Source organism: Kitasatospora sp. NPDC008115 (genome assembly GCF_042957205.1).
GTDB lineage: Bacteria > Actinomycetota > Actinomycetes > Streptomycetales > Streptomycetaceae > Kitasatospora.
On record NZ_JBIBHU010000005.1, the window covers coordinates 56,093 to 168,435 of the forward strand.

The 112,343-nt window shown below is 75.6% G+C and carries 100 protein-coding genes and 2 pseudogenes (1 of these 102 cut by a window edge); 48 read left to right on the top strand and 54 right to left on the bottom strand.

Annotation, left to right across the window (positions count from 1 at the left end):
- Positions 1-101, top strand: the end of a protein-coding gene (locus ACFZBX_RS08225; protein WP_391532148.1) for a hypothetical protein. The gene continues 475 nt to the left of window position 1, outside the view; the window shows 101 of its 576 coding nt (coding positions 476-576); the start codon falls outside the window, past its left edge; the stop codon is at positions 99-101.
- On the opposite strand, the gene ACFZBX_RS08230 is transcribed toward ACFZBX_RS08225, so the two are convergent.
- The 18 genes and pseudogenes from ACFZBX_RS08230 to ACFZBX_RS08315 all read right to left on the bottom strand — a co-directional run bounded on the left by ACFZBX_RS08230 (position 92) and on the right by ACFZBX_RS08315 (position 23,478).
- The gene (locus tag ACFZBX_RS08230) at positions 92-1,720 is read right to left on the bottom strand and encodes an amidohydrolase (protein WP_391532149.1); all 1,629 of its coding nucleotides are present in this window, start codon (positions 1,718-1,720) and stop codon (positions 92-94) included. The two genes, ACFZBX_RS08225 and ACFZBX_RS08230, sit on opposite strands and share 10 nt — an antisense overlap.
- A complete protein-coding gene (locus ACFZBX_RS08235; protein ID WP_391532151.1) occupies positions 1,720-2,580 on the bottom strand; it encodes a PaaX family transcriptional regulator C-terminal domain-containing protein in 861 nt (286 codons plus the stop codon). The genes ACFZBX_RS08230 and ACFZBX_RS08235 overlap by 1 nt, the downstream gene beginning before the upstream one ends.
- A 72-nt stretch (positions 2,581-2,652) precedes the next feature.
- Positions 2,653-3,414, bottom strand: coding sequence for an Asp/Glu racemase (locus ACFZBX_RS08240; RefSeq protein ID WP_391532153.1), 762 nt, complete (start codon positions 3,412-3,414; stop codon positions 2,653-2,655).
- A gap of 52 nt (positions 3,415-3,466) precedes the next feature.
- Positions 3,467-4,372 (bottom strand): fumarylacetoacetate hydrolase family protein, encoded by a 906-nt coding sequence (locus ACFZBX_RS08245; protein WP_391532155.1) that lies wholly within the window; start codon positions 4,370-4,372, stop codon positions 3,467-3,469.
- Between the two features lie 16 nt (positions 4,373-4,388).
- On the bottom strand, positions 4,389-5,513 hold the full coding sequence (locus tag ACFZBX_RS08250; RefSeq protein ID WP_391532157.1) for a cupin domain-containing protein: 1,125 nt from the start codon (positions 5,511-5,513) through the stop codon (positions 4,389-4,391).
- Positions 5,510-6,517 carry a carbon-nitrogen hydrolase family protein gene (locus ACFZBX_RS08255; protein ID WP_391532159.1) on the bottom strand — a complete coding sequence of 336 codons (1,008 nt, stop codon included), beginning with the start codon at positions 6,515-6,517 and terminating at the stop codon, positions 5,510-5,512. The genes ACFZBX_RS08250 and ACFZBX_RS08255 overlap by 4 nt, the downstream gene beginning before the upstream one ends.
- Entirely contained in the window at positions 6,514-8,919 is a 2,406-nt protein-coding gene (locus ACFZBX_RS08260) for an FAD-dependent monooxygenase (protein WP_391532161.1), read from the bottom strand. The genes ACFZBX_RS08255 and ACFZBX_RS08260 overlap by 4 nt, the downstream gene beginning before the upstream one ends.
- Complete coding sequence (locus ACFZBX_RS08265; protein WP_391532601.1) at positions 8,916-9,317, bottom strand: acyl-CoA thioesterase; 402 nt, start codon at positions 9,315-9,317, stop codon at positions 8,916-8,918. Before ACFZBX_RS08265 ends, ACFZBX_RS08260 begins: the two co-directional genes overlap by 4 nt.
- Before the next feature lie 15 nt (positions 9,318-9,332).
- Positions 9,333-10,946: pseudogene (locus tag ACFZBX_RS08270) on the bottom strand (AMP-binding protein); the annotation flags it as partial.
- A 215-nt stretch (positions 10,947-11,161) separates the two neighbouring features.
- Positions 11,162-12,595: a phytoene desaturase family protein gene (locus tag ACFZBX_RS08275; RefSeq protein WP_391532163.1), complete on the bottom strand. Its 1,434-nt coding sequence runs from the start codon at positions 12,593-12,595 to the stop codon at positions 11,162-11,164.
- A 28-nt stretch (positions 12,596-12,623) separates the two neighbouring features.
- A complete protein-coding gene (locus ACFZBX_RS08280) occupies positions 12,624-13,337 on the bottom strand; it encodes a DsbA family oxidoreductase (protein WP_391532165.1) in 714 nt (237 codons plus the stop codon).
- Between the two features lie 101 nt (positions 13,338-13,438).
- Positions 13,439-13,936: a hypothetical protein gene (locus tag ACFZBX_RS08285; protein ID WP_391532166.1), complete on the bottom strand. Its 498-nt coding sequence runs from the start codon at positions 13,934-13,936 to the stop codon at positions 13,439-13,441.
- A 48-nt stretch (positions 13,937-13,984) separates the two neighbouring features.
- Positions 13,985-18,565 carry an SAV_2336 N-terminal domain-related protein gene (locus ACFZBX_RS08290; RefSeq protein WP_391532167.1) on the bottom strand — a complete coding sequence of 1,527 codons (4,581 nt, stop codon included), beginning with the start codon at positions 18,563-18,565 and terminating at the stop codon, positions 13,985-13,987.
- Positions 18,566-18,573: 8 nt separating this feature from the next.
- A complete protein-coding gene (locus ACFZBX_RS08295; protein WP_391532169.1) occupies positions 18,574-19,626 on the bottom strand; it encodes an AAA family ATPase in 1,053 nt (350 codons plus the stop codon).
- Between the two features lie 50 nt (positions 19,627-19,676).
- Positions 19,677-21,131 (bottom strand): hypothetical protein, encoded by a 1,455-nt coding sequence (locus ACFZBX_RS08300; RefSeq protein WP_391532171.1) that lies wholly within the window; start codon positions 21,129-21,131, stop codon positions 19,677-19,679.
- A 41-nt stretch (positions 21,132-21,172) separates the two neighbouring features.
- Positions 21,173-22,129, bottom strand: coding sequence for a trypsin-like peptidase domain-containing protein (locus ACFZBX_RS08305; RefSeq protein WP_391532173.1), 957 nt, complete (start codon positions 22,127-22,129; stop codon positions 21,173-21,175).
- On the bottom strand, positions 22,126-22,563 hold the full coding sequence (locus ACFZBX_RS08310) for a CU044_2847 family protein (protein ID WP_391532175.1): 438 nt from the start codon (positions 22,561-22,563) through the stop codon (positions 22,126-22,128). The genes ACFZBX_RS08305 and ACFZBX_RS08310 overlap by 4 nt, the downstream gene beginning before the upstream one ends.
- A 108-nt stretch (positions 22,564-22,671) precedes the next feature.
- Positions 22,672-23,478, bottom strand: a complete 807-nt coding sequence (locus tag ACFZBX_RS08315) for an alpha/beta hydrolase (protein WP_391532176.1) — start codon at positions 23,476-23,478, stop codon at positions 22,672-22,674.
- 218 nt (positions 23,479-23,696) lie between these two features.
- On the opposite strand from ACFZBX_RS08315, the gene ACFZBX_RS08320 reads away from it, so the two are divergent.
- Positions 23,697-24,509: a hypothetical protein gene (locus tag ACFZBX_RS08320; RefSeq protein ID WP_391532177.1), complete on the top strand. Its 813-nt coding sequence runs from the start codon at positions 23,697-23,699 to the stop codon at positions 24,507-24,509.
- A gap of 31 nt (positions 24,510-24,540) precedes the next feature.
- Here the strand turns inward: ACFZBX_RS08320 and ACFZBX_RS08325 are convergent, their stop codons facing one another.
- A complete protein-coding gene (locus tag ACFZBX_RS08325; RefSeq protein WP_391532178.1) occupies positions 24,541-24,915 on the bottom strand; it encodes a DUF6401 family natural product biosynthesis protein in 375 nt (124 codons plus the stop codon).
- Positions 24,916-25,108: 193 nt separating this feature from the next.
- On the opposite strand from ACFZBX_RS08325, the gene ACFZBX_RS08330 reads away from it, so the two are divergent.
- The 5 genes from ACFZBX_RS08330 (at position 25,109) to ACFZBX_RS08350 (ending at position 29,782) form a co-directional block, all read left to right on the top strand.
- Complete coding sequence (locus tag ACFZBX_RS08330) at positions 25,109-26,035, top strand: LLM class F420-dependent oxidoreductase (RefSeq protein ID WP_391532179.1); 927 nt, start codon at positions 25,109-25,111, stop codon at positions 26,033-26,035.
- Positions 26,036-26,215: 180 nt separating this feature from the next.
- Positions 26,216-26,908, top strand: a complete 693-nt coding sequence (locus ACFZBX_RS08335; protein ID WP_391532181.1) for an AAA family ATPase — start codon at positions 26,216-26,218, stop codon at positions 26,906-26,908.
- A 306-nt stretch (positions 26,909-27,214) separates the two neighbouring features.
- Positions 27,215-28,225 (top strand): zinc metalloprotease, encoded by a 1,011-nt coding sequence (locus ACFZBX_RS08340; RefSeq protein ID WP_391532182.1) that lies wholly within the window; start codon positions 27,215-27,217, stop codon positions 28,223-28,225.
- Positions 28,226-28,396: 171 nt separating this feature from the next.
- A complete protein-coding gene (locus ACFZBX_RS08345; RefSeq protein ID WP_391532183.1) occupies positions 28,397-28,885 on the top strand; it encodes a universal stress protein in 489 nt (162 codons plus the stop codon).
- A 48-nt stretch (positions 28,886-28,933) separates the two neighbouring features.
- Positions 28,934-29,782, top strand: coding sequence for a DNA-formamidopyrimidine glycosylase family protein (locus tag ACFZBX_RS08350; RefSeq protein ID WP_391532185.1), 849 nt, complete (start codon positions 28,934-28,936; stop codon positions 29,780-29,782).
- Here ACFZBX_RS08350 and ACFZBX_RS08355 read toward each other — a convergent pair.
- The 4 genes from ACFZBX_RS08355 to ACFZBX_RS08370 form a co-directional block, all read right to left on the bottom strand.
- Positions 29,730-30,365: a uridine kinase gene (locus ACFZBX_RS08355; protein ID WP_391532187.1), complete on the bottom strand. Its 636-nt coding sequence runs from the start codon at positions 30,363-30,365 to the stop codon at positions 29,730-29,732. The genes ACFZBX_RS08350 and ACFZBX_RS08355 overlap by 53 nt on opposite strands.
- 18 nt (positions 30,366-30,383) lie before the next feature.
- Positions 30,384-31,691: a PQQ-binding-like beta-propeller repeat protein gene (locus ACFZBX_RS08360; RefSeq protein WP_391532188.1), complete on the bottom strand. Its 1,308-nt coding sequence runs from the start codon at positions 31,689-31,691 to the stop codon at positions 30,384-30,386.
- Positions 31,692-31,781: 90 nt separating this feature from the next.
- Complete coding sequence (locus tag ACFZBX_RS08365) at positions 31,782-32,210, bottom strand: hypothetical protein (protein WP_391532190.1); 429 nt, start codon at positions 32,208-32,210, stop codon at positions 31,782-31,784.
- A gap of 70 nt (positions 32,211-32,280) precedes the next feature.
- Complete coding sequence (locus ACFZBX_RS08370) at positions 32,281-32,619, bottom strand: DUF4326 domain-containing protein (RefSeq protein WP_391532192.1); 339 nt, start codon at positions 32,617-32,619, stop codon at positions 32,281-32,283.
- 156 nt (positions 32,620-32,775) lie between these two features.
- Here ACFZBX_RS08370 and ACFZBX_RS08375 point away from each other — a divergent pair, with 156 nt between their 5' ends.
- From ACFZBX_RS08375 to ACFZBX_RS08400, 6 genes are all read left to right on the top strand, one after another.
- Positions 32,776-35,250 (top strand): SpoIIE family protein phosphatase, encoded by a 2,475-nt coding sequence (locus tag ACFZBX_RS08375; RefSeq protein WP_391532193.1) that lies wholly within the window; start codon positions 32,776-32,778, stop codon positions 35,248-35,250.
- A 99-nt stretch (positions 35,251-35,349) separates the two neighbouring features.
- Positions 35,350-37,104: a sensor histidine kinase gene (locus ACFZBX_RS08380; RefSeq protein ID WP_391532195.1), complete on the top strand. Its 1,755-nt coding sequence runs from the start codon at positions 35,350-35,352 to the stop codon at positions 37,102-37,104.
- A gap of 85 nt (positions 37,105-37,189) precedes the next feature.
- Entirely contained in the window at positions 37,190-37,858 is a 669-nt protein-coding gene (locus ACFZBX_RS08385; protein ID WP_391532197.1) for a response regulator, read from the top strand.
- Between the two features lie 606 nt (positions 37,859-38,464).
- Positions 38,465-39,241, top strand: a complete 777-nt coding sequence (locus tag ACFZBX_RS08390; protein WP_391532199.1) for a transglycosylase family protein — start codon at positions 38,465-38,467, stop codon at positions 39,239-39,241.
- A 221-nt stretch (positions 39,242-39,462) separates the two neighbouring features.
- On the top strand, positions 39,463-40,218 hold the full coding sequence (locus tag ACFZBX_RS08395; RefSeq protein WP_391532201.1) for an SDR family NAD(P)-dependent oxidoreductase: 756 nt from the start codon (positions 39,463-39,465) through the stop codon (positions 40,216-40,218).
- A gap of 125 nt (positions 40,219-40,343) precedes the next feature.
- Positions 40,344-40,943 carry a TIGR03086 family metal-binding protein gene (locus ACFZBX_RS08400; protein WP_391532202.1) on the top strand — a complete coding sequence of 200 codons (600 nt, stop codon included), beginning with the start codon at positions 40,344-40,346 and terminating at the stop codon, positions 40,941-40,943.
- 3 nt (positions 40,944-40,946) lie between these two features.
- On the opposite strand, the gene ACFZBX_RS08405 is transcribed toward ACFZBX_RS08400, so the two are convergent.
- Both ACFZBX_RS08405 and ACFZBX_RS08410 read right to left on the bottom strand, forming a co-directional pair.
- Positions 40,947-42,155 carry an alpha/beta hydrolase family protein gene (locus ACFZBX_RS08405; protein ID WP_391532203.1) on the bottom strand — a complete coding sequence of 403 codons (1,209 nt, stop codon included), beginning with the start codon at positions 42,153-42,155 and terminating at the stop codon, positions 40,947-40,949.
- A 100-nt stretch (positions 42,156-42,255) separates the two neighbouring features.
- On the bottom strand, positions 42,256-42,930 hold the full coding sequence (locus tag ACFZBX_RS08410; RefSeq protein ID WP_391532205.1) for a TetR/AcrR family transcriptional regulator: 675 nt from the start codon (positions 42,928-42,930) through the stop codon (positions 42,256-42,258).
- A gap of 95 nt (positions 42,931-43,025) precedes the next feature.
- On the opposite strand from ACFZBX_RS08410, the gene ACFZBX_RS08415 reads away from it, so the two are divergent.
- On the top strand, positions 43,026-44,039 hold the full coding sequence (locus ACFZBX_RS08415; RefSeq protein WP_391532207.1) for a zinc-binding dehydrogenase: 1,014 nt from the start codon (positions 43,026-43,028) through the stop codon (positions 44,037-44,039).
- A gap of 61 nt (positions 44,040-44,100) precedes the next feature.
- Positions 44,101-44,424 carry a hypothetical protein gene (locus tag ACFZBX_RS08420; RefSeq protein ID WP_391532208.1) on the top strand — a complete coding sequence of 108 codons (324 nt, stop codon included), beginning with the start codon at positions 44,101-44,103 and terminating at the stop codon, positions 44,422-44,424.
- A gap of 12 nt (positions 44,425-44,436) precedes the next feature.
- On the opposite strand, the gene ACFZBX_RS08425 is transcribed toward ACFZBX_RS08420, so the two are convergent.
- Positions 44,437-44,919, bottom strand: a complete 483-nt coding sequence (locus ACFZBX_RS08425; protein ID WP_391532210.1) for a (2Fe-2S)-binding protein — start codon at positions 44,917-44,919, stop codon at positions 44,437-44,439.
- Between the two features lie 55 nt (positions 44,920-44,974).
- A complete protein-coding gene (locus tag ACFZBX_RS08430; protein WP_391532212.1) occupies positions 44,975-47,299 on the bottom strand; it encodes a xanthine dehydrogenase family protein molybdopterin-binding subunit in 2,325 nt (774 codons plus the stop codon).
- 474 nt (positions 47,300-47,773) lie between these two features.
- Between ACFZBX_RS08430 and ACFZBX_RS08435 the strand changes: the two genes are divergently transcribed.
- Positions 47,774-49,399, top strand: a complete 1,626-nt coding sequence (locus tag ACFZBX_RS08435; RefSeq protein WP_391532213.1) for an alpha/beta fold hydrolase — start codon at positions 47,774-47,776, stop codon at positions 49,397-49,399.
- A 77-nt stretch (positions 49,400-49,476) separates the two neighbouring features.
- Here ACFZBX_RS08435 and ACFZBX_RS08440 read toward each other — a convergent pair whose 3' ends face one another.
- From ACFZBX_RS08440 to ACFZBX_RS08455, 4 genes are all read right to left on the bottom strand, one after another.
- Entirely contained in the window at positions 49,477-50,733 is a 1,257-nt protein-coding gene (locus ACFZBX_RS08440; RefSeq protein WP_391532214.1) for an NAD(P)/FAD-dependent oxidoreductase, read from the bottom strand.
- A 128-nt stretch (positions 50,734-50,861) separates the two neighbouring features.
- Positions 50,862-51,293 (bottom strand): nuclear transport factor 2 family protein, encoded by a 432-nt coding sequence (locus ACFZBX_RS08445; protein ID WP_391532215.1) that lies wholly within the window; start codon positions 51,291-51,293, stop codon positions 50,862-50,864.
- 5 nt (positions 51,294-51,298) lie between these two features.
- Positions 51,299-52,102: an MBL fold metallo-hydrolase gene (locus tag ACFZBX_RS08450; protein WP_391532217.1), complete on the bottom strand. Its 804-nt coding sequence runs from the start codon at positions 52,100-52,102 to the stop codon at positions 51,299-51,301.
- Positions 52,099-53,484, bottom strand: coding sequence for an MFS transporter (locus tag ACFZBX_RS08455; RefSeq protein ID WP_391532218.1), 1,386 nt, complete (start codon positions 53,482-53,484; stop codon positions 52,099-52,101). Before ACFZBX_RS08455 ends, ACFZBX_RS08450 begins: the two co-directional genes overlap by 4 nt.
- 101 nt (positions 53,485-53,585) lie before the next feature.
- Here ACFZBX_RS08455 and ACFZBX_RS08460 point away from each other — a divergent pair, with 101 nt between their 5' ends.
- The 3 genes from ACFZBX_RS08460 to ACFZBX_RS08470 all read left to right on the top strand — a co-directional run bounded on the left by ACFZBX_RS08460 (position 53,586) and on the right by ACFZBX_RS08470 (position 56,888).
- A complete protein-coding gene (locus tag ACFZBX_RS08460) occupies positions 53,586-54,683 on the top strand; it encodes a DUF5937 family protein (RefSeq protein WP_391532219.1) in 1,098 nt (365 codons plus the stop codon).
- A 37-nt stretch (positions 54,684-54,720) separates the two neighbouring features.
- Complete coding sequence (locus ACFZBX_RS08465; protein WP_391532220.1) at positions 54,721-55,584, top strand: PhzF family phenazine biosynthesis protein; 864 nt, start codon at positions 54,721-54,723, stop codon at positions 55,582-55,584.
- A gap of 215 nt (positions 55,585-55,799) precedes the next feature.
- Positions 55,800-56,888: a hypothetical protein gene (locus tag ACFZBX_RS08470; RefSeq protein ID WP_391532221.1), complete on the top strand. Its 1,089-nt coding sequence runs from the start codon at positions 55,800-55,802 to the stop codon at positions 56,886-56,888.
- A 75-nt stretch (positions 56,889-56,963) separates the two neighbouring features.
- On the opposite strand, the gene ACFZBX_RS08475 is transcribed toward ACFZBX_RS08470, so the two are convergent.
- A complete protein-coding gene (locus ACFZBX_RS08475; RefSeq protein WP_391532222.1) occupies positions 56,964-57,548 on the bottom strand; it encodes a DUF4262 domain-containing protein in 585 nt (194 codons plus the stop codon).
- A 113-nt stretch (positions 57,549-57,661) separates the two neighbouring features.
- Here ACFZBX_RS08475 and ACFZBX_RS08480 point away from each other — a divergent pair, with 113 nt between their 5' ends.
- Complete coding sequence (locus ACFZBX_RS08480; RefSeq protein ID WP_391532223.1) at positions 57,662-58,924, top strand: phosphotransferase family protein; 1,263 nt, start codon at positions 57,662-57,664, stop codon at positions 58,922-58,924.
- 61 nt (positions 58,925-58,985) lie between these two features.
- Here the strand turns inward: ACFZBX_RS08480 and ACFZBX_RS08485 are convergent, their stop codons facing one another.
- Positions 58,986-59,288, bottom strand: a complete 303-nt coding sequence (locus ACFZBX_RS08485; protein WP_391532224.1) for a ferredoxin — start codon at positions 59,286-59,288, stop codon at positions 58,986-58,988.
- Positions 59,285-60,538: a cytochrome P450 gene (locus tag ACFZBX_RS08490; protein ID WP_391532225.1), complete on the bottom strand. Its 1,254-nt coding sequence runs from the start codon at positions 60,536-60,538 to the stop codon at positions 59,285-59,287. Before ACFZBX_RS08490 ends, ACFZBX_RS08485 begins: the two co-directional genes overlap by 4 nt.
- Positions 60,539-60,977: 439 nt before the next feature.
- On the opposite strand from ACFZBX_RS08490, the gene ACFZBX_RS08495 reads away from it, so the two are divergent.
- The 4 genes from ACFZBX_RS08495 to ACFZBX_RS08510 all read left to right on the top strand — a co-directional run bounded on the left by ACFZBX_RS08495 (position 60,978) and on the right by ACFZBX_RS08510 (position 63,383).
- Complete coding sequence (locus ACFZBX_RS08495; protein WP_391532227.1) at positions 60,978-62,063, top strand: S-(hydroxymethyl)mycothiol dehydrogenase; 1,086 nt, start codon at positions 60,978-60,980, stop codon at positions 62,061-62,063.
- Positions 62,060-62,698 (top strand): MBL fold metallo-hydrolase, encoded by a 639-nt coding sequence (locus ACFZBX_RS08500; protein ID WP_391532228.1) that lies wholly within the window; start codon positions 62,060-62,062, stop codon positions 62,696-62,698. The genes ACFZBX_RS08495 and ACFZBX_RS08500 overlap by 4 nt, the downstream gene beginning before the upstream one ends.
- A gap of 65 nt (positions 62,699-62,763) precedes the next feature.
- The gene (locus tag ACFZBX_RS08505; RefSeq protein ID WP_391532229.1) at positions 62,764-63,165 is read left to right on the top strand and encodes a pyridoxamine 5'-phosphate oxidase family protein; all 402 of its coding nucleotides are present in this window, start codon (positions 62,764-62,766) and stop codon (positions 63,163-63,165) included.
- A 56-nt stretch (positions 63,166-63,221) separates the two neighbouring features.
- Complete coding sequence (locus ACFZBX_RS08510; protein WP_380756351.1) at positions 63,222-63,383, top strand: hypothetical protein; 162 nt, start codon at positions 63,222-63,224, stop codon at positions 63,381-63,383.
- 91 nt (positions 63,384-63,474) lie between these two features.
- Here ACFZBX_RS08510 and ACFZBX_RS08515 read toward each other — a convergent pair whose 3' ends face one another.
- A complete protein-coding gene (locus ACFZBX_RS08515) occupies positions 63,475-64,662 on the bottom strand; it encodes an alpha/beta hydrolase family protein (protein ID WP_391532230.1) in 1,188 nt (395 codons plus the stop codon).
- 132 nt (positions 64,663-64,794) lie between these two features.
- Positions 64,795-66,084 (bottom strand): DUF5685 family protein, encoded by a 1,290-nt coding sequence (locus ACFZBX_RS08520; protein ID WP_391532231.1) that lies wholly within the window; start codon positions 66,082-66,084, stop codon positions 64,795-64,797.
- A 254-nt stretch (positions 66,085-66,338) separates the two neighbouring features.
- Between ACFZBX_RS08520 and ACFZBX_RS08525 the strand changes: the two genes are divergently transcribed.
- The 4 genes from ACFZBX_RS08525 to ACFZBX_RS08540 are packed head-to-tail and all read left to right on the top strand — an operon-like array spanning position 66,339 to position 70,746.
- Positions 66,339-67,832 carry a hypothetical protein gene (locus tag ACFZBX_RS08525; RefSeq protein WP_391532232.1) on the top strand — a complete coding sequence of 498 codons (1,494 nt, stop codon included), beginning with the start codon at positions 66,339-66,341 and terminating at the stop codon, positions 67,830-67,832.
- Between the two features lie 44 nt (positions 67,833-67,876).
- Positions 67,877-68,440: a helix-turn-helix domain-containing protein gene (locus ACFZBX_RS08530; RefSeq protein ID WP_391532234.1), complete on the top strand. Its 564-nt coding sequence runs from the start codon at positions 67,877-67,879 to the stop codon at positions 68,438-68,440.
- A complete protein-coding gene (locus tag ACFZBX_RS08535; RefSeq protein WP_391532235.1) occupies positions 68,437-69,996 on the top strand; it encodes an MFS transporter in 1,560 nt (519 codons plus the stop codon). Before ACFZBX_RS08530 ends, ACFZBX_RS08535 begins: the two co-directional genes overlap by 4 nt.
- A gap of 54 nt (positions 69,997-70,050) precedes the next feature.
- The gene (locus ACFZBX_RS08540; RefSeq protein ID WP_391532236.1) at positions 70,051-70,746 is read left to right on the top strand and encodes an alpha/beta fold hydrolase; all 696 of its coding nucleotides are present in this window, start codon (positions 70,051-70,053) and stop codon (positions 70,744-70,746) included.
- A 16-nt stretch (positions 70,747-70,762) separates the two neighbouring features.
- On the opposite strand, the gene ACFZBX_RS08545 is transcribed toward ACFZBX_RS08540, so the two are convergent.
- The gene (locus tag ACFZBX_RS08545) at positions 70,763-72,199 is read right to left on the bottom strand and encodes a DUF2252 domain-containing protein (protein ID WP_391532603.1); all 1,437 of its coding nucleotides are present in this window, start codon (positions 72,197-72,199) and stop codon (positions 70,763-70,765) included.
- 289 nt (positions 72,200-72,488) lie between these two features.
- Between ACFZBX_RS08545 and ACFZBX_RS08550 the strand changes: the two genes are divergently transcribed.
- Positions 72,489-72,890, top strand: coding sequence for a DUF2809 domain-containing protein (locus ACFZBX_RS08550; RefSeq protein WP_391532237.1), 402 nt, complete (start codon positions 72,489-72,491; stop codon positions 72,888-72,890).
- Between the two features lie 15 nt (positions 72,891-72,905).
- Here the strand turns inward: ACFZBX_RS08550 and ACFZBX_RS08555 are convergent, their stop codons facing one another.
- Positions 72,906-73,688 (bottom strand): SGNH/GDSL hydrolase family protein, encoded by a 783-nt coding sequence (locus ACFZBX_RS08555; RefSeq protein ID WP_391532238.1) that lies wholly within the window; start codon positions 73,686-73,688, stop codon positions 72,906-72,908.
- 252 nt (positions 73,689-73,940) lie between these two features.
- On the opposite strand from ACFZBX_RS08555, the gene ddaH reads away from it, so the two are divergent.
- Complete coding sequence (ddaH, locus tag ACFZBX_RS08560; protein ID WP_391532239.1) at positions 73,941-74,768, top strand: dimethylargininase; 828 nt, start codon at positions 73,941-73,943, stop codon at positions 74,766-74,768.
- Positions 74,769-74,787: 19 nt separating this feature from the next.
- On the opposite strand, the gene ACFZBX_RS08565 is transcribed toward ddaH, so the two are convergent.
- The 5 genes from ACFZBX_RS08565 to ACFZBX_RS08585 form a co-directional block, all read right to left on the bottom strand.
- The gene (locus ACFZBX_RS08565; protein ID WP_391532241.1) at positions 74,788-75,471 is read right to left on the bottom strand and encodes a lactate utilization protein C; all 684 of its coding nucleotides are present in this window, start codon (positions 75,469-75,471) and stop codon (positions 74,788-74,790) included.
- Positions 75,468-76,925, bottom strand: a complete 1,458-nt coding sequence (locus tag ACFZBX_RS08570) for a lactate utilization protein B (protein WP_391532243.1) — start codon at positions 76,923-76,925, stop codon at positions 75,468-75,470. The genes ACFZBX_RS08565 and ACFZBX_RS08570 overlap by 4 nt, the downstream gene beginning before the upstream one ends.
- Positions 76,922-77,671, bottom strand: coding sequence for a (Fe-S)-binding protein (locus tag ACFZBX_RS08575; protein WP_391532245.1), 750 nt, complete (start codon positions 77,669-77,671; stop codon positions 76,922-76,924). The genes ACFZBX_RS08570 and ACFZBX_RS08575 overlap by 4 nt, the downstream gene beginning before the upstream one ends.
- 214 nt (positions 77,672-77,885) lie before the next feature.
- Positions 77,886-79,100 (bottom strand): globin domain-containing protein, encoded by a 1,215-nt coding sequence (locus tag ACFZBX_RS08580; RefSeq protein WP_391532247.1) that lies wholly within the window; start codon positions 79,098-79,100, stop codon positions 77,886-77,888.
- Between the two features lie 163 nt (positions 79,101-79,263).
- Entirely contained in the window at positions 79,264-79,743 is a 480-nt protein-coding gene (locus ACFZBX_RS08585; RefSeq protein WP_391532248.1) for an RrF2 family transcriptional regulator, read from the bottom strand.
- A gap of 169 nt (positions 79,744-79,912) precedes the next feature.
- Between ACFZBX_RS08585 and ACFZBX_RS08590 the strand changes: the two genes are divergently transcribed.
- From ACFZBX_RS08590 to ACFZBX_RS08600, 3 genes are all read left to right on the top strand, one after another.
- A complete protein-coding gene (locus tag ACFZBX_RS08590; protein WP_391532250.1) occupies positions 79,913-81,880 on the top strand; it encodes a hypothetical protein in 1,968 nt (655 codons plus the stop codon).
- A gap of 8 nt (positions 81,881-81,888) precedes the next feature.
- Positions 81,889-82,338, top strand: a complete 450-nt coding sequence (locus ACFZBX_RS08595; protein WP_391532252.1) for a hypothetical protein — start codon at positions 81,889-81,891, stop codon at positions 82,336-82,338.
- A 133-nt stretch (positions 82,339-82,471) separates the two neighbouring features.
- Positions 82,472-83,326, top strand: coding sequence for an SAM-dependent methyltransferase (locus tag ACFZBX_RS08600; protein ID WP_391532253.1), 855 nt, complete (start codon positions 82,472-82,474; stop codon positions 83,324-83,326).
- A gap of 32 nt (positions 83,327-83,358) precedes the next feature.
- On the opposite strand, the gene ACFZBX_RS08605 is transcribed toward ACFZBX_RS08600, so the two are convergent.
- Positions 83,359-84,258 carry a PaaX family transcriptional regulator C-terminal domain-containing protein gene (locus ACFZBX_RS08605; RefSeq protein WP_391532255.1) on the bottom strand — a complete coding sequence of 300 codons (900 nt, stop codon included), beginning with the start codon at positions 84,256-84,258 and terminating at the stop codon, positions 83,359-83,361.
- A gap of 287 nt (positions 84,259-84,545) precedes the next feature.
- Between ACFZBX_RS08605 and ACFZBX_RS08610 the strand changes: the two genes are divergently transcribed.
- Together ACFZBX_RS08610 and ACFZBX_RS08615 are read left to right on the top strand one after the other, a co-directional pair.
- Positions 84,546-86,195, top strand: coding sequence for a beta-propeller fold lactonase family protein (locus ACFZBX_RS08610; RefSeq protein ID WP_391532257.1), 1,650 nt, complete (start codon positions 84,546-84,548; stop codon positions 86,193-86,195).
- Positions 86,196-86,301: 106 nt separating this feature from the next.
- Positions 86,302-87,435, top strand: coding sequence for an aminotransferase class I/II-fold pyridoxal phosphate-dependent enzyme (locus ACFZBX_RS08615; RefSeq protein WP_391532258.1), 1,134 nt, complete (start codon positions 86,302-86,304; stop codon positions 87,433-87,435).
- A gap of 7 nt (positions 87,436-87,442) precedes the next feature.
- Here the strand turns inward: ACFZBX_RS08615 and ACFZBX_RS08620 are convergent, their stop codons facing one another.
- A complete protein-coding gene (locus ACFZBX_RS08620; protein WP_391532259.1) occupies positions 87,443-88,510 on the bottom strand; it encodes a GNAT family N-acetyltransferase in 1,068 nt (355 codons plus the stop codon).
- Between the two features lie 246 nt (positions 88,511-88,756).
- Positions 88,757-89,812 (bottom strand): polysaccharide deacetylase family protein, encoded by a 1,056-nt coding sequence (locus ACFZBX_RS08625; RefSeq protein WP_391532260.1) that lies wholly within the window; start codon positions 89,810-89,812, stop codon positions 88,757-88,759.
- 486 nt (positions 89,813-90,298) lie between these two features.
- Here ACFZBX_RS08625 and ACFZBX_RS08630 point away from each other — a divergent pair, with 486 nt between their 5' ends.
- The 3 genes from ACFZBX_RS08630 to ACFZBX_RS08640 all read left to right on the top strand — a co-directional run bounded on the left by ACFZBX_RS08630 (position 90,299) and on the right by ACFZBX_RS08640 (position 93,958).
- The gene (locus ACFZBX_RS08630; protein WP_391532262.1) at positions 90,299-91,096 is read left to right on the top strand and encodes a serine/threonine protein kinase; all 798 of its coding nucleotides are present in this window, start codon (positions 90,299-90,301) and stop codon (positions 91,094-91,096) included.
- A complete protein-coding gene (locus ACFZBX_RS08635; protein WP_391532263.1) occupies positions 91,093-92,784 on the top strand; it encodes a protein kinase in 1,692 nt (563 codons plus the stop codon). Before ACFZBX_RS08630 ends, ACFZBX_RS08635 begins: the two co-directional genes overlap by 4 nt.
- Before the next feature lie 73 nt (positions 92,785-92,857).
- Complete coding sequence (locus ACFZBX_RS08640) at positions 92,858-93,958, top strand: calcium:proton antiporter (protein ID WP_391532264.1); 1,101 nt, start codon at positions 92,858-92,860, stop codon at positions 93,956-93,958.
- Between the two features lie 64 nt (positions 93,959-94,022).
- Here ACFZBX_RS08640 and ACFZBX_RS08645 read toward each other — a convergent pair whose 3' ends face one another.
- Entirely contained in the window at positions 94,023-95,153 is a 1,131-nt protein-coding gene (locus ACFZBX_RS08645; RefSeq protein WP_391532265.1) for an LPXTG cell wall anchor domain-containing protein, read from the bottom strand.
- A gap of 349 nt (positions 95,154-95,502) precedes the next feature.
- On the opposite strand from ACFZBX_RS08645, the gene ACFZBX_RS08650 reads away from it, so the two are divergent.
- The 4 genes from ACFZBX_RS08650 to ACFZBX_RS08665 all read left to right on the top strand — a co-directional run bounded on the left by ACFZBX_RS08650 (position 95,503) and on the right by ACFZBX_RS08665 (position 101,512).
- Positions 95,503-96,888, top strand: a complete 1,386-nt coding sequence (locus ACFZBX_RS08650; protein WP_391532266.1) for a geranylgeranyl reductase family protein — start codon at positions 95,503-95,505, stop codon at positions 96,886-96,888.
- Between the two features lie 134 nt (positions 96,889-97,022).
- Complete coding sequence (locus ACFZBX_RS08655; protein ID WP_391532267.1) at positions 97,023-100,100, top strand: CHAT domain-containing protein; 3,078 nt, start codon at positions 97,023-97,025, stop codon at positions 100,098-100,100.
- Positions 100,101-100,119: 19 nt separating this feature from the next.
- Positions 100,120-100,542, top strand: coding sequence for a hypothetical protein (locus tag ACFZBX_RS08660; RefSeq protein ID WP_391532268.1), 423 nt, complete (start codon positions 100,120-100,122; stop codon positions 100,540-100,542).
- A gap of 4 nt (positions 100,543-100,546) precedes the next feature.
- Positions 100,547-101,512, top strand: coding sequence for a hypothetical protein (locus ACFZBX_RS08665; protein WP_391532270.1), 966 nt, complete (start codon positions 100,547-100,549; stop codon positions 101,510-101,512).
- A gap of 7 nt (positions 101,513-101,519) precedes the next feature.
- Here ACFZBX_RS08665 and ACFZBX_RS08670 read toward each other — a convergent pair whose 3' ends face one another.
- Positions 101,520-101,909 carry a hypothetical protein gene (locus ACFZBX_RS08670; protein ID WP_391532272.1) on the bottom strand — a complete coding sequence of 130 codons (390 nt, stop codon included), beginning with the start codon at positions 101,907-101,909 and terminating at the stop codon, positions 101,520-101,522.
- Between the two features lie 382 nt (positions 101,910-102,291).
- On the opposite strand from ACFZBX_RS08670, the gene ACFZBX_RS08675 reads away from it, so the two are divergent.
- The gene (locus ACFZBX_RS08675) at positions 102,292-102,942 is read left to right on the top strand and encodes a TNT domain-containing protein (protein WP_391532274.1); all 651 of its coding nucleotides are present in this window, start codon (positions 102,292-102,294) and stop codon (positions 102,940-102,942) included.
- An 83-nt stretch (positions 102,943-103,025) separates the two neighbouring features.
- On the opposite strand, the gene ACFZBX_RS08680 is transcribed toward ACFZBX_RS08675, so the two are convergent.
- Positions 103,026-103,268, bottom strand: coding sequence for a hypothetical protein (locus ACFZBX_RS08680; protein ID WP_391532276.1), 243 nt, complete (start codon positions 103,266-103,268; stop codon positions 103,026-103,028).
- Positions 103,269-103,365: 97 nt separating this feature from the next.
- On the opposite strand from ACFZBX_RS08680, the gene ACFZBX_RS08685 reads away from it, so the two are divergent.
- The 5 genes from ACFZBX_RS08685 to ACFZBX_RS08705 all read left to right on the top strand — a co-directional run bounded on the left by ACFZBX_RS08685 (position 103,366) and on the right by ACFZBX_RS08705 (position 107,187).
- Complete coding sequence (locus ACFZBX_RS08685) at positions 103,366-103,971, top strand: GNAT family N-acetyltransferase (RefSeq protein ID WP_391532278.1); 606 nt, start codon at positions 103,366-103,368, stop codon at positions 103,969-103,971.
- Positions 103,972-105,263: 1,292 nt separating this feature from the next.
- The gene (locus tag ACFZBX_RS08690; protein ID WP_391532280.1) at positions 105,264-105,572 is read left to right on the top strand and encodes an HAD family hydrolase; all 309 of its coding nucleotides are present in this window, start codon (positions 105,264-105,266) and stop codon (positions 105,570-105,572) included.
- Between the two features lie 68 nt (positions 105,573-105,640).
- Entirely contained in the window at positions 105,641-106,123 is a 483-nt protein-coding gene (locus ACFZBX_RS08695) for a hypothetical protein (RefSeq protein WP_391532282.1), read from the top strand.
- A complete protein-coding gene (locus ACFZBX_RS08700; protein WP_391532284.1) occupies positions 106,123-106,479 on the top strand; it encodes a PRC-barrel domain containing protein in 357 nt (118 codons plus the stop codon). Before ACFZBX_RS08695 ends, ACFZBX_RS08700 begins: the two co-directional genes overlap by 1 nt.
- 36 nt (positions 106,480-106,515) lie before the next feature.
- On the top strand, positions 106,516-107,187 hold the full coding sequence (locus ACFZBX_RS08705) for a type 1 glutamine amidotransferase domain-containing protein (protein WP_391532286.1): 672 nt from the start codon (positions 106,516-106,518) through the stop codon (positions 107,185-107,187).
- On the opposite strand, the gene ACFZBX_RS08710 is transcribed toward ACFZBX_RS08705, so the two are convergent.
- The 5 genes and pseudogenes from ACFZBX_RS08710 to ACFZBX_RS08730 all read right to left on the bottom strand — a co-directional run bounded on the left by ACFZBX_RS08710 (position 107,153) and on the right by ACFZBX_RS08730 (position 112,332).
- The gene (locus tag ACFZBX_RS08710) at positions 107,153-108,211 is read right to left on the bottom strand and encodes a hypothetical protein (RefSeq protein ID WP_391532288.1); all 1,059 of its coding nucleotides are present in this window, start codon (positions 108,209-108,211) and stop codon (positions 107,153-107,155) included. The two genes, ACFZBX_RS08705 and ACFZBX_RS08710, sit on opposite strands and share 35 nt — an antisense overlap.
- A 49-nt stretch (positions 108,212-108,260) precedes the next feature.
- Entirely contained in the window at positions 108,261-109,115 is an 855-nt protein-coding gene (locus ACFZBX_RS08715) for a DNA ligase (RefSeq protein ID WP_391532605.1), read from the bottom strand.
- A gap of 96 nt (positions 109,116-109,211) precedes the next feature.
- Positions 109,212-110,093, bottom strand: a pseudogene (ligD, locus tag ACFZBX_RS08720) (non-homologous end-joining DNA ligase); the annotation flags it as partial.
- 104 nt (positions 110,094-110,197) lie between these two features.
- Positions 110,198-110,773 (bottom strand): TetR family transcriptional regulator, encoded by a 576-nt coding sequence (locus tag ACFZBX_RS08725; protein ID WP_391532607.1) that lies wholly within the window; start codon positions 110,771-110,773, stop codon positions 110,198-110,200.
- 434 nt (positions 110,774-111,207) lie between these two features.
- The gene (locus ACFZBX_RS08730; protein ID WP_391532289.1) at positions 111,208-112,332 is read right to left on the bottom strand and encodes a saccharopine dehydrogenase; all 1,125 of its coding nucleotides are present in this window, start codon (positions 112,330-112,332) and stop codon (positions 111,208-111,210) included.
- Positions 112,333-112,343 lie beyond the last annotated feature (11 nt).

Here is a 112,343-nt window from a genome sequence, read left to right on the forward strand (position 1 = left end):
GGCTGGACTTCACCGCGCCGGATGCCGACCGCCGCCCCCAGGCCTGCACGGCGGACTTCACCTGGGGGCTGCTCCAGGAGGTCCGCCCCGCTCAGGGCTGATTCCGGCGCCGGTGCACCGTCCGGCCGCCGACCACGGTGCGCTCGGGCAGCAGGTCCCGCAGCCCGTCGGCCGGGCAGCTCAGCGGGTCGGCGGGCCACAGCGTCAGATCGGCGAGCGCGCCCGGGCGCAGCGAGCCGCGCCCGGCGCTCTCGCCCGTCAGCCGGGCGGCGTTCACGGTGTGCAGGGCGATCGCCTCGGCGCGCTCGATCGCGTGCTCGGCGCCGAGCACCCCGGCCACCGTCCGGCGGGTGGTCATGCCCCACACCGAGAGCATCGCGCCGTACGGGCCGACCGGGAAGTCCGAGCCCGCGGCAAGCAGCGCGCCCTCGTCGAGCCATGCGCGCAGCGGGAACAGCGCGGCGGTGCGCTCCGCGCCCCAGGCCCGCTGCTGGGTGAGCGCGCCGTCGTGCAGCAGCGGGTGCTGGACGGTCACCGGCACGCCGAGGGCGACGGCCCGGGCCCGCTGCTCGGGCCGGGCGAGGCCGCCGTGCTCGACCACCAGGGTGCCCTCGGGCAGACCGGGGCGGCGGGCGAGCACGTCCTGGTAGACGTCGAGCAGGGTACGCAGCCCGCGGTCGCCCCAGGCGTGCACGCCGACCCGCAGCCCGCGCCCGACGACCCGGTCGACCGCGTCGGCCAGCTCCTTCGCCTCCCACAGCAGCCGTCCGTGGTAGCAGGGCTGCCCCTCGTACGGCTCCTCCAGCGCGCCCGCCTCGAAGCCGCCGTCGATGCCGAACTTGACGCCCTGGACGGACAACCGGTCGTCCTCGTGGCCGGCCGCGCGCCAGGCGTCGATCCGGTCCAGCAGGCCGTCCACCTCCTCGGGGGTGCGGACGGCGAAGCCGGAGACCAGCGCCCGGACCCGGACGGCGAGCGCGCCCTCGTCGCGGGCGGCGCGCAGCACCTCCAGGTCCTCGACCGGGACCAGGCAGTCGCGGACGGTGCCGATCCCGGTGGCCGCGTAGCCGGCGGAGGCGGCGCGCAGGCCGTCGATCCGCTCGGCGAGCCCGGGCCGCGGCAGGACGCGCTCGACGAGTCCGGTGGCCCGGTTGATCAGCCGCCCGGTGAGCCGGCCGTCCGCGTCGCGCTCGATCACCCCGCCGGGCGGCTCGGGGGTGGCGGCGGTGATCCCGGCGAGCCGCAGCGCCGCCGAGTTGAGCACCATGTTGTAGGCGCCGCGGCGGACCAGCACCGGGTGGTCGGCGGTGGCGGTGTCCAGCTCCTCCGTGGTGGGCATCCGCTGCTCCGCCAGGTTCACCTCCTGCCAGTTGACGGTGGTGCGGATCCACTCCCCGGCGGGGGTGCGGGCGGCGCGCTCGCGGATCAGGGCGAGGAAGCCGGACAGGTCGGCGGCCCGGTGGACGGGGACGCCGGGCACGCTGTGGCCGGCCAGGATCAGATGGGTGTGGGTGTCGTCGAAGGCCGGCAGCACGGTGGCGTGCGGCGCGTCGACGACCTCGGTGGCCGGTCCGGCCAGCGCGTCCAGGCCGTGCGGGTCGGGGGACAGGGCGGTGATCCGGTCGCCGGTGACGGCGATCGCCCGCTGCGGCGGCTCGCCGGGGACGAGGGTGTGCACGGTGGCGGCGCGCACCAGCAGGTCGGCGGGCGGAGGGGTCATCACGGCTCCTGGTGGTGGGCGGCGGCCGGCAGGCCGGTGACCTTCTCGACATGTCCCGCGCTGGGCCCGGCCAGCCGGCCGTGCAGCTCGGTGAAGACGGCCCGCGCCGCGACGGCGTTCCAGTCGGCGGGCAGCAGCGGCTCGGGCAGGCCGGGGTCCAGGTAGGGCAGCCGGCGCCACTGGGTGAGCATCGGGACGTAGGCGCGGAACGCCTCGGCCGGTTCGGGTGCGCCGCCGCGCTCGCGAAGCCGGGCGGCGGCCGGCCGCCAGGTGTCGGTGAACGCCGCGTACTGGGCCTCGATGGCCGGGAAGTCCCACCAGGCGGAGACGGCCGTGCGCAGATCGGTGAAGCCCGCGTACTCGGCGGACAGGAACAGGTGGACGTAGCCGTCCAGGCCGAGCCGGGCCAGCAGGCGGCGGGCGTCCGGCAGCAGCCGGGCGGGGGCCAGCCAGACGCCGGGGGCGGCGTTGCCGAAGCCCAGCCAGCTGAGCCGGGAGCGCAGGGTGTGGCGGTGGGCGCGCTCGGACTCGGGCACCGAGAAGACCGCCACCACCCAGCCGTCGGCGAGCGCGGCGGGCTCCAGACTGTGGAAGATCCGCCGGTCGCCCTCCTCGAACACCGGCTCCATCGCGGGGGAGAGCCGGTAGCCGGTGCCGTCGCGGCGCTCCTGGAGGAGGGTGCCGGCCTTCTTGAGACGCGAGATGGCCGAGCGGACGGCGGGGGCGTCGACGTCCAGCTCGGCCATCAGGGCGATCAGGTCGGCGATCGATATCCAGCCGCCGAGGCGGCGGACGAACTCGCCGTAGACGGTGTGGATCAGCGAGCTCGGCCGGGGCGCGCTCTCCGACACGGTGGGCATGTGGGCCTCCTCCCCGGCAGCTCGTGGTGATCATAGCGGCGGCGCGCCCCTCCGGGCCCGGACCGGGGCCCGTCAGGCCTCCGCGTAGGCGCCGGAGAGCAGGTGGCCCGCGCCGGGGGCGTGGGCCGGCAGGCCGAGGGCGCGCAGCAGTTGGTGGGCGGTGCAGATCGAGGCGGAGACGACCGGCTTGCCGAGCCGCTGCTCGGCCTCCTCGACCGCCGACAGGGACGGCATCTGCACGCACGCCGACAGCACCACCGCGTCGGCCCGGGCGTGGGCGAGCCCGGCGGCGATCGCCGGGAGCTTCGCCGGGTCGTGGGCGGCGACGTCCAGGTTGTCGGCGATCTCCAGCGCCGCGTGGTCCACCACCTCGATGCCCTCGTGGCCCAGGTAGTCGACGACCGTGCGGGCCAGCGGCCGCAGATAGGGGGTGACCAGGGCGACCCGGCGGGCGCCGAGCGCGTGCAGCCCGGCCACCAGGGCGCCGGCGCTGGTGACGACCGGCGCGGGCGCGCCGGCGTCCACGGTGCGCCGGTGCAGCCGCTGTTCGGCCTCCCGGTGGTAGCCGGTGCCGGCGCTCATCACCGCGACCAGGCAGGCGTAGCCGAGCACGTCGACCCGGGCGTCGGCGAGTTCGGCCGCGCACCGGTCGGACTCGGCGTCCATGGTGCGCAGTTGCTCGGGTGTGACCCTGGTCATCCGCATCCGGCTGGAGTGGAAGGTGAACCGCTCGGGCGCGACCCGTTCGCGGGCCCGCAGCAGGGCGGGCACCTCGGTTTCCATGGTGACGTTGGAGCTCGGGACGATCTGGCCGATCCGGTAGCTGGTGGCCATGGGGGAGGGGCTCCTTCCGTGGTCTGGCGGGGCCGTGGTCGGTCGAGGTGGCTCAGCGGGCGTCGACCACCGGGTTGGCGAGGGTGCCGATGCCCTCGATGGTCGCCTCGACGAGGTCCCTCGGCTGGAGGAACTGCGGCGGCACCATCCCCGCGCCGACGCCGGACGGCGAGCCGGTGGCGATCACGTCCCCGGGCTCCAGGGTGACGCCGGAGGAGATGTCGGCGATCAGCCGGGCGATGCCGAACAGCATGTGGCGGGTGTTGGAGGACTGCCGCAGTTCGCCGTTGACGCGCAGCGAGAGGTCGAGCCGCTGCGGGTCGGGGATCTCGTCGGCGGTCACCACGACCGGGCCGAACGGCGCGTAGCCGTCCTGGCCCTTGGAGAAGAACCACTGGCCGGAGCGGCGCTGGTCGCGGGCGCTGATGTCGTTGACGATGCTGTAGCCGAAGACGTGCCGCCAGGCGTCGGCCTCGGCGACGCGGAAGGCGGGCGCGCCGATGACGACGGCGAGTTCGCACTCCCAGTCGAGCTGCTTGGTGAGGTCGGCGTTGTGCGGGATCGGACCGCCGGGGCCGGTGACGGCGGTGGAGGGCTTGCTGAACAGCACCGGCCGGTCGGGCAGTTCGCGGTCGGTGTCCAGGGTGCGGTGCGACTCGGCGACGTGCTCGACGTAGTTGAGGCCGACACCGACGATCTTGCCGGGGCGCAGCGGCGCGCTCAGCGTGACCTCGGCGAGGGTGGGCAGCGCCGCCGGGTCCTCGGCGGCTCCGGCGGCCAGCGCGCCGGCGGTGGCCAGGGCCCGGTCCCCGGCGCGGATCAGTTCCAGCAGGCCGCCGGGCAGGTCCGCGCCGGCGGCAGCGGCGAGCGCGGACAGGTCGGCGACGCGGTCCCCGTCGAGCAGGGCGCCGAGGCGCGGGTGGTCGGTGGCGTGGGTCCGGTAGGTCAACAGGCGCATGGGTGCGGGCTCCTGGTCACGGGGCGGGGGTGGGCTGGTGCCCGTCGTTGTCCGGGTAGGACTCCTCGCGGTACAGGCCGAGCGAGTGCATCACCGGGAAGTCGTTGAAGGAGAACAGGCAGGCGTCGTCGCCGGGGTCGAGGTTCGCGTGCTCGTGCCAGGCCCAGGACGGCACCACGAAGATGTCGCCCTGCCGCCAGGTGAAGCTCCGCCCGGCGATCACCGAGACGCCGCGCCCCTTGGCCGCCGTGTAGACCACGGAGCCGGTGTGCCGGTGGGCGCGGGTGGCCTGGCCGGGGCGCAGCAGCTGGAGGTGGGCGCCCATGGTGGGCATCACCGGTCCGCCGGTGACCGGGTTGGTGTACTCCATGATCACCCCGTCCCAGGGCGACCCCCCGGTGGCGCGGGCGAGCCGGGTGAGCGCGTGGTAGCTGGGCTCCCAGGGCCAGCCGAGCAGCGGGGAGTAGGGGCGGGTCCACTTCTCGACGCCGTACGGCAGCAGGTTGCCGCCGTAGGTCAGCAGCGAGGAGTTGGCGACCTCGCCGGGCCGCTGGTACAGCTCCGGGTGGACCTCGTAGAAGTTGGCGTCGAGCATGTTGACCAGCGGGATGTCGAGGCCGTCCTGCCAGATCACCGGGGCGTCGCCGGACTCGTTGCCGTGCTCGTGCCAGGTGCCGTTGGGCGTGATGGCGAAGTCGCGCGGGCCGACCTTGAGCTTCTGGCCGTCGACGATCGTCCAGGCGCCGGTGCCCTCGTGGACGAAGCGCAGCGCGGAGGCCTGGTGGCGGTGCGCGGTCATCGCCTCGCCGGGGCCCATGATCTGCAGGCCGGTGTACAGCAGGCCGACGGCGGCGCTGAGTTCACGGCGGCCGGGGTTGACCAGCATGACCACCCGGCGTCCGGCGTCGTCCGCCTTGACCAGCGGGAGTGCCTTGCGGACCAGCGGGCGCAGGTCGGCGTAGCGCCAGAGCACCGGCACCGACCTCGGCTGCGGGTACCAGGGCTCGATCTCATTGGCCACGGTCCACAGCGCGCCCGCGTCGGCCTTGGCCAGCTCCTCGTAGTAGGCGGCGAGTTCGGGGTTGTCGGTGACCCTGGCCCGGCCGATCCGGGCGTCGTCGTAGTCGTTCCTGCCGGTCATTCCTCCTCCTTCGGGGGGTGCTGGTCGCCGAGCGTGAGCGGGTGCAGCGGGCGGTTGTCCACGTGCAGCCGGAAGACGTCGAAGCGGTTGTAGTGGCCGACGATGTCGTGCATCTGCTTGGGCCGGACGCAGCGGCCGAGGTCGATCTCGGCGTAGACGATGCCCTCCTCGTCCACCAGCGGCTCGGTCACCGGGCGTCCGTCGGGTCCGAAGACGCCGGACAACGCGCTGCGCGGGCGGGCGAGTTGATCGCGCCCCCGGGGGTCGTCGCCGGCGATCGCCTCGGCGATCTCCGGGGAGAGGGTGGAGCAGGCGACCACCGTGAACACCTTGCCCTCGAAGCAGTGCGCGGCGGCGCGCAGCGCGATCGCCTCCGCCATGTCGTAGTCCTCGGGGGCGACGGGCAGGGCGATGTAGGCGGCGGCGTGCACGAGTTCGCCCTGGGCGAGGAGGGTGAAGCGGGCGAGCGGGTTGGTGTTCTCGCCGCAGGCGAGCGCGCCGAGCGGGCCGACGGCTGTGCGGTGCACGCGCAGGGTGCTGCCGTCGCCGGGCGTCCAGGTCAGCTTCTCGGCCCAGGTCGGCACCAGTTTGCGGTGCGCGCTCAGGAGTTCGCCGTCGGCGTCGATCACCAGCAGGGTGTTGTAGAGCGCTCCCAGGCTGTGCGGGCCGCGCTCGTTGACGCCGATCACCAGCACCACCCCGGCCCGCCGGGCGGCGGCGCGCAGGGTGTCCACGTGCGGGCCGGGCACGTCCACCGAGGCGCGGTAGAGCCGCTCGAACCAGGGTGAGCCCTGCACCGGGTTCATCGTCCAGTTCCAGTACGGGTAGCCGGGGACGAACACCTCGGGGAAGACGACCAGGGAGGCGCCGTGGCCGGCCGCCTCGTGGATCAGTGCGACCGCCTTGTCGACGGTGGCGGCGGTGTCCAGGAAGACGGGTGCGGCCTGGACGGCGGCGGCGGTGAAGCGGGGCAGCCGCAGCGCGGCGGCCACGGGCTCGGTCATCGCTCCTCCTCGGGGCTCCTGGTGGGGGCGGGTCGGCCGGCGGGGCCGGGGCGCCAGCGGCGGTGCACCGGCGGGGCGGGCTCGCGCACCGGCCGCAGCCGGGGCGCCACCCGGTCGGCCGCCGGCCCGGGTGGCCGGCGGCTGCCTGCCGCCCACGGCTCGGGCCAGCGCGCGCCGGGGCCCGCGTAGCCCTGCTCGGCGGCGGCGTGCAGCGTCCACAGCGGGTCGTACAGCTGGGCCCGGCCGACCGCCACCAGGTCCGCCCGCCCGGCCAGCAGTACCGAGTTGGCGTCGTCGTGGTGGGAGATGGCGCCGACCGCGACCGTCGGCAGGCCGGTGGCGGCGCGCACCAGTTCGGCGAACGGCGTCTGGTAGCCGCGCCCGTACGGCGGCCGCTGGTGTGCCACCACCTCGCCGGTGGAGACGTCCACCGCGTCCGCGCCGCCGTCGGCGAGCGCCCGGCAGATCGCGACGGCCTCCGCCTCGGTGGTGCCGCCCGCCGCCCAGTCGCTCGCCGAGATCCGCACCAGCAGCGGCCGCCCGGCCGGCCAGACCGCGCGGACCGCCGCCAGCACCTCCAGCGGCAGCCGAAGCCGCTGGGCGAGCGGCCCGCCGTAGCCGTCGGTGCGCCGGTTGGTGAGCGGTGACAGGAAGCCGGAGAGCAAGTGGCCGTGGCCGAACTGGAGTTCCAGCACATCGAAGCCGGCCCGCGCGGCGCGCTCCGCCGAAGCCGCGAAGTCGGCCGTGACGGCCGCGAGTTGGACGGAGTTCGCCTCGTGCGGCAGCGGGCCGTCGGCGTCCCACGGCAGCGGCGAGGCGGCGAGCACCGGCCAGCCGCCCTCGGTGAGCGGCGGCCCGGTGCCGTCCGGCCCCGGCACCGCCCGTGAGGCCCGGCGCCCGGCGTGGGTCAGCTGGACGCCGATCGGGGTGTCGCTCACCGCCCGGACCGCGTCGACGAGTTCGCGCCAGGCCGCCTCCTGTGGATCGCTCCACAGGCCGGGGCAGCGGTCGGTGGCCCGGCCCTCCGGGGTGACGGCGGTCATCCCGGCGATCACCAGCCCGGCGCCGCCGAGCGCGTGGGCGGTCAGCTGCGCCCGGTCGAAGGCGCTCGGCAGCGCGTCGACGGCGGTGAAGGTGGCCAGCGGCGGTACCACCACCCGGTTGCGCAGCTCCAGCGCCGCCAGCTTCAGCGGCCGGAACATCGGCGGGGTGCCGGGTGCCTCGGGTGCGCCGCCCGCCACCGCCTCCTCCACCGCCGCGACGAAGCCGGGATCGCGCGCCCGCAGGTTCCCGTGGGTGACCCGGCGGCTGCGGGTGAGCAGGTTGAACGCGAACTGGTCCGGGCCCTGGCCGGTGCGCCGCCCGATGGTCTCGAACCACTCCAGGCTCGCCTGCGCGGCCCGCTGGGCGGACTCCACCACCGGTCGGCGCTCCGCCTCGTACGCCGCCAACGCGCCCTCCAGCGTGGGCTGTTCGCGCAGGCTCGCGGCGAGCGCCAGGGCGTCCTCCAGGGCCAGCTTGGTGCCCGAGCCGATCGAGAAGTGCGCGGTGTGCGCCGCGTCGCCGAGCAGCACCGTGTTCCGGTGCCGCCAGCGGGCGTTGCGCACCGTGGTGAACCGGATCCAGCGGGAGGCGTTCGGGATCAGCCGGTGCCCCTCCAGGTGTCCGGCGAGCAGTTCCGCGCAGCGCCGCACGCTCGCCGTGTCGCTCTCGCCGCGCGCGAACCCCCGTGCGGCCAGGGCGTCGAAGCCCGCCCGCCGCCAGGGCTCCTCGGCCAGCTCCACGATGAACGTCGAGCGCTCGGCGCTGTACGGGTAGGCGTGCACCTGGAGCACGCCGAAGTCGAAGCGCTCGACGATGAAGGTGAAGGCGTCGAAGACCTTGTCGGTGGAGAGCCACATGTAACGGCTGGGCCGCTCGTCCAGCTCCGGCCGGAAGGCGTCCGGGTACGCCGCCCTGGTCCCCGAGTTGACGCCGTCGGCCGCGACCACCAGGTCGTACTCCTCGGCGAGCCGCCCGACCGGCGGGGCGGGCGTGCGGTAGCGCACGTCCACCGCCAGGTCGGCGCAGCGGCGTTGCAGGATCGCGCGCAGCCGGTTGCGGTCCAGGGCGGCGAAGCCGTGCCCGCCGCAGGTGCGCACCCGGCCGGCGTAGCGGACGTCGATGTCGCTCCAGCGGGCGAACTCCGCGCTCATCGCGGCGAACACCCGGGGGTCGGCCTGGGCGATGCCGTCCAGCGTCTCGTCGGAGAAGACCACGCCGAAGCCGAACTCGTCGTCGCGGCCGTCCCGTTCGAAGACGGTGATCTCCCGCTCGGGCGCCGACTGCCGGGCCAGCGCGGCGAAGTACAGCCCGCCGGGACCGGCGCCGATCACCGCGACGCGGCCCGCGCCACCGGTCACCGGATCACCTCCGGCTCCTGGCGCCCGGCGGCGGCCAGCGCGTGGCGCACCGGTTCCGGCCAGGGCTCGGTGCCCTCGGTGTGCGGTGCGGCGTGCACCACCGACATCCGCCCGCTGGCGGCCAGGCCGTGCGGCCCGTGCACCTCGAAGGCGTAGTGCAGCGAGGAGCCGCCGACCCGCTCGACCCGCAGCTCGGTGCGGACCACGTCGCCGAACCAGAGCCGCTCGCGGTAGTCCGCCTCGAAGTGCACCCGGGGGATCCGCCCGAACAGCCCGTCGAGGCCGAGCCGGCGCAGCAGGGTCGCCTCGGCCGCCTCGGCCCAGCGCTGGACGGCCGAGAAGTGGTAGTGCCCGGCGGCGTCGGTGTCCGACCACTCGACCCGCCGCTCGGTGGTCACGCTGGCCGGGACCGGGCGCGGCGTGGGCGCGGCCGCCGCCCGGCGGCGCAGCTCCGCGCGCGCCAGCTTCCCGGTCGCGGTGCGCGGCAGAGCCTCGACGAACTCCACCTCGCGCGGGTACTTGTACGGCGCGATGGTCCGCTTGACGTGCTCCTGGAGCGCCCGGACCGTCCCCGGAGCCGCGCTGACGCCCTCCCGCAGCACCACGTACGCCTTGACCACGGTGCCGCGCCGCTCGTCCGGCGCGCCGACCACCGCGCAGTCCGCGACGTCCGGGTGCTCGGCGAGCACCTGCTCGACCTCGGGCCCGGCGATGTTGTAACCGGCCGAGACGATCATGTCGTCATTGCGCGCCTGGTACCAGAAGTAGCCGTCGGCGTCGCGCACATAGGTGTCACCGGTGAGGTTCCAGCCGCCCCGGACGTACTCGCGCTGGCGCCGGTCGTGCAGGTAGCGGCAGCCGGTCGGCCCCTTCACGGCGAGCCGCCCGGGCTGCCCGTCGGGCACCGGCCGGCCCCGGTCGTCCAGTATCGCCGCCCGGTAGCCGGGCACCGGCAGGCCCGTCGCGCCGGGGCGGATGTCGGCGTCGGCGGCGGAGATGAACACGTGCAGCAGTTCGGTCGCCCCGATGCCGTCGATCAGCCGCTGTCCGGTGGCCGCCCGGAACGCCCGCCAGACGCCCGCCGGCAGGTGCTCGCCCGCCGACACGCAGCGCCGCACTCCTGCCAGCCGCTCGGCCAGCCCGGCGGCGAGGATCGCCCGGTAGGCGGTCGGCGCGGTGAACAGCACGCTCACCCCGTGCCGGTGGACCTGCTCGGCGAGCTGTTCGGGCGTGGTCTGCTCCAGCAGCAGCGTCGCGGCGCCGGCCCGCAGCGGGAAGACCACCAGGCCGCCGAGCCCGAAGGTGAAGGCGAGCGGCGGGGTGCCGCCGAACAGGTCGTCGGGGGTGGGGCGCAGCAGGTGGCGGGAGAAGGTGTCGGCGTTGGCGAGCACGTCCCGGTGGAAGTGCATCGTCGCCTTGGGGCGGCCGGTGGTGCCGGAGGTGAAGGCGATCAGCGCGACGTCGTCGGCGGCCGTCGGCACGGCGGTGAAGCCGTCGCCGCCGCCCAGCCCCTCGGGCCCGTTCCCGTCGTAGGGCACCACGACCAGCCCCGGTGTGTCCGCCCGGTCCAGCTCCGTCAGGAAGCGGTGGTCGCAGAGCGCCACCACGGGCCGGGCGATCCCGCACATCGTGGTCAGCTCGCCCGCCCGCAGCAGCGGCATGGTGGTCACCGCCACCCCGCCGGCCTTCAGCACCCCGAGCCAACAGGCCACCAGCCAAGGCGCGTTGGGCCCGCGTAACAGCACCCGGTTCCCGGGGACCATCCCGAGCCGCCCGACCAGCAGCCGGGCCACCGCGTCCGCGCGCTCGCGCAGCTCGCCGTACGTCCACTGCCCGTCCGGCGTCACCAGGCACCGGCGCCCGGGCCCGTACCGCTCGATCGTCGCGTCGAGCAGCTCGTGCGCGCAGTTCAGCCGGTCCGGATACGCCAACTCCGGGAGGTCGAAGAGGAGTTCGGGCCACTCGTCGAGCGGCGGAAGGTTGTCGCGACAGAACGTGTCCACATGCGCAGAGGGAGAGAGCTCCATGGGCGGGCCACCTCATCGGGCGAGCGGGAGTGAGGCAAGTATCGCGCTTCCGTGACGCCAGTCAAGAGACCGATACATGCATTCGGCCGAGCCCCCGCCCCGGGGCCTGTGGGCAGCGAGGTCGTCAGGGCATGGGGCGTGGTTCGCTCCGCCTGCCGACCCGGTCCTTGACCGGCCTCGTCAGGCTCCGTCGCCCGGCCTCTGCCGGAGCCGGCTCAGCGCGATGAGCTCGCGCGCCGCAGCCACCGCAGGGCCGCTTCGGCGGCGTGGGTGCCGCACATGCCGTGGGCGCCGGGGCCGGGTGGGGTGGCGGCGGAGCAGAGGTAGTGGCCGGGGAGGCCGGTGGCGTAGGGGTGGAGGGTGGGGCGGGGGCCGAACAGGAGCTGGGGGACGTCCTTGGCGCCGGTCATGATGTCGCCGCCGATGAAGTTGGGGTTGTCGGCGGCGAAGTCGGCCGGGCGGCGGACGGCCAGGCCGATGATCCGGTCGCGGAAGCCGGGGGCGAAGCGTTCGATCTGGGCGGTGATCGCCTCGGTGGCGTCGCCGGTGTAGCCGTTCGGCACATGGGCGTAGGTCCACAGCGGGTGGACGTCGCCGACGGAGCGCTGCGGGTCGGCCAGGTACTGCTGGCCGACCAGGACGAACGGGCGCTGCGGCATCCGCCCGGCGGCGACGGCGCGCTCGGTGGCCGCGAGCTCGGGGAAGGTGCCGCCGAGGTGGACGGTGCCGGCGCGGCGGGCGGGTTCGGACGTCCACGGCACCCCGCCCTCCACCGCGAAGTCCACCTTGAACGCGCCGGGACCGTGCCGGAAGCGGCGGTAGGCGCGGGCGGTCCGGGACGGGAGCCGGTCGCCGAGGATGTCGGCGACGGCGCCGGGCGCGAGGTCGTACAGGACGAGGTCGGAGGGCGGGAGCCGGGCGGCCGAGCGGACCCGCACCCCGGTCTCGACCGTGCCGCCCAGTTCGGTGAGCAGTGCGACCAGCGCCCGGGTGATCGCCCCCGAACCGCCGGCGGCCACCGCCCAGCCGTACCGGTGGCCCGAGGTCAGCAGCCCCAGCCCGATCGCGGCGCTCAGCGGCCGGTGCAGGGGCTGGAACGAGTGCGCCGCCGCCCCGCCGAACAGGGCCCGCGCGCGCTCACTGGAGAACGTCCTGGCCAGCGCGGCGGCCGGGAGCACGGCGGGCAGCCCGAACCGGGCGAGCCGCAGCGGATGGCGCGGGAGGCGCAACAGCGGGCCCATGATGTCCTCGGCGAGCCGGTCGTACCCCGCGACCGGCCCCTCGAACAGCCGCCGCCACCGCACGCCGTCCGCCCCGCCCAGCCCGGCGGCGGTGTCCGCGACGGAGCGGTGGAGGACGCCGGCCGTGCCGTCGTCCAGCGGGTGCGCGCAGTCGATCTCCGGCAGCCGGAACTCCAGCCCGAAGCGCTCCAGCCCGAGGCCGCGCAGGAACGGCGAGCCGATGGTCATCGGGTGCACGGCCGAGCAGTGGTCGTGCAGCAGCCCGGGCACGATCGCCTCGCCGCTGCGCGCCCCGCCGCCCACCTCCTCGGCGGCCTCCAGCACGGTCACCCGCACCCCGGCCTGCGCCAACCGAACGGCGGCGGCCAGGCCGTTGGGCCCGCCGCCCACCACTGTCGCGGTACTCATGGGGCCAGCATCGCGCATCCGCCCGCCCTCAGTGCCGCGGCACCTCGCAACCGTCCGGGCCGCAGGCCTCTGCGGTGGTCTCCCCGATGCCGACCAGCGGTATGACCGTCCGGCTGTCCCAGGCCTGGGTCAGCGCCGCCGTGAAGGTCTCGGCCGGCTGGGCGCCCGAGACCCCGAGCCGGCGGTCGAACACGAAGAACGGCACACCGGTGGCGCCCATGGCGCTCGCCGTCGCCTCGTCCTCGCGCACCGCGTCCGCGTACGCCGACCGGTCGGCCAGCACCCGCGCCGCCTCCGTGCCGTCCAGTCCGGCCTCGACGGCCAGTTCCAGCAGCCGTCCCGGCGCGAAGGCCGAGGCCTCCTCGGCGAAGTTGGCCCGGTAGAGCAGGTCCAGCAGCGCCGCCTGCCGTCCGTGCCCGGCGGCGAAGTGGAGCATCCGGTGCATGTCGAAGGTGTTCGCGCCGTCGCGTCCCTCGCCGTGGTACGCGAGGCCCTCCGCCCGCGCGGTGTCGGCGACCCGCCGCTCGGCGGCCGCCGCCTGCTCCAGCCCGATCCCGTACTTGGCGGCGATCACCGGCAGTACCGCCCGCGCCTGGTGCGGCGCCCGGGGGTCGAGCTCGAACGACCGGTGGACCACCTCGACATCCTCCCGGTGGGGGAACGCCTCCAGGGCCTTCTCGAACCGCGCCTTGCCGATGTAGCACCACGGACAGTTGATGTCGCTCCAGACCTCGACGCGCACGGGGCGGCTCCTGTTCTCGACCGCGCGGGCCCTTCCCGCGCGCATTCCCGGGTAACGCCCTGGTGAACCTGAATATTTCTCCTCGTGAAGTATCGGGCGCCCTACAGGCACGTCCAGCAGTAGAGGTCCTCACCCGCCTCACGGGCCCGGCGGGCGAGTCCGGAGAGCTCCTCGACCAAGGGCCGCAGGTACTCGCCGTCCGCGTCCGGCAGTTCATCGGCCGCCGCCGCCCACCGGGCGCTGACGTCCGGGATCTCCTCGGCGGGCAGGTCCGCGAGGGTGTCCCGAGCCGGCCGGTCGAGGCGCATCACCCACGGCCCGGTCGCCCAGGGGGCGTCCTCGTCCACCGGTCCCTCCCGGCCGGGCGGCGGCGTGGTCGGCCACACCGGCGTCTCGCCGACCAGGCGGACCTCCCACTCCACCCGCCGGGCGACGGCTATCAGCTGCCCCAGCACGACCACCGGGTCCACGCCCTTGGCCTCGACCCCGTCGAACACCGCCCGCGCGCCCCCGACCAGCGGCCCGCCCTCGGCGTCGTCGAGGGCCGCGAGCACGGCGCCGTCGTCGGCCGCGCGGAAGTAATCGGTCAGCACGCCCATGGCCGGCGGCTCCTGTCTGCTCGGTGGTTCCGGTGCAGGGACAGTGGATCAGACGCCACTGACATCGGTGGGTCCGTCCGGTCCCGGCCGGGGGCCGTCGGCGCTCCCGGCCGCGGAGCGGGCGAGGCCCATGAGGAGGAGGCGGACGCCGCCGGTGAACAGGTACGCCTCCCCGTCGGCGACCGGGGTGAAGACGGTCGTGGCCGCCCCGATCCGCCGACGAACGGTCTCCATCACGCTCCTGGAGATGACGAGTGCGGCAATGGGCATGTTCGGGGAGTACAGCATGTCTTCGAGCCGGGCAGTCAGCTCCCGCGCCCCGGGTGCCTGGTCCCGGTGCGGCCCGGAGAAGATGGCCAGGCCGAGCGACCTTCTGACGGGGGGACGGGCGCGCAGGCGCTGCCACAGCTCCATGACGATGGCGGCGGCCGTCCTCAGTGGGTCGGGCGAATCGGAGATCGTGAACCGGAGACCGGTGCCGAGGTCGGCCGCGGCGAGGTCGCCCACGAGGTCGCGCAGCACCTCCGCCACCATCTGGCGGCCCGGCCCGGCGTCGGCTCCCGCCAGGTGCAGGGACACGTGCAGCGCCTCGGCCGTCCGCGTCTCGTCGCCGAGCCGGACCAGCCGGTCGAAGGCGGCGCGTTGGTCCTCGGGAACATCGTCGGACCAGGGCCGGACGCCGTCCAGTTCGCGCCGGAGATGCGCCAGGAACCATGCCTCGTCGTCGCGGTTGTCATCCCGGCGGAGGATGTCGAGCATGGTGTCCGCCACGACGGCCAGGTCGTCGAAGCGGCGTACCCGGGTCAGGAGCGTGGTCAGCGGCGTCGCGAGGGTGAAGGCGGCGAAGCGGACCAGCGGGAACAGGACGGGACGCTCCGCCTCCAGCCAGGCGACGATCTCCTCGGCCCCGTGGAAGCGGCCGGTGAACCCGTGGTCGAGGTGGTGGACGGCGGCCTCGGCCGTCGAGCAGTAGTGCGCCAGCAGGCGCTCGAAGGCGTGGTCCTGGTTGTCGGCGTGCTCCGTGCGCAGACCGACGGCGTAGAGCGTGACCAGCGGATGGACCGACCAGTGGCCCCAGGTCGGGGCGGCGTCGACGAGGTGGGTGAGGGCCAGTTCCGCCAGCAGGTCCTCGGTCGCCGGGACGTCGAGGTCGGCTAGGCGGGCGGCGGCCTCCGTCGTCACATCGGGATGCGGGAACACCGAGAGCAACCGGAAGAGCCGCGCCTGGTCCTCCGGGAGCCGCCGGTACGACGCGCCGAGGGCGGCCCGCACGCTCTGGTCCTGGCGGCTGAGCCGGTCGAGCCGGACGCGGGGGTCGCTCAGCCGCTCGACCAGGGACCTCAGCGGGCGGGTGGGAGCGTCGGCCAGCAGGCGGGCGCAGATGGTCAGCGCCAGCGGCAGGCCGCCGCACAGCCCGGCCAGGGCCTCGGCCTGGTCGGGGGCGCCCGTGATCCGCGTGTCGTTCCCCCGCAGCCACCGCAGGCGGTTCTCCAGCAGCCGGAGCGAGGCGTCGGCGGACAGCACGCCCACGTCGAACAGCCGGGCGTCGAGCGGCAGCGTGCTCCGCGAGGTGACGAGGGCGGTGACGAAGCCGTCGACCGGGAGCAGCGGCGACACCTGGGCGGCGTCGGCCGCGTTGTCGAGGACCACCAGGACGGGCCCGGCCGAGCGGGCGTGGGAGACGAGGCTGCTCCGGTAGCGGGCGATGCGGTCCTGGAGGTCTGCCGCGACCTCCGAAGGGTCGGCGCCGAGGGCACGCAGCAGCATCTCCAGGGCCGGCCCGGTGGTGAGGCCGGAGTCGGTCCGATTGCCCGCCAGATCGAGGTAGAGGACGCCGCCGGGGTACCAGCCGCGTTCCAGGGCCTCGCCCGCGGCCTGGACGACGAGCTCCGACTTCCCGACACCGGGCATGCCGGAGACCAGCGCCGAGCGGTAGGGGCGGGTGCCCGGTTCGACGGGCGTCAGGAACCGGATCAGCTCGTCGAGTTCCGCCTCGCGACCGGTGAAGGCGCCGGACCTCGCCGGCAGGGAGGTCATGGGGGCGCGCAGCGGCATGTGGACGTTGATGGTCGAGCCCTGGATCACGGAGCCCACGGTGACGCCGCCGGAGACCGTGTTCCACTCGTCGGCCGCGGTGTCGGACTCCGCCAGAGCGGCCGCCAGCTCCGCGTCCAGGTCCCGTGCGGCCAGCTCGCTCGGGATGCGCGGGAGCCGCCGGGCGAGGCGACGCAGGGCCCGATCCTGCCGGTGGTCGCCGGGGTCGTGGGACCGGCCCAGCCGCTCGGTCAGTTCCTGCCGTAGCTCGTCCTCCCCGAGCGTGCGCACCGGGACGATCACGGCGGCCCGGTGCTGCCAGGCACCGACGGACTCGGTCGTGACGATGACGCAGCCCCGGCCGAGCCGGGGCAGGAAGAACGGCAGCCGGGCGTCGCTTGTCCAGGTGCCCCTGGGGACGCCGTCGAGGACGACGAGCCAGTCCCGGTGCCGTGCCAGCCGTTCCCACAGCGGGTCGAGCGAGGCCTCGTCGAACACGGCGCCGGACGGGGCGAGGGCCTGCCAGAGCCGCTCCAGCCCCTGCGAGACCGAGCCCGGCCGGCGGGCGTCGATCCAGTGGACGAACGGGTGCCGCCCGCCGTGGGCGCGCACGTACTCCTGGACGAGGCGCCGGCGCCCCATCCCACGGGCCCCGGCGAGGACCACCACGGCGGGCCGCCCGGTGTCCCGGGTGGGGGAGAAGGCCGCCGCCAGGGTCGCCAGCTCGTGGCGGCGGCCGATCATGGCCGGGGGATCGGGCGGGCTCTGGACAGGAGGCACCGGGGTCAGCAGTTCCCACCTGTGCGGCCCGGGCCCGGGCGCCGCCGCCTCGCCGCGCGGCGCGCGTTCCAGCGCCTCGGTCAGCCGTGCCGCCACCTCCGCGTGCCGGCCGCCCGCGCCCGCCAGGACCGCCACCGCCACCTCGGCGAACGGCAGGCTCCGCTCCTCCAGCGCCGCGCCGCCCCCGGCCGGCGTGGCCAGGGCGCGGAAGTCGAGCGTCCCGCCGAAGGTCGCCGCGACCCGGCCGGACACCTTGGCGAGGACGTCCACCAGCACGTGCACGGACTCGGTGCGGGTCAGCTCGGCGAGCAGTTCCTCGCGCACGCCGGGCCGGAAGTCGTAGACCTGCTCGTCCGGGTCCCCGGCGGCCTCCCCGCGCGGTTCGAGCAGGCCGGAGACGAACAGCTCCGCCAGGTCCGTCTGCACGGACTCCGGGACGGTGGCCCGCTGCACCAGCCGCATCACCGGCAGGCTCAGCGGCGCCGCCGACAGGTGGCAGGCCAGCCGGTACGCCGTCGGCGAGCCGCCGGCCCGGAAGCGGGCGACGCGCTCGGCGGGGGTGGCCGGGTCCTCGGCGGGGCCGGCCGGCCGCTGCGGGCGGAGCTCGGCGTCGAGCGGGGCGGCCAGTATCGGGGTCCAGCCGGAGGTGCGGCCTGCGGTGAGTCCGGCCCAGGGGGCGAGCCAGTCGGCGTCGACCTCCAGGACGGGCAGCCAGCGGACCCGGGCCCGCCGGGCGGCGCCCCGGGCGCCGCGCGGGACGCCGGGCAGCGCGGCCTCCGAGCGGAAGGCCGGGACCGGCCGGCCCGCGCCGGACGCCCGCGCCTCCACGGGAGCGGTGCGCAGCCCGGTGCGGTGCCACAGCCGCCGGGGCAGCACCTGGAGCGCCGCCGTCGGGCGGACGGCCGCGGAGGCGGCCAGGAAGGCGGGCAGTTCGCCCCCGTACCAGGCCGGGCCGACGCCGTCGGTGAGGACCAGCAGGATCCGGCGGCCGGTCGGGTCCTTGAGCGGCCGCTCCCAGCCGGCCCGGGCGACGGGGGAGGCGGCCGGACGGCGGCGGTGCGAGCGGCGGAGCGGCGCGAGTGTCGGCACCTCCGTGTCCGTCCCGAGCGCCCAGCCGCGCACGTCGGCGAAGGCCCCGTGGCGCTCCAGCAGGGCGCTCAGTTCGCTGCCGAGGCGGTGCCAGACGGCCATGGTGGCACCGGTGTCCACCAGCAGGTCGACCGAGAAGTGCAGCTGCCGGGCGGGCCTGCGGACCGGGAACAGGATGCCCGTCTCGGCGGTGGCCTCGGCGGTCGCCTCCTCGTCCAGGAGCGGCTCGCCGGGGGCATCGGTCAGCCGCCGCAGCGGGCGCAGCGCCCGGGCCAGGGCGAGCGGGTCGCCGAGCGCGGGGGGCTGGGTGACCTGGACGGTGTGACCGCCCGCGCCGACGCCGCCCGGGCCGTGGCCGCCGCCGAGGGCGTGCAGCGCGGCCCGGGGGCCGGCGGACGGGCGCTCGGGCGGCGGGCCGAACCCGACCGGGTGCGGCGGCCGGTCGGCGGGCGGCGGCGGGCGCTCGGCGGCCGGCGGCTCCGGCCGGTCGTCGGGCCCCGTCGGCTCCCCGGCCGGCGACGGCTGCTCCGACGGCGGCTGCTCCGACGGCGGCTGCTCCGACGGCGGCTGCTCCGACGCCGCCGACGCGCCGAGCCCGGCGAGCCCGGCGAGCCCGGCGATCCACAGGACGTCCGCGAGGTCGTCCGCCGTCGGCGGCCCGCCGTCCGCCGGGACGAGCAGACGGGTGAGCGCGGCCCGCAGGCTCTCCTGGGCGGACGAGGCCACCACCCGGCTCAGTTCTCGTTGAGCGGGCGGAGCAGGACGTCGTGCAGGAGGTCGTGCCCCCGCCCGCTGTCCCAGAGCCCGCGCCGGGCCATCAGCAGCGCGTTCAGCAGCTGGTCGTTGGCCAGCTCGGCGCCCTCCTCCTGCTGGCGGCGGAGGAACTCGGCGATCAGCGCGGTGGTCGCCGCGTCGGCGGCCGTCTCCTCGCCCAGGTGGGCGGCGACCATCGCGGTCAGCCGTTCCGCGCTCGGCGGCTGGATGTCCAGCCGCACACAGCGCCGCAGCAGGGCGGCGGGGAACTCGCGCTCGCCGTTGCTGGTGAGCACGACCAGCGGGAACTGCGCGCAGCGCACGACCCCGCCCAGCACGCCGGCCGTCCGGCCGTGGTCGGCCGTGCCGACCCACTGGTCGCCCGGGCCCAGGCGCGCCAGCTCCGGGATGTCGAACTCGCCCTCCTCGAAGACGTTCAGCAGGTCGTTGGGCAGGTCGAGGTCGCTCTTGTCGATCTCGTCGACGAGTAGCACCCGGGGCACCCGCCAGGGCAGCAGCGCCGTGCCGAGCGGGCCGAGCCGCAGGAACCTCCCGATGTCGGGGCCCTCGGCCGCCGGGGGTGCCTCCTCATGGGGATTGGGGAGCGGACGGCGGCGGTGGTCCGCGGTCTCCCGCCGCAGGCCGGCCTCGTGCAGCCGGCCGATCGCGTCGTAGCTGTAGAGCCCGTCGCGCAGGGTGGACCGGCTGGTGATCGGCCAGCGCAGCACCGGGCCGAGGCCCAGTTCGTGGGCGACCGCGTGCGCGAGGGTCGACTTGCCGGCACCGGGCTTGCCGGTGATGAGCAGCGGACGCCGCAGGTGCAGCGCGAGGTTGACCAGGTGGACCTCCCGCTCGTCGGCCTGGTAGGCGGCGGCCTGCCGGGCCCTGCCGAGCCTGGCCTCGGGCTCCTGCGGCGGCTCCTGCCCGGCGCCGACCGGGACGGCGGAGGCGCGCCAGGCCGGTGCGCCGGGGAGCCGGCCGATCCCGTCGTGCCGGACGCCGGTGCCCCGGTAGATCCACCAGTCCTCGGCCATGTCTGCTCCTGCCTCGCTGGGCGTGGTCCCGGCTCCGCGGGGACGGGCGGTCATCCGACCATCCCCGGGAACGGGCTGTCCTGGTCCGGGTCCACGCAGTCCGGGTCCTCCCAGAGCAGCGTGACGGTGTGCTGCGGGTCGGGCGGGCGGCCGCGGTTCTGCCGGCGGTAGCGGTGGACGGTGTCGGGCAGGTCGGCCAGGCAGGCCGGCCGGTACTCGCGCAGCGCCTTGACGAGGGTGTCCGCCTCGCCGGCCACCCGCCGCCAGAGCAGCACCGGCATGCCGTCGAGGTACATCGCGTCGTCCACGGCGTACTGGACGTCGGCGGGCAGCTGGTCGTACGGCACGTCGAGGCCCAGGCAGGACAGCGCGGGGCGTTCGGCGATCCAGTCCGGCAGCTCGGCGGCGCGCGCCGGGTCGAGCGGGGGCCAGCCGATCCGGTCCAGGGCGTCGATCCGGCCGGGGCCGGCCGCCGGGCTGCCGAGCTGCGCCCACCGGGCCTGCCAGGCCTCGAAGTTGACCAGCGGGTCGGAGTACCGCTCCAGCGAGCGGACCACCACCGGGTGGTGGTGGCCGAGCGGCCGTCCGGTGGGTCCTGAGGACCACAGTTCGGCCGCGTGGCCGAGCATCGACCGGGGGAGCAGGAACTCGATCCGGACGGCCTTGCCGCGGATCTCCCTGGCCAGTTCGGCCCATCGGGCGAGCCGGGTGCCGCCGACGGAGACCAGTTCGCTCCGGGTGAGCGATTCGGTGGCCGGGAGGCCGTGGGCGCGCTGGAACCGTCCGCCGGTGAGCGGCTGGCGGTAGTAGGTCAGGCGCAGCCGGTACCGGGTGTCGCCGGTGTGCTCCGGGGTCTCCTCGTCCAGCCGGACCTGGACGATCAGCCGGTGTCCGGGCGCGGCCGCGCCGGGCGCCGGTTCGGGCCCGCCGTACCGGTCGACGAAGCGCCGCAGCGCCGGGAGTCCGGTGCACCGGGTGACGACCGGGTCGGCGCCGAGCGAGCGGAGGAAGCCGGTGAGCGGGCCGAGGACGTCGGGGTCGCGGCGGTCGACGAGGCGGCCGAGGAGTTCGGGCAGGCCCTCCTCGCCGGTGAGGTTCCGCAGCCCGCCGGTGTCCTCGGGGACGTGCCGGTGGAGCCCGGGGAGCGCCGGGAGGCGGTGCAACTCGGCCACCACATCGAGCAGTTCGGTGAAGTACCGTTCGGGCTCGCGGGTCAGGAGCAGGGCGGTGAGGTCCAGCCAGGGCAGCGCGCGGTCGTCCGGGGCGAGGGTGTGCAGCGCGTCGCGCAGGGACTCCAGCGCCGCCCGGGGGTCGCCGAACGCCACCACGGCGCCGATCAGGTTCCAGACGTGGTCGCGCGGTCGGCCGTCCTCGGCGATGTCCGCGTCGATGCCGGGTGCCGTCGCGGACCGTCCCATGGCGGCCACGACGTGCTGGCGGAAGGCGTGCTGGCGCATCCGGTCGCAGCCGAGGAGGACGTCGGCCAGCAGCTGGTCCGCCTCCACGGCCCAGGGTCTCGCGGGCGGCGGCGCCGGTGCTGCTCCGCTCACGTGCTCTCCCGGTCGCCGGTCGCCCGCCCGACCAGCCGGCGCAGTTCGTCGAGCGCGCCGTCGTCCGGGGCCAGTTCCTCCACGGCGGTGACGAGCGCCCGCAGGGCGACGCGCCCGTCGCGGAAGCTCCGGCAGCCGCGGACGATGCCGTGGAGATGGAGGCGCTGGGTGGGATGTTCGGCCACCTCGAAGGCGTACGGCACGCCGAGTGCCCGGCTCATGGCGTCCAGCAGCAGGAACCGTCCGTCGAGCCGTTGCAGGACCGGGAAGGGCATCAGGGCGGCCACCAGCTCGCCGTCGCCCGGTGGCGGCGGGGCCGGGAGCGGCCCCGGCACCTCGACCCCCGACTCGACGAGCAGGGCACGGAGCGCGCGGGCCGGGGTGAACCAGCCGCCCTGGTCCAGCTCGTAGGAGCGGCTGGCCTTGAGCACCCCGTGCACCGCCCCGTCCGCGCCGACCAGCATGCTGCCGCTGTGCCCGTCGCGCACGCCGTCGCCGCTCACCCGCACGTAGTCGCCCGCCGGGCCGACGACCCGGAGGGCGAGGGTGTCCGGGCGGGCGGTGCCCAGGTCCGGGGTGTAGGTGGAGAACCCGAGCGCGGTCAGCCGGGCGCCCGGTTCGGGGAGGCCGCCCGCCAGCGGCGCCACCCGGTGGCCGGTCAGGCCGGGGACGGACAGCAGCGCGAGGTCGGGGAACGGGTGGAACCGCCCGCCGTCGCCGGTGTCCGGGAACAGGCGGACGGCCCCGGCCGCGACGGCGTGCACCCCCGAGCCGTGCCGCACGGTCACCGGGACGGCCTCCCGCCGGGCCTCCACCAGGACGTGCGCCGCGCTGGCGACCAGGCCGGGCGCCACCAGGAATCCGCAACCGGCGAAGCCGCCGGCGACCTCGACCATGACCGCGCAGTCACGCAGCGCCTCCGGCCGGACGGGGCCGGGCGCGGTTCCGGTCACTCGGCGACGGTCGCGCCGGGGAGCGCGGACGACTCGTGGGCGGCCCGCTGCCGGCGGCGCTCGGCGAGGTCCCAGGAGAGCCGGACGGTGAGCCCGGCCTCGCCGCCCGCCTCGGCGATGACCCCGAGCAACTGGCCCGACTTGACCGCCAGTTTGAGGCCGAACTCGACCTCGAAGGCGTCCGGTGAACCCGCCGCGCCGTCGGCGATGCTCTCGGCCGCCCAGCGGCCCACGCCCTGCACGGTGGCACGCACCTGGTCCAGCGTCAGGGCGACGGCCTCGCCCAGCTGCTCCGTCGCGCGGCGGGCCCCGCCGCCGAGCCGGGCGTCGCCGAAGGGGTCGCGCTTGGGCGAAGCGCCGTCCGGCTGCTGGAAGTTCACCTCGCCGATCACCTCGGCCCGGACGGTCGTGCCGTCCCCGAGATCGATCGTCACCGTTTCGGCCACCGGGCCCGTCCCTTTGAAGATCCGCTCCGACGGTCCATCAGAATACCCTCCGCCGGAGGGCGTTCAGGCCGGAACGCCCGTGCGGGCCGGGCCGGTTCAGGCGTCGGTGGGCAGCGGGCGGAACGGGGGGCGCGGCGGTGCGGTGCGGGGGTGGGCGGGGAGGAGGAGGCCGAGCGACTCGCCGGAGGCGGCGGGCAGCGCCAGGGCGGCGGCGGCCTCCGGCGGAAGCTCGCACAGCCCGAGCAGCCCGGCGGAGAGCCGGGCGGTGGCGCGGTGCCAGTCGCCGATCCGCCGCATCAGGGTGTGGCCGGTGCCGGCGACGGTGTAGCCGCAGACCCGGGCGCCCGCCGCGCGGCCGCGGGCGGCGAAGGCGCGGGTGTCGGCGGGGGAGGTGATCCGGTCGAGGTCGCCGTGCAGCATCAGGACGTCGCGGCCGGCCAATTGCTCGCACGGGTCCTCGGCCGGGCACCACGGGGCGAGCGCCACGACGCCGGTGACCGTGGGGTGGCCGGCCGCGTGCAGGGCGGCCCGCCCGCCCATCGAGTGGCCGACCAGGACGGTCGGCACCGGGCCCAGCTCCTCGGCGAGGTCGTCGAGCGCGGCGACGGCGTCCCTGGCGGCGTCGGCCCGCTCACCGTTCCAGCCCCGGTGGCGGTAGCGGACGGTGCCGACCGCCACACCCGCGCCCGCCGTCTCGCGGCGCAGCGCGTGCACGAAGCCGGTCATCCGCAGTCCGGGCAGGTTGAGCGGACCGGGCCGGGACAGGCCGTGCTCCTGTCCGCCGTGCAGGACCAGCACCGCCGCGCCCGGCCGCTCGGGCAGCCCGTGCCAGACCAGCGCCCGGTGGCCGCCGCCGCCCGTACGGTTGTCGCCCACGTCGCCCACGTCGCCCACGTCGCCCACGTCGCTCCGCTCCCGCTCCCCGCCCGTCGTCCGCCTGGACCGCCACTGTACGTGCCGGCCGCACGCGGCGGGGACGCCCCCGTGCCCCGAGCGGGTTCACCCGGGGAGGCCAAGCGCGGGCCGCCGGGGCGTGCGGGCCCGCGGGACCCCTGTTATCCACGAAGGGAGGGGGGGTCCCGCGCCGCTCCCGGCGCGGCTTCGCCGAGTGGAGGACTCCCGTGGCCCAGCAGCTCGCCCTGTCCGTCGACTTCGGGTCCGGCTTCACCGAGGCCTGGTCGAAGGTCGCCAAGTTCATCCCCCAGTTCATCGCCTTCCTGGCGATCCTGGTCATCGGTTGGTTCGTCGCCAAGGCCATCGCCCGGCTGCTCGACCGGGTGCTGCGCCGGGTCGGGTCCGAGCGGGTGGCCGAGCGGTCGGGGATCGCCCGGCACCTGGAGGGCTCCAAGTACGACCTGACCGGGATCGTCAGCAAGATCGTCTACTACGCGATCCTGCTGATGGCGCTCCAGTTGGCCTTCGGCGTCTTCGGCCCGAACCCGATCAGCCTGATGATCAACGGCATCGTCGCCTGGCTGCCGAGGGGCATCGTCGCGGTCGTCATCGTGGTCGTCGCGATGGCCATCGCCAACGCGGTGCGCGACATCGTGCGCAACGCGCTCTCCGGTGCGGCCTACGGGCGGACGGTGGCCACCATCGCCTGGGCGTTCATCGTGCTGCTGGGCGTGGTCGCGGCGCTCGGGCAGGCCGGGATCGCGACCGCGATCACCGGACCGGTGCTGGTCGCGGTGCTGGCCTCGATCGCCGGCATCCTGATCGTCGGCGTCGGCGGCGGCCTGATCATCCCGATGCGCCAGCGCTGGGAGCGCTGGCTGGACAGCGCCGAGCAGGAGACCGCCAAGCTGCGCGGCAGCGCCTACCAGGCGGGCCGCTCGGACGCGCTGGCCAACCAGCCGGCCCGGCCGACCACCCCGGCCACGCCGCCGCCGGCCCCGGGCATCGACCCCGGCCGGCCGGGCGAGCAGCCGGGCTGACCCGCACCGGGCCGCGCGGCACCCGCGCCGCTCAGGCCGTGAGCAGGCCGTCCTGCCGGACCAGCCAGCAGATCGCGGTCAGCCGGTGCACCGCGTAGTCGTACCCGACCGGTTCGCGCCAGCCGATCTCGGCGAGCGCGTCGAGGAAGCCCAGCGCGTAGTCGGACAACTCCTCACGGTCCAGGGGCCGGGGCGCCAGCTCCGGCCCCTGCGCGTACAGCAGTTCGCGCAGCTCGGCGGCGTGCTGGTCGACCGCCGCGGTGAAGCCGGGCTCGAAGGCGAACTCGGCGAGCCGGGGCGTGAAGGCGGTGACGATCCGGGGCAGCGGACAGCCGGCCGGCCGGTTGCGCGGGTCGGGGGAGCCGCCGGGGGAGTCCCGGTCCGACTCGTCGGGCGTGGCGAACATCCGTCCACGGTAGGCGAGCGCGGGCGCGGCCCCGGCCGCCCGGGGCGGTTCCGGGCTGAGACCTTGGCCACGCCGGGGGAGCGGCCCGGTGCGGCCCGGCGCGGCCCGGCGCGGCCGTCCGCCGATGCCCCCGCCGGTACCCGTGTGGCAATCCACCCGTGATCAAGGGCCGGTCCGTACCAGAATGGCCGGTATGGATCTTCGTGTCTTCACCGAACCCCAGCAGGGCGCGAGCTACGACACCCTCCTGCGGGTGGCCCGGACCGCCGAGGAGCTCGGGGCCTTCAGCGCCTTCTTCCGCTCCGACCACTACCTCAGGATGGGCGGGGTCAGCGGCCTGCCCGGCCCCACCGACGCCTGGATCACCCTGGCCGGCCTCGCCCGCGAGACCAGCACCATCCGCCTCGGCACCCTGATGACCGCCGCCACCTTCCGGCTGCCCGGCGTGCTCGCCATCCAGGTCGCCCAGGTCGACGCGATGAGCGGCGGCCGGGTCGAGTTCGGCCTCGGCGCGGGCTGGTTCGAGGCCGAGCACACCGCCTACGGCATCCCGTTCCCCAAGGAGCGGTTCGGGCGGCTGGAGGAGCAGCTGGAGATCGTCACCGGCCTCTGGAACACCGCCCTCGGCGAGACCTTCGACTTCGCCGGCACCTACTACTCGCTGAGCGGGTCGCCGGCGCTACCCAAGCCGGCCCAGGCGCGGATCCCGGTCCTGGTCGGTGGCAAGGGCCCGACCCGCACCCCGGCGCTGGCCGCCCGCTTCGCCGACGAGTTCAACCTGCCGTTCGTCCCCGCCGAGGAGACCGCCGCCCAGTTCGGCCGGGTCCGCGAGGCCGTCGAGAAGGCCGGGCGCCGGGCCGACGACCTGGTCTACTCCAACGCCCTGGTGGTCTGCGTCGGCCGGGACGACGCCGAGGTGGCCCGCCGGGCCGCCGTGATCGGCCGCGACGTCGACGAGCTGAAGGCCGACGGCCTGGCCGGCACCCCGGACGAGGTCGTGGAGCGGATCGGCCACTACGCCGCCGCCGGCTCCCAGCGGATCTACTTGCAGGTCCTGGACCTGGACGACCTCGACCACCTGGAGCTGATCGCCTCCCGGATCGCCCCGCAGCTCGGCTGAACCCACCGCCCTCCGGGCCGCTGTAACAGTCCCGGTGCGTTTCTGTGACGTACCCGGGGCGGTAAAGGGCTCGGCCCGGACCCGGTCTGACCACTAGTCTTTACTCGCTCTTGAAGGGGGAAGGCTCTTCGGGAAGCGGGTCCGGGAGAGCCCGGGCCGGCGGGGATGCAGGGGGTTTCGATGGCGGACGTGCAGGTCTCCAGGACGGTCCTCGACCGGACGTCCGCGGCGCTCCGGGCCGGTTGCCCGGAGGTCGCGGCGGGGCCGGCCGCCGGCGTGCTGCGCCCGAACGGCTTGCAGGACCTTCGGCAGGCCCGGCCCGGGCGGGGGCGGCCGGTGGCGCTGCACTACCCGGCGGGCGACCTGCTGGTGGTCTCCGGGCTGCCGGGCAGCGGCAAGAGCACGCTGATGCGCCGCTGCGTGCGCACCCCGCTGATCGACTCGCAGCTGGTCCGCGAGGAGTACGCGGCCCGGATGCCGGCCTGGCTGCCGTACGCGGTGTACCGCCCGCTGGTGCGGATCGCGCACTACCGGCGGCTGCGGCGCGCGGTGCTGGGCGGCGGCCCGCTCACCGTGCACGACTGCGGGGCGGTGCCGTACGTGCGCCAGTGGCTGGTGCGGATGGCGGAGAAGCAGGGGCGCCGGGTGCACCTGGTCCTGCTGGACGCCAGCGCCGAGGAGGCCCGCGACGGCCAGCGCGCCCGCGGGCAGGCCGTCTCCTCGTACGCCTTCGCCCGGCACCGGGACGCCGCCCGGCGGCTGCACCGGCGGCTGGCCGGGACGGGCCGCCCGCCCGCCGGCTGTGCGTCGGCCGTGGTACTCGACCGGGCCGGTGCGCGTGCCCTGCGGGAGATCGTCTTCGTGGCGTCGTAGTCTCGGCGAGGCGGTTCGGGCGCCCGGTTCACCCCGTTCGTCCCGTTCCGCCGGCCGCCGCACCACTGCGCGGGGTTGACGGGGTGTCACGTTTCGGACAGGCCGGGGCCGGTACTGTGCGCAGGTGCGCGACGGGAAATCCTCCATGTGCGGCGCGATCTGACCGCTCAAACTTCCGGATTATGTCTGATTTGTCGTCAGAAGTTCCAGGCCGGAACGCGTCTGACGCGTACACGCAACCCTGCGTAGCCTGTGGCTCGGCGGTCCCCCTCAGCCGCTGTCCCCCACCACACCACAGGAGCGCAGATGCGTCGTTCCGCCCGTGTCCCCTCGCGTGCCACCAACCGCTTCCTCGGTGCGGCGGCCGTTGTCGCCGCCCTCGGCCTCACCCAGTTCGTGGCGCCGGCCACGATCAACGCGGCCGGCGCGCCCGCGCAGGCCCCGTCCGCCGCCGTCTGTACCGGCGAGAGCTCCGAGGACGCCGCGGCCCGCAAGCCCGCCGGCAGCCCCACCTCCCCGGAGCCCAACGCCGTCACCGAGTCCCAGGCCAAGGCGATGGACGCGGACCTCCAGGCCCGGCTCGGCCAGCTCGCGCAGGCCACCCAGGGCGGCGCCCTGGTCGCGCCCGGCATGCTGGCCGCCACCACGACCGTCCCGGTCTACATGCACGTGGTGCACTCCGGTGCCACCGGCAGGCTGTCGGCCACCACCATCGCCCGGCAGATCGACGTCCTCAACGCCGCGTACGGCGGCCAGGGCGCGGGCAACACGGCGACCCAGTTCCGCTTCCAGCTGGTCGCCACCGACTACACCGACAACGCCACCTGGTACAACGGCGTGGCCCCGGGCTCCACCGCCGAGCGGGCGATGAAGACCAGGCTGCGCAAGGGCGGCGCCAACGCCCTCAACCTCTACAGCGCCAAGCTCGGCCAGTCGCTGCTCGGCTGGGCGACCTTCCCGAGCTCCTACCGGACCAACCCGACCGACGACGGCGTGGTCCTCCTCGACTCCTCGTTCCCCGGCGGCTCGGCCACCAACTACAACGAGGGCGACACCGCCACCCACGAGGTCGGCCACTGGCTCGGGCTCTACCACACCTTCCAGGGCGGCTGCAGCGGCCAGGGCGACTACGTCGCCGACACCCCGGCCGAGGCGAGCGCCGCCTACCAGTGCCCGGCCGGCCGGGACACCTGTACGACCACCGGGGTCGACCCGATCCACAACTTCATGGACTACACCTACGACTCCTGCATGACGCAGTTCACCCCGGGTCAGGTCGCCCGGATGTCCAACTCCTGGGCCGCGTACCGGGCCTGACCGCCCCGCGCGGAGGGCCGGATCCCGGCGGGTGCGCGGCCGCGGTGCCGCGCGCCCGCCGGCAGTGGTTTCAGAGGTGTACGAACCATTCGGCGCGGCAATTGGCGGACAAATGTCCCCCTTGATCTAAGTTTGGAGGGCAAGGGAGCACGTCGAGCAAGGAGCAGCGGCATGGCCAACAGCGCGAACCCCAGGATCGTCGTCGGTGTGGACGGCTCGCCCGCCTCGGAGAAGGCGCTGCGCTGGGCGGTCGACTACGCCCGGCTGACCGGCGGCACCGTCCACACCATCGCCGCCTGGGAGTACCCGGCGTTCTACGGATGGGCCGGGGCGAGCGTGCCCGCCCCCGAGTTCAACCCCGAGGAACTGGCCGGCAAGACCCTCTCCGACACCGTCGCCAAGGCCGTCGGCACCCGGCCCGACGTGGGGATCACCGAGTCGGTGGTCCCCGGCAACGCCGCCCAGGCGCTGCTGGACGCGGCCCGCGGCGCCGCGCTGGTCGTGGTCGGCAGCCGCGGCCTCGGCGGGTTCACCGGCGCGCTGCTCGGCTCGGTCAGCCGCCACCTCACCGAGCACGCCCCCTGCCCGGTGGTCGTGGTCCGCCACGGCCTCGCCGGCGAGGAGGGCGGCGGCGAGGGAGCCGGCGGCGACGCGGCGTAACCGGCCGCTCGGCTGCGGCGGGCCGCCGAGGGGAGGGAGGATGGAGGCATGCCAGAAGGTGACTCCGTCTACCGAGCGGCGGCCCGCCTGCACCAGGCCCTCGCCGGACAGGTGCTGACCACCGGCGAGCTGCGGGTGCCCGCCCACGCCACCGCCGACCTCACCGGACGCCGGGTGCTGGAGGTCGTGCCGCGCGGCAAGCACCTGCTCACCCGCCTCGAAGGCGGCCTCACCCTGCACACCCATCTGCGGATGGACGGCCGCTGGGTGGTCTTCCGCCCCGGCGAACGCTGGACCGGCGCGCCGCTCCACCAGGTCCGCGCCGTCCTCGGCACCGAGCGCGGCACCGCCGTCGGCTACCGGCTGCCCGTCGTCGAACTGCTGCGCACCGCCGACGAGCAGCGTGCCGTCGGCCACCTCGGGCCGGACCTGCTCGGGCCCGACTGGGACCCGGCCGAGGCCGTCCGCCGGCTGCTCGCCCACCCCGGCCGGCCGGTCGCCGAGGCCCTGCTCGACCAGCGCAACCTGGCCGGCATCGGCAATGTCTACGCCAACGAGCTCTGCTACCTGGCCGGCGTCACCCCGTGGACGCCGGTCGGCGAACTGACGAGCACCGACCGCCTGGTGGCCCGCGCCCACCAGCTCCTGGACGCCAACCGGCTGCGCTCCGGGCACATCACCACCGGCGACACCCGGCGCGGCCACCAGCAGTGGGTCTACGGCCGGGCCGGGCGGCCCTGTGCGCGCTGCGGCGCCACCGTCCTGACGGCGGAACACGGCCCGGTGCCGCAGGAGCGGCCCGCGTACTGGTGCCCGTCCTGCCAGCGCGGCCCGGCCCCGGCGGTCAGGGGCGTTCGACCAGGGCCGGGTGGCGCGGGTCGTCGAAGCGGACGGTGAGGTCGGCGGCCTCCGCCGGGCCGGTCTCGGCCTCGTAGCGGGCGAAGGCGGGCAGCGTCCACCGCTCCTCCGGCGGCGTCCGCCGGGCCAGCGCCGCCGGGGAGAGCGCCAGGTGCACCGTCAGCTCCAGCGGCAGCCACCGGCCGAGCAGCAGCGCGCCGTCCAGCAGCAGCACCCCGCCGGGCGCCAGTTCGGCGTAGGGCGCGCGGGTGGCGCGGTCGGTCACCGGGTCCCGCAGCGAGGGCAGCACCCGGCCGCTGCCGCCGGGCTCCAGCGGGTCCAGCACCTCGCGCAGCAGCGCGCCGTCGTCGAGCCAGAGGTCGTGGAAGGCGTCCGCGTCGTGCCGGCCGTACTCCAGCCGGACCGAGGCCGGACGCAGGAAGCCCGCCGCCGGGACCCGCAGCGCCGGGAGGCCGTGCAGCCGCAACGGCTCGACGAGGGCGTCCGCGAGCACTCCGGGCCGGGCCGCCGCGGCGCCGTCCACCGCCACCCGCAGCCACCGCTCCCCGGCCCCGGGCAGCGTGGTGATCCGGTCGGCGAGCAGTTCGACGAGACGGTCGGGCGAGATCGGGCGAATCGGCACGGCGCCATCCTGGGTCGGTCATCGTCCGGCGGGGGTGGGGGACCCCAGGCCCCCGGGCACGGGCAGCCTGCCCAGACAGTAGAGGATGGTGTCGTGGCCCACGTAGAGCCGGACGCCGTCGCTGGACACCGACCAGACGTCGACCCCGGGGCCGGAGTCGGTGAAGGTGGTGAACGGGCGGCCGGACGCCGTCTCGACGAAGTGCACACCGGCGTCCGCCGGGCCGGGCACGATCAGGCCGGTACTGGTCAGCAGCGGGCGGCAGCGCCGGTCGAGACGGAACGGCAGCCGGTACTGCCAGAGCTGCTCCCCGCCGTCCGCCGCATGGGCGGTGACCAGGCCGTTGTCACGCAGCAGGTACACCTGGAAGCCGTCGCTCAGCGGCGGCAGGGCGCGCCACTCCTCGCCCCGGCCGGGGTTCACCGACCAGCGCGGCGCACCGTCCTCGAACCGCAGCGCCCGGACGCCGCCCGTACCGGACGGGAGGTAGACGTGCCGCTGGTCGACGGCGGACCAGTTGGTGCCGGTGTGCTCCGTGGACCAGAGCGGGCGGCCGGTGAGGCCCTCCAGCAGCGTGACGCGGGAAGCCGGCTCGGCGTCCCAGGCGAGCAGCCGGCCGGCGCCCGTGTCGAGCACGGCGACCGAGGTCTCGCCGCGGTCGGCGGCCCGGCGCGACCAGGTCAGGCCCCGTCCGCCGGCGTCCATCGCGAACAGGCTGCCGCGCAGGTCGGACCCGCCGCCGACGCGGCCGTACACCTGGCCGCCGGCGCCGCCGAGCAGGGTGATCGAGCCGCCCGACTCCGGAGGCAGCGGCAGGCTCCAGCCCGCGGTGGGGCCCACCAGCGTCCGGGCGTCGACGTGGCCGGTCGAGACGGTGAACAGGCGGCCGTCCTCGACGAACAGCGGGAAGTCGTCCGGGCGGTCGCCCGGCGAACGCTCCTCGACGGTGGCGGTGACGGCGCCGGTCTCCGGGTCCAGCAGGTGCAGGCCGGCGCGGGTGACGTAGACGGGCGCGAACAGCCGGCCGCGCAGCCGGCCCGGCGTCATCGGCTCGGAGCCCTGGTGGACCCACACCGGCTCCGGTCCGGCGACCCGGGTGGGCAGCGGCCGCGGCTTCGGCGGCGCGGGATCGGACCCGCCGACGGCGCGTGACACCCCCCAGACGGCGGCACCCGCCGCCAGCACCCCGGCCCCGGTCAGCAGCCGCCGCCGGGTAGGCCGGGGTCCGTCGCCGTCGCCCCCGCTCACCACATCGGCGGGCGCGCCGGCGGCCCGGCCCCCGTCGTCCTCGTCCCACTGCCAGGACGCCTCGTCCCCCGACCCCATGCCTCGCCACTCGTTTCCCCCGGGGCAGCCGTTCCCACGCTGCGCTGTCCAGCGAGAATACCCAAGCCCGCAGGTGGCGGCGCCCCTGCGTCAGGGGGCCGCCGCGCGCGCCGCCTCCAGCTCGGCCACCAGCCGCGCCACCCGGCGGTTGCGGGCCAGGCCCCAGCTGTGGCCCTGCAGCACCAGCAGCGGGTCGGTCCGGCCGTCGGCCAGCACCAGCTCCGGGACGTCGGAGGAGTAGACGCTGCCCTTCAGGACGGCCACCCGCACCTCCCGCACGTCCGCCCACGCGTGGGAGCGGGTCCCGAGCAGGCCTGAGTACTTCAGCGTGGTCGGCCCGTAGGAGACGCCGAACCTCGGCGCGCGAAGCATCAGCACCGCACCCGGTACGCCCAGCAGCAGGACCGGGACCACCTGGAACCCATGGCGCGCGCCCGCCGCCATCACCATGGAGAGCAGCAGGCACACCCCGCCCGTCAGGAAGTAGCCGAGCGCCCAGGGAGTGCGCCTTTTCCGCATGTCCGCCCCGATTCCGCCGTGTCGTCCGACGGACAATCATACGAACGGCGCCCGCGCCGCCCGGAGCGGGTCAGGCGGGGGAGCCGTGGTCGGCGAGGTCGGCCAGGACGTCGGCGTGGCAGGGCAGCGGGGCGCACCAGCAGCCGAGGCGGTGGCCGCGCAGTCCGGGGACGAGGGCGAGCAGGTCGCGGTGGCCGAGGAGGTGGGCGCGGTACTTCACCAGCATCTCCTCACGCGACAGGTCGGGGCCGGGGCGGTAGGGGCAGTGCAGCGGCGACTCGGCGAGGTGCCAGCCGCCCCGGTGCATCGCCCGGCCCACGTAGACCACGTCGGCGAACGCGGGGTCGTCGCGGTGGCCCTTCAGATTGACCACGGTGGTCGGGCCGGGGCCCGGGGTGCGGCGCGTCATGGGGTCGATGGTGGCGCAGCCGGGGCCCGCGGGCACCCCGGCCGGCGCCGGGCTCGCCTTGACAGCCCCTGGGGCCCGGCGTAGCAAGGGAGGATGCGCGAGGGTGTGCCCGCGGACCCGCCCGGTCCGCGACCGAGCGGCGGCGGTGCCCGGGCGGTGCGATCCGGGCCGCACCGCCTCCCCGAGCACGCCGGGCCGTCCCCGGAGGAGCAACTGCTGCGCGACCGGGACGCCCTGCTGACCTCCGCCGTGCGCACGGTGCTCGGCGGTACCGAGGCCCACGGCGCCACCCTCTACCTGCGCTCCCGCGACCGCCGTTCGCTGGTGCTGTGCGCCGTCGCGGGCGTGCCGCTGTCGGTCCTCGGCCCGTTCCGGCGGATCGCCGCCGCCGGCCCGCTGCCGGTCGCGGTCGGCTACCGCACCGGCCGCACGGTGCTGCTCGCCGACACCGAGGACACCATGCGCCGCTTCCCGCAGTTCGCCCTCGGCCTGCCGTACGACTTCGCCTCCGCCTGGGTCCCGGTCCGCTCCGGCGGGGAGACCTACGGGGTGCTGGGCGTGCTGTGGCCGGCCTCGGGCGACGGCGTGCCCGAGGGCGCGCGCCGCCACCTGCGCGCCGTCGCCGACCGGCTGGCCGACGGCCTGGCCGCACTGGCGGCGGACGGCCACCCGGTGGAGCCGGACGGCGACACCACGGTGGTCGAACTCACCCCGCCCTCCGCGCCGACCACCCGGGTGGGCCTGTTCGACTGGGACGTGCTGGCCGGCGCGGTGACCGCCGACGACCAGTTCTGCGAGATCTTCGGCCTCGCCCCCGGCGACTTCGACGGCCGCGCCGACTCGATCGCCGCCCGGATCGCCCCCGGCGACCTGCCCGAGTTCCGCTCGGCCGTGCGCGGCGCCCTCGACGGCGAACGGGTGCTCGCCGCCCGGCTGCGGGTGCTGGACCGCGACGGCCACCCCTACCCCGTCGAACTCTGGGCCCGCGTGCCGCACGACCGCACCGGCCAGTGGGGCCGGCTGGTCGGCGCCGTCCTCGACACCCGGACCGGCACCGCCGCGGCCGCCGCCGTCGAACGGCTGCGCGACGGCGTCTTCTCGCTCGACCCGGACGGCCGGATCACCTACGCCAACCACAGCGTCGAGCTGCTGCTCCAGGCCCGCCGCGAGGACCTGGTCGGCCACCATCCGTGGCAGGTGCTGTCCTGGCTCTCCGACCCGGTGTACGAGAACCGCTACCGGGCCGCCCTGCTCTCCCAGCAGCCCACCGCGTTCCTCGCGCTGCGCCCCCCGGACAGCTGGCTGGCGTTCTCGCTCTACCCCGACGCGCACGGCGTCACCGGCCGGGTGATCGCCGCCGAACCGCCGCCGGACGCCGCCGCCCCGCCCGCCGAACCCGCCCCGCCCGGCGCCTGGACCGGCCTGGGCGCCATGTACCACCTGCTCCAGCTGGCCAGCGCGCTGAGCGAGGCGGTCACCGCCCGCGAGGTGTTCCGCGCGGTGGCCGACGAGATCCTGCCGGCCCTCGGCGGGCAGGAGCTCGCCATCTACGCCGTCCGGGAGAAGCGGCTGCACCTGGTCTCGGAGAGCGGCTACCCCGACGGCTTCCTCGACCGCTTCGAGGGCATCCCGGTCGGCGCCCGGGTCCCCGGCGCGGAGACGATCAGCAGCGCCGCCCCGATCTTCTTCGAGTCCGTCGACGAACTGGCCGCCGCCTACCCCGAACTCACCCTGGACGACATGGGGGCCTGGGCGTTCCTGCCGCTGATCGCCTCCGGTCACCCGGTCGGCAGCTGCATCCTCGGTTTCGACCGGCCCCGGGTCTTCACCCTGGAGGAGCGCGCCCTGCTCACCGCGCTGGCCGGCTTCATCGCCCAGGCGCTGGAGCGCGCCCGGCTGTACGACGCGGAGTTCACCCTGGCCCGCGGCCTCCAGCAGGCGCTGCTCCCGCACCGGCTGCCGCGCCTGGAACGCGTCCGGATCGCGGCCCGCTACCTGCCCGGCACCCAGGGCATGGAGATCGGCGGTGACTGGTACGACGCCATCGTCACCGGCCGGGACCTCTGCCTGGTCATCGGCGACGTCGAGGGCCACAGCGTCGGCGCGGCCGCCACCATGGGCCAGCTGCGCAGCGCCGTGCGCGCCTTCACCACCGGCGGCCACCCGCCCGACGAGGTGCTGGCCCGCACCAACCAGCTGCTGCTCGACCTCGACCCCGGGCTGCTGGCCAGCTGCTGCCTGGTCCGGCTCACCCCGGGGGAGGGCACCGCGCTGTTCGCCAGGGCCGGCCACGTGCCGCCCGTGCTGCGCCACCCGGACGGGCGGACCGAGGCGCTGGACGTGCCCGGCGGGCCGCTGCTCGGCGTGGACGGGGCGGCCGCCTACCCGGTCAGCCCGCTGACCCTGGAGCCAGGCTCGGTGCTCGCGCTGTACACGGACGGCCTGGTCGAGGACCCGACGGAGGCGATCGACGCGGGGGTGGAGCGGCTGTGCGCCGCCCTGGCGTGGCCGGGCGGCGGGCGGCCCGCGGTCGCGGAGGGCCCGGAGGAGCTGGCCGACCGGGTGCTGCACGAGCTCGGCTCCACGCACCGGGTGGACGACATCGCGCTGCTGCTCACCGCCTACCGCTGAGCCCGGCGTGCGGGCCGTCGTGGCGGAGCGACTTTCGTCGGTCCCGGCCGCGACGAACGGTGGCGGTGCCCGGCGCCGCCGTTTCGTTAGCCTCGACGGGTGGACGTCATAGCAAGAGCCTGGTCGAAGGCGGTACGGACGGCGCTGCCCGGTCCCTGGCGGGCCGGGCCGGTGATCCGCGAGCTGGTCGGCGCGCTGCTGCTCGGTGGGCTCGCCATGCCGATCGAGGTGGCCAGCCGCACGGGCCTGGCGCCGGTGATGGGGCCGGCGGTCGCCGTCCTCTTCCTCCTTCGCCGCGGCCTGCCGGCCACCGTGCTGGTGCTCACCGCGGTGGCCTGCGGCCTCGGCGGCGGACCGCTGCCGCTGCTGATCTGCGCCGGGTGGTCGGCCGGTGCCCGGGTGCGCCGGGTCGCGGTGCTGGTCGGCTCGTTCACCGCCGGCTGGATACTGATGACGCTGCTGGGCGTGGCGAAGGACGCCGCGCAGGCGCCGGCGAAGCTCATCGTCGGGTTCTCGCTGGGCGGCTTCCTGCTGCTCGCGGTGCTGCCCGCGCTCTGGGGCCGCTACCGGGCGCAGCGCCGGGCGCTGATGGACGCGCTGCGCGAGCGCAACGAGCAGTTGATGCGCGAGCGCGCGATGGTCGCGCACCAGGCGCGGTTGCGCGAGCGGCACCGGATCGCCCAGGACATGCACGACAGCCTGGGCCACCAGTTGGCGCTGATCTCGGTGCACACCGGGGCGCTGGAGGTCGACCGGACGCTCACCGACCGGCAGCGGGAGGCGGTCGGCGTGCTGCGGCTGGCGGCGGTCGCGGCGATGCGCGAGCTGCGCGAGGTGGTCGGGGTGCTGCACGACGAGTCGTCGCTGACGCCGTCCGTGCCGGGTGCCGGGGCCGGTGCCGCGGCGGGTGGCCCGCCGGGCGTCGCGGCCGTCGGGGCCGGGGCCGGCGGCGTCGGGACGGGCGGGGTGGACGGGATCGAGGGGCTGGTCGCCTCCTCCCGGGCGGCGGGCACGGTGGTGTCGCTGGCCCGGGACGGCGAGCGCCGTGCGCTGGGCGCGTCCGCCGGTCATGCGGCGTACCGGGTCGTTCAGGAAGCGCTCACCAATGCGCACAAGCACGCCCCCGGCGCACCGATCACGGTCGCGCTCCGGTACGAGCCGGACGCGCTGGTGGTCGAGGTGGTGAATCCGGCGGCGCCCGAGCCGGTGGGGGTGCGCGCCGGCGGCGCGGTGGCGGCGGTCAGCGGCGGCCAGGGGCTGACCGGTCTGCGCGAGCGGGCCCGGCTGGTCGGCGGCATGGTGCACGCCGGGCCGACGGCCGAGGCGGGGTTCCGGCTGGCGGCCGTGCTGCCCTACCAGGGCGCGGAGGGGGCGGGCGGTGCCGGGACCGTGGCCTCGGACGGCGGCGCGGACGGCGCATGGGGCGCGGAGGGGGCGCCCGGGTGGGCGTTCGACGGCGCGCTGCCGGTCGGGCCCGCGCCGGCGCGGCGGCGGAGCCCGGCGATCGGGTGCGCGATCGGGGGCGTCGCGGTGCTGGTGGCCGTCTTCGGGCTGCTGGTCTGGGGCGTCGTCGGGTTCGTCCGGTCCGCCCAGGACGCCACGGTGCAGCGGGCGGTGTACGAGGAGATCCGGCTCGGCACCCCGGAGGAGGAGGTGAAGCGGCTGCTGCCGCCCGGCAGCGACTTCTTCACCCAGAACCTGCGGGGCACCGGCCCCACCCCGCCGAGCGGCTCGGTCTGCCGCTACTTCATCTCCGACGCGCCGGTGGGCAACTGGAACGAGGACGACGCCATCCGGTTCTGCTTCAAGGACGGTGCGCTGGTCGACAAACAGCACTACCGGGTGAAGCAGTGAGAGGCGGGGGTGTGAGGATGGTCCCCGGCGCCGCCGGCCGGTCCGGTGGCGCACCGTCAGGACCAGTACAAGGGGATGACCAGCAGTGATCCGAGTCCTCGTCGCCGACGACGAGCCGCTCATCCGGGCCGGGATCAGGATGATCCTCTCCTCCGCCGAGGACATCGACGTGGTGGCGGAGGCCGCCGACGGCCGGCAGGCGCTGGAGCTGGCCCGGGCCCACCGGGCGGACGTCGTCCTGCTGGACATCCAGATGCCGGTGATGGACGGCCTGACGGCGCTCGCCGAACTGCCGAGGGCCGCCCCCGGCGCGCGGGCGCTGATCCTCACCACCTTCGGGGAGCGCGAGAACGTGTTGCGCGCCGTGAGCGACGGCGGAGCGGGTTTCCTGCTGAAGGACACCGCGCCGGGCGAGCTGATCCAGGCCGTCCGGGCGGCCGCCACCGGGCACGCGTTCCTGTCGCCCGCCGCGACCCGGCACATCGTGGACTCGCTGGCGGGCGGTCAGGCCGGGCCGGCCGCGGCTCGCGGGGCGCAGGCCCGGCGGCGGCTGGAGGTGCTCACCGAGCGGGAGCTGGAGGTTCTCGCCCTGCTCGGGGAGGGGCTCTCCAACGCGGACGCCGGTGCCCGGATCCACATGAGCGAGGCGACGGTGAAGACGTACGTCAGCCGGATCCTGGCCAAGCTGGGGTGCGACAACCGGGTGCAGGCGGCGCTGCTGGCCCGGGACGCGGGGCTGGACGGCGCGGGCTGAGGCGGGTCGACGGCCCGTTCGGTCCGTGTCCGGACGGGTCGTGTGCCATGCGCTGAGCGAGTTTTCGCTCACTCTCGGTAGTGGTGGTGGTGAACACCACATCGACGGTGAATGGAATCGGGAACTCCGGTAGGTGTGGTGACGGGGTGTCAGATGGCCGTAGCGATTTGTCGATGACGGAGGGTCGTCGATCGGCCGACCTGGTGTGAGCGACCGCACGGAAATCGACCGTTTGGGTCCGGGAATCCGGTCAAAGCCGGTCTTTTCCCGGTCGATTACATGATCTGTACCGCCGGTAACAGTCAACTGACCTGCGGCGTCCAAGAATTGCTTGATGCGGCGCGGTGGCCGCCCTTAGCTTCATTGGCGGTGCAACGAGCACCACCCGGGTTCACCCCCGACGCACCGCCCGCCGGCTGACCACCGGCGCGAGGGCGGTGCCCGTCGACGCGACCGGCTCCAGCGGGCCGTCGGCGAGCGGAGGGTGGCTGGGGCGGCACGGCACGTCGGAAACGTGCGCGGCCGCCCGTCGAGCGAGGGAGCGAAGCCGGCCCCGGCAGGGGTCTGGTTCCGCATGCCTGCCCGGGGCTTGTCGAGAGGAATTCCATGAATCCCCGTCACGAGACCGCCGCTTCCACCACCGTCGACAGCACCAACAACGGCACCAACGGCACTGCCAAGCGCAACCGGGTCCGGCTGGCTGTCGTCGCGGGCGCCGCCCTGGCGGCGCTGCCGGTGGCCGGCCTCGTCACGGCCACCTCGGCCTCGGCCGCCCCCGCCTCCTCCTGGGACAGCGTCGCCCAGTGCGAGAGCGGCGGCAACTGGAGCATCAGCACCGGCAACGGCTACTACGGCGGGCTCCAGTTCAACCCGTCCACCTGGCGTGCGTACGGCGGCACCGCGTACGCCCCGCAGGCCCACCAGGCCAGCAAGGCGCAGCAGATCGCCGTCGCCGAGAAGGTGCTCGCCAAGCAGGGCCCGGGCGCCTGGCCGGTCTGCTCGGCGCGGGCCGGGCTCAGCAGGGGCGGCGCGCCGGCCGTCGTCGACGACGCGCCCGCCCAGGCGCCGCAGCCGGCCAAGCAGCAGCCCGCCAAGGCGCAGCCGGCCAAGCCGGCCCAGGCCCCGAGCCAGAAGCCGCCGGCCCGCAAGGCGGCGCCGGCGCCGCAGGGTCAGTCCCAGGCCCCGTCCCCGTCGCAGGGCGCCGCGAAGCCCGCCGCGCCCGCGAAGCCCGCCGCCGGCGGCTACACCGTCAAGAGCGGTGACACGCTGAGCGGCATCGCGGCCAAGTTCGGCCTCGACCCGGCCGGGCTGCACGCCAGGAACGTGAAGGCGATCGGCACCAACCCGAACCTGATCTTCCCGGGCCAGACCCTGTCGTTCTGACCTCCCGTCCACAGCGGCGCTCCACCTGCCCCGGCACCCCCTGCCCGGGGGCCCGCACGGCCACCCCCGGCCCCCGGGGGTGGCCGTGCGGCGTGTCACGGGGGCGCCCGGCCCGTCGGTGGTTGAACGTTGAACGCAACGTCCGAATACCGCCGGACCGGAGGGCCGCGCGGGCCGAGGATCGAGTCATGTCCGCGAACGACCTGAGGAGTTCTGACGATATGACTACGACCACGCTCGCGAAGCTCGACGGCAGGGTGGCACTGGTGACCGGCGGCAGCCGGGGCATCGGGGAGGCCGTGGCCCTGCGGCTCGCCGAGGACGGCGCCGACGTGGTGGTGACCTACCTGGGCAGCGCCGAGCGGGCCGAGGCGGTCGCGGCGAAGATCACCGCGATGGGCCGCCGGGGCTGGGCGGTCCGGGCCGACAGCGCCGACCCGCAGGAGGTGCGGGCCGTCGTGGAGGCGGTCGCCGAGCGGTTCGGGCGGCTGGACATCCTGGTCAACAACGCCGGGGTGGGCTTCATCGGCCCGATCGAGGAGACCGGCCCGGCCGACGTCGACCGGGTGCTGGAGGTCAACGTCCGGGCGCCGTACCTGTTCGCCCAGGCCGCCGTCGCCCATCTGGCCGAGGGCGGCCGGATCGTGACCGTCGGCAGCTGCATGGCCAAGCGGGCCGCCTTCCCCGGCGGCAGCCTCTACTCGGCCAGCAAGGCGGCGATGATCGGGCTCACCAAGGCGCTGGCCCGGGAGCTGGGCCCGCGCGGGATCACCGTCAACCTGGTCCACCCCGGCCCGATCGACACCGACATGAACCCGGCGGACGGTCCGTCGGCCGATTTCCAGTCCGGCTTCACCGCGGTGGGCGGCTTCGGCCGGCCGGACGACGTCGCCGCGACCGTCGCCCACCTGGCGGGCGCGGAGGGCCGCTACATCACCGGCGCGGAGATCGCCGTGGACGGCGGGTTCGCCGCCTGATCGCTCGCGCGCCGCGACCGGCCCGGGGTGTTGCTCCGGGCCGGTTGTCGGTGCCTCCGTCTACGATCGGCCGGACCGACCACGAGTGCGGGTCCGGCGCGGCCCCGACGACGGAGAGGTGCGACATGTCCGGAGCGGAAGACCCGATCGAGCTGCTCGCCCGTGCCCTCGCGCAGACCGCCGGCCTGATCGACGGCGTCGGCGCCGAGCTGGCCGGCCACCCGACGCCCTGCCGTTCCTGGGACGTCGGTCAGTTGATCAGCCATCTGCTGCACGACCTGCGGCAGTTCACCCTCCGGGCGGAGGGCGGCACGCCCGACTGGTCGGAGCCCTTCGAGCGGGTCGAGGACGACTGGCTGCACCGCTTCGAGGCCGGCGCCGAGCGGCTGGTGGCCGCCTGGCGCGCGGCGGGGGACCTCGACGGCGTCATCGAGGTCCCCGGCGTCGGCGAACTGCCGGCCCGCTTCCCGGTGGACCAGCAGATCGCCGAGTTCGCCGTGCACGGCTGGGACCTCGCCCGTGCCACCGGCCAGTCCACCGCCGGGCTGGACCACGAGGTGGCCGAGGCCTCGCTCGTCTGGGGGCGCGGCGCGCTGCGGCCGCAGTACCGGGGGAGCGAGGAGGAGCAGCACGCCTTCGGCCCCGAGGTCACGGCCGCCGACGACGCGCCGGTGTACGACCGGCTCGCCGCCTTCTACGGCCGCGACCCGCAGGCGGCGGGGTAGGTCTCAGCCGCGGCTCCAGACGAAGGAGATCTCCGGGTAGCGCGGCGAGGGCGCGTTCAGCAGGGGGGACGGGCGCCCGCGCAGGAAGCGGTCGAAGTGCGCGCGGACGTAGGCGCGGGTCAGTTCGGTGGCGCGCGCCGGGGTGATGGTGCCGAGCAGTTGGGTGTACTGGTCCGCCGGCAGGTGGTCGGCGAGGCGGCCGGGGCCGGCGGTGTACGGCAGGTCGGTGAAGCTCAGGTGGCCGGAGTCGCGCTGGAGCAGGTGGCGCCCCCAGCCGCGCTGGTGCTCGCGCCAGCGCTGCCAGGTCTCGTGGTCGGCCAGCGAGGTGAGCAGCAGGAACGGGCGGTCCAGCCCCTCGTCCGGAACCGGTGAGCCGAAGAAGCCGCCGTCCAGGTTGAGCCCCGCCGCGAACCGCCGGTCCTGGCGGACCGCCTCGGCGGCGGCCGCCCCGCCCATCGAGTGGCCGAGCACGCCGATCCGCCCCGGGTCGGCGCACGGCAGGCCGTGGTGCCGGCGGACCGTCCGGCCGGTGGTCAACTCGGTGGCGACGAAGCGCAGATCGGCCGCCCGGGCGGCGATCTCCGTGCGCTCGGTGGCCTCCCAGTCGGCCGGGTCGTCCGCCAGGACGCTGTGCACCAGCCGGCCGTCCGGGAACTCGACGGCGGCCGCGTCATAGGTGTGGTCGACGGCCGCGACCAGGTAGCCGTGGGCCGCCAGTTCCTCGGCCAGCGCGGTGCAGTTGGCGCGCCCGCCCTTGCGGCCGTGGCCGAGCAGCAGCAGCGGCAGCGCGCCCGGGGCGGCCGGTGCGCCGAGGCGCGCGGTCGGGCGCAGCCGCATGATCGTGCCCGGCTCCAGCAGGCCCTGCTCCACCACGGCCGCCACGCGCGCCGTGGTGTACGGCGCACGCGGGCGCCCGGCGGCGCTCTGCGCGGGGTACCAGAGCTGCACCATCAGCTCGCGGGGTGCGGGTACGGGCGCGAACGGGTCCTGCCGGTCCTCGTCGACAAGGTGCAGCGACACCGTGCCGACCGTCCGCCGCACCGTCGGCGCCGGCAGGTCGATCGGCGCGGTGGACAGCGCAGAGGACGGCGCACCGGGTGGTGCGGCGACGGGTGACGCGGGGGCGGGAGCGGCGTACGCCGTCGTGCCCGGCAGCGCGAGCGCCGCACCACCCAGTCCTGCGAATGTGAGCAGCGAACGGCGCCCGATCATGGCCATCCACCCTTCGGATCATCGGATGTGATGAAAGGTCACCCTAGGTGGAACGGCCCGCCGGGAACAGGGGCTGCCCGCTCGGTGGACACGGGGGTGGTCAGGCGGCGGTGAGGGCCAGGCGGATCCAGCGCTGGGCCTCGGCGGTGGCGCGGTCGAGGGCGAGTGCGCCGGGGGCGGTCGCGGCCTGGACGATCAGGCCCTTGAGCAGGCCGACCACCGCCGTCGCGGCCGCGTCCGGGTCGACCTCCGGGCGAACCTCGCCGTCGGCCGTGCCCTGGCGCACCACCTCGGCGACCCACGCGCGCATCCTGGCGTCCAGCCGGGCGACGGCCTCGGTGAGTTCGGAGGAGCCGGCGAGCGCCTCGGCGCCCAGGACGACGAAGGCCCGGCCGAGGTCGGTCGGCTGCCGCACCCCGTCGAGGCAGGCCTGGGCGAAGGCACAGAGTTCCTCGACGGCGCGCGCGCCGCTGCGCTCCGGCGCGGCGGCGGTCATCGCCTCGGCGAGCGCCTCCTCCTGGAGCCGGGCCAGCAGGGCGCCCTTGGAGCCGAAGTAGTGCGAGGCCAGGCCGCGGCTGAAGCCGGCCTCCTCGCCGACCCGGGCCAGGGTCACCCCGGCGCTGCCGTGCTCGGCGACCAGGCGCGCGGCGGCGGCGAGCAGCGCTTGCTCGGCCCGCGCGCGCCGCTCGGCCTGGGTGCGGCGGCCCGACTCCGGGTGCTCCGCCGGTGCAGGGGAGGCGGGGGAGGGGTCTGTCGGGGAAACGTGCGTGGACATACCACCATGCTAGGGTGGAACTTGCTTGTTGAACAACAAGTAAGTTCGGATGGTGCGGCCGCCGACCGCGCCACCCCCTGTGGAAGGGAACCGGGATGACCGCCACGATGCTCGCCGGCCGGCTCGACGTCGCGAAGGGCGCCTTCGCCGTGGAGGAGGTGCCGGTGCCCACGCCGGGGCCGGGCCAGGTCCTGATCAAGGTCGGCGCCGCCGGCGTCTGCCTCTCGGACGTCCACCTGATCGAGGGAATGCTCAAGCCGCTGCACCTGCGGGGGGACAAGGTCACCCTCGGCCACGAGGTCGCGGGCACCGTGCACAGCCTGGGCGAGGGCGTCGCCACCGCCGCCGTCGGCGACCGCGTACTGCTCCAGGCCGGCGAGACCCGCGACGGCGTGGTCCTCACCCGGGGCGTCGACTACGACGGCGGCTGGGCCGAGTACGCGCTGGCCAGTGTCGACACCCTGGTGCCGATCCCCGACGACCTGCCGTTCGAGCAGGCCTGCTTCATCCCGGACGCGGTCTCCACCCCGTGGGCCGCCATCACCGGCACCGGCGCCGTCCGCCCGGCCGAGGCCGTCGGCGTCTGGGGTGTGGGCGGCCTCGGTGCCCACGGCGTCCAGCTGCTGCGTGCCGTCGGCGCCCATCCGATCGTGGCGGTCGACCCGCTGCCCGCCGCCCGCGAGCGGGCCCTCGCCTTCGGTGCCGACGCCGCGCTCGACCCGGGCGACCCGGACTTCGCCGACCGGCTGCGCGCCGCGACCCGGGGCCGTCCGCTGGCCGCCGCGTTCGACTTCGCCGGAGTGGCCCCGGTCCGCGAGCAGGCGATGGCCGCGCTCGGCGAGCACGGCCGCCTGGTGCTGGTCGGCCTCACGAACAAGCCGCTGACCATCACCAACGGCACCCTCGTCAGCTACCTGCGCCAGCAGATCCTCGGCCACTACGGCTCGGAGGGCAAGGACGTCGTTGACCTGGTCGACCTGGTCCGCGGCGGTCGCCTGGAGTTCTCCCGCTCGGTGAGCGGCACCTTCCCGCTGGCCCGGGCCGCCGAGGCGGTCGAGGCCCTGGAGCAGAAGAAGGGCGACCCGATCCGGCTGGTCCTCACCCCCTGACCGGCGGGTGGCGTAGCCTCCCCGTGTGGTGCACGGCGCACCGCTCGGGGAGGGGTGTCGGATGCTCGGATGGTGGTTCGTGGTCACGGGCCCGGCCGTGGGGGACGGCGAGGGCGAGGTCCTCGCCAAGTGGGAGACCGGCCTCGGCGGGCTCGACTGGATCGCCGCCCTGGCCTCGGCCGGGCGGGCCGAGCAGCTGCGGTTCGACGGCTACCCGCTGCGCTACACCGCCAGGGCCGGTGACGTCCTGCCGCTGCTCGCCGACGGCTCGGTGTTCGAGGGCGGGCCCGGCGCCGACCACCGGCCGCGCGAGCTGGACGCCGGGCGGATCGCCGCCTGCCCGCCGGACGCGCTGCTCACCGTCGACGCCTGGGACCAGTCCTGACCCCGGACCGGGTCAGCCGCCCGCCGGGATGCGGGCGGCTGCGATGCGGGCGGCGGCGCGCTTGACGGCCTCGCGGATCCGGGGGTAGCTGCCGCAGCGGCAGACGTTCTGGATCCGGTCGATGTCGGCGTCGGTGGGCGCCGGGGTGTGGCGCAGCAGCGCGACCGCCGTCATGATCTGGCCGGGCTGGCAGAAGCCGCACTGGGCGACGTCGCACTCCAACCAGGCCTCCTGGACGGGGTGCAGGACGTCGCCGTCGGCGAGGCCCTCGATGGTGGTGACCCGGCGGTCCGCGCAGTCCTTGACCGGCACGATGCAGGGCTGGAACTCCTCGTCGTCCAGGTGGCTGGTGCAGGAGCGGCAGACGCCGACCCCGCAGCCGTACTTGGGGCCGGTGACGCCGAGCTTGTCGCGCAGCACCCAGAGCAGCGGCATGTCGTCCGGGGCCTCGACGGTGACCGGTCGGCCGTTGAGGACGAAGGTGTGGCGGGGCATGGGGGGCGCGTTTCCTCGGGATCGTCGGGCGGGGGACTGGTGGTGTGCTGAGGGGTCAGAAGTTGATCGGGAAGGAGCGCGGACCGGTGCCGGTCGCCCTGGCGTAGGCGTTGGCCACCGCGGCGGAGGCCGCCGGGACGCCCAGTTCGCCCGCGCCGCCCGGCGGTCCGCCCGGGGGCAGCAGGTGGATCTCGACCACCGGCGGGCTGTGCTTCTGCCGCGCGTAGTGGAAGTCGCCGTAGCTGCCCTCGCGGACGGTGCCGCGGTCGATGTGGTTGCCGGCCTGGAGGATCACCGAGATGCCGTCGATCAGCGCGCCGGTCAGCTGGGCCTCCAGGCCGGTCGGGTTGATCACCGTGCCCAGGTCGGCGGCGATCACCGCCTTGGTCACCCGGGGCTGGGTGGGCTCGGAGGCGTCGAGTTCGACCAGGTAGGCGGTGCGCCCGCCGTTCTCCGCGTGGTAGCCGATGCCCTGGGCCTGGCCCGGCGGCATGGTGCGGCCCCAGCGGCCGGCCTTGGCGACGGTGTCGAGGACGGCCCGGCCGGCCGGGTCGCGCAGCCGGGCGCGCCGGAAGGCCACCGGGTCCTGGCCGAAGCGGCGGGCCAGCTCGTCCACCATGATCTCGTCGGCCACCCGTACGGTGCCGGAGTAGACGGAGCGCCAGCTGCCGGTCGGGATCTCCAGCGGGACCTCGGAGAGCAGCTGGGTGGGGATGCCCACGTCGTACGGGTTGTTCTGGCTGAGCAGGAAGAACGCCTGGGCGACCGAGAGCCCGGCGACCTGGAGCTGGAAGCCGGCCGCGGTGAGCGCCTCGCCGAGGCCGTGGCCGAAGTCGGTCCGCACGGAGGCGACCCGGTGCTCGTAGCCGAGCACCTGGCCGAGCCCGTAGGTGGCGCGGATCCGGTGGTGGGTGGCCGGGCGCATCCGGCCGTGGCGCATGTCGTCGTTGCGGGTCCACATCAGCTTGACCGGGCGGCCGGCCGCCCGGGAGATCCGCGCGGCCTCCAGGGCGGCGTCGTAGAACAGCCGCCGGCCGAACGATCCGCCGCCGCGCACCACGTGGACGGTCACCGCTTCCTGCGGCAGGCCGAGTTCGGCGGCGATGGTCTGCTGCGCGACCACCGGGGTCTGTGCGGCGAACCAGACCTCGGCGCGGTTCGGGCGGACGTCGGCGACCGCCGTCAGCACCTCCATCGGCGCGTGGTTGACGAAGGCGAAGTCGAACTCGCCGTCCACGTACTGGGTGAGCAGCGGGGGGACCAGGAACGGCGCGTGCGCGGCGCGCAGCCGCTTCCTGATGTCGGCGTCGGAGAGCGCGGCGACCGGGCCGGGGTGCCAGCTGGTGCGCAGCGCGTCGCGGGCCCTGAGCGCCTGGTCGAACGTTTCGGCGAGGACGGCGACCCCGGTCGGGACGGTCACCACGCCGAGCACGCCGGGCATGGCGCGGGCGGCGGAGGCGTCCAGGGTGGCCAGGGTGCCGTTGATGGTGGTGGGGCGGGCGACGACGGTCGGCACCGCGCCGGGCACGGCGAGGTCCCCGGCGTACTTGGCGCGGCCGGTGACGATGTCGCGGGCGTCGATCCGGCCGGTCGGGCGGCCGATCACCCGGCGCTGCTCGGCGGGCTTGGGGGTGGCGGGCACGGCGGGCACCGCGATCGCGGCGGCCGCGGCGGCGAGGTCGCCGTAGCCGGCCCGGCGGCCGTCGGGGGCGAGCACGGCGGAGTCGGCGGTGCGCAGGGTGGCGGCCGGCAGCGACCAGCGCAGGGCGGCCGCGGTGACCAGCCGGGCGCGGGCGGCGGCGGCCACCGCGCGCACCGGGTCGTACAGCGTGCGCACCGAGTTGGAGGCGCCGGTGAGCTGGTTGAACAGCAGGTCGGGGCGGCTGTCGGAGAGCGGGACGTCGACATCGGCGAGGCGGGCGTCGAGCTCCTCGGCGACCATCATCGCGACGGTGGTGGTGAGGCCCTGGCCGACCTCCAGCCGGGGCAGGTGGAGCGCGGCGCGGCCGGCGGCGGTGATCTCCAGCACGAGCAGGTGCGCGGTGGGCAGTCCGGCGACCTGGAGCGCCTGGCCGAGGTCGACGATGTCGGGGATGCCGGGCAGACCGAGCAGTGGTGAGGGGGCCGCCGCGGCCTCGGCGGCCCGGGCGGCGGCGGGCGCGGCGGCGTCCAGTCCGGCCCGGGCGGCGACGGTGAGGGTGGGCGCGGCCAGCAGATAGGTCAGGAAGCGGCGGCGGGCCGTGGTGGCGGGCGGCGGCCCGGCGGCGGGTGCGATGGAGGTGCTGATGGGAGGGCCCTTTCCGCCGGGTGACGGCTCCCGCCGGGCGGGAGGCCGCGAGGGTCCCGCCCCGGTGCCGGACGGCGCTCGCGGGGCGTGCACGTTCTGGTCGTGTTCACGATCGCGAACGGGAACGCGGTCGAGCATAGGAGGGCCCTACTGGCCGGTCAACACGCCTTTCCGGGGCGGGATCGGACAGCTGAACGGATGGCCGACGGGACGGACACGGAGGGCGCGGAAGACGCCGGGTACGGGGTGCGGTACCGCCGTCCGGGTGACAAGAGGCCCGGGGGCGCGCGCCTGACGGGAGGGGCGGGTGGGGGCACGGCCCGGCGCCGGCGGGTGCACCGGGCGCCCCGCCGTGTCGACATGATTGGACGTCAGGTGTGTCGCCAGGCCATACGGTGAATGATGATCTTCAGCCAACGGCCGCACTGTTTCCCGTCAATCCGCCCCCGGAAAAGGGGATTGACGCCCATTCGGGCCACTCCCGAAAGAATCTCCCGTCGCACATCTCTTCCCCTGTTGATCGCGGCCTGACAGGCTGTCCGGGTTTGCAGAACCGGAGGAGGTTTCGTGTCCCGTATCACCAGCGCGGCACTGGCGGTCACCAGTGCCCTCGCCCTCGTCGCCGGCTCGGCCGCCGCGGCCGTCGCCGCACCGGCCCCCGGCCCGGCCGCCGAGGCCAAGGTGGCACCGGTCGACTGGAAGCCCTGCAACCCCGACCCCACCCAGCCGGACCCCAAGATCTACGACTGCGCCGTCTACCAGGTGCCGCTCGACTACGACCACCCGAACGGCGACACCATCGGCATCGCGATGATGCGCCGCCGCGCGGCCGACCCGGCCAAGCGGATCGGCTCGCTCTTCCTCAACCCCGGCGGCCCGGGCGGCAGCGGCTACCTGTGGGCGACCACCACCCGCTTCGGCAAGGACGTCCAGGACCGCTTCGACCTGGTCGGCTTCGACCCGCGCGGCGTGGCCCGCAGCAACCCGCTGAAGTGCTTCACCACCGACGAGGAGGCCGCCGCCCTCAACGACCGGATGACCGGCGTCCCGGTGACCAGGGCCGAGATAGCGCAGACCATCGACGCCACCGAGGACTACACCGACGCCTGCTCGCGCAACGCCGGCCCGCTCATCGAGTACATGTCGACCATCAACGTGGTCCGCGACCTCGACCGGATGCGCCGCGCCGTCGGCGACGCCAAGCTCAACTTCGCCGGCTTCTCCTACGGCACCCTCATCGGCGCCACCTACGCGGGCATGTACCCGGACAAGGTCCGCGCGCTGATCGTCGACGGCAACGTCGACCCCAACCTGCGGATGCACAACGGCGTCGAGTACGACCGCCAGCGCGCCACCGGCTTCGAGGTCGCCCTCGCCGAGTACCTCAAGCGCTGCCAGAGCGCCGGCGCCCCGCGCTGCGCCTTCGGCGACGGCGACACCCGCGTCAAGTTCGACGCCATCCGCGACCACCTGCGCACCGACCCGGTCACCCTGCCGGACGGCACCCGGGTCACCCTCTCCAGCTTCACCAGCCAGGTCGCCAACGCCCTGTACGCGCAGAGCCGCCAGGCGCCGCTCGCCAAGGCCCTCCAGGGGCTGCACCAGGTGATCCAGTCCCCGGCCGCCGCCGCCCAGGGCCTGGCCGCCGCGGCCCCGGCCGACCCGGCCGCCGCCGAGGACGCCAAGGTGCTCGCGACCACCGTGCCGACCGCGCTGCGCGAGGCCCTGCCGGAGACCCCGTACTCGGCCGACGACTCCTACTACGGCGTCAACTGCCAGGACAAGCCCTACCCGTCCAACCCGTGGACCTTCGTCAACCTGGCCAAGGCCTGGGAGAAGGAGTCCCCGACCTTCGGCCGCTACCAGGCCTTCGACGGCCCGACCTGCTCCTCCTGGCCGGCCCCGGCCCGCGACGCCGAACGCTTCACCGGCCCGTGGCACCGGAAGACCGCCGCCCCGGTGATGGTCATCGGCAACCTCTACGACCCGGCCACCAACTACACCTTCTCCCAGCGGATGCAGCGCCAGCTGGGCAACGCGGTGCTGGTCTCGGTCGACGTGGTCGAGCACTGCGCCGTCGGCCGCAGCAAGGAGCTGGGCAAGCTGGTCACCGACTACCTGGTGAACCAGAAGGCCCCCGCGCCCGGTCAGCTGCTGAAGCCGGACGTCGAGGCGTTCCCGCCGGTCGCCTGACGCCAGGGCTTCCCGAATCAGAACGGCCCGCCCCCGGAAACAGCCTTCCGGGAGCGGGCCGTTCGGCCTTGGGCGGCTCAGACGTCGGTGAGCGGGACGTCCGGGTCGGCCAGCGCCTTCGTGTCCACCGTCCGCCCCGAGCGGACCAGCTCCCGGATCGGGTCGGTGACGTCCCAGACGTTCACGTTCATGCCCGCCAGCACCCGGCCGCCGGACAGCCAGAAGGCGATGAACTCGCGGGTCGCCGGGTCGCCCCGGAACACCACCTGGTCGTAGCCGCCGGGCTCCACCCAGCCGACGTACTCCATGCCCAGGTCGTACTGGTCGGTGAAGAAGTAGGGGACGCGGTCGTACACCGCGTCCTCGCCGAGCATCGCCCGGGCCGCCGTCTGCGGCTGGTTGAGGGCGTTCGCCCAGTGCTCGACGCGCAGGTGGCGCCCGAACAGCGGGTGGTAGGCGTTGGCGACGTCGCCCGCCGCGTGGATGTCCGGGTCCGAGGTGCGCAGGTGCCCGTCCGTCTTGACCCCGTTGTCGACCTCCAGGCCGGCCGCCTCGGCGAGCGCGGTGTCCGGGGCGATGCCGATGCCCACCACCACCGAGTCCGCCGCCACCGTCGTGCCGTCCGCCAGCCGCACCCCGGTCACCCGGCCGCCCGCGCCGGTCAGCTCCGCGACCTGCGCGCCGAACCGCAGGTCCACCCCGTGGTCGCGGTGCAGGTCGGCGAAGACCTGCGCCACCTCCCGGCCCAGCACCCGCAGCAGCGGCAGCTCGGCCGCCTCCAGCACCGTCACCTCGGCACCCGCCGCCCGCGCCGCGGCCGTCGCCTCCAGCCCGATCCAGCCCGCGCCGATCACCACCACCCGGGCGCCCGCGCGGAACGACTCGCGGATCCGCTCGCTGTCCTCCACCCGCCGCAGGTAGTGCACGCCCTCCTGCTCCGCCCCGGGTACTGGCAGCCGGCGCGGCACCGATCCGGTGGTCAGCAGCAGCTTCGCGTACTCCACCCGCCCGTCGTCGGCCAGCGTCACCGTGTGCCCGGCCGGGTCGACGGCCACCACCCGCGTGCCCAGCCGCAGCGTCACATCGTGCTCGGCGTACCACTGCGGGGGGTGGACGTAGATCTTCTCCCGGTCGGTCTTGCCCAGCAGATAGCCCTTGGACAACGGCGGACGCTCGTACGGGCGCTCGTGCTCGTCGCCGATCAGCACGATGCCGCCGGTGTACCCCGCCTCGCGCAGCGCCTGCGCGGCCTTCGCGCCGCCGAGGGAGGCGCCGACGATCACGATCGGGCGCTCGCGCCCGCCGCCCCCGCTGCCCGTGCTGTCCGTGCTCATGGTGAACTCCTCGCTCTCCGGCGGAAATCACCGACAGCCTGCCGCCGGACGGCGGGGCTGTCGAGACGGCGTCCGGCGCGCCGCGGCGGCTCCCCCGAACGGGTGACGCGCCGGAGCCCGGAGCACGGTCAGGGCGTCATCGCGTCCCGGACCAGCGCGGTGTCGGTGAACTGCTCGAACCGCACGATCCGCCCGCCGCGCACAAGGAAGTGGTGCACCACCCGCACGGCCAGCGGCCGCCCGGTGGCCTTGTGCACCGCCGTGTACCGGCCCAGCACCACCACCTCCTCCCCGGACACCACGTACCGGTCGTCGTGCACCGTCCACTCCTCCCACTCGGCGGCCAGCCGCTCCATCACCCCGCCGGTCACGCCCTTCGGCGTCCGGTAGGTGCCGGCCAGCGGGAAGCCCGCCATCTCCGTCCACTCCACGTCGTCGGCGAGCGTCGCCCGCAACGCCCCCAGGTCACCGCGCGCCGAGGCCAGGTACTGGCGGCGCACCACGTCCGCCGGGGCCTCGGACTGCGCGAAGGCGGCCTCCGACCGCGGGATCTCGATCATCGCGCTCAGCCCCAGGCCAGCTCGCCCTTGGCGGCCTTCGTCCCGAGGTCGACCGCCAGCCGCATGCCCAGCTCCGGGAAGCGCTGCTCCAGTGCCTCCCTGGCCGCCGCCGCGTCCGCTGCCCGGCCGACCTCCGTCTCGAAGGCCCGCAGGTAGTCCCGGGTGTGGTCGATCGAGGAGGTGTCGGTCGGCGCGTCGGCCGTCCGGTGCCCGGCCACCACGAAGGCCGGGTCCAGCGCCGCCATGCCGTCCAGCAGGTCGATCCAGGCCGCCCGCTGCTCCGGCATCGGCGTGTCCGCCGTCCACACGTGCAGCCCCTGGAACAGCAGCACCCCGCCGAGCACCGTGCGGTGGTGGTGCTGCCACAGGTAGTGCCGGTCCGGCAGGTGGAAGTCCGCCCCGCGCAGCTCGAAGCGATGGCCCTCGAAGACCAGCTCGTCGCCGTGCATCACCTCCGGGCGCACCAGCCGGGTCGGCAGCTCGGGACCGAGGTGCGCCCAGGTCCGCACCTTGGCGTCGAAGGTCTCCTGGATGTGCTCGACGGTCGACGCGGAGGCCAGGAACCGCGCCTGCGGGAAGACGTCCTGCACCTCCTGGGCGCCGAAGTAGAAGTCCGGGTCGCCGTGGCTGACGAACACCGTGGTCAGCCGCTTCCCGCTGGCCCGCACCCGCTCCGCGAGGTGCCGCCCGTCGGAGCGGGTGAACCCGGCGTCCACCAGCAGCGCGTCCTGCGGCCCGGTGACCAGGACGGACGTCTTGTTGAGCGAGCTGTCCGGGCTGTCGATGACCTCGAAGTCGAGGGCGCTCATGAGCGTTGTCCTTCCTCGGGACCGGGAGCCGGGCGCGTACGCGTGCCCCGTCGCCCAGCATCGGCGACCCGCCGCCCGCCCGCACCCCGGGCCGGGCGGAGCCGGGCGACGGCCACCGCGGCCAGCAGGGTGGCGCCGGCCAGCACCGGCCACAGCACGCCCGGGCCGACGGCGAGCAGCGCGGTCAGGGCGGCCGGGGCGGCCGCGCGGCCGACGCCCGTCGACAGCTCCCAGCGGGCCAGGGCGCGGCCGAGCTGCCCGGGCGGGGCGCTCGCGGTGACCAGGGCGGTGCCCGTGCCGGAGTAGAGGATCTCGCCGAGCGTGAAGAGGACGGACACCGCCGCCACACCGGCTGCCCCGGCGGTGCCGCCGAGCACGCCGGCCGCCCAGAAGCCCAGGTAGGACAGGGCGAGCGCGACGCCGCCGGCGGCCAGCACGGTGTGCCGGGAGCGGTGCCCGAGACGGAGCACCACGGCCAGCTGGAGGGTGATCACCAGCACCGTGTTGCCCACGAACACCCCCGAGGACCAGGCCGCGGAGGCGTGCAGATGCAGCACCAGCAGCGCGGGCAGAGCCACCTCCAGGACGTCGAAGCAGAACGCGAAGGGCAGGTTGGCGATGCTGAGCACGGTGATCCGGCGCAGCGCCGGATCCTCGGCGCGCCCGGACCCGGCGGGGGCGGGGTTCGCCGGGGACATCGGGGACGCCGGGGGAGCCTGCGGCGGCCGGGGAGCGGTCACCCGCAGCGAGTGCACCAGCACCGCCGACAGCAGGCAGGCCACGCCGGTCACCCCGGCCAGCAGCCGCAGCGCCCCCGGGCCGCCCGCCACCGCGAGAGTCGCCAGCAGCGCCCCCGCGCCCAGCCCGGCGTTGCGCAGCGTCCGTCCGGCGGCCAGCGCGGCGTCCCGGGTGCGGCCCTCGGTCAGCGTCGCGACGACCGCCGCGTGGGTGGTCGGCCAGGACTGGCTGCCCACCCCGAGCAGCACGGCCGCCGCCGCGAACCCCGCCGGGCCGTCGGCCAGCAGCAGCGCCACCGACCCGGCCGCCCGCACCAGCAGGGTCGCCGCCGCCGGCAGGCTGCGCGCACCCCGGTCGATCCACCGGCCGGTCAGCGGGAGGACGAGCAGGCCGGCGACCATCCCGGCGGACATCGCGAGGCCCGCCGCACCCGCGTCCAGCCCGAGCACCCCGATGCCGTAGAGCAGCAGGAACGGCCGCAGCAGACCGGTGCCGAGGGCGTCCACCAGCAGCGCCGCCGCGTAGCGCGGGCCGCCCGCGGCGGTGAGCAGGCGGAGCAGGGCGGCCGGGCCGCTGCGGGGTTCCGGGTCACTGCCGGCCTCCGGGTCGGGGTGCGGTCGCTTCGGGTTCTGGATCAGGGTCATGAGCGGTACCGTCGGCCCGGGCCCCTTCCCCGGGCACGCGGATTGACGACTACCGTCAATCCGGGCCGGGCGGCCCCGCCGCAGGTGACAGGATCGGGAGCGTGAGCCTGACCATCGACATCACCGGCCTGCCCGACGAGCGCCTGCTGTTCACCCCCTCCCCGCTGGCCGAACTCAGCGCGATGCTGCACGTGCTCGCCGAGCCCGCGCACCACCCCGCCCTGCACGGCTGGGCGGCGAGCACCACGGCGGCCGTCCCGCCCGCGCTCGCCGAACGGCTCGCCGAGGCCGACTTCCTCTGGCGCTCCTCGCGCGCCGACTTCCTCGTCCCCGGCCTGCCCGGTGCCACCCTCACCGACGAACTGGACGCCGTCGACCGGATCGACGACGAGCGGTACGTACGGGCCGCGCTCGTGCTGACCTGCGGCGCCTCCCGGCTGGCACAGCACCTCGCCTCGCCGCTCACCGACCCGGTCGCGCAGGAGCGGGCCCGCGAACTGGCGCTGGCCCGCGGGCCCCGGCAGGCCGAGTTCGCCGACCGGCTGCTCACCGACCCGCCCGCCGTCAGGGCGCTGGTGCGGCGGATGCTGGAGGACTGCGCGGACGCCTTCTTCACCGACGCCTGGCGCCGGGTGCTGCCCGAACTCGCCGCCGACGCCCGCCGCAAGACCGACCTGCTGGTGCGGCACGGCGCGGCCGAGGCACTGGCCGCCGCCTCCGCCTCGGTGCAACTGGAGGACGGCGGCGAGGGGCGGCGCCGGATCGTCATCGACAAGCTCCAGGACAACACCACCAGCGGGAGCGCCGCCGGCGGCGTGACCTTCGTCCCGACCGCGTTCGGCCGCCCGCACCTGCTGGTGGTCTCCGCGCCCGGCTGGCGCCCGGTGGTGCAGTACCCCGTCGCCGAGCAGGGCGTGCCCGAGCCGGTGTCGCTCGCCGTGGTCCAGCAGCGGCTGGAGGCGCTCGCCCACCCCGTGCGCCTGCGGCTCGCCCGCACCATCGCCCGCGGCCCGCACACCACCGGCGAGCTCGCCGCCGCCTGGCAGCTCAGCGCGCCCGAGGTCTCCCGGCACCTGGCGGTGCTCCGCAGGGCCGGGCTGCTGACCACCCATCGGCGCGGGCGGTACATGCTGTACCAGCTCGACCTCGTGGGCAGCGCCCGGCTCGGCACCGACCTGCTGGAGGCGGTGCTGCGGTGAGGGGAACACGGACGCGGCGGGGCGCGTTCGAGCGGTCATGACCAGTGACGACGCCGCCGGCGCCCCCGAGATCCTGCGCTACGCCGCCTTCTCCGCCGACCCCGAGGGCGGCAACCCGGCGGGCGTGGTGCTCGACGCCGCCGGCCTGTCCGACGGGCGGATGCTCGCCATCGCCGCCGAGGTCGGCTACTCGGAGACCGCCTTCCTGACCCCCGACCCGGCGGGTGGCTTCGCGGTGCGCTACTTCAGCCCGCTGGCCGAGGTGCCGTTCTGCGGCCACGCCACCGTCGCCTCCGCCGTCGCGCTCGCCGAACGGGCCGGACAGGGGCACTACCTCTACCGCACGGCGGCGGGCGAGGTACCGGTCGAGGTGGCCGAGGACGCCGACGGCACCCTGCGCGCCACCCTCACCAGCGTCGAGCCGCACGTCACGGCGACCGGCGAGGCCGACGTCGCCGAGGCGCTCGCCCTGCTCGGCTGGGCACCCGACGACCTCGACCCGGCGCTGCCGCCCCGCTACGCCTACGCGGGCGCCCGGCACCTGGTGCTGGCCGCCGCGACCCGCGAGCGGCTGGCCCGGCTCGCCTACGACTTCGACGGCCTCGCCGCCTTCATGACCGCCCGTGACCTGACCACCGTCCAACTGGTCTGGCGCGCCGCCCCCGACGTGTTCCACGTCCGCGACCCCTTCCCGGTCGGCGGCGTCGTCGAGGACCCGGCCACCGGCGCGGCCGCCGCCGCCTTCGGCGCCTACCTGCGCGCCCTGGACCCCGCCGCCGCCCCGGCCACCGTCACCCTCCACCAGGGCGAGGACCTCGGCCGCCCCAGCACCCTCCACGTCGACCTGCGCACGGCCTCCCCCCGGGTGCGGGTCTCCGGCGCGGCGGTGGCCATCCCGTAGGCCCCCCGGGGCCGGTGGCCGAAGGCTTGTCGGCGCAGCCGCTCGGGGTACGGCCCGTAGTCGCCGATCGGCAGGTACGGATCGATGTTTCGGTTGGACGGGGGCCGGCCCCGCCACCTGATCGGCGGTATCAGCAGGACGGCGATTGCGCCATCGAGCGCAATTCAGAGTGCGCCAGAGGTGCGCCCTGATATGCGGACATCTAGAATCTCCGCATGGATAATCCCTCGCCCGAAAAGAAAAGATCAGAATTGGGGCCGTGGGAGCTTCGAGAGGTGCTCCTTGCGCGAGTGAATGAGTTATGGGCGCTGCTGAGCGAAGTGGAGCAGAGGCACGGTGGTCCACAGGATGCAGAAGGCCTTTTCTCGCAGGCCTTCAACGAACTGCAAGAGGCGAAGAAGGCGCTCTCGCACAGGGGGCATTCCATCTACAAAAAGGGCTCCCACCTGACCGTTGGACAGATTCACCTGGATGCTGCACATAATTTGCTGCTGAGGCTTTCGGGGCCCGATGAGGTCATTCCAATGATGCCGGGCGTGCTGGCGCTCGTCCAGGATCAGCTTCCCGCCAGCGATCCTCGGCGAGTCAAGGTCGAACAGATCAACCAGGAGCTCCTCAAGACTGGCATGCTCGCGAGCTCAAGCCTTGAGGCCGTGCTCGATGCAGTCAGTGTCGCTCGACAGGCGGGAATTCGCGAGACTCTCAGACTTCGAAGTTTCGTTAATATCGTCGGATGGGTTGCGGTGATTTTATTCGGGGCTGCCGTGTGGATCGGAATCCTGGGGATGCTGAAGGATGATATTCTTCCGCTGTGCTTCACGCCCCCGGTGGGCCTTGGGGAGGCCGGTTACGTGGTCGTCTGCCCCAGTGGAATGGACCCTGATCCAAAATATCCCGATGTCGATGCGAACCTGGCCGCCGCGACATCGCCGTCGGACTACCTCCTCATCGAAATTGTGGGCCTGGTGGCCGCCGGAATCGCCGCCGCCACATCCCTGCGTCGAATCAGAGGATCGGCAACGCCTTACAACGTTCCGGTCGCCCTAGCCCTCCTCAAGCTTCCCATGGGTGCACTCACGGCTGTGCTCGGCCTGCTTCTGATGCGTGGAGGATTCGTCCCCGGCCTGTCGGCCCTCGATTCATCCGCCCAGATCATCGCCTGGGCCATTGTTTTCGGATATTCCCAGCAGCTGTTCACGAGGCTCGTCGATACTCAGGCGCAGTCCTTGGTCAACGCCGTCGGAGCATCGAACGCCCCGTCGACCCCGCCACCCCCACCACCTCCGGCTCCCCCTGCGCCTTGAGGTCACCCGGGGATTCACCCGCAAGCCGCTGGGGCTGTGGATGGAGGAGTCGGAGACGGCGACACGCTCCTTGGCTCAGGAGGAGGCCTCGGCGGCCGCCGCCTCCTCCGTCCAGGCGCCCTCGGGGTGGTCGCCGACCGGCAGCCAGAGGCGCGGCTGGGACCGGCAGCCGGGGGAGGCGTCCGGGTCCCAGGGCCAGCGGCGGTTCCGGTCGGGCCAGACCAGTTGCAGCACGGGGACGGGAACGCGGCGGTAGAAGCCGACGGCCGTCCCCAGCAGGGGCCGGCGCCAGCCGGGGTCGACGGGCTTGACCAGCACCGGGTAGTCCTCGATCACCCCGGCCAGCAGGCTCTCCGGGTCGGCGGAGGCGCCCTCGCGCAGCCGGGCCGCGGCCTCGTTGAGCCAGTGCATCTGGCCGTGGGCGTCCAGGCCGGCCATGGTCAGCTCGGGGAGGCGCGAGGTGTGCCAGAGGCCCACGGTGAAGGCCCAGTCCGGGAGGTCCCCCTCGCCGGGGATGCCGACCACGTGGTGGCCGTGGGTCAGGACGTCCTCCGCGGTGCGGCGCCAGTGACGGGAGACGCCGGAGCGCTCCGCGCCGTTGGCGGCGCAGATCACGCAGGGGCAGGTCGCGGCCGTCGTGGGGGTCGGTGGTGTGGCCATGGGGGCCATCACAGCACGCGGTCGGGCAGGGCGGTCCGGCGGGGGCTCCCGCAGCGGGCCGCCGCCCGGAAAATCGGTCGCGCGCGGCAGGGCGGCCGGGGGAGGCTGCGCGGATGGATCATGGGAACGGGCGGACCGTCGGCGTCCACCTCACGTACGGCGGCGGGTATCTCGGGGCGGTCGGCCCGTTCGAGGTGGGGGTGCCGTGGTGGTCGGCGGTCGGGGCGGTGGTGGAGCGGGTCTCGGCGGAGGTGGGGGTGCCGGTGGTGGTGGTCCGGCTCGTCGGGGTGACCGGCGGGGCGGGCGGCCACGGCGGGCACACCGTCTACCACGTCGAGGCGCTGGAGCGCCCGGCCGGGCGGGCGGTACGGCAACCGGACGACGGGACCGCGGCGCTGCTGGGGCCGGCCGACCGGCGGGCCGCCTGGGCCGCGCCGGAGGGGCTGCGGGCGGCGCTGGACTGGGCGGAGCGGGCGCTGGCGGCGGCCGGACGGCCGGTCACCGGGCGCGCCGAGCAGGTCCGCACCTGGAACCTGTCCGGGCTGTTCCGGCTCCCCACCGCCGCCGGCCCGGCCTGGCTGAAGGTGATCAACCCGGCGTTCAACGCCCGGGAGGCGGAGGTGATCGGGCTGTTCGGCGCCGCCGACCCGGCGCTGGTACCGGTGGTGCTCGCCGCCGACCCGGCGAACGGGCGGGTGCTGCTCGACGAGGTGCCGGGGGAGGACTGCTGGGGGCCGTCGGAGGCGGAGGTGGCGGACGTCGTGCCGCGGCTGGTCGCCGCCCAGGCGGCGCTCGCGGCCGACGGCCGGGCCGCCGCGGCCGGGCTGCGCGACCGCACCCCGCGCGCGCTGGCCGCCGCCGTTCCCGCGCTGCTCGACCGGCTCGCCGCCGGGTCGGAGCCGACGGGCGGGGAGCCGGTGGCCGGTGAGCTGACGGCGGTTGAGCTGACCGCCGCCCGGGCACTGGCCGCGCGGCTGCCCGCCCTGGTCGAGGAGTTGGCCGCGTGCGGGCTGCCGGAGACCGTGGTGCACGGCGACTTCCACCCCGGCAACTGGCGCTCCGACGGCGGCGGGCCGGTCGTCATCGACTACGCGGACGCCTGCCTCGGCCACCCGGCGGCGGACGGGCTGCGGCCCCGGGCCTTCCTGGACGACGAGCGGTGGGCCCGGGCGGCCGGGGAGTGGGCCCGCGCCTGGCGCGAGCGGGTGCCGGGCTGCGAGCCGGAGCGGGCGCTGGAGCTGGCGGGGCCGCTGGTCCACCTCGGCCACGCACTGCGGTACCAGGAGTTCCTGGACCACATCGAGGACAGCGAGCGCCCGTACCACGAGGGCGATCCGGCGGCCGAGGTCCGGCGCGCCCTGGAGGCCGCCCGCTGACACCTCCTCGGGCGCCGTCGGCGCCGCGCCGGACGGGGCGCGGCGCCGACGGTGGACCCGGTCAGCCGGCCGGGCTGATCCGGCGCCCGTCGCGGGCGCCGTACAGGGTGAGCGCCTCGACCGGGCAGTAGTCGACCGCCTCGGTCAGCTCCGCGGTGAGCGGTTCCCCGGCGGCGCCGGTCGGCTGCTCGCGCAGCGGCCGGGCGAGGCCGTCGGCGCCGAGCGCCAGCGAGGCGGGCGCGGTGAGGGCGCACATGCCCGAGCCGATGCACCGGTCGCGGTCGACCTGGACGATCACCTCGGGCGTCGTCCCGGGCGTCGTCCCCGCCGCCCCCGCCGTCCCGGCCGTGCCGTGGCCCGTCACCAGGCGACCTGGAGCCGCTGCGGACTGCGGGTCAGCAGGCCGCGCCGCCACTCGATGGCCTCCTGCGGCGCGGTGAGCCGCAGCGCGGGCAGCCGCCGGGCCAGCCGGTGCAGGGCGAGTTCCATCTCCATCCGGGCCAGCCAGGCGCCCAGGCAGTGGTGCGGCCCGGCGCCGAAGGTGTAGCTCGGCGCGGCGAGCGGGGAGAACAGCTCCGTCAGCAGGTCCCCCGTGAACACCTCCGGGTCGCTGTTGGCGGAGGCGACGTCGGCGGCGACCACGCTTCCGGCGGGGATCCGCACGCCGCCGATCTCGACGTCCTCGACCGCCCGCCGCAGCAGGCCGGGCAGCACGTCGGAGTCGCCCAGCGGGACGACGCGCAGCAGCTGTTCGGTGGCGGCGGCCGCGCTCTGCTCGTCGGAGGCGAGCTGCTGCCAGGCGTCCCGGCCCTCGCCGAGCAGGTAGACCAGGGCGTTGCCGAGCGAGGTCATGGTGGTCTCGTGCCCGGCCACGACCAGGCCGATGACGAGCGTGACGATCTGCTCCTCGGTGATCCCCGGGGTGTCGTCCGCGGCCGTGAGCAGGCTGCTGACCAGGTCGTCGCCGGGCTCCGCGCGGCGCTCGGCGATGACCTCGGCGCCGAAGTGGGCGAAGTCGTTCATCGCGGTGCGGATGGCCTGCGGGGTGTACGCGGTGGTGGCCAGGGCGTGGTCGCTCCAGTGCTCCAGGCGCTTGGTGTCGAGCTGGTCCAGGCCCATCAACCGGCTGATCACGGCGACCGGCAGCGGGCGGGTGTAGGCGGCGACGATGTCGGCGGGCGAGCCCCGGTCGATCAGCTCGTCGAGCAGTCCCTCGACGACCGAGGCCACCCAGGGGCGCCAGCGCGCGATCGCGCGCGGGGTGAACGCGCGCTGCACGGTGCGGCGCAGCCGCTGGTGCTCGACGCCGTCGATGTTGAGCAGCGCGCTCGGGTCGTCGAGCAGGTTGGGGGAGAGGGTGACGGCCGGGGCGTCCGGTGCGTGGAGCGGGGCGCGGCCCAGCCGCGGGTCGGTGAGCACCTGCCGGACGTCGGCGTGCCGGCTGACCAGCCAGACCGGGGTGCCGGTGGGCAGGGCGGCCGGCCGGGGCGGGCCGGGTTCGAGCAGGCGCAGGCAGTGCAGCGGCGGCAGCACGGGCAGGGCCGTGCCGGCGTCCGCGCCGGGGTGCGGGGCGGTACCGGTTCCGGCACCGGTGGCACTGTTCTCGGCGGACATCCGTACTCCAGACTCCAGGGCGGTGGCCGCGCGGGGCGGCCTGCGGGGGGTGGATCCGGGTGGTGCGCGGGGACGGGCGGGGTGGTCGACGGGTGTGCCGGGTGGGCCGGGTTCGTGCGGGGCGTGTCCGTCGGACACGCCCCCGACCGTACGTGGGCGACGGGCCGCAGTCAGCGACGATTCCAGCCAACGCCCGGGTTCCACGGGCATGGTGAGGGCACAGCGGCGACCGGGGGCGCTCGGCGTGGCGTGTGCGCCCTGTGGTGCGCCCCCGAGGGGGTGGCCGCCCCGGTGAGCCGGATCACCCGGGAGGCTCCCCGGCCTGCCCCCGGGCCGGGCGCTACGCTTCGTGGGCGAGTCACCCGACTCGTGTCGACGGACCGCGTCGACGCAGGTCACGCCGGTGCAGAGCGGCACCGGCCGACGGAGGTGGAAACGGATGGCCCAGCAGGTCAAGGCAGTGATCGCACGCGCCAAGGGCGCGCCCGTGGAGGTGACGACGATCGTCGTGCCCGACCCCGGGCCGGGCGAGGCGGTGGTGCGGATCCAGGCCTGCGGCGTGTGCCACACCGACCTCCACTACCGCGAGGGCGGGATCAACGACGAGTTCCCGTTCCTGCTCGGCCACGAGGCCGCGGGCATCGTGGAGAGCGTCGGCGAGGGCGTCACCGAGGTCGAGCCGGGCGACTTCGTCGTCCTCAACTGGCGCGCCGTCTGCGGCCAGTGCCGCGCCTGCAAGCGCGGGCGGGCCCAGTACTGCTTCAACACCCACAACGCCAAGCAGAAGATGACGCTGCTGGACGGCACCGAGCTGTCCCCGGCGCTGGGCATCGGCGCGTTCGCCGAGAAGACCCTGGTCGCCGCCGGCCAGTGCACCAAGGTGGACCCGGCCGCCGACCCGGCCGTCGCCGGGCTGCTCGGCTGCGGTGTGATGGCGGGCATCGGCGCCGCCATCAACACCGGCAACGTCGGCCGCGGCGACACGGTCGCGGTGATCGGCGTCGGCGGCGTCGGCGGCGCGGCCGTGCTGGGCTCGCGGCTGGCCGGCGCGTCGAAGATCATCGCGGTGGACATCGACGACCGCAAGCTCGCCACCGCCGAGAAGCTCGGCGCCACCCACACCGTCAACTCCAGGAACACCGACCCCGTCGAGGCGATCCGCGAGCTGACCGGCGGCCACGGCGCCGACGTCGTGGTCGAGGCGGTCGGCCGCCCGGAGACCTACCAGCAGGCCTTCTACGCCCGCGACCTGGCCGGCACCGTCGTCCTGGTCGGCGTGCCGACGCCGGAGATGAAGCTGGAGCTCCCGCTGCTCGACGTGTTCGGGCGCGGCGGCGCGCTGAAGTCCTCCTGGTACGGCGACTGCCTGCCCTCGCGGGACTTCTCGATGCTGATCGACCTCTACCTCCAGGACCGCCTGGACCTCGGCGCCTTCGTCAGCGAGACCATCGGGCTGGACGCGGTGGAGCAGGCGTTCGAGCGCATGCACCACGGCGACGTGCTGCGTTCGGTGGTGGTCCTGTGAGCACCGCGGCCGCCCGCGTCGACCGGCTCGTCACCGCCGGCACCTTCGAACTCGACGGCGGCAGCTGGGAGGTGGAGAACAACGTCTGGATCGTCGGCGACGACACCGAGGCCGTGGTGATCGACGCGGCGCACGACGCCGCCGCGATCGAGGAGGCGCTCGCCGGCCGCCGGCTGGTCGCCATCGTCTCCACCCACGCGCACAACGACCACATCGACGCCGCCCCGGAGCTGTCCGCGCGCACCGGCGCACCGGTCCTGCTCCACCCGGACGACCTGCCGCTGTGGAAGCTGACCCACCCGGACCGCCTCCCCGACGGCGAACTCGCCGACGGCCAGCGGATCGAGGTCGCCGGCACCGTGCTGACCGTCCTGCACACGCCCGGCCACGCCCCGGGCGCGGTCTGCCTGCACGCCCCGGACCTGGGCACGGTGTTCACCGGCGACACCCTCTTCCACGGCGGCCCGGGCGCCACCGGGCGCTCGTTCTCGCACTTCCCGACCATCATCGACTCCATCCGCGAGCGGCTGCTCACCCTGCCCGCCGACACGGTGGTCCGCACCGGTCACGGTGACCCGACCACCATCGGCGCCGAGGCCCCGGCCCTCCCCGACTGGATCGCCCGCGGGCACTGAGGCCGTCGGGCGGTGACCCGGGCCCGGCGGCCGGACGCCGGGCCCGGGCACGTACGATCGCGGGCATGGCCCATGATCCGCGCGCGCTCGACGACGCCTTCCTCGCCTTCTGGCGGGAGCGGCACATCTCCACCCTGACCACCCGGCGGCCGGACGGGTCGCCGCACGTGGTGCCGGTGGGGGTGACGTTCGAGCCGGAGAGCGGGGTCGCCCGGGTGATCAGCAGCCGGACCAGCCGGAAGGTCCGCAATGTGCTGGAGGCCGGGGAGGGCGGGCAGCGGGTGGCGGTCTGCCAGGTGGACCGGGCGCGCTGGTCGACGCTGGAGGGCGTCGCGGTGGTCCGCGACGCGCCGGAGGCGGTGGCGGAGGCGGAGCGGCGGTACGCCGAGCGCTACCGCGAGCCGCGGGTGAACCCGGACCGGGTGGTCATCGAGATCACGGTGGACCGGGTGCTGGGCCGCGCGTAGCAGGGGCGGGGCGTTCCGTTTATCCGGTGTTGATCGTCGCGGCCTAGGGTCGGGGCATGAACGAGGGAACGACGGGGGACCGGGGCGTGCGGGTCCCGGTGGAGGGCGGCCGGATGACGGCCGAGGACGCGGACCGGTTCCGGGTGCTGCTGGCCCGGCTGGAGGACTCACTGGCGGCCGACCGCCGGGTGCCGGGGGCGGTGGGCCGTGAGGGATGAGCGCCGCCCGGCCGCGCGCGTCGCGGTGCTGCCGCTGTGGCAGCGCGGCGCGCGGACGGGCGACTACGGGCGAAGTGCCGTGCCCGGCGGACTACTTGGCGAAGCGGACCTCGGGGAACCTGGGGGAGGGCCGGTCCAGCAGCGGGGCGGGGCGGCCGAGCAGGTGCCGGTCGAAGAACGCGCCCAGGTAGGCGCGGGTGGCGGCCAGGGTACGGCCGCCGGCGAGGGTGCCGAAGTTCTCCTGGTAGGCCCCCGGCGGTAGCTGGTCTTGCAGGCGGAGGGTGTCGACCAGCCAGTGCTGGTCGGAGAACGACAGGTGCCCGGCGGCGGGCAGGTCCACCCAGTAGCGGGGGCCGGTGAACCGCTTCCAGTTCTCCTCCCAGTTCTCGGTGGCCTGCGGTGCGCCGCCGAGGGCGGCGCTGAACAGCAGGGCCGGCCGCCCGGTGTCGTCGCCGGCCGGGATCCAGATGCTGCCGTCCAGGTTGGCGGCGGCCTTGATCCGCGGGTCCTGGCGCATCGCCTCCAGGGCGGCGGCGCCGCCGAGCGAGTGCCCGGCGGCGCCGATCCGCGAGGCGTCGACGGTCAGGCCGCGGACCGGGCCGCCGCGTCCGGGCGCGGTCAGCCGGTCGAGCACGAAGCGCAGGTCGGCGGCCCGGGCGCGGGAGGACTTGGCGCCGAACTCCGGGTCGGTGCCCTCCTGTCCGCAGGCCAGGCAGGACTCCATCCGGCCGCCGGGAAACTCCACCGAGGTCTCGTAGGTGGCGTCGACGGCGGCCACCGCGTAACCGCGTGCGGCCAACTCCTCGCCGAGGGCGGTGAGCGAGGTGCGGCTCAGGCCGAAGCCGGGGGAGAGCAGGACCAGCGGGTGCCGTCCGGCGGCCGGCCGGGCGTCGGCCACCGCGCCGGTGCGCAGCGCGGCGGGCTGCTCGAAGCCGTACAGCGCCCGGGACAACTCCGGTGACATATAAGGAGCGTGGGCGCCGCGCGGCGAGTTCGCCGGGTACCAGAAGGTGACCATCAGCTCGCGGTTCGGTGCGTCGGCGCGCCACGGGTCGGGGCGGCCGGTGTCGACCAGGTGCGCGGAGGCCGTCCCGATCGGCCGGTGCGCGGTCGGTGCGGGGACGTGGGGCTTGGCGGCACCGGCGACGGCGGCGCCGGCGGCCGGGGTCGCGCCGGCCACCGCGCCGGTCGCGGCGGTGGCCGGGCCGGCCAGGGACAGGACCAGGGTGGTGGAAACAATCGTCAGGGCGGCGGAGCGCCACCATCGGTTCTTCGACATGACGCCACGTTAGGTTCGCCAGGCCCCCCGCCACGTCGCTCCGCCGGGGGAGCGCCGCTACGCCGCGAGGGGGAGCCGGCCCGGCGGCCGGGGCGCCGTCCGGCCGGGGCCGGCTCCACCTGGGGGAGGTGCTCAGCAGTCGCAGCCGCAGCCGTCACAGCCGTCGCAGCAGCCGTTGCAGCAGTTGCAGCCGTCCCCGCAGCACTGGCAGGCCTCGCAGCAGTCGCCGCAGTTGCCGCAGTCGCAGGGCTCGTGCCGGGCGCAGAAGCCCTCGCGGCGCTCGCCGGTGAACGGGTGGTTGTGCTCGCAGCAGAGCAGCTGGCAGGTGCAGCCCATCAGCGCCCAGGCCGCGCAACCGGCCACCAGGTTGCGGCGGTTGGGCGGCGGACCGCCGGGCGGGGTGAAGCCGGGACCCTGCGGCACCCACGGCGGGACCGGCGCGCCGGGGTCCTGCGGCGGGGCCTGGTTCGGGTCGTGCTGCGGCGGCGCCTGGTACGGGTTGGCGGCGAGCGGGGTGCCGCCGCCGTCCTCGGCCTTGACCCGGCAGGCGGTGTGGCCGGCCCGGCCGAAGACCCGCTCGACGGCGCGCTCGGTCTCGTGCGCGAGCAGGACGTGCACCAGGGCGCGGTCGGTCAGTTCGACGTCCCGCAGGGCGAGCCGGATGCCGTGCACGGCGTCCCGGCAGAGCCGTTCGGCCTCGGCGCGGTCGGTGCCGGTCGCGGTCAGCGGGTTCCAGGCGCCGCTCGCGGCGTCGGCCTGCTGGTCCTCGGCGGCGTCCAGCAGGTGCGCGAGCCGTCCGAACAGCCGCCCGGCCTCGGCCAGCGGCGCCGCGTTGCCGGGGCGGCCGGCCAGCGTGGCGGTGTGCGCGAACGCGGCGGCGGTGGCGGTCTCGGTGGGCTCGGTGACCAGCAGCACCGAGCCGCCGGCCGGCAGCGAGCGCTCCAACTCGCCCTGCCGGGCGGCGGCGTCCAGCAGCACGGCGGTGTCGAAGCCGACCACCGAGGCGCTGCCCGCGCTGCGGCGGTCCCAGCGCCGGGTGACCGCCCGGGCGCCCGCCGCCACCGGCCGCCGGGCGAAGACGCCGTCACGGTCCTCGACATGGTCGCGGATCTTCACCGAGGCGAGCGCCAGCGAGACGGCGGCGGCCAGCCGGGCGCCCTCGCCCTGGGCGACGGAGGCGGTCCGCATGCCGCGCAGCGGGCACGGCCCGGCGGTCCGCCGCCCGGCCTCGGCCGCGGCCCCGGCGGTGGCCTGGGCCTCGACCAGCACCGAGATGATCAGCCCGTCGTAGTTGGTGGCGGTCCGCGCCAACTGCCCGTGGTCGTCCCGCAGGGCGAGGCAGAGCCCGCAGAGGTGGGCCATCCAGCTCGCCTGCAGCCGCTCGGAGAGGCGGTGGCGGCAGGGTCTGATGATGCCGAACATGAGGTTCCCCCGTGTTTCGCGTGGGCCGACCGGGCCCGTGATCGCGCACATCATATGATCGTCAGCCCTCCGGTCCGGAACCCCCGGCGGCGCGGCGCGTTCCGCCCGGCCCGGTCCCGGCGGCCCGCGGGAGGCCTTCGGAGGTCGGTGTTTATTCGTTGTCCATCGCCGCCCGGGAGCATGCCGTTCGGAGAACGCCGGGCGAACCGCCCCCTCGGGAAGGCCGGTTCGTGCAACGGGACGCGGAGGAACACGTGAGCAGAGCCCTGACCGCCGCCGAGCAGAAGGTGCTGGAGGCGCTGACCGTTCGGGTCGAGCGGATCGTCGCCCTCGGCACCGCCGCGGAGCTGGCCGGGACCACCGTGCTGAACGGCCCCGGGCCGGTCCCGGACTACACGGTCTTCCACCGGCGGTTCTCGCTGCTGGCCCGCCGGATGCGCGAAGTGCGGTTCGTGGTGCGGGAGGACCTGCCCGCGACGATGGGGGCGAGCACGGTCATCAGCGACGGTCCGGCGCCCTCGGTGCTGGAGATCCAGGTGCGCCCGGGCATGGTCGGCCCGGGCACCCGGTCGCTCACCACCCGGGCGCTCACCCTGGTGCACGAGCTGTCCCACAGCCTGCCGGAGGGCCTGACGCATCCGGTCAAGGACTACGCGTACCGGACCGGCTGGGCGTGGGGCCACCTGCCCGCGGTGCTCGCCCAGGCCAACGCCGACACCTACGCGGAGGCCGCCGCGCTGCTCGTCGAGCGCGACGAGAAGGCGTGGGGCCGCTACCAGGTGCTCGGCCGGGTGGCGGCGCAGCGCGGCCGGCTGGTGAAGCGGGCGCGGACCACCACCCTCGGCGCGGCGCTGGCCTGGCTGGACATCCTGGTCAACCGGGCCTGGGTGCGGGCCAACGACTGCACGGGGTTCGCCCGGCTCACCTTCAGCGAGGCCAAGTGGAACACCCCCGAGTGGTCCGTCTGGAAGCACCATGCCCGGCTGCTCGGGCTGGAGCAGTGGCTGGCGGCCGGGGGGTTCATCGCCGAGCGGAGCCTGCGCGCCGGCGCCGTCGGGCTGCGCACCGGCGACCAGGCGGTGCTGGACGAACTGTTCAGCTACCTGGGTGAGTTGAAGAACTCCGTGGACCGGATCGACCCGCTTCCGGTCGAGAGCGGTGACCGGATCGAGTACGACCCGGCCACCGGCGCGCTGCGGATCCCGCGCACCGTGGTGAACCGTGGGCCGCTGGAGCTGGCCGACCTGGTGCTGGACGCCCTGGTCGCGGCCACCGCCACCACGCAGGCGGCGCGGCGGTTCGCCGCGAGGGCGCGGGAGCTGGTCCACACGCTGGCGAACGAGGACCGGCCGGAGGAGCGGGAGGCCGTCGCCGCGCTCCGGACCGGGTTCGCGACGGTCCCGGCCGTCCAGCCGACCGCCGACCAGTGGGCCACGCTGGCCATCGAGTTGCAGGCGGCCGTCCTGGAGGACGTGCGGACCAGGTGGGAAGGCCTGCACGCGTCCGTCCCCGAGGTGGCCGCGATGCCGGAGGAGGTGGACCGCAAGGTGCTGGGCGACCTCGCCGCGTCGTTGGCGGCGGACGTCGACCTGGTGCGCGCCCTCAACGGCCGGGTGCCGGTGCCGAGTCCGTTCGTCACCAGCCTCATCGGCCTCCTGGACGGCATGACGCCGTACCTGGTGAAGGCCGACGCGGGGCAGCGGACGGCGCTCGCGAAGCTGCGCGGAGGCCTGGGCGAACTGCACTGAGCCCACCCCGGGAGTCGTCCCGTATCCGGGATAGCATCACGGATATGGGAATCGACACGGCCGCCGACGAGCGGTTGGCGGAACGGCTCGCGGAGTTGCGGGTGGAGCGCGGGTGGACGCTGGAGGAGCTGGCGCGGCGGGCGGAGGTCAGCCGGTCGACGCTGTCGCGGGTCGAGCGGGTGGAGGTGAGCCCGACGGCGGCGCTGCTCGGGCGGCTCTGCGCCGTCTACGGGCGGAGCATGTCGCGGCTGCTCGCGGAGGTGGAGGCGGCGCCGGCGCGGCTGGTGCGGGCGGCGGACCAGCGGGTCTGGCGGGACGAGGCGACCGGGTTCGTCCGGCGCTCCGTCTCGCCGCCGCACGGCTCGCTGCGGGCCGAGGTGATCGAGGGACGGCTGCCGGCCGGCGGTGACATCGCCTACGACAAGCCCTGCGACACCGGCCGCGAGCACCACCTCTGGCTGCTGGAGGGCCGGCTGGCGCTCACCGTCGACGGCGCCGAGGAACTGCTGGAGGCCGGGGACTGCCTGCGGTTCGTCCCCGAGACCACCCGCTTCCGCTGTCCCGGCCCGGACGGGGCCCGGTACGCGCTGGTGGTGGTCGAACCGTGAGCGCGAGCGGAGCGATACCCGCGCCGCCCGGCGAGGGGGCCAAGGGGGCGAACGGGGCTACGGAGACCAAGGAGCGGTTCGACGCGGCCGGGCGGCGGGTGCTGCTGGTCTGCGTCGCGGGCGGCTTCACCACCCTGATCGACCAGTCGGTGCTCAACACCTCGATCCCCGCGCTGCGCGAGTCGCTGCACGCCCAGCCCGCGCACCTGCAGTGGATCGTGGCCGGCTACTCGCTCGCCTTCGGTCTGGCCCTGATCCCCGGCGGGCGGCTCGGCGACGTGCGCGGCCGCAAGTGGTTCTTCGTCGGTGGCCTCGCCCTGTTCACCGTGGTCAGCCTGCTCTCCGCGACCGCCACCGAGCCGTGGGTGCTGGTCGCCTCCCGGCTGCTCCAGGGCGCGGGCGCCGGACTGGTCAACTCGCAGATGATCGGCACCCTCCAGGACGTCTTCCAGGGGCAGTTGCGGGCCCGGGCACTCGGGATGTACGCGGTCACCGGCGGCCTCGCCTTCACCCTCGGCCCGCCGGTCGGCGGAGCGGTGCTCGCCGCCGTCGGGCCGGAGCACGGCTGGCGGCTGACCTTCCTGCTGAACGTCCCCTTCGGGCTCGCCACCGTGTGGCTGGCGGCCCGCCACCTGCCGCGTCCGCGGCCCAGCACCCGCAACGCCGACCTCGACCTGGTCGGGCTGCTGCTGGTCGGCGCGCTGACGCTGGCGCTGATGCTGCCGTTCGTCCAGCCGCCCGGCTGGGCGGGCTGGCTCGGCTTCGCCGCCGCCGCGGTCCTGCTGCTGGGCGCCCTCGCCTGGTGGCAGCGCCGCTTCGCCCGGGCCGGCGGCCACCCGCTGATCCACCCGGCGCTGACCCGCTCGGCGCCGTACGCGCTGGGCACGGTGGTGGCGATGGCCCAGTTCGGCTCCTCGCTGGCCGCCGGGCTGGTGCTGACCATGTTCCTCCAGGACGGGCTGGGCCTGTCGCCGATCGGCGCGGCGCTGGTGGCGCTGCCCTCGGCGGTGGCGATGGGCTTCGCCTCGGCGCTGGCCTGGCGGGTGGTGCGGCGCTTCGGCCGGCGGACCGTCACCGCGGGCATGACCGGCTCGGCGCTGACGATGCTCACCGGCGGCCTGGTCGCGATGTGGGCGCCGACCGGATCGCTGCCCTGGCTGCTGGCGCTGCTGCAACTGCTGGGCGGCGCCTCGATCGGGCTGATGGGGGCGTCCAACCAGGCCTTCGTCCTACGGCACGCGCCCGCCGAGGCGGCCGGGGTGAGCGGGGCGATCCTGCAGATGGCGCAGCGGATCGCGGCGGCGGTCAGCGTCTCGGCGCTCTCCGGCGTCTATCTGCGGGCGACCGGCGGGGGCGGCGGGCACCGGGCGGCGTTCGCCTGGGCGAGCGGCGTCTGCGCGGCGGTGGCCGCGCTGGCGGTGCTGGCCTCGGTGCTGGCGGGCCGGGCGACGGCGCGCGAGGAGGCGGCGCGCGCGGCCGTCCCGGGGAACGGCGGCGACGCGGGCGACGCGCGGGCGGCGGAGCCGGTCCGGGAGGGGAGCCGGACCTCCGGTTGAGCGGTGGGCGAACGCCGGGTCCGGCGGGACCGGACCCGGCCTGCCGTGGTCGCCATGACCGATCATCGGAGGACGGAACCGCCGGGTCTCTCGCTCGCCTACCGGGAGAGCGGCCCGGCCGACGGCCCGCCGCTGGTCCTGCTGCACGCGCTCGGCGAGCGGGCCGCCGACTGGGACACCGTGCTCCCCGGCCTCGCCCCGCACCACCGGGTACTGGCGCTCGACCAGCGCGGCCACGGCGGCAGCGCCCGCCCCGGCCACTACGGGCTGGAGGCGATGCGCGACGACGTGCTCGCCTTCCTCGACGCGCTCGGACTCGACCGGGCCGACCTGGTCGGCCACTCGATGGGCGGCGCCGTCGCCTACCTGGTCGCCCAGGAGCGCCCCGGGCGCGTCGGCCGGCTGGTGCTGGAGGACGTCCCCGCCCCGCGCCCGCGCCCGGCGAGCCCGGTGGCCGACGCCCCCGAGGGGCCCGTGGACTTCGACTGGGCGGCGGTCCGGGCGGTCAAGGAGCAGATCGACCGGCCCGACCCGCGCCGGCTGGAGCGGATGGCCGCGATCACCGCGCCCACCCTGCTGGTGGCCGGCGGCGCGGCCGGCCACGTCCCGCAGGCCGGGGCGGCCGAACTGGCCGGGCTGATCCCCGACTGCCGGCTGGTGACCATCGAGGCCGGGCACCTGGTGCACCGGGCCCGGCCGGCCGAGTTCGTCGCGGCGGTGGCGCCGTTCCTGGACCCCGGCCGGCCGTGACGGTCCGGCGGGCTGATCAGACGCCGTGCTCGGCCGGGAGCCGCCCCGAGCGGATCGCCGCCACCAGATCGGCGTGGTCGGCCTCGGTGCGGTCCGCGTACGCCACCGCGAACGCGGCCAGCGCCTCGTCCAGCACCTCGTTCTTGCCGCAGTAGCCGGAGATCACCCCCGGGTCGGCGGTGTGCGCGTGGGCGCGGGCGAGCAGGGCGCCGGTGATCCGGGCGTAGTCGTCCAGCTGGGCCGGCAGCAGCGCCGCCGGGTCCACACTGCCCTTGCGGTTGCGGAACTGCCGCACCTGGTAGGGGAGTCCGTCCACCGTCGTCCAGCCGAGCAGGGTGTCGCTGACCACCTGCATCCGCTTCTGGCCGAGCACCACCCGGCGGCCCTCGTGGCTGTCCGGCGCGGTCACCGGGTACCCGGCCCGGGCCAGGTAGGGCAGCAGCACCGACGGGCGGGCCTCCTTCACCTGGAGCACCAGCGGCTGCTCCCGGTGGTCGGTCAGCAGCACCACGTACGAGCGGGTGCCGACACTGCCGGTGCCCACCACGCGGAACGCCACGTCCTGCACCCGGTAGCGGGACAGCAGCGGGTGCAGCTCGGCCGGCACCGTGCGCACGTACGGGCCGAGCGCGGTGGCGACCGCCGCGGCCTCGGCGTCCGCCACCTCGCTGAGCACCGGAGGCGCGGCGGTGAACCGCCAACCGCCGTCCTCCGCGCGGACGGTGGACTTGGCGGCGAAGCGCGCGCTGGTGTTGCCGAGCGCCTTGGCGGCGACCTTCCCCAGCACCTCGGCCAGGTCGTGCGCCTGGGCGAAGGAGACCAGCTGCTCGTCCGCGACGGCGTTCCAGGCGTCCAGGGCCGGCAGCTTCGCCAGCGTGCGCATGGTGCGACGGTACGCGCCGGCCGCGTCGAAGGCGGCCTGGCGGGCGGTGGCCTCGTCCGCGCCGACCTCCCGGCCGGCCAGCACCAGGCTCGCGGCCAGCCGCTTGAGGTCCCACTCCCACGGGCCGGGCACGGTCTCGTCGAAGTCGTTGATGTCCATCACCAGCCGGCCCCGGGCGTCGCCGTACAGGCCGAAGTTGGCGGCGTGCGCGTCACCGCACAGCTGGGCCACGATGCCGCCGGCCGGGGTGGCGGCGAGGTCGGCCGCCATCAGGCCGGCCGAGCCGCGCAGGAAGGCGAACGGGGTGGCGGCCATCCGGCCCAGCCGGATCGGCACCAGTGCGGCTCGGCGGCCCGCGTTGGACGCCTCGATCGCCTCGACGGCGGTCGGCCGGTCGGCGGCCGGGGCGAACCCGGCGTGCCCCTCGCGCGGGCTCCGCGCCCGCAGCGCCTTGCCGCGCGCCCGGGCGCCGCCGTCGTGGCCCGGCGCGAAGCCCTCGACCGTGAACCGCCGCGCGGGCCCGTGCCCGGCCTCCGTCGCGTCCGCCGGTATTCCGGACCCGGTCACCATCTCGGTCAGCTGCGTCACTGCGCCCCGCCCTGTTCTGAGTCGTTCCCGTCCGCGACCTGCGCGGACCCGGCCCCGAACGGGCCGGCCAGCAGGCTACCGGGCCGTCCGCACAACCCTTCGGGAGGGAGGGACGCCCGGCGGGTCGCGCACGGTTCCGGAAGCGCCCGGCGGGGTCGGGCCCTCTCTTCCGGATCACGCCGGGTGGTCGCCGCCGGAGGCCGGGGGCGAGGGGCCCGTCAACGACGCCCCTGGTCCGACATGATCGGAGAGAGGGCCTTAGGGTGCCGGGATGGACGATCTTCGGGGGCGGTGGGCGGGGCGGGGGCCGGCGGCGGTGGCGGCCGGGGTGACGGTGGTGGCGGGGCTCGGGGTGCGGGCGGTGGCGGGCGGGGAGGTCGCCAAGTACGCGGGCGACGCGCTCTACACCGTGCTGCTGTACGCGCTCGTGGTGCTGGTCGCGCCGCGCCTGCGGCCCTGGGCGGCCGCGGCCTGGGCCGCCGGGCTGAGCTGGGCCGTCGAACTGTTCCAGCTCACCGGCGTGCCCGACGACCTGGCCCGGCACAGCGTGCTCGCCCGGCTGGTGCTCGGCTCCACCTTCAACCCGCCCGACCTGCTCTGGTACCTGGCCGGCGCGGGCCTGGCCGCCCTGGCGCACCGGGGCGCCGGGGCGGCCGGCCGGGGAAGGGCCTGACGGAGCGTCGGAGCGTCAGAGCGGCATCAGCTCGGGCCGCTTGGCCTCGACGTGGTCGCCGGACGACTCGCCGCGCAGCCGGCGGCCGACCCACGGCAGCAGGAACTCGCGCGCCCACTGGAGGTTCTCCCGGCGCTGCTCGGCGGAGGAGAGCACCGGGGCGGCCGGCCACGGCGCCTCCGGGTCCTGCTCGGTGCGCAGGCCCAGCGAGCGGGCGGCCAGCAGGGCGACCCGCTGGTGGCCCTCGGGGGAGAGGTGCAGCCGGTCCTCGCTCCAGGCACGGCGGTCCTGGACGGCGCGCAGCGACCACAGGTCGGCCACCTGGCAGCCGTGCCGGTCGGCGACGGCCCGCATGTGGCCGTTGTAGGTGGCGATCTTGCCGCGCAGGTGCTTCAGCAGCGGCACGCCGCGGGTGTCGAAGCCGGTGCAGATCAGCACCGTGCCCGCCGAGTCGGCGAGTTGGACGACGGCGGCCTCGAAGCGCTCGGCGACCTCGTCGGGGTCGCTGCCGGGCCGCAGGATGTCGTTGCCGCCGGCGCAGAAGGTGACCAGGTCCGGCTGGATGCGGCGGACCTGCGGCACCTGCTCGGCCATGATCTGGTCCAGCAGCCGGCCGCGCACCGCGAGGTTGGCGTACCGGAACCCGCCCGGCGGCCGGCCGTCGGCGAGCAGCACGGCCAGCCGGTCGGCCCAGCCGGCGAAGGCGCCGTCGGCCGCGGGGTCGTTCAGGCCTTCGGTGAAGCTGTCCCCGAGGGCGACGTACGAATCGAGGTCAAGGGTCTCCTGGAGGTTCGGCATGACAGAAATAGTTCACTGTCTGAAGTGACCTACGCCACCGTAGGTGGCCGGTCGCGGTACGTGAGATCGGCCACGTGTCCCGGTGCGCGCCCCCGTGCGCCGGGGACGCGCGGCGCGGCGCGCCGGGTGCGCGGGGCGCCTGCGCCGTCAGGTCGGCCGGCCCGGGTGTGCGAACGGCCCGGCCGGGGCAGCCGCCCTCTGGGCCGCGAGACGCCCGTAGCGCATTCCCTTCCCGATGGCGGAGGTCGCCGCATGCCCCACCGTTTCCCGGAGCGCACCGCGAGGCCGCGGCGCTACCTCATGTGCCGCCCGACGTACTTCACCGTCGAGTACGCGATCAACCCGTGGATGGACCCCTCGAAGCCGACCGACACCACGCTCGCCGTCCGCCAGTGGGAGCGGCTGTGCGCGCTGTACCGGGAGCTCGGCCACACCGTCGAGTTCATCGAGCCGCTGCCCGGCCTGCCCGACATGGTCTACACGGCCAACGGCGCGACCGTGCTCGACGGCCGGGTGCTGGTCGCGACCTTCCGGCACGCCGAGCGGGCCGGGGAGTCCGAGGCCCACCAGGACTGGTTCCGGGCCGGCGGCTTCCGCGAGGTGCGGCGCGCCGAGCACGTCAACGAGGGCGAGGGCGACCACCTGCTGGTCGGCCGCCGGGTGCTGGCCGGCTCGGGCTTCCGCACCGACCCGGCCGCGCACGCCGAGGCCCGGGCCGTGTTCGGCCTGCCGGTGCTCGGCCTGGAACTGGTGGACCCGCGATTCTACCACCTGGACACCGCGCTGGCCGTGCTCACCGACGACCACGTCATGTACTACCCGGAGGCGTTCACCCCCGACAGCCAGGCGCTGCTGCGCAGCCTCTACCCGGACGCCATCCTCGCCGAGCGCGAGGACGCCGGGGTGTTCGGGCTGAACGCGGTCTCCGACGGGCGCCGGGTGCTGCTCCCGGAGGCGGCGAAGTCGCTGGCGGCCCGGCTGTCCGACGCCGGCTACGAGCCGGTGCCGGTCGACCTCTCCGAGCTCTTCAAGGGCGGCGGCGGCCCCAAGTGCTGCACCCTGGAACTCCGTCCGGCCTGAGAAGCGCCGTCAGCCGCCGTCAGCCGCCGTCCGAGACCAGGACGACCTCCAGTGTGCGGGGGCCGTGCACGCCCTCGACCCGGTCCAGTTCGATGTCGCTGGTCGCCGAGGGCCCGGAGATCCAGGTCTGCGGGCGGGTGGGGTCCAGCCGGGGGAGGGCGAGCGGCACCGAGGCGACCACCTGACCGGGGGCCAGGACCACGCAGACGTGGTGGTCGGGGACGAGGGTGAGCAGCCGGCGGCCCTGGGCCGGGCCGGCGTCCAGCACCAGGGTGCCGGTCTCGGCGATCGCCAGGGCGCAGCCGGTGAGCACGCTGTCGACGGTGTCCAGCCGGGCCGCGGTGAGCGGTCCGTCCGGGCCGTCGTCCGCGAGCGCCCGGGCCCGGGTGACGGCGAGCCAGTCGGGCGGCAGGCCGGGCGGGACGGCCACGGTGCGGGTGCCGCGGGCCTCGAACAGGGCGGCGAGCAGCAGCGGCAGCCGGTCGGCGGTGCAGCGGTGGACCAGGGCGCGGTAGTCGGCGAGGTGGTGCTGCAGCAGGTCGAGCAGCGCGTCGGGGTCGTCGGCGGGAACGTGGCTGCGCAGGTGGTCGCGCGGCACGGGCTCCTCCCGCGGACCGCCGCCGGTGCGCAGCGCGGCGCGGATCCGGGCGAGCACCAGCTCGCGCGAGCCGGTGGGCGGGGCCGGGGGCCGGGGGCTGCTCATGGGCGGTTCCTCCGCCACCAGTCGCGGAACGGTTCGCTCGGGACGGCCGGCAGTTCGCGGGTGTCGGTCCAGGCCCGGCCGGGGCCGGGGAGGCGGCGCGGGTGGAGCCGGCGGGTGCGGGCGGCGGCCCGTTCGGCGGCCCGCAGCAGGGCGGGGCGGTCCAGTACGTAGGTGGCGGCGGCCATCGCGGCGCGCTCCAGCCGGTGCCCGCGCTGCCCGGCGACCCGCTCGCGCAGGTGGACCAGCACTTCGGGGATGTCGATGGCGACCGGGCAGACCTCGTAGCAGGCCCCGCAGAGCGAGGAGGCGAACGGCAGCGAGGCGTCCAGCGGGGTGGCGGTGCCGCGCAGTTGGGGGGTGAGGACGGCGCCGATCGGCCCGGGGTAGACCGAGCCGTAGGCGTGCCCGCCGGCCCGCTCGTACACCGGGCAGACGTTGAGGCAGGCCGAGCAGCGGATGCAGCGCAGCGTCTGGCGGCCGACCCGGTCGGCGAGCGCGTCGGTACGGCCGTTGTCGAGCAGCACGAGGTGGAACTCCTCGGGCCCGTCGCCGTCCGGGCCGTCGGCGTGGGTGCCGGTCCACAGCGAGGTGTAGGGGTTCATCCGCTCGGCGGTGGCGGAGCGGGGGAGCAGTTGCAGGAAGATCTCCAGGTCCTGCCAGGCGGGCAGGACCTTCTCGATGCCGACCACCGAGATCAGGGTGCGCGGGAGGGTCAGGCACATCCGCCCGTTGCCCTCGGATTCGACGACCACCAGGGTGCCGGTCTCGGCGATCATGAAGTTGGCGCCGGAGACCGCGACCCGGGCCCGCAGGAACTTCTCCCGCAGGTGCAGCCGGGCGGCCTCGGCGAGTTCACCCGGCGCGTCGGTGAGCCCCTCGGGGGCCGGGCGGCCCCAGTCGGCCATCCGGCGGGCGAAGACGTCCCGGATCTCGCCGCGGTTGCGGTGGATCGCCGGGACGAGCAGGTGCGAGGGCCGGTCGTCGCCCAACTGGACGATCAGCTCGGCGAGATCGGTCTCGTAGGCGCGGATGCCGGCCTCGGCGAGTGCCTCGTTGAGCCCGATCTCCTGGGTCGCCATGGACTTGACCTTGACCACCTCCCGCTCGCCGGTGGCCCGGACCAGCGCGGTGACGATCCGGTTGGCCTCGGCGGCGTCGGCGGCCCAGTGCACGGTGCCGCCGGCGGCGGTCACCTGCTCCTCCAGCCGGACGAGGTGCTGGTCGAGCCGCTCCAGGGTGCGGTCCTTGACGGCCTTGGCGGCGGCGCGCAGCTCGGCCCAGTCGGTGAGTTCGGCGACGGCGCGGGCGCGCTTCTCCCGGATGGTGCTGGTGGCGTGCCGCAGATTGGCGCGCAGCCGCTCGTCCCGTACGGCCCCGGCGGCGGCCTCGGGGAAGGGGACGTCCGGGGAGACGCCCGGCGGGAAGGCGGGCATGCCGAGGAAGGTCCCGCTCACGGCGCCGCCCGCCAGGGCTCGGCCTCGGTGCTGGCGAGGATCTCGGCGAGGTGCAGCGGGCGCAGCCGCGCGCCCTGCCGGCGCAGGGTGCCGCCGAGGTGCAGCAGGCAGGAGTTGTCGCCGCCGCACAGCACCTCGGCGCCGGTGGCCAGGGCGTTGGCGGTCTTGTCGGCGGCCATCGCGGCCGAGACCGCCGGGTTCTTCACGGCGAAGGTGCCGCCGAAGCCGCAGCACTCCTCGGCGCCGGGCAGTTCGACCAGTTCCAGTCCGCGCACGGCGCGCAGCAGCCGCAGCGGGCGCTCGCCGAGGCCGAGCAGCCGCAGGCCGTGGCAGGAGGGGTGGTAGGTGACGGTGTGGGGGAACCACGCGCCGACGTCCTCGACGCCCAGCACATCGGTGAGGAACTCGCTCAGTTCGAGCACCCGGGGCGTCAGCCCGGCGACGGCGGAGGGGAGTGCGCCGCCGGCGCGGGCGGCGATCCTGGGGTGGGCGTCGCGCACCATGGCCACGCAGGAGCCGGACGGTGCCACCACGTGGTCGTAGCCGGCGAAGGCCCGTACGGTGCGGCGGACCAGCGGTTCACAGGCCTTCAGATAGCCGCTGTTGTACTGCGGCTGGCCGCAGCAGCTCTGCGCGGACGGGAAGTCGACCTCGACGCCGAGGCGTTCGAGCAGCCGGACGGTGGCGATCGCGGTGGACGGCAGCAGTGCGTCGTTGACGCAGGTGGCGAACAACGCGACGCGCAACGCTCCTCCCGATCCCTCGGCCCGGCGGCAGGCCGGGCGCCAGTGCGGGTGCCGGTGACGGCACGGGTGCCGGCCCCGGCCGGCCCGCGGTGATCGTACCGAGCCGCCGGACCGGGCGGCAGGGCACCACGCCGGGAACGCCGCCCCGGACGGGGGTCCGTCCGGGGCGGCGCGGGTCGGTGGGCCCGCCTCGGGGGCGGCGGGCCCACCCGGATCAGGCGTCCTGGCCGAGCCAGAGGTCCGGGCCGAACACCTCGTAGTGGATGTCGGCGGCCGGGACGCCCGCGGCGAGGAGCTGGCCGCGGACGGCGCGCAGGAAGGGCAGCGGGCCGCAGAGGTAGGCGGTGGTGCCCGCCGGGACCTCGACCGCGGACAGGTCGACCAGGCCGGTGCGCTCGGCCGGCCAGTCGCCGAGCGGCCGCTCGTAGAAGACGTGCGCGGTGGCGTTCGGCAGCTTGGCGGTCAGCTGGGTGAGGTCGGCGCGGAAGGCGTGCGAGAGCTGGTCGCGGTCGCCGTGCACGGTGACGATCCGGCGGGTCGAGCCGGTAGCGGCGAGGGCGGCCAGCATCGCGGTCATCGGCGTGTTGCCGATGCCGGCCGAGGCGAGCAGCACCGGGCCGTCGCCCTCGGCGAGCGCGACGTCGCCGAACGGCGGGGCGAGGTCCAGGACGTCGCCGGCGCGCACGGTCTCGTGGAGGTGGTTGGAGACCTCGCCCTCGGGACCGCCCGCGACCTCGGCGGTGGCGCGCTTCACGCTGAACTGGAGCGCGCCGTCCGGGGCGCCGGAGAGGCTGTACTGGCGGATCTGGTGGGCGCCGTCCGCCAGTTCGGCGCGCACCGAGACGTACTGGCCGGGCTTGGCGGGCGGCAGCGGCTTGCCGTCGGCCGGGCGGACCAGGTAGGTGGTGACGTCGTCGGTCTCCTGGTAGCGGGCCACCACGGTGTAGGGGCGCCACAGGTCGGCCGGGTCGACGCCCTGCGCGGCGGCGGCCTCCTCGCGCAGGCGGTCCTCGATGGCGATCAGCGCGTTGGCCATCAGCCAGTAGACCTCGTCCCAGGCGGCGGCGACCTCGGGGGTGACGGCCTCGCCGAGCACCTCGACGATGGCGGCGAACAGGTGCTCGTGGACGATCTTGTACTGCTCGTCGGTGATGCCGACCGAGACGTGCTTGTGGGCGATGCGGGCGAGCAGCGCGTCCGGACGGCTGTCCGGGGTGGCGATGAGCGCGGTCGCGAAGGCGGCTATCGAGCCCGCGAGCGCCTGCCGCTGGCTGCCGTTGGCCTGGTTGCCCCGGTTGAACAGGTCGCGCAGCAGCTCCGGATGGGCGGCGAACATCTTGTCGTAGAAGAGCGGCGTGATGTCTCCGATCGCACCGCCCACGACGGGCAGGGTGGCTTCGACGACCTCGGCGGACTTGGCGGACAGCATCGAATGCGCTCCAAACTGGAATCTGAGATTCGTATTTTCGGCCGTGCGGATGCGCGGACCGGCATGGGGGGTGACGCGGTGCGCCGTGACGCGGTGCGACGGTGGGGCCGTGCGTGGGGGTACTGCGTTACTGCGGTGGTGCGTTGGGGTGTGCCGGAGCGCGTCAGCCGGTGGGGCCGGCGACGGGTCCGGGTCTCGGGGCGAGACCCGGTCTCAGGGTGAGGTCGAGCAGGACGGGCCCGGTCGGCGCGGTGACCAGATCGCCGATCGAGAACGGGTCGAGGGTGGCGAAGAACGCCTCCTGTGCGGTGCGCAGTATCCCGCGCAGCCGACAGGCCGACCGCAGTGGGCAGGGTGGTTCGTCCTCACAGCCGACCACATCGCCCACTCCCTCCAGTTCGCGCAGCAGCAGTCCGAGCGAGCCGGTCCGGCCGGTCGCGGTGAGGGACAGCCCCCCGCCACGACCGCGCCGCGCCGACACCACGCCGAGGTGCTGCAGCCGGCTGACCACCTTGGCGGCGTGGGTGTACGGCACGCCGACCGCCTCGGCCACCTCGCGGGTGGTCGGGTTGGCCTCCTCGTCGAGGACGGCCAGCCGCATGGCGATGCGGAGGGCGATGTCGGTGCTCTTGGTCAGCCTCACGTTCGAAAAGCTAGCGAATGCGAATCCAAAACTCCAATTTCCTGCACGCGCTACGCATCGGAGCCGAACCGTTACCGCCCGGCGTGGTCGGAAGGCTGTCCGGCGGAGAGGTCAACTGCTTTACTGGCCAAGCTCGTTCGGGGGAAAACCGCCCAGGAATGGGGGCATCATGGACAGTGGCACCCCACCGCCACCGCCGCCACAGGGACCACCGCCGTATCCGCCGCCGCGACCCACCACCCCGCCGGCGGGGCATCCGCCGGCCGCGCCGCCACCGTCGTCGATCCCGCTCGGCCCGGTCCGGCCGGCGGCGCACGACACGCCGACCCACCTCGGCCCGTCCTTCACCGCGCCCGCCGACGTCCCCCCGCCCGCCGCGCCGCCGTCGGCGCCGTCGCCCGCTTCGCCGTCCGCCGGGCCTCCGTCCGCCGGGCCTCCGCCCGCCGTGCCGGCGACGCCCGGGAACCTGCGCCACCAGGCCGGCCCCGTCCCCGGCGACGCCACCCGCTACCTGTGCGCCGCCGCCTGGCTGGACCGCCGCTTCCGCGCGGAACTGATCGAGGAACTCGTCGAGCAGTCCTTCCGCATCCCCGCCCCCTCGCCCGGCACCGACCTGGTCCGGGTGCTGCACGAGGCCCTCACCGCCCGCCGCTGGGAGGCCTGGACGGGCGCCTTCTGCCTGCTCGTCCTCGTCCTCGGCTTCCCGCTGTTCGGCGTCGCCGCCGGCACCGCCACCCTGCTGGTGGTCCTGCTGCTGACCGTGGCCGGCGGCCTGGGCGTGGACCGGATGGACCACCGGCTCGGCCTGGAGGTCGAGCGGCTGGTGATCGCCCCGCGCTCCCCGCGCCGCGCCGGCCGCGGCGCGGGCCTGGTCGCCGCGCTCGGCCAAGTCGTCGCCGTCCTCGCCCTGGTGGTGGTCGTCCTCGGCTACGGACTGGAGGAGCAGCTGGACGACCTCGACCCGGAGCTGTTCACCGGCGCCTGGTACGCGCTCGCCGAACTGCTGCTGCTCTGGTCGGCCGCCGCCGTCCTGCGCTACCGGATCCGGCGCAGGCTGACCGCCTTCGGCAGTGCCGACGCCACCCCCGTGCCGCCCCCTGAGCCGCACGGCGCGCGGGCCGCCCGGCTGTACGAGCGGCTGCGCGAGCAGCAGAGCGGGCCCGAACTGCTCTACCGCCGGCAGGCACCGCTGGTCGGCCTCGGCCGGGCCGGGCGCACCTGGCGGATGACCTTCGAGCTGCGCCCCTCCGCCGAACGGGCCGCCCAGGGGCGCGCGCCCGAGCCGATCGACGCCGCCGTGCTCTACCGCACGATCGCCCAGCGGGTCCGCGCGCTGGCCCAGGACCCGCGCTACCCCGAGGACCCGCTGCGCGGACTCTCCGTCACCGACCGGGTGTTCCGGCCCAGTCTGCGCGGCGACGACCCGGCGGGCTGGCTCGGCGCGATGTCCGGCCGGGCCGGCGACCAGGTACTGCTCGAACCCGCCTGGGCGGACCTGCTGAGCCGCACCGGACACGAACGGCTGCGCCACTACCTGGCGGTCCGGGTCGGCTCCTGGCAGGAGGAGGTGGTGATCACCGTGCTGGTCCGCGCCACCACCCGCGGCGGACTGCTCTACCTGGAGTGGCTGCCCTACGTGCTGGAGCCGGTCGCGCAGGCCTACCACGTGGTCGACCTGCTGGGACAGCGCTCCGGCCCCGCCCACGCGGCGAACGCGCTCGGCTGGGCCGCCCGCCGGCTCGGCGGCGACCTCGGGATCGCCGTCGGCCAGCTGCGGGCGGTCCGGGCCTCGCGCGGCCGGGCCGCCCGGCTGCGGCGCCGCTACCGCCAGCTCGTCCGGTCCGGGTACGCCGTCGACTACGCGCCCCGGCTCAGCGTGCGCGAACTCGGCGCCGGCGGGGAGTACCAGAACATCTTCCAGGCGCACGACGTGCAGCGCTTCCTCAACACCGTCACCCAGCGGGTGTTCAGCGCGGTCGGCGACGAACTGCGGGCGCGCGGCTACGACAGCGCGGCCTTCGAGGAGCAGGCCCAGGGCATCACCAACGTCAACAACGGCGGTGTCCAGGTGGTCAACTCCACCGTGCACGGCCCGGTCGCGGGCGGTGCCGGAGCGAACGTCAACACCGGCAAGTGAGAGGGGACATGATGGAAAACCGGGCTCCCTGCGGATGCGGAACCGGCGGCCCGCCGCCCGGCGGCAACCACAACTCTGGCGGCGTCCAGGTGGTCGGCTCCACCGTGCACGGCCCGGTCGCCGGCGGCGCGGGCGCCACCGTGTCGATCGGCGCCGGGGCCGCACCGCCCGCCGCCCCCACCGGCCCGGAGGGCCTGCGCACGGCGGCCGGGGCGCTGCGCACCGCGCTCGCCCGGCTGCGCGCCGAACAGCCGGACGCCGTACCGGAGGAGGACGCCGCCGACGCCGACGCCGCGCTCGCCGGGATCCTCGACGAGGCCGCCCTCGACGAGCCCCGCGAGGGGCCGGTGCGCCGCCGGGTCCGCACGGTCTCCGACGCGCTGCGCACGGTCGCGGTGCTCGCGGCGGCGGTGAGCGGACTGGAGGCGGCCTTCACGGCGCTGTTCGGGCAGATCTGAGTCCCCGGCGGGCCGCCGCCCACCCGGTTACGGTTACCATGCGCACCAAGGCGTCGCGCCTGCGGAGTTGACGCGGGCGGACGCGGGCGGGGCACGGAGCGATCATCAACGGGGATGTACGGGAGGGGCGGCAATGGCGCGCGCTGACTGGGTTTCGGGAGAGCGGACGGGCGGGCGGGGCGAGGACGGCTGGTCGGGGGTGGACCTGCGGATGGACGTCCCGCACTCGGCCCGGGTGTACGACTACCTGATCGGCGGCAAGACCAACTTCGAGCCGGACCGTGCCGCCGCGCACGCCGCCGTGAAGGCCTGGCCGGCCCTGCCGACCTCGATGCGGACCACCCGCGGGTTCATGGAGCGGGTGGTCCGCCACCTCGCCGAACGGCACGGCGTGCGGCAGTTCCTGGACATCGGCGCGGGCATTCCCGCCTCGCCGAACGTGCACGAGATCGCCCAGGAGGTGGCGCCGGAGTCCCGGGTGGTGTACGTCGACAACGACCCGATCGTGCTGACCCACGCCAGGGCGCTGATGTCCAGCCGGCCCGAGGGCCGCACCGCCTATCTGGACGCCGACCTGCGCGACGTCGACGCGATCATGGACGCGCCGCGGCTGCGCGAGGTGCTGGACCTCTCCCGGCCGGTGGCGCTCTCGCTGATCGCGATCGTGCACTTCGTGCTCGACGGGGACGACCCGCAGGGCGTCGTCCGCCGGCTGATGGACCGGCTGGCGCCGGGCAGCCTCCTCGCGCTGACCGTCTTCACCGGCGACACCGACCCGGTCGGCGTCGGCGGGGTGGGCCGCGAGTACAACGCCCGGGGCATCCCGCTGCAGATCCGCGACCGGGCCGAGACGCTCGCCTTCTTCGACGGCTACGAGCTGCTGGACCCGGGCGTGACCCTGGTGCACCGCTGGCATCCGGAGCCGGGCGCCGCGCCGGTCCGTGACCAGGACATCGCGATGTACGGCGGCGTGGCCGTCAAGCGCTGAGCCTCCGGGCCCGGACGCCGTCCGGGCCCGAATCAGGCGGTCCGCGCCTCGCCGGTGACCGCGGCCATCACCTCGTCGTAGCGCTGGAAGAACCGGGGGCCCGGTTCCGGGGCGGCCCGCTCGGCGCGGCGCAGCAGCCGCCAGCAGTCGGCGGTGAGCGCGCGGGCCTCGGCGCCGGGCCACGGCCGGGGGAGGAGCTCGGGCGGGAGCAGCGGGTCGGGCGCGGTGGCGCGGGTGAACCCGTCGGCCAGTTCGAGGGCGATCGCGAGGTGCTCGGCCCGGGCGGGCGCGCCGTCCCGGGCGAGGGCGGTCAGCCGGGCCACCCGGTCGGCGGCCAGGGCGGCCAGTCGGCGGTGGCCCTCGGCGAGGTCGTCGAGCGGCCAGAGGCGCCGGGCCAGCGCGGGCGGGTCGTCCTCGCCGGCGATGCGCAGGTCGGTGGTGGTGAGCAGGGTGACGCGGTCCCGGACGCCGAGGCGGTCGACCTCGGCCTCGACGTAGGGCTCCCAGTCGTTGGCACTGACGTAGACCCCGCCCTGGACGGCCGCGCCGCCGAGCCGGACCAGGGCCTCCCGCAGGGCGTCCCGGTCGGCGCGGGCGGATTCGGGGACGGCGAAGGCGACGAGGTGCCAGCGGCCGTCCCACGGGGCGAGTCCGGCGTCCTGGGCGTACATGTGACGCACGAAGCCGACCTCGGGTTCGGCGGCGCGCCGGGCGGGCTCGGTCTCGCGCAGCACGGCGCGCCGGCCGCGGCCCTCCTGGACGAGGAGGCCGTCGGCGGCCATCCGCTTGATGCACAGCCGCACCTGCTGGTCGGTCATGCCCAGCTCGCCCGCGACGCCGTACAGCTCTCCCGCGTCGATGGTGCCGTCCGCCCGGACCATGCCCTCGACCAGGGTCCGGGTGGCCACCTCGGCCCGTGTCTCCTCGGCCATCGCCGCGTTCCTCCCGCCGTACTGTCCTCAGCTCTTCCGACACCGGGAGTGTAGTGGCCGGAAACGATCGGGATCGCGACGAGAGTTCCGGGTGTGGCGGTCGACGACTGTTCGAATAGTGACCAATTGACCGGACTTGAACGGTTGGCGACAATCCTGGTCATCTCCTGACGCTTCGTCAGTGCGGCTTCTACGCTTCGGGCGACCCGGGCGGCGCCGGACGGTCCCCCCGGGCCGCCCGAAGCCACCGAGCGCCGCCCGGTGCACCGACGAGTCTGGAGACCCCGTTGACCACACGCCCCTCCCCGCGCCGATCCTGGATGGCCCTGGCCGCCGTCGGCGCGGCCACCGCCGCCCTGCTCGCCCAACCCGCGGCGGCCGCCGCCGCCACGCCGGCGCCCACCGTGACGGCCACCGTCGCCGTCGCGCCCTTCCCGGCGGGCGTCGCGATCACGCCGGACGGCGGCCTGGCCTATGTGACCAGCCAGAACAGCGGCACCGTGACCGTGCTGTCCACCGCCACCGGCGCGGTCGCCGGCGGCTTCACGGCCGGCAGCGGCTCGTACGCGGTCGCCCTCGCGCCCGACGGCGGACACGCCTACCTCACCCACCACCTCACCGGCACGGTCAGCGTGGTGGACACCGCGAGCAACACCGTCACCGCCACCGTCCCGGCCGGCCCCGGCGCCTTCGGCGTGGCTGTCGCCCCCGACGGCGCCCGCGCGTACGTGACCAACCCGGGCGCCGGCACGGTCAGCGTGCTCGACACCGCGACCAACACGGTCACCACCACCGTCCCGGTCGGCGCCGAGCCGCACGGGGTGGCCGTCGCCCCGGACGGCGGGCACGTCTACGTGGCGGCCTCCGGCGCCCAGCGGGTCGACGTCATCGACACGGCCACCGCCACCGTCAGCGCCTCGATACCGGTCGGCCACGGCGTCTTCGGCCTCGCCCTGGCCCCCGACGGCTCCCGGCTCTGGACCGGCAACGGCGGCGACTCCACCGTCAGCGTGGTCGACACCGCGACCCGCGCCGTGACCGCCACCGTCCAGGTCGGCGGCAACCCGTACGCGGTCACCGCCGCCCCCGACGGCCGCTCCGTCTACGCGAGCGACTACGCCGACAACACCCTCAGCGTCATCGACGCCGCGAGCGGCGCCGTCACCGCCACCGTCCCGGTCGGGGCGAGCCCGTTCACCCTCGCCCTCACCCCCGACGGCCGGCGCGGCTACCTGGCCGCCTTCGACGGCGCCGCGGTGAACGCCCTGGCCTTCCCGCTGCCGGTGCCGGCGGTCACCGGCCTCAGCCCGGCGAGCGGCCCGCAGGCCGGCGGCACGGTCGTCACCGTCACCGGCACCGACCTGGCCGGCGCGACCGCCGTGAGCTTCGGCGCCGCCGGCGACGCCGCGTCCTTCTCCTGCACCGCGACCTCCTGCACCGCCACCGCCCCGGCCGCGCCCGCCGCCGGGACGGTCGACGTGCGGGTCACCACGCCCGGCGGCACCAGCGCCGTCACGACCGCCGGCCGCTTCGACTACCAGGCGCCCACCGCCGACCTCGCCGTGGCGCTCGCCGCCTCCCCGGTGTCCGGCCTGCTCGGCGGACGGGTCGACTACACGCTCACCGTCACCAACCAGGGGCCCGGCGAGGTGACCGCCGCCACCGTCACGGCCGCCCTGCCGGCCGGGCTGGTCGCGACCAGCACCGACTGCGCCGTCGCCGCCGGCCGGCTGACCTGCGCGCTCACCGCCCCGCTGGCCGCCGGCGCGAGCGCCACCCGTCACCTCACCGTGCAGGTGGGCCTGCTGCTCAACCTCGGCCGGACCTTCACCGTCACCGCCGCCCGCACGGCCGGCGCCCCGGCCGACCCGGTGGCCGCCAACGACGCGGCGTCCCGCACCTGCAAGGTCGCGCTGCTGGCGATCACCTGCGACTGAGCCGGTGAACGCCAGGGCCCGCCTCCGGAACGAGCGAACCCGGGGGCGGGCCCGCCCCGCGAGCCGTCCTGGACGAAACGTTCATTCCGGACGTACAGTCCGCCCCATGACCAGGCTCCCCGACTTCCGGCTGGAAACGTACTTCTCCCACTGGGAGTTCACGGCCCGCCACCACCTCACCGCCTCCGACGCGCAGACCATGGCGATGTCCGAACTGCTCGCGCTGGCGGACCCGGAGGACCGGAAGGCCTGGGAGACCCTCGCCCTCGGCTACACCGAGACCTTCGGCGACCCGGCCCTGCGCGAGGCCGTCGCGGGCATGTACGACCTGGCCGGCCCCGAGGACGTGATCTGCTTCGGCGGCGCCCAGGAGGGGCTCAACCTCGCCATGCAGGTACTGCTCGGCCCGGAGGACCACGCCGTCGTCCTCACCCCGAACTACCAGTCCGCCGAGACCGTCCCGCTCTCGCTCTGCGAGGTCACCGGCGTCGCCCTCGACCCGGCCCGCGACTGGGCGCTCGACCTCGACGAACTCACCGCCGCGCTGCGCCCGAACACCCGGGTGGTGTCCGTCAACTTCCCCAACAACCCCACCGGGAAGGTGATCGACGCCGCCGACTTCCGCCGGCTGGCCGAACTCTGCGACGAGCGCGGCATCCACCTGTTCAGCGACGAGGTCTACCGCGGCCTGGAGCGCGACCCGGAGCGCGCGCTGCCGCGCGCCGCGGACCTCTCCGGGCGCGCCCTCTCGCTGGACGTCACCTCCAAGTCGCTCGGCCTGCCCGGGCTGCGGATCGGCTGGATCGTCTGCCGCGACCGGGAGTTGCGCGGCCGGCTGGAGCGCGCCAAGCACTACGGCACGATCTGCAACGCCGCGCCCAGCGAGATCCTGGCCCGGATCGCGATCAAGGCCCGCGAGCCGATCCTGGCCCGCAACCGGGCGCTCATCGCGGCCAACCTGCCGCTGTTCGAGGAGTTCTTCGCCCGCCACGCCGGCCTCTTCGAGTGGCGGGCCCCGGACGGCGGCTGCGTCGCCTACCCCCGCTACCTCGGCGCGGACGGCGTCGAGGCGTTCTGCGCCGGGCTGGTCGAGGAGGCCGGCGTCCTGCTGCTGCCGGCCTCCGTCTTCCGCTCGGAGCTGACCCCGACGCCCGCCGACCGGTTCCGGATCGGCGTCGGCCGCCGCGACCCGGCGCCCGCCCTGGAGGCCTTCGACTCCTGGCTGGCGGGCCGCCGCTGACGCGACGTCAGTCCCCTTCCGGTGCGCCTTCCGCGTCCGCCCGGCGGGCCGCCTTCGCCCGGTACTTGAGACCGAGCAGCGCCCCCGGCACACCGTGCGGCACCAGCCAGGAGACGTCCTCGCGGTCCACCGCGCCGAAGCGGTACTTGTACGGCTCGGTGCCGCGCAGGAAGTCGAAGGTGGCGAGCCCCTGCCCGGCGGCCGCCCGGACCGCCTCGGCGATCACCGCCGTGCCGAGCCGCAGCGGCGCCCAGGCCATGTCCCAGCCGATCTGGTAGTAGGCGAAGGAGTCCCGCCACTGGAAGCCGTAGAGCACGCCGACCACCTCGCCCGACCGCTCCGCGACCAGGAACGCCGGGCCCTCGCCGCGGCCGGTGCCGGCGGCCCGCTCGATCACCCGCAGGTGCAGCGGCGCACGCGCCCCGTCGAAGGTGGTCGGCAGCCCGAGCGCGGCCCGGCGCAGCAGGTGCAGCCGGACGGCGGTGCGCAGCAGTTCGTAGCGCTCCGGGAGTTCGGACAGCGCCAGGGCGGGCGGCACCCAGCGGAAGGTGATCCCCTCGGCGGCCAGCTTGCGGCCGTAGCGGCGCAGATTGGCCCGGAACTGCCGCGAGCCCAGTGCGTCCGGCCCGGCCGTCAGATCGGTGCGCGGGCACGGGGTGCGGCCGATCTCCACCGCGCAGGGCGGCAGCAGGCCGGCCTGGTCCGGGTCGAGGTCGGCGAGCAGCAGGGTGGCCCGCCGCCCGCGCCGGGCCAGCCAGTCGGCGACCTCGGCGCGGCGGTGCGGGGCGACGGCGAAGCCGCAGTGGTCGGCGGCGCCCGGCCCGGTGCCGAGCACGGTCAGGCAGGGGACCGGCAGCGGCGCGCGGGGGTGGAGGCGCTGGACGGTGCGCAGCAGCGGGACGACGGCGTCGACCCGGCCGCCGCCGTCCCGCCACACCACGATCTCGCCGTCGCCCCCGCCGCCGGACGCGGGGGCGGCGCCCACCGTCTCCCACCAGGCGAGCGCCCACTCGGGCGTGGTGAACCAGGAGCCGCCCGGCTCGCCCGCCGCCAGCTCGCGCCAGCCGTCGACCACGTCCGGCGGTAGCGCGGCCGTCCGGTAGCGGACCGGTAGCGTGCGGGAACCGGCCGGTGCCGGGGCGGTCGCCCTCGGACCCGACGACCTCGGATGCGCCGTTGTCACCTCTGCTGCCCCCCAGGCGTCTCCCGCCCCCGGTGCGCCGCCGGTCGGCGGCCGGTCGCGGGCCGGTCCGTATTCTCCCGGATTCCGGCCCGCGGGAGGCGGGTTCGGGGCAACCGGCCCCGCGTCGTTCCCTGTCCGTCAGGCTCCGCCGCGCAGGTGGTGCACGGCCGGGTGGAGCCCGGAGAGGATGGTGTCGAAGCGGTCCCGGCCGGTGGTCGAGTTGACCCGCAGCCGGCTGATCCGCAGCGGGTGCGGCGGCAGCAGCCGGTCGTGGCGGTGGTCGAAGAGGAAGCCGACCCGGTAGCCGAGGCGGCGCAGTTCGGCCTCGGCACGCGGGTCGAGGTTGCCGTTGGGGTAGGCGAAGGCGGTCGGCGCCTGGCCGAGCCAGCCGGTGAGCGCCTGGTGCGCGCCGGTGATCTCGGCCCGGACGGTGTCGTCCTCGCAGTGGTCGAGGCAGGGGTGGCCGGCGGTGTGGTTGCCGACCGCGACGCCGGCGCCGGCGAGCGCGCGCAGGCCGTCCGGGGTGAGCTGCTCCTGGCGCGGCGCGCGGACCGCGGCGCTTTCCCGGAGCTCGGCCAGCGCGGTGCGGCGGTCCAGGTCGGCGAGGGTCTTCAACCGGCGGACCACGCCGTTCGGCGGGCAGCCGGCCAGGGTGCGGGCGGTGCCGCCGTGCGCGGCGAGGAAGGCCGCCTCGCTCCACCAGAACGGCTGGTCGCCGCCGATGAGGTCGGTGACCACGAAGGCGGCGGCGGGGATGCCGAGCCGGGTCAGCACGGGCAGGCCCTCGGTGAGCACCGTGCGGTCGCCGTCGTCGAAGGTGACCAGCACGCTGCGGCGCGGCAGCGGACGGCCGCTCTGCACGGCCTGCTCGACGGCGGCGAGCGATACCGGGCGGGCGCGGCGGACCAGCCGCTCCATCTGCAGCGCGAACACCCGGGGGTCGTCCACCCCGTGGTAGGCGAGGACGGCCAGCCGACGGGCGGCCGCGAGCCGGAAGAGCGGCTGGAGCGGCGAGTTGCGCAGGACGGCGTCGACGGTGGCCCGCCGTCCGGCGAGTCGCGCCCGCGGCGCGGCGGCGGTGGCCTCGGCCGTTCCGCCGGCCGTGGGTGTGGTCGTGGTCGTGGCTCTGGTGGCCGTTCCGGTACTCGGGCCGTCGGTGGCGGCCCCGGTCGAATGCGCGGTTCCTTCGGGCATGGACGCGCTCCCCCTTCCTCCCCGTGCGATGGTGCGCCGGCGGGGATGGAGCACGCTTCACCGGCAGACCCGGCCACTCGGCGCACGTCTGCTGGGTGGGCGGCCCGCCCCGCTCCACGAATTCCCAAGATAGTGCAAAATCCCATGCTCCGAACCGGGTTGGGCGCGGAGAACGGGTTTCGACGGGAGGTTGGCGCATTTGCCGACGGGCCGGTGACCTGAGCGACACCTGTGAGCATCCTGAGTGATTGCCGATGAGGGCCGGCACGGGTGCGGTGCGAGGGAACGGCGCCGCCCACCGGTTGCGGACCCGGTGGCCGGCCGCCGGTGCCCGCACCGTCCCGCTGCTGAAGGGCCGCGGTGCGACTGGCGCGACATCAGGGCGCAATCGGCCGACCCGGACGTGTTGTTCACTCGTCCGGGTGGCTTGGCGTTGCCGGGTGGTTCGGACGGCTACGATCGGGCCGACCCACGGAGGTGACCCGGATGACCACGGTCATCGTGCAGTTGCCCGATCCGCGCCCGCCGGGCCGGTCCGAACGCCGCTTCGCCCGGCTGCCCCGGCCGCCGCGCGGCGCCCCGCCCACCCGTCCGTCCCTGCTGCACCTCGGGCCGGGTGACACGGCCGCGTTCGGGCGCGGCGAGCCCGGCCGTCCGCCCGCCGTGCCGATCCCCGACCCCGGTGTGTCACGCCGCGCCGGTGAGATCACCGCCGCCGAGGACTACTGGCGGCTCTCCAACTTCAGTGCCACCGCCACCTATGTCGTCGAGAACCTCGAAGGCGCCGGCGAGCACGTCAAGGTCGCCCCCGGCCGGCTCGGCGCGCCCGTCCCGTTCGAGATCTCCCGGGTGCTGCTGCCCGCCCACGGCGAACCGGCGGCGTTCAAGGTCTTCGCACCCCAACACGCCTACCTGACCGGCGAGTCGGCCGAGCCGGAGGGCGAGCGCACGGTCGGCCCGTTCGCCCTGGACCCGACCGCCAAGTACTTCCTGGTGCTGCTCGCGCTCTGCGAACCGCGGCTGCGCTCGCCCTCCGCGGCGGCCGTCCCCGGCGCGACCGACGTGGTGGCGCGGCTGCGCGGCCTGCCGTCCTGCCGCGACCTCAGCCGCTCGGCGGTCAACTACCACATCGACTACCTGGTCGGCAGCAAGCTCCGGCTGCGCGATCCGGTGGAACCGGCCGACCCGGGCGGCAAGCGCGAGGAACTCGTCGCGCTGGCGCTGCGGTTCGACCTCGTGCGGGAGGAGCACCTGGCGCTGCTCCCGCCCCGGTCCGGCGGGTGACCCGGCCCGTGGCGCCGGACGCGGCGCGCTCGCACCGGGGCGGACCGCCGGACGGCGGGCCGGCGTTCGAGGTGCCGCCCGGCTACCCGGTCGCGGGGTACCGGGTGGGCGAGCGGATCGGGGCGGGCGCCTGGGGCAGTGTCCACGCCGCCCGCCGCGACCCGCCGCGACCCGGCGAGCGCTCCGCCGATCCGTCCGACGCCGATCCGTCCGACGCCGATCCGTCCGACGCCGATCCGTCCGACGCCGGCCCGTGCGAGGCGGCCGTCAAGTTCCTGCACCCCGGCCGGCTCAGCCCCGGCCAGCGCGACACCATGCTCCAGCTGGCCCGCCGCGAGCTGAGCTTCAGCCGCCGCGCCGACCACCCCCACCTGATCCGCACCCTCGCCGTGGTCACCCTCGCCGACCCGGCCCACCCCGCGCTGGATGGCGCGCTCGCCCTGGTGATGGAACGCGCCCGGCGCAGCCTCCAGGACGTGCTGGCCGGCACCCGGCCCCCGGAGCCCGTCCCGGACGCCGGCCGGATCCTCACCGAGATCGCCGCCGGACTGCGCCACATGCACACCGCGGGCTGGGTGCACGGCGACCTCAAGCCCGCCAACGTCCTGCTGATGGCCGACGGCACCGCCAAGCTCGCCGACTTCGGCCTGACCGCCGAACTGGACGGCACCCACGCCTACGCCCCGCCGCTCGGCTCGCCCGACCACGTGCCGCCCGAGTGGTGGTCCCAGCGGACCGGCACGCACGGCGTGGCCCTGCGCCCGAGCGCGGACCTGTGGGCCTTCGGCGTGCTCGCCCACCAGCTGTTGACCGGCGGCCTGCACCCCTTCCTCGGCGCCACCGCCCGGGCCCGCTCGCTCGCCGCGCTGGCGTACGCGCGCGGCAGTGCGCCGCTGCGCCTGGACGCCGCGCTGCCCGAGCGGTGGCGCCCCCTGGTCACCGCCTGCCTGGCGGCCGACCGGCGCCGGCGCGCGGAGGTGGACCTGGCGGCGCTGCTCGCCGACGCGCTCGGCGGGCCGGCGACCGGGGGTGGGGACGGGGGCGCTCCCGTTCCGGGGCCGGGGCGGCGCACCCGTCGCCGTACCGCCGTCGCCGCGACGGCGCTGCTCACCGGGGCCGCGACCCTGCTGGCCCTCACCGGCGCACCGGAGCCCTCCGCGAGGGGCGCTGCCCCCGGCGGGCCGCGACCGGCCGCAGCGGTGCGGCCCGGAGCGCTCCCGCCCGGCACGGACGTCCCCGTCGCGCTGCGCGGGCCGATCGAGGACGCGTCCCGCCGCTGCCCCGAGGCGGAGGTCACCCCGGCGCTGCTGGCCGCGATGATCAAGGCGGAGTCCGGCTTCGACCCGGCCGCCGTCCGCCCCGCCACGGGGGAGTACGGCGTGGCGATGTGGACGCCCACCGTCTTCAACGCCTGGGCACAGGACGCGGACCACGACGGTGCCAAGGACTACATGGATCCCGACGACGCGATCGCCGCGATGGGCGGCTACGTCTGCTGGCTCACCCAGCGCTTCAAGCAGCGCGGCTACCCCGCCGCCGAGCTGCCCGCCCTGGTGACGGCCGGCTACCGGACGAGCGACAAGACCGTGGCCGACGCCGGCGGTGTACCCGATCGGGTGAAACCGCACGTCGCCGAGGTCCTCGCATACCTCACCGAGTACGGCGGGAGTACCGTGGCCGGTCCATGAGGTCTGCCACATCCATCGCCTCTCCGGTGGCGTCTGCGCGGAACCTGTGCTTCCGGATGGGATGCTCGGCGGCATGTTCACCAAGCTCAGACCAGTCGTCTCGCAGTGGACCATCGTCGTGCCCCTGCTGGCCTTCGCCGTCCTGGCCCTGACCTGGCACCGCGAACTCCCCGGCTGGGTGGTGGGCGTGGTGTCGCTGTTCCTGGCCGGCGCCGTGCTCGCCGCCGTGCACCACGCGGAGGTGATCGCCCACAAGGTGGGGGAGCCGTTCGGTTCCCTGGTGCTCGCGGTCGCGGTGACGGTGATCGAGGTCGCACTGATCGTGACCCTGATGCTGGACGGCGGTGACAAAGCGGCGACGCTCGCCCGGGACACGGTGTTCGCCGCCGTGATGATCACCTGCAACGGCATCCTCGGCCTGTCCATCGTGGTGGCGGCCAGCAAGCACCGGGTCGCGGTCTTCAACGCCGAGGGCACGGGCGCGGCGCTGGCCTGCATCGGCACCCTCGCCACCCTGAGCCTGGTCCTGCCGACCTTCACGACGACCTCGCCCGGCCCGCAGTTCTCACCCGCGCAGCTGGCCTTCGCGGCGGCCGCCTCGCTCGTGCTGTACGGCCTGTTCGTGGCCACCCTGGCGGTTCGCCACCGGGAGTACTTCCTGCCCGTCACCGCGGAGGGCAAGGTGGTCGAGGAGGAGGAGCACGCAGCGCCGCCGACCTTCCGGGCCACCATCGTCAGCCTGGTCCTGCTCGGTGTGGCGCTGGTGTCGGTGGTCGGCCTGGCCAAGGGCGTGTCGCCGACCATCGAGTCGGCCGTCCAGTCGGCCGGGCTGCCGAACTCCGTCGTCGGTGTGGTGATCGCCCTGCTGGTCCTGTTGCCGGAGACCATCGCGGCCCTGCGCGCGGCCAAGCGCAACCGGGTGCAGACCAGCCTCAACCTGGCGCTCGGCTCGGCGCTGGCGAGCATCGGCCTGACCATCCCGGCCGTGGCCGTCGCCTCGTACTGGCTCTCCGGGCCGCTGGTGCTCGGCCTGGACTCCTCCCACCTGGTGCTGCTGACGCTGACCATCGTGGTCGGCACGCTCACGGTCATCCCGCGCCGGGCGACCCCGCTCCAGGGCGCGGTGCACCTGGCCATCCTGGCCGCCTACGTGGAACTCGCGATCACGCCCTGAACGCCCGCGCGAACGGGCCGGCGACCATCGAGGTCACCGGCCCGTTCGCGTGTCCGGACTCCGATCAGGAGGAGCGGCGGGTACGGCGGGTGTAGACGACGGCGCCGGCGCCGCCGAGCAGCAGCACGGTGCCCGCGCCGGCCATCAGCAGGGTGCCGTCGCTGCTACCGGTGGTCGCGAGGTCCTTGCCGACCGGGGCGGTGCCGGAGATCGGGGTGGGCACGCTGACCTGGGCCGGCATGATCAGCGGGTTCGCCGGGTCGATCACGGTTCCGGGCGGCGCGGTGTGCACCGGAACGGTCGCGGTCGGCTTGGGGGCCTGGCCGGTCGGGGCCGGCGCCGGGGCCTGGCCGCTCGGCGTGGCGGCGGGCGACGGGCTCGCCGAACCGGTGGCGGCCGGGGTCGGGGTGCCCGAGGGGGTCTGGGACGGGGTGGTGCTCGGGGTGGCCGAGGGGATTTCGCTCGGCGAGACGGTCGGCACCACGGTCGGCACGGCGGTGGGCGGGACCGTCGGGGGAACGGACGGCGTCGTGGTCGGCGTCACGGTCGGGGACGGCGTCTGCGTGGGCGTCTGCGTCGGGGTGGGCGTCACGCTGGGGGTCGTGCTGGGGGTCGTGCTCGGGGTCACCGTGGGCGTCGTCGTCGGCGGGGTGGTGGTCGGCGGCGTGGTGGTCGGCGTGGTGCCGGGGGTCGGCGGCGGCGGGGCCGGCGTCGTCCTGGTGGGCGTCGGCGTCGCCGTCGGGGTCGGCGTGGGAGTGCCCCCGCAGTCCACCTTGAACACCTTCTGCTTCGGGTGGTTGGGCTTCGGCGGCGGGGTCGGCAGCTTGCCGTCCTTCAGCTCGATCGCCTCCCAGTACAGCTTGTACTGGCCGTCGGGCAGGTTGATGTCCTCGGTGCGGACGTGGCCCTTGCCGTCCACCGGGAGGTCGCCGTACACGACGGCGGTCTCCTTGTCGCCGTGCATCCGGGCGATCGTCCAGACGATGTCCTGGCCCGCGTCGAAGCCGAACGAGTCCAGGTAGAAGGTGCAGACCTTCGGCTGGTTCTCCTTGGGCTCCTCGCCCGTCGAGGAGTCGTGGATCTTGACGGTGCCGTTGTTGCCCTTCGCGGCCTCGGCGGCGGGGGCGGCGAGCAGCAGGGCCGCGATGGTGGGAACGGCGACGAGGGATCTCGCCGCGGTGGGGTGAATGCGCATGGCTGTGTCCAACGGGGATCGGCGGTCCTGGTGGGACCGCACGGGGAGGTGGGAGCCCTCGGCCGACGACGGTCGGCGGATGAGACGCATCAAGGTCCCGCAGCGGGTCCGGCCCCGCAAGGATGGTTTGGCCGAATTACGACGGAGCGGAGCCGATTGTCCGACAAATCCAGCGCAACGATTCGGTCACTTGGATGTGAGGGTCCCGTGTGCCGGATCGGGCCGGTGAAGCCGGGCGTGGCGCCCGATGCCCGCGTGTCGGGTTCGGTGGGGCGTTCGCGGTCCATATCGTCTGTGTCCGCCGAATCCGCCGAGTCCGCCGCCGGACCGACACCCGTGGGAGCGCCGCATGCCCGGCCCAGCACAGCAGCCGTCCACCCGCCCCGCCCAGCCGGACCCCGCCGGGGCGTCCGGCAGCGCCGGTCCGGCGCCGTCCACCGCCGCCGACGCGTCCGGGAACGGCGCGGAGACGGCCGATGTGATCGTGGTCGGCGCGGGCCCGGCCGGCTCCACCGCCGCCTACCACCTGGCCCGCACCGGACTGGACGTCCTGCTGCTGGAGAAGTCCGCCTTCCCCCGCGAGAAGGTCTGCGGCGACGGTCTGACCCCCCGCGCCGTCCGGCAGCTGATCGACCTCGGCATCGACGTGTCGGAATCCGCCGGCTGGCTGCACAACAGGGGCCTGCGGATCGTCGCGGGCGGTCGCCGGGTGGAACTCGACTGGCCGGAACTGTCCGCCTTCCCCGGCTTCGGCCTGGTCCGCCGCCGCGCCGATTTCGACGAGCTGCTCGCCCGCCGCGCCGCCGCCGCCGGCGCCCGCCTGGTGGAGCGCGCCAACGTCGCCGGCCCGGTGCTCGACGAGCGGACCGGCCGGATCACCGGGGTCACCGCCCGGCTCGGCGAGGACCGCAGGCCCGTCACCTACCACGCGCCCCTGGTGGTCGCCGCCGACGGCAACTCCACCCGGCTCTCCCTGGCGATGCGGCGCTACCGCCGCACCGACCGCGCGATGGGCGTCGCCTACCGCACCTACTTCACCACCCCGCGCCACGAGGACCGCTACCTGGAGGCCTGGCTCGACCTGCGCGACCCCACCGACCCGGCCCGCCGGCTGCTGCCCGGCTACGCCTGGGTGTTCGGCATGGGCGACGGCACCGCCAACGTCGGCCTCGGCGTCGTCGACACCGGCGCCGTGCCCCACGAGGTGGACTGGCGCCAACTGCTCCGCCGCTGGTGCGACGACCTGCCCGCCGACTACGGCTACCACCCCGACGCCGTCACCGAGCCCATCCGCGGCTCCGCCCTCCCGATGGGACTCAACCGCCAACCCCACTACGCCGACGGCCTGTTGCTGATCGGAGACGCCGGCGGCACGGTCAGCCCGGCCACCGGCGAGGGCATCGCCTACGCCATGGAGTCCGGCCGCTACGCCGCCGAGGCGATCGTCCAGGCCCTCGCCCGGCGCACCGACCGCGGCCGCGACCTGGCCCTGCGCGCCTACCCGCAGACGCTGCGCGCCGCGTACGACGGCTACTTCGCGCTCGGCCGGCTCGCCGCCGCGGCGCTGAGCCGCCCGCGCCTGGTGGGCGCCGCCGGGGCGGCCGGGCTGGGCAGCCCGGCCCTGCTGCGGGCCACGTTCCGGCTGATGGTCAACCTGACGGAACCCAACTCCCGCGACGCGCTGGACCGCCTGCTGCACCTCCTCGGCCGGCTGGCCCCCAGCAGCCGGGGCTGATCCCCCGTCAACCGCCCACGACGGCCGGTACCACAGGCCGGCCGTCGTGGGCGAACAGTGGTGGCCGTCGGCGCTCCACGCGGTAGGGTCTGCGCCAGCCGGTTGACGGCGGGAAACAGTGGGGGGAACCGCTGATGCCTGAGTTGAACGAGACCATCCGTGCCACCATCGGACGGACCATGGCGGCGCCGGACGCCGGAGTGCCCTACCAGGTGCACCCGCCGGAGCAGGTACTGGACGCGGACCTCCACCGCACCATGGCCACGCTGATCCTGGACGCACGCGACCGGCTGACCCCCGACCAGGCCGGCGGGCCCGGGGGAGTCGACCTGGAGCTGGTCTTCATGGTCGGCTGCTACTACGGCGCCCGGATGCAGCTCCTGTCCGAGGACGAGGCGCGGTGGGCCTCGTACGCGTTCGAGTTCCTCCTGGCGGTGGTCCGCGCGCTGCGCCCCGAGGCGGTGCCCACCCACTGGCGACAGGTGTTCGAGGAGCGACCGCCGCAGCTCGTCCCCGCGTACGAGGTCCTGCACGCCGTCGGGACCGCGCTGTTCATCCCCAGCGAGGCGACCGGGGACGAGGACGGAGTCCTGTGCGCCACGGCGCTCCTGAGCACCGCCTGGGAATGGTCGCGCGGGACGGAGTCGGAGCCGGTCCTCGGCTTCAAACTGGGGTCGTTCCTGGCCACCCTGGCGGACCTGGACGAGGACGCCGAATCCGCGGGCCGCAACCGGGTCAGGTCGCTGCAGCTGATGCGCGGCGGACTCGGCGCGATCCCCCTGGACCAGTCCTCCCTGCGCGCCACGATGATGGCCGAGATCATCCGGGTCCAGGCGAAGGTGCCGGCGGCCGCCGTGCCGGACGACGGCGTCCACGCCGAGATCGGCCGCTACAACCGCGACGGCGACCCGGCACGACTCGACCGGATCATCGACCGGCTGCGCGTCGTCGTCGGCGGCGCGGCCGAACCGGACCGCAGCCACCGCCGCTTCGAGCTCGGCCAGATCCTCCGGATGCGGTTCGAGGTCAAGGGCGACCTCGACGACCTGAACGAGTCGATCGACCAGCTCGGCACGGCCCTGGCCGGACCGCTCGACCAGGAGATCCGCGCCGGCGCCCGCTCCTTCCTGGCCCTCTCCCACCTCGACCGGTATGTCACGTCGGAGGACCGGGCCGACCTGGACAAGGCCACCACCCTCGCCCGCCTGGCGTGCGACGCCGCCACCGCCGCCTCGCGGGCCCACGGGCAGCGGCTCACCAACCTGGCGGCGGTGCTGACCATGCGGGCGGGGACGGACGACGACCCGGCCGCGCTCGACGAGGCGATCGAGCACCTCAGGCAGGCCGTGGCCGTCACCCCGCCCTCCCAGCAGGACCAACCGGTCATGCTGATCAAACTCGCGGTCGCCCTGCGCCGCCGCGCCGGCCGTCCCGGACGGGAAGCCGACCTGGTGACGGCGGAGACGATCCTGCGGCAGGTGGCGGACCAGGCCGCGGATTCCGGACCGCACGCCCAGGCCGCCCGCCTGGAACTGGGCGAACTGCTCGCCGAACGGGGGCTGCGCCTGCGGGCCGGTGCCGACCTCGCCGAGGCGGTCACGCACTGGCGGGCGCTGGCACTCACGCCGACCCAGGACGTCCGCTCCCGCCTGTACGGCGCGGTCCGCTGGGCGATGGCCTGCGCCAACCTCGACGACCTGGACCAGTCCCGCACCGCCTTCGGCGTGGCGCTGGACGACCTGCTGCCCAAGCTCACCACCCGGGCGCTCGGCCGCGACTCCCAGGAGGCCCGGCTGCGCCTCACCTACACGATGGCCAATGCCGCCGCGGCCACCGAGATCCAGGCCGGCCGCCCCCGGCAGGCGCTGGTCCGGCTCGAACAGGGACGGGGCGTGCTGCTCGCGCAGGCCCTCCAACTGCGCGGCCGTGAGGACGCGCTGCGCGCCGTCGCGCCCGGACTCGCCGACCGGTACGAGGAGCTGTGCCGGGAACTGGTCGAACCCCGGCTCGACCCCGAGCGGCGCAGGGCCGCGGCCGAGGCCTTCGACCGCCAAGTGGAACTGATCCGCCGCCTGCCCGGCATGAGCGGCTTCCACCGCCCGCCGAACTGGAGCCGGCTGAGCGAGGCCGCCGCGCAGGGCCCCGTCGTCGTCCTCAACGTCTCGGTGCTGCGCTGCGACGTCCTGCTGCTCCGCTCCCAGCGGGGGCGCACGGTGATCGAGGTGCTCCCGCTGCGGGACGTCACGGCCGAGGAGGTCGACCGCCGGGCGGACGTCTTCCGAGCGGCGGTCACCGGGCTCACCACGCGGGGCGCCGGCCTCGCCGACAAGCTCCGGTGGCACGGTGACCTGGAGAAGACGCTCCACTGGCTGGGCGCCTCGGTGGTCGGGCCGGTCCTCGCGAAGCTCGGCATCGACCGCCCGGACGGCGGCGGGCCGCTGCCACGGCTCTGGTGGTGCCCGACCGGCGCCCTTGCCCGGCTGCCCCTGCACGCGGCCGTCCTGCCCCGCACCGGGGACGGGCCGCCGAGCCCCCCGGTGTACGCACACGACCTGGTCGTCTCCTCCTACGTGCCGACGCTGGGCTCGCTGCTCCACGCCCGCGAGCGGCCCGCGCCGGCCGCCGGGAGCGGATCGCTGGCCGCCGTCGCCGTGGACGCGGGCAGCGGCGACCGTCCGCTCGTCGGCCTCGACGAGGAACTGGCGGCGACCCGGCGGCTGCCCGGCCCCCGCCGCGAACTGCGGGACGCCGCGGCCACCCCCGGGAACGTGCTGGCGGCGCTGCGCACGCACACCCACGTCCACCTGGCCTGCCACGGCGCCTGGGACGGCGCCGACCCGTCGAACAGCAGACTCCTCCTGCACGGGGGCACCCTGGCGCTGCGCCGGCTCGCCGCGGAGCGGCTGGCCGACGCGGAGTTCGCCTACCTTTCCGCCTGCCACAGCGCCGCACCCGGCGCGCAACTCGTCAACGAGGCCGTCTCGGTGGCCTCGGCCTTCCAACTGTGCGGCTACCGGCAGGTGATCGGGAGCCTGTGGACCGTCGACGACGCGGTGGCACCGCGGCTCGCCCGCGAGGTGTACCGGATGCTCGCCGAGCCCGGCGCCCCCGACCCCGCGACGGTCCTGCACCGTGCGGTCGACGCGCTGCGGGCGGACCCCGATTTCGACGAGCCCCTCTACTGGGCCTCGATGATCCACAGCGGGCCGTGAGGGCCCGGAACGGAGGACGATGAACGGGGACGGGAACAGAAACGGGGACGGGAACAGGAACAGGAACGGGGACGGGGAGCGGAGAGAGCGGGCGGCCTTCTGCTCGGCCCTGCCGTACCTGACCGAGTACCTGACCGCCCAGGGGCGGGCGGTGGAGGTGCAGGACGCCGTGACGGCGGTCCTGGCCGACACACCCGTCCAGGAGGCGGTGGCCGGACTCGGCCTTCCCCGCTACGTGCTGGAGGACGTCGTGACGGTGCGCGGCGAGGAGCCGGGCCCGGGCGACATCCTCCCCGGCGCGGTGCCCCGCGCCGAAGGGGAGCGGTACTCCTGCCCCGACGGCTGGTGCGGCCGCCACGACGTGCGCGAGCCCGGCGGGCCGGTCCCCGCCGGAGGCCGCTGCTGGCTGCGCGACCGCGCCCTCGTGCTGACCAGGGCGTGATCCGGTGTCCTCGCTGCTCGGCGGCCTGGGCGAGAAGCTCGCCGACAAGTGGATCTCCGCCCTGGCCGTCCCCGGCCTGCTGCTGATGGCGGCGTCGGCCGCCGGTGCGGTGCTCGGCCAGGCCGACGCCCTCGACCTCGCCGCGCTGCGGGCCCGGGCCGCACAGGAGGCGGCGCGGGCCGGGGAGTGGTCCACCGTCGCCCAGCTCACCGCGCTCGGCGCCGTCGTGCTGGGCTCCGTCGCCGTGGGCGCCCTGGTGCGGGCCTGCGCCGCGGCGGCCGAACGGATCTGGACGGGCGACTGGCCCGCCCCGGCCGGCCGGGTGGCCGCCCGGCTGACCGACCGGCGGAAGGCGCGCTGGCTGGCGCTGCAGACGGAGATCACCGAGCTGCGGGAGGAGATGCCGATCCCCGCGCCGGGCCACCCGGCGTACGAGGCGAACCGGGCGGAGATCGACCGGCTCACGGCGCTCCGCGACCGCATCGCGCTGGCGGAGCCGCAGCGGCCGACCATGACCGGCGACCGCTTCGCCGGCACCGGCACCCGGCTTCGCAACCAGTACGGCATCGACCTCGCCGCCTCCTGGACCCGCCTGTGGCTGGTCCTGCCGGACGCCGTCCAGGCCGAGCTGCGCGCCTCACGGGCCGGCTTCGGCGCGGCCGTCGAGGGGACGACCTGGGCGGCCTGCTACCTCGTCCTGGGGCTGCGCTGGTGGCCCGCCGCACTGATCGGCCTCGCGGTCGGCCTGCTCGCGTGGAGCCGCGGCCGCCGCGCCGCGGTACTGCACGCGGACCTCGTCGAATCGGCCGCCGACCTGCACCTGAAGACCCTGGCGGCCGAGTTCGGCCTCGCCGCCGTGGACCCCGAGCCGGACCCCGAGCCGGACCCCGGGCCCGACTCCACGTCCGGCTTCACCGTGGACCCCGAGGTCGGCCGGGCACTCAACCGCCTCTTCCGCAAGGGCGCCTGAGCCGACGCTAGTCGCTGAACCAGGCGCGCCCGTCGGCGGAGAGGAACGCCCACAGGACGAAGCCGCCGAGGGCGATGCCGGTCAGGGCGGCGAAGGAGCCGGTCGCCACCAGGAGGACGCCGGCGGCGACGGACAGCGCCTCGATGACGGCCACCGTCGTCCTGGTCCAGCCCGCGCGGCGGGAGGCGAGACCGGCGCAGGTGCCGAGCAGCAGGCCGACCAGCACCGAGGTCATCGCGACGAAGCGCACCAGCGCCATCTCGTCGCCCTGGTCCCGGCCGAGGGCCCCGAGCAGCAGCAGTCCCGAGCAGCCGCTGAGTGCGGCGTGGATCCACACGCACACGACCGCCCGCCGGACCGTCGTCGGCATCCGCCGCGCGGCGCACTGGTCCGTCATCGCTGACCACCCCCGGTCGTCGGGCGGCCGTGGCGGTGGCCGGGCCGTACCGGCGAGGATCGGGCCGGTCCGACGACCTGTCAATGGAACTGATGCGTTCCTGGGTGGCTCCATCACGGTCCGCCGCTGGTTGCGGTGGTTGTCCCGGCGCCCAGGCTGGGGGCGTGACCCTCCAGTTTGCGCGCCCCCGGCGCCTGGTGTGCGCGGATTGGTCGAAACCGGGGGTTCCGGACACGTTGGGGGATCGGATGGTTGACGAGAGGTCAGATGATCCGATTGCCTTGGTGCTGAATCGGACACGGAGGGTGACGGAGTGCGCTCCGGCCCGTCCGCGTCACCACCACACCACCTCACCACCTCACCACCTCATGACGGAGACAACGTGCGCCTTCGCCTGCTCGCCGTGCCGCTCGCCGCGGTCGTCGCCCTGCTCGCCCCGAGCACCCCGGCCCTCGCCGCCGCGGCGGGCGCCACCCCGTCCGACGAGTGCTCCACGGCGGACCACCACGCCGATCCCCGCCTCGGCCCCGCCGACCTGCCGACCAACGGCCCGGTCGGCCGCGAGCTGATCGGCTACCGGCGAACCGGCGGCCTCAGCGAGGAGAAGTTCCTCGCCACCTACTACAGCCCCACCGCCAACAACGGCTCCCCGGGCTGGATCTACCCGCCCGCCAACGGCTACGTCACCCTGCCCGACGGCACCCCGGTCGAGTTCGAGATCACCCTCTACCCGAACCAGCGGATCGACCGCTACGGCAGCGAGTACGGCGCGTTCCTCGCCCCCGAGGGCCTGCCCTACGCCAGCCGCTCCATCCCGCCGCAGAGCCTCGACAGCAACCCGGCCGCGGGCTGCAACTACCACGACTACAAGGTGCTCAAGCCGTTCAAGGTGCACGCCGGCCCGATCGCGCCCTGGTTCGGCCAGCCCGGCTACGGCCTGCAGTACCAGCTCGACGCCGCACTCGTACCGAACGGCCCGGACCGGCTGAACGTGCTCTGGCTCGTCGACAACGGCTACCTCGGCCGGATCTGACGCCGCGCCGGACCACCGGAGGTCGCCGGGAGGACGAACACCGGGCCCCCCGTCGTCCGGCGTCGGCAGCGGGCCGTTCGGCGTCAGCGCGCCGAGCGGCCCGCGCCACGGCGGCCGGCCGCGCGCCGCGTAGAACGCCGCCGCTGGACCACCGAGGCGTGCCCGACGAGCACCCGGCCCTCCCGGGCCGGCGCGTGCACGCCGCCCGGCCCGTGCTCCCGGTCCTCCTCGGACATGTCGTCGAACTCCTCGAACAGCAGGGCGCGGACGGCCCCCAGGGTGTCGAGGTCCAGGGCGCAGATGTGCGGGGTGACGAGTTCGGCCATGGGCCGACCGTGGCACGCCCGGGCCGTCGGGCCAAGCGGATTCCGGCGCTACGTATATCCGTTGTCGGGAGGTGGGAGCGGGGGATAGAAAGGGCGGATGAGCACCGCATCCATCGCCCAGCCCACCTTCGTCCCGGCCGCGCTCGACCTGGGCGACCTCGTCCTGCGCCCGTGGGAGCCGGGCCTGGAGGTCCGGGGCGGTGCGGTGGCGAACCTGACGGCGGCCGCCGCCGACCCGGAGATCGCCCTCTGGAACCCGCTGCGCGCCGCCGACCCGGGACAGGCCGAGGCGTGTATCGACCGCTGGGCCGGCGGCTGGCAGAACGGTACCCTCGCGTACTTCGCGATCCTGGACTCCACTACTGCCGAGCTGCTCGGCACCATCGCGCTGCGGTGGACGGACCGCGCCGACGGACTCGCCATGGTCGGCTACTGGCTGCTCCCGGCCGCCCGCGGCCGGGGCATCGCCACCCGGGCCACCCGCGCGATCACCCGCTGGGGCTTCACCACCGCCGGCGCCCGCCGCATCGAACTCGCCCACGCCGTCGACAACCCCGCCTCCTGCCGCGTCGCCGAACGCTGCGACTTCCCCCTCGAAGGCACCCTGCGCGCCTCCTTCCGCTTCGGCGACGGCCTCCACCACGACGAACACCTCCACGCCCGCCTGGCCACCGACCCCCACCCGGCCGAACCGGCCCGGTAGCCCCGGTCGGCCTTGGGGATCCGCGGGCGGCCCGGCTGGATGCCGAACGGTGTGGTTCCTGTTCGGGAGGTGAGGGCGAGCGTGGGCGTGCGCGCTTGGCCGCAGGCCCTGGCCCGCCGGCTGAACATCCCCGGCCGGCGGCTCGTCGGCACTGTGACGGAGCCGAACCGGTCGGGTGGTCGAGGCCGCCGGGTGCTGTGGCGTCCCGGCCGCGGGTGGTTCGGCTCCGGTGAGGGCGGGCACCTCGACACCGGCCCGGTCCGGTGAGGCAGCCGGAACCGCCCGGTCGCCCCGGCCCGCTCGCGGCGATGGGGAGTGCACCCTTCATGCCCGGCCGGCTTCGGGTCCGGGAGCGCTGGGCCCGCTTGGCTGCCGCGCCCGGTTGGTGGGCTTGCCGGGGATGGGCTGCCGGGCGCCGGGTGCTGTGGTGTCCCGGCCGCGGGTGGTTCGGCTCTGGTGAGGGCGGGTACCTCGACTCCGGTCCGGTCCGGTGGGGCAGCCGGAACCGCCCGGTCGCCCCGGTCCGTCGGCTTGCGGATCTCCGCTCGCGGGCGATGGGGGGCGCACCCTTCATGCCCGGCCGGCTTCGGGTCCGGGAGCGCCGGGCCTGCTTGGCCGCTGCGCCCGGTTGGTGGGCTTGCCGGGGATGGGCTGCCGGGCGCCGGGTGCTGTGGCGTCCCGTTCGGCTGGTGGCGGCGGGCCTGTCCGTGCCCGGCTGGTCGCGCCGGCCCGCCGACCGGGTAGCCCCGGCCGGCGGGCTCGTCGGCACTCGGCTCGTCGGCACTTGGGCGGAGCCGAACCGGTGGGTGGTTGAGGCCGTCGGGCGCTTCGGCTTCCCGGCGCGGGCGGTCTGTGGGGGCTCATTTCCGTTCCGGTGATGGCCGGTGCCCTCGCCCTCGGCGAGCGCGTTCACGCTCGGCTTCCGCCGGTGTTCGGTGGGCCGAATCGGCGGGGTGGACGGGGGCCGCCGAGTGCTCCGGTCTCCTGCTTCGGCGCCGGCGGCTCGTGCGCTCGGGTCTCGGCCGGGGCGGGCGACCGGCGGGGCGGTTCGCCGGCTGCCGCCCTGCGGAGGTGCGGGGGCGGGGTGAGGGGGGCGGGCCTAGTCTGGAAGGGCGCCGGTGCGTGGTGCGGAACGGGAACGGTGGGCCATGACGGTCGTCTCGGCGGCACTCTTCGGAGCCGATTGGCGCGCGACGCCACGCGGTTCCGCTGAGCTTCCGCGCGAGTGCGCCGCGCGTGGCTGGACCGTGGTGCTGACCGCCCCCGGGCCGGCCGGGGCTCCCGTGCTCACCGTGACCGATCCCGGCCACGACCCGGTCGGGGCGGCGCTCGACCTGGTGGACGGCGAGCCCGCGCACGCGGTGTTCGTCGCCGGGAGCGTGCCCGAGGTACGGGCCGCGCGCCGGGCCGGAGTGGCCTGCGTCGCCGTGCTCGGCGCCGGGGCCACCGCGCGCGAGCTGCGGGCCGCGGGCGCCGTCGAGGTGCACCGTGACGCCGCGGCCCTGCTGCGTGTGCTGGACGACAGCCTGCTCGCCCGCCCACGGGCGTTCGGCGACCGCCGTCCGACCGCTTCGACCGCACCCGCGGGCCGGAGCGGTTAGCCCGCACCCCGCCGGGAACTCGCCCGGACGGGAGGACGTCGTCACCGGAAGTGCCGGAGGTGACCGAGATGGACGGACCCGCGCTGAGCGGACGGGAGCGGCGGCTCCTGGCCGAGATCGAGGGTGAGCTGCGCCGGGACACCCGGCTCGACCGGCGGTTGAGCACGATGGGTGCCAAACGGCCGAGCCGGTTGGGGAGCGCGTTGTGCGGCCTCGGCCGCCGGGTGCCGGTCGGGGTGCTGATGACGGCACTGGTGATGTCGGCGATCTGCCTGAGCGTCGCGGTGCGCAAGCCCAGCGCGGTGATGGCGGTCGCCACGGCCGCGGTCTGGGTGGGCAGCGTCGTGCTGGCGGCCGGTGTCTCGGCCCTGCTGCGCCGCCACCGGCGCGGCCGCGCGGGGACGGCGGACGACCTGCCGGCCGGCGGGTACCGGGAGCCGCGGAGCCGCGGGTGGCCGGGGGAGCCCACGGACGGCGGCGACGACCGGGAGGGCCGCCGCGACGGCCGGGACCGCCGCGAGCGCCGTCCCTGGGACTATCCGGAGATGTGATGACCACCGACCTGTGGGAGTACCGCCCGGGCTCCCACCACGCCGCCGATCTGACCCTGGTCGGCTATGACGTCGAGGCGACCGACGGCCCGCTGGGCCACGTGGACCAGGACGCCGGGGACCACCTGCTGGTGGACACCCGGCCGTGGGTGCCGGGCGCCCCGGTCCTGGTTCCGGTCGGACTGGTGTCCCGGATCGACCACCTGGAGCTGGTCGTCCACCTGGACTGCCCGCGCGCCCGGGTGCGCTCCGCCCCACCGCCCGCCGCCGTCGACGGGACCGGCGGCCGGGCCGTCCTGGTCGCGCACTACGCCCACGACCGGGCCGGCGGGCCCGGTGGGCGCCGTGCGGGCTGAATCGGCGAGGGCCGCGCGGTGGACGGGGCGAGGCGGGTGAAGTTCGTCGCCCTCACCGGCCGCACGGTCGCCTTCCTGGTCGCGCCCGAGGGTGCCGAGCAGGCCGAGCTGACCGGCTCCTGGCAGGCCGTCGCCGAGGCGGGCGGTACGCCCCGGCTGGTGTCCACCCGGCCCGGACGCGTCCAGGCGTTCCGGTACCTGGACCGGGCGGACACCTTCCCGGTCGACGACGTGGTCGGCGTGGTGCGGCCGGCCGACTACGACGCGTTGATCCTGCCGGGCGGCGTCGCCAACCCCGACCTCCTGCGGCTGCACCGGGCCGCCGTCTCCTTCGTCCACGAGCTGTCCGCCGCCGGCAGGCCGGTCGCGGTGATCTGCCACGGCGCCTGGACGCTCATCGAGGCGGACGCGGTGCGCGGCCGCACGCTCACCTCCTGGCCGAGCATCCGCACCGACCTGGTCAACGCGGGCGCCTACTGGGTCGACGAGCCGGTCCACGTCTGCCGGGACGGTCCCGGCGTGCTGGTCTCCGCCCGGAGGCCGGCCGACCTGCCGGCCTTCACCGAGACGCTGGTGACCGAGTTCGCGCACGCGCGCCCGGCGGCGGGCCCGCACCCGCCCTGGCCCGTCGCCCACGAGGCCGCGCCCTCCCGCCACGCGGCTCCGGAGGAGGTCAGCCGAGAAAGCGGTGGACCGGCGCCAGGCTGACCGGCAGCTGGTCGCTCACGTCGACGGTGTGGACGAAGGTGACCTTGACGCGCCGCTCGTCGGCCGGGTCGGAGAACCGCACGAGGACGTCCTGGCAGTCGGAGCCCGGTCGGCAGTGCGGGCTCCTGGCGACGGTGACCGCGTCCAGCGTGTAGAGGCCGGGAGCGGCCCGGTGCTCCGGGGATTCCTCGGGGCCGTCGTCGCCCGGCCCGGCGTTGCCCGGTCCGTCATCGCCCGGCCCGGTGGGGAGCAGGCCCGCGCCGAGCAGGCCGCCCGTCAGGACGGATTCCGTCAGGGCGTGGTTCAGGGCCCGCTCGGCGGCGCTCAGGCCGGGGTTGCGGAACTGGAAGTAGATCTTGTCGAGCAGTGCGCGGACGTGCCCGGTCAGCTGGTCGCGGTCGTAGTGGTGCGGTTCCCCGACGGCGTCCACGGCGGCCGCGACGAGCGGGGTCTCCGTCCAGCGGGCCAGCCCGACGGCGCTCACGCGGACGACCGGCACGACCTGCCCGGAGCACAGCCGCGCCGAGCGGTCGGTGAGCCGCCCGGGCACGGTGAGTCGTCGGATGCGGTCCGGGTCCCCGGCCGGGAGCGACCGGCCGAGCAGTGCGTCGCGCAGCGCCCGGTGGACGGGGTGCACCGGCGGGGCGTCGGCGATCCGGCGCAGCAGCGCGAGCCGTTCCTCCTCGCTCCCGCCGGGCGCTGGAGCGGGGAGCGGGCCGGACCACTCCATCCCGACGGCGGGCTCGGCCTCCAGGGCGTAGACCGGGGTGCCGTCGAGGGAGAGCGTCCAGGTCAGCCCGGACGCGGCCCAGGGGTTGCGGACGAGGTGGTCGTGCAGTTGCCGGGGGTTCCCGGGGTCCGGGGCCGGTCCGTCGGGGGCCGCTTCGGCCAGCCGCCGGCGGAAGCCGTCGCGGTGGGCCTCGGAGCGGAAGTCGACGCCGATCCGGCCGACCGCGTAGACGGGCGCGCCGTCGCCGTCGCCGTCGCAGGGGCCGCTGTCCGCGGGGGTGGGCGTGTGCTCCATCGGGCTGGGCTCCCTGGGGTGTTGGTCGGGGTTCCGGGCGGGTGGGGTTTCAGTCGCCGCGCAGCCGGACGAAGAGCGCGGTCGGGGGCCGTCCGGTCACGGTCACCTCGGCGCGCACCGGGGTGGTGAGCGGGCGGACGGAGCCGTACTGCGGATCGTGGACGGGCGCGCCGAGCCGTCCGGCCGCCGCCTCCGCCACCTGCCGGGACTGCGGCGGCGACAGCGGCGGCGAGGAGAGCAGCACCCGGCCGTCGTCCAGCTCCAGGACCACCGCCCTCGGCCGGGCGGGCGGCCCGGTGACGGCGCGCACGGTGGCGTCGGTGGTGTCGCCGCGCCGGTACTTCACCCAGACCCGCCCGGCGCCCCGGGCCCGGTACGGCGAGCCGGCCGCCTTGCAGACCAGCCCCTCCACGCCGGTGTCGGCGAGCCGGTCCATCCAGGTCAGCGCCTCGGCCCGGTCGGTGGTCGCCAGGACGGCCTGGACGGGCGGCGGAACGGCGGCCAGCGCGGCCAGCAGCAGGCGCCGCCGGTCGGCCAGCGGCAGGCCCCGGACGTCCCGGCCGGGCAGCGCGAGCACGTCGAAGGCGACCAGCCCGAGCGCCACGTCGTCGGCGGCCCTGGCCCGGCGGGTGCGCAGCAGCTCCTCGAAGGCGAACCGCCCACCGCGCCAGGCGACCAGTTCGGCGTCCAGCACCAGCCCCGCCGGCAGCCGGGCGACGGCGGCGGCGACCGGCGGGAACTCGGCGGCGAGGTCCCGTCCGGAGCGGGACTGCAGGAACGGCGGGCGCGCCGGCCCCCGGGCGAAGGCCACGCACCGGAAGCCGTCCAGCTTCAGCTCGTACACCACCCCGGACCCGCCGAGGCCGTCCGTCGGCGGCACAGCGGGTACGGCGGCAGGGCGCATCACCTCCACGGGGGGCTCCAGGACCACCGGGTCGCGGGTGGCGGACCGCCGGGCCGGGGCGGGGGGCGCCTCGCGGGGCGTGCGGGTTGCAGTGGCGGCGGGCAGTGGACGGGCGCGCGCCGGGTCGAGGAGGGGCGCGAACAGGTCGCCGTGCGCCGCCAGCCGCTCCGGGACCTCGGCGATGGTGAACACCAGCTCCGCCGCCGACCGGGCCCCGTCCAGCTCCGCCCAGGACAGCGGCGCCGACACCGTCGGCCGCTGCTGTGCCCGCACGGTGTACGGGGCGGCGGTGGTCTTCTTGGCCGAGTTCTGCGACCAGTCGACCAGCACCCGGCCGGTCCGGCGGGCCTTCGCCATGGTGTGCACGACCAGGTCCGGGTGGGCCGTCTCCAGCTCGGCGGCCAACTGCTTGGCGTAGGCGGAGACCTTGGCGCTCGGCGTCGGCTCCAGCGGCACCAGCAGGTGCAGGCCCTTGCCGCCGGAGGTCTTCACCCAGGCCTCAAGGCCGTCCGCCGCGAGCCGCTCGCGCAGCAGCCCGGCCACCGTGCGGCAGGTGAGGACGCTCGCCCCCGCGCCCGGGTCGAGGTCCAGCACCAGCCGGTCCGCCAGGCCGGGCGCGGTGGCGTGCCACTGCGGCACGTGCAGCTCCAGGCAGCCGAGGTTCACCAGCGAGAGCAGGGCGGCGCCGCTCTCCAGCACCACCTGGTGCAGCTCGCCGCTGCTGCTCGGCACCTCGACCGTGCGCACCCAGCGGGGTGTGCCCGGGGGCGGGTTCTTGGCGATGAACACCTCGGCCGCCACGCCGTCCGGGGTGCGCAGGAAGGACACCGGGCGGTCGTCCAGGTGGGGCAGCAGCGCGCCGTGGACGGCGGCGTAGTAGTGCAGCACCTCGCCCTTGAGGGTGCCGGTCTGCGGGTAGTACACCTTGTCCAGGTGCGAGAGCGCGAGGGTGCGCCCGTCGACCACCATCTGCGGCATCGCCGCCTCCGAGGCTGCGCGCGTCCCGGCCGGGCCGGGTCCGTTGCGGCCAGTCTGCCCGCGGCGGGGGCGGGCCGCGAGTGCGGCCGCGCCCCGCGCGTGCGTCACGGGCCGAGCAGGTCCAGTGCGGTGCGGAGCAGCACGTCGTCGGTGGCCGGGGTGCGTTCGGCCGCCACGCCGGAGCGGAACAGCGAGGCGCCCTCGATCAGCATCACGAACACCCCGGCCCGGGCCCGCCGCTCCTCCTCCGGCAGCTCGGGCCGGCGCCGGGCGAGGAAGCCGGCCACCTGCTCCCGGTAGTCGTCGTAGAACCCGCGGACGGCCCCGGCCACCGCCGTGTCCCGGGCAGCGAGTGCCCACACCTCGGCGAACAGCCGCACCAGCCGGGCGTCCTCCTGCTCGGCGAGCAGCGCCGCCACCACGGCCGCGGCGGGGGCGTCGGTGGTCTCGGGGTCAGTGGTCTCGGGGCCGGTGGTCCAGGGGTCGGGGGCGAGCAGCGGGGCCAGCCGCTCCGCGGACCGCCGCAGCACCCGTTCCAGCACGGCGGCCACCAGGTCGGCGTGGGTGGGGAAGTAGTACTGGAGGTGGCCCAGCCGCACCCCGGCCGCCGCCGCCACGGCCCGCATCGTCAGCTCGGGCCCGCCCTCGGCGACCAGCACCCCCTCCGCCGCGTCCAGCAGGGCCTCCCGCCGCTCGGCCCCCTTCCGCCCGCGCGGCGGGGCCGGGGGTGTGGCGGGGGTGACCTCGGTGGGGTAGGTGCGTGTGGTGGCCTGGGGTGTGGCTTCTGCGGGGGCCGGGGGTGCGGTGGTGGGTGGGTCGGGGTCCGGCTGTGCTGGGCTCCTTCGGGCGCGTGTCCGCGTGGGAGGCGCCTGGGGTGTGGTCTCGGTGGGGGCCGGGGGTGTGGTGGTCGGGGGTTGGGCGCTGGGTGGGTCGAGGTCCGGCTGTTCCGCGTTCCTCCGGCCACGTGCCCGTGCGAGGGGCGCCCGGGGTGGGGCCGGCGGTGTGGTGGTCGATGGGGTGGGGCCCGGTCGCTCCGCCTCCGCCCGCTCGGGTGGCCGTGCCGGGGTGTCGGCCGGGGTGGTGGTCGGCTGGTGGGCGTGATCGGGCGAGGTGCTCATGCGGCAGCATCCAAGCCCGTGGCGGGGCGGATGTCGACCGTGACCCCGAGGGCGGCGAGGGCGGGCAGGACCCGGGCGGGGGCCGGGGTCTGTTCCGGGAAGGAGACACCGGCCGGGGCCGGTGCCGAGCCGTCCGTGCCGAGGGCGCGGCGCAGGGCGAGCAGTCCGCCGACGGCGGTGAGGTGGGCCTGGCCCGCGCGGTCCTCGACGATGGCGGCGAGGGTGCGCCCGCCATGGGTGACGTCGACCCGCAGCAGCGCGGTGCCGCCGTCGCCGGGGGAGTACAGCAGGGCGCGGCGGGCGGACTGCCAGCGCTCGCCCCGGCCCCAGCGGAAGAAGCCGGTGTGCTTGGCCGCCAGCAGGGCCCGGGTGCTGAGGCCGGAGCTGAAGCCGATCCGGGTGGTGGCGGTGGCGCTGCCGAGGGTGAGCGGCAGGGTGAACTGCTCGGGCGTGTCGATCCGGGCGACCCGGGTGGGGTGGGCGCCGATCCGCACGGTGCCCGTGTCGCTCAGCGGCGCGACGGTGCTCCGGCGGCCCTCGCGGACGACCTCGTAGTCCAGCCCCAGCCGGTCCATGAACTCGACGGAGTCCGCGCCGGCCCGGTCGGCGAGGTCCCAGCGGACGGCGGTCTCGACCCGGTCCGCCCCGCCGAGCCGCTCCGCCAGGGCGGCGGCGACCAGGCTGACGACCCCGCCCATCCAGGCGGAGGAGAGCAGCACGGGCGCGGCGGGGCGCAGCAGGGCGGCCACGGTGGCGGCCCGCTGGAGGCGGACGGTCCAGCGGGTGACATCGACGTACGGGACACCGCCGGCCGTGGCGGCCCGCAGCACCCGGTCGTCCGGGTCGTTGACCACGCCCACGACGGCGCGGACCGCCGCCTCGAACGGTGCCGGGTCGCCGAGGTCCCAGCGGCGGACCGTGGCGTGTGGGGCTCCGCCGAGGTCGCCGACGAGCGCCGCCCCGCGCTCCGCGGAGCGGCCGGTGAGCAGGACGGGGTGCTCGGCCGCGACCAGGCGGGCGAGTTCGGTGCCGACCGTCCCGTAGCCGCCGACCAGCAGGACCGGGCCCTTCGGGTCGTGGGTGAGCGAGTCGGGTGCGCAGAGGTGTGCCGAGGTGGTCATGCCCGAAAAAA

Coding starts and splice junctions, on each gene's coding strand:
- ACFZBX_RS08680 (WP_391532276.1), bottom strand. CDS start 103,268: ATGGCCGAACTCGTCACCCCGCACATCTGCGCCCTGGACCTCGACACC.
- ddaH (WP_391532239.1), top strand. CDS start 73,941: ATGCCCCACCGTTTCCCGGAGCGCACCGCGAGGCCGCGGCGCTACCTC.
- ACFZBX_RS08580 (WP_391532247.1), bottom strand. CDS start 79,100: ATGCTGTCCGCCAAGTCCGCCGAGGTCGTCGAAGCCACCCTGCCCGTC.
- ACFZBX_RS08345 (WP_391532183.1), top strand. CDS start 28,397: ATGGCCAACAGCGCGAACCCCAGGATCGTCGTCGGTGTGGACGGCTCG.
- ACFZBX_RS08365 (WP_391532190.1), bottom strand. CDS start 32,210: ATGCGGAAAAGGCGCACTCCCTGGGCGCTCGGCTACTTCCTGACGGGC.
- ACFZBX_RS08255 (WP_391532159.1), bottom strand. CDS start 6,517: ATGACCGAGCCCGTGGCCGCCGCGCTGCGGCTGCCCCGCTTCACCGCC.
- ACFZBX_RS08615 (WP_391532258.1), top strand. CDS start 86,302: ATGACCAGGCTCCCCGACTTCCGGCTGGAAACGTACTTCTCCCACTGG.
- ACFZBX_RS08440 (WP_391532214.1), bottom strand. CDS start 50,733: ATGAGCACGGACAGCACGGGCAGCGGGGGCGGCGGGCGCGAGCGCCCG.
- ACFZBX_RS08490 (WP_391532225.1), bottom strand. CDS start 60,538: ATGTCCGCCGAGAACAGTGCCACCGGTGCCGGAACCGGTACCGCCCCG.
- ACFZBX_RS08545 (WP_391532603.1), bottom strand. CDS start 72,199: ATGGTGACCGGGTCCGGAATACCGGCGGACGCGACGGAGGCCGGGCAC.
- ACFZBX_RS08285 (WP_391532166.1), bottom strand. CDS start 13,936: ATGGGCGTGCTGACCGATTACTTCCGCGCGGCCGACGACGGCGCCGTG.
- ACFZBX_RS08295 (WP_391532169.1), bottom strand. CDS start 19,626: ATGGCCGAGGACTGGTGGATCTACCGGGGCACCGGCGTCCGGCACGAC.
- ACFZBX_RS08480 (WP_391532223.1), top strand. CDS start 57,662: ATGGATCATGGGAACGGGCGGACCGTCGGCGTCCACCTCACGTACGGC.
- ACFZBX_RS08390 (WP_391532199.1), top strand. CDS start 38,465: ATGAATCCCCGTCACGAGACCGCCGCTTCCACCACCGTCGACAGCACC.
- ACFZBX_RS08425 (WP_391532210.1), bottom strand. CDS start 44,919: ATGCCCCGCCACACCTTCGTCCTCAACGGCCGACCGGTCACCGTCGAG.
- ACFZBX_RS08495 (WP_391532227.1), top strand. CDS start 60,978: ATGGCCCAGCAGGTCAAGGCAGTGATCGCACGCGCCAAGGGCGCGCCC.
- ACFZBX_RS08450 (WP_391532217.1), bottom strand. CDS start 52,102: ATGAGCGCCCTCGACTTCGAGGTCATCGACAGCCCGGACAGCTCGCTC.
- ACFZBX_RS08335 (WP_391532181.1), top strand. CDS start 26,216: ATGGCGGACGTGCAGGTCTCCAGGACGGTCCTCGACCGGACGTCCGCG.
- ACFZBX_RS08415 (WP_391532207.1), top strand. CDS start 43,026: ATGACCGCCACGATGCTCGCCGGCCGGCTCGACGTCGCGAAGGGCGCC.
- ACFZBX_RS08400 (WP_391532202.1), top strand. CDS start 40,344: ATGTCCGGAGCGGAAGACCCGATCGAGCTGCTCGCCCGTGCCCTCGCG.
- ACFZBX_RS08565 (WP_391532241.1), bottom strand. CDS start 75,471: ATGAGCAGCCCCCGGCCCCCGGCCCCGCCCACCGGCTCGCGCGAGCTG.
- ACFZBX_RS08590 (WP_391532250.1), top strand. CDS start 79,913: ATGGACAGTGGCACCCCACCGCCACCGCCGCCACAGGGACCACCGCCG.
- ACFZBX_RS08600 (WP_391532253.1), top strand. CDS start 82,472: ATGGCGCGCGCTGACTGGGTTTCGGGAGAGCGGACGGGCGGGCGGGGC.
- ACFZBX_RS08700 (WP_391532284.1), top strand. CDS start 106,123: ATGACCACCGACCTGTGGGAGTACCGCCCGGGCTCCCACCACGCCGCC.
- ACFZBX_RS08325 (WP_391532178.1), bottom strand. CDS start 24,915: ATGTTCGCCACGCCCGACGAGTCGGACCGGGACTCCCCCGGCGGCTCC.
- ACFZBX_RS08230 (WP_391532149.1), bottom strand. CDS start 1,720: ATGACCCCTCCGCCCGCCGACCTGCTGGTGCGCGCCGCCACCGTGCAC.
- ACFZBX_RS08245 (WP_391532155.1), bottom strand. CDS start 4,372: ATGCGCCTGTTGACCTACCGGACCCACGCCACCGACCACCCGCGCCTC.
- ACFZBX_RS08660 (WP_391532268.1), top strand. CDS start 100,120: ATGAACGGGGACGGGAACAGAAACGGGGACGGGAACAGGAACAGGAAC.
- ACFZBX_RS08370 (WP_391532192.1), bottom strand. CDS start 32,619: ATGACGCGCCGCACCCCGGGCCCCGGCCCGACCACCGTGGTCAATCTG.
- ACFZBX_RS08540 (WP_391532236.1), top strand. CDS start 70,051: ATGACCGATCATCGGAGGACGGAACCGCCGGGTCTCTCGCTCGCCTAC.
- ACFZBX_RS08235 (WP_391532151.1), bottom strand. CDS start 2,580: ATGCCCACCGTGTCGGAGAGCGCGCCCCGGCCGAGCTCGCTGATCCAC.
- ACFZBX_RS08625 (WP_391532260.1), bottom strand. CDS start 89,812: ATGCCCGAAGGAACCGCGCATTCGACCGGGGCCGCCACCGACGGCCCG.
- ACFZBX_RS08520 (WP_391532231.1), bottom strand. CDS start 66,084: ATGTTCGGCATCATCAGACCCTGCCGCCACCGCCTCTCCGAGCGGCTG.
- ACFZBX_RS08420 (WP_391532208.1), top strand. CDS start 44,101: ATGCTCGGATGGTGGTTCGTGGTCACGGGCCCGGCCGTGGGGGACGGC.
- ACFZBX_RS08350 (WP_391532185.1), top strand. CDS start 28,934: ATGCCAGAAGGTGACTCCGTCTACCGAGCGGCGGCCCGCCTGCACCAG.
- ACFZBX_RS08630 (WP_391532262.1), top strand. CDS start 90,299: ATGACCACGGTCATCGTGCAGTTGCCCGATCCGCGCCCGCCGGGCCGG.
- ACFZBX_RS08695 (WP_391532282.1), top strand. CDS start 105,641: ATGGACGGACCCGCGCTGAGCGGACGGGAGCGGCGGCTCCTGGCCGAG.
- ACFZBX_RS08455 (WP_391532218.1), bottom strand. CDS start 53,484: ATGACCCTGATCCAGAACCCGAAGCGACCGCACCCCGACCCGGAGGCC.
- ACFZBX_RS08730 (WP_391532289.1), bottom strand. CDS start 112,332: ATGACCACCTCGGCACACCTCTGCGCACCCGACTCGCTCACCCACGAC.
- ACFZBX_RS08240 (WP_391532153.1), bottom strand. CDS start 3,414: ATGGCCACCAGCTACCGGATCGGCCAGATCGTCCCGAGCTCCAACGTC.
- ACFZBX_RS08555 (WP_391532238.1), bottom strand. CDS start 73,688: ATGCCGAACCTCCAGGAGACCCTTGACCTCGATTCGTACGTCGCCCTC.
- ACFZBX_RS08715 (WP_391532605.1), bottom strand. CDS start 109,115: ATGCGCCCTGCCGCCGTACCCGCTGTGCCGCCGACGGACGGCCTCGGC.
- ACFZBX_RS08470 (WP_391532221.1), top strand. CDS start 55,800: ATGGATAATCCCTCGCCCGAAAAGAAAAGATCAGAATTGGGGCCGTGG.
- ACFZBX_RS08445 (WP_391532215.1), bottom strand. CDS start 51,293: ATGATCGAGATCCCGCGGTCGGAGGCCGCCTTCGCGCAGTCCGAGGCC.
- ACFZBX_RS08710 (WP_391532288.1), bottom strand. CDS start 108,211: ATGGAGCACACGCCCACCCCCGCGGACAGCGGCCCCTGCGACGGCGAC.
- ACFZBX_RS08640 (WP_391532264.1), top strand. CDS start 92,858: ATGTTCACCAAGCTCAGACCAGTCGTCTCGCAGTGGACCATCGTCGTG.
- ACFZBX_RS08275 (WP_391532163.1), bottom strand. CDS start 12,595: ATGAGTACCGCGACAGTGGTGGGCGGCGGGCCCAACGGCCTGGCCGCC.
- ACFZBX_RS08655 (WP_391532267.1), top strand. CDS start 97,023: ATGCCTGAGTTGAACGAGACCATCCGTGCCACCATCGGACGGACCATG.
- ACFZBX_RS08670 (WP_391532272.1), bottom strand. CDS start 101,909: ATGACGGACCAGTGCGCCGCGCGGCGGATGCCGACGACGGTCCGGCGG.
- ACFZBX_RS08410 (WP_391532205.1), bottom strand. CDS start 42,930: ATGTCCACGCACGTTTCCCCGACAGACCCCTCCCCCGCCTCCCCTGCA.
- ACFZBX_RS08475 (WP_391532222.1), bottom strand. CDS start 57,548: ATGGCCACACCACCGACCCCCACGACGGCCGCGACCTGCCCCTGCGTG.
- ACFZBX_RS08515 (WP_391532230.1), bottom strand. CDS start 64,662: ATGTCGAAGAACCGATGGTGGCGCTCCGCCGCCCTGACGATTGTTTCC.
- ACFZBX_RS08550 (WP_391532237.1), top strand. CDS start 72,489: ATGGACGATCTTCGGGGGCGGTGGGCGGGGCGGGGGCCGGCGGCGGTG.
- ACFZBX_RS08330 (WP_391532179.1), top strand. CDS start 25,109: ATGGATCTTCGTGTCTTCACCGAACCCCAGCAGGGCGCGAGCTACGAC.
- ACFZBX_RS08510 (WP_380756351.1), top strand. CDS start 63,222: ATGAACGAGGGAACGACGGGGGACCGGGGCGTGCGGGTCCCGGTGGAG.
- ACFZBX_RS08645 (WP_391532265.1), bottom strand. CDS start 95,153: ATGCGCATTCACCCCACCGCGGCGAGATCCCTCGTCGCCGTTCCCACC.
- ACFZBX_RS08605 (WP_391532255.1), bottom strand. CDS start 84,258: ATGGCCGAGGAGACACGGGCCGAGGTGGCCACCCGGACCCTGGTCGAG.
- ACFZBX_RS08340 (WP_391532182.1), top strand. CDS start 27,215: ATGCGTCGTTCCGCCCGTGTCCCCTCGCGTGCCACCAACCGCTTCCTC.
- ACFZBX_RS08685 (WP_391532278.1), top strand. CDS start 103,366: ATGAGCACCGCATCCATCGCCCAGCCCACCTTCGTCCCGGCCGCGCTC.
- ACFZBX_RS08395 (WP_391532201.1), top strand. CDS start 39,463: ATGACTACGACCACGCTCGCGAAGCTCGACGGCAGGGTGGCACTGGTG.
- ACFZBX_RS08250 (WP_391532157.1), bottom strand. CDS start 5,513: ATGACCGGCAGGAACGACTACGACGACGCCCGGATCGGCCGGGCCAGG.
- ACFZBX_RS08505 (WP_391532229.1), top strand. CDS start 62,764: ATGGCCCATGATCCGCGCGCGCTCGACGACGCCTTCCTCGCCTTCTGG.
- ACFZBX_RS08595 (WP_391532252.1), top strand. CDS start 81,889: ATGATGGAAAACCGGGCTCCCTGCGGATGCGGAACCGGCGGCCCGCCG.
- ACFZBX_RS08650 (WP_391532266.1), top strand. CDS start 95,503: ATGCCCGGCCCAGCACAGCAGCCGTCCACCCGCCCCGCCCAGCCGGAC.
- ACFZBX_RS08530 (WP_391532234.1), top strand. CDS start 67,877: ATGGGAATCGACACGGCCGCCGACGAGCGGTTGGCGGAACGGCTCGCG.
- ACFZBX_RS08360 (WP_391532188.1), bottom strand. CDS start 31,691: ATGGGGTCGGGGGACGAGGCGTCCTGGCAGTGGGACGAGGACGACGGG.
- ACFZBX_RS08405 (WP_391532203.1), bottom strand. CDS start 42,155: ATGATCGGGCGCCGTTCGCTGCTCACATTCGCAGGACTGGGTGGTGCG.
- ACFZBX_RS08465 (WP_391532220.1), top strand. CDS start 54,721: ATGACCAGTGACGACGCCGCCGGCGCCCCCGAGATCCTGCGCTACGCC.